The 113,934-nt window shown below is 63.9% G+C and carries 103 protein-coding genes and 9 tRNA genes (2 of these 112 only partly in view); 81 read left to right on the top strand and 31 right to left on the bottom strand.

The genetic code is table 11. The annotated features are described in order from the left end of the window. Positions 1-975 carry the final stretch of an acetate--CoA ligase gene (gene acs, locus QWY74_RS08610; protein WP_264824071.1) on the top strand. Its footprint begins 975 nt before the window's first position, so only the last 975 of its 1,950 coding nucleotides appear in the window; its start codon lies off the left edge, out of view; its stop codon occupies positions 973-975. Positions 976-1,167: 192 nt separating this feature from the next. Beyond that, positions 1,168-1,833, top strand: a complete 666-nt coding sequence (locus tag QWY74_RS08615) for a LuxR C-terminal-related transcriptional regulator (RefSeq protein WP_290314165.1) — start codon at positions 1,168-1,170, stop codon at positions 1,831-1,833. A gap of 220 nt (positions 1,834-2,053) precedes the next feature. Here QWY74_RS08615 and QWY74_RS08620 read toward each other — a convergent pair whose 3' ends face one another. The 4 genes from QWY74_RS08620 to QWY74_RS08635 all read right to left on the bottom strand — a co-directional run bounded on the left by QWY74_RS08620 (position 2,054) and on the right by QWY74_RS08635 (position 8,823). After that, a complete protein-coding gene (locus tag QWY74_RS08620; protein ID WP_290314166.1) occupies positions 2,054-5,995 on the bottom strand; it encodes a hybrid sensor histidine kinase/response regulator in 3,942 nt (1,313 codons plus the stop codon). Between the two features lie 158 nt (positions 5,996-6,153). Beyond that, positions 6,154-6,672, bottom strand: coding sequence for a hypothetical protein (locus QWY74_RS08625; RefSeq protein ID WP_290314168.1), 519 nt, complete (start codon positions 6,670-6,672; stop codon positions 6,154-6,156). Positions 6,673-6,764: 92 nt separating this feature from the next. Beyond that, positions 6,765-8,558, bottom strand: coding sequence for a sodium:solute symporter family protein (locus tag QWY74_RS08630; RefSeq protein ID WP_290314169.1), 1,794 nt, complete (start codon positions 8,556-8,558; stop codon positions 6,765-6,767). Between the two features lie 4 nt (positions 8,559-8,562). Beyond that, positions 8,563-8,823 carry a DUF4212 domain-containing protein gene (locus tag QWY74_RS08635; RefSeq protein WP_264824065.1) on the bottom strand — a complete coding sequence of 87 codons (261 nt, stop codon included), beginning with the start codon at positions 8,821-8,823 and terminating at the stop codon, positions 8,563-8,565. Positions 8,824-9,549: 726 nt separating this feature from the next. On the opposite strand from QWY74_RS08635, the gene QWY74_RS08640 reads away from it, so the two are divergent. The 15 genes from QWY74_RS08640 (at position 9,550) to QWY74_RS08710 (ending at position 23,158) form a co-directional block, all read left to right on the top strand. Then, positions 9,550-11,364: a DUF294 nucleotidyltransferase-like domain-containing protein gene (locus QWY74_RS08640; RefSeq protein WP_264824064.1), complete on the top strand. Its 1,815-nt coding sequence runs from the start codon at positions 9,550-9,552 to the stop codon at positions 11,362-11,364. Between the two features lie 76 nt (positions 11,365-11,440). Next, positions 11,441-11,998, top strand: coding sequence for a 3'-5' exonuclease family protein (locus QWY74_RS08645; protein WP_264824063.1), 558 nt, complete (start codon positions 11,441-11,443; stop codon positions 11,996-11,998). An 81-nt stretch (positions 11,999-12,079) separates the two neighbouring features. Beyond that, positions 12,080-12,973 (top strand): tRNA 2-thiocytidine(32) synthetase TtcA, encoded by an 894-nt coding sequence (ttcA, locus tag QWY74_RS08650; protein WP_264824062.1) that lies wholly within the window; start codon positions 12,080-12,082, stop codon positions 12,971-12,973. Between the two features lie 26 nt (positions 12,974-12,999). After that, positions 13,000-13,746: an alpha/beta family hydrolase gene (locus tag QWY74_RS08655; protein ID WP_320109307.1), complete on the top strand. Its 747-nt coding sequence runs from the start codon at positions 13,000-13,002 to the stop codon at positions 13,744-13,746. 150 nt (positions 13,747-13,896) lie between these two features. Next, a tRNA-Val gene (locus QWY74_RS08660) sits at positions 13,897-13,972 on the top strand. 41 nt (positions 13,973-14,013) lie between these two features. Next, positions 14,014-14,090, top strand: a tRNA-Asp gene (locus QWY74_RS08665). A 27-nt stretch (positions 14,091-14,117) separates the two neighbouring features. Beyond that, positions 14,118-14,194, top strand: a tRNA-Asp gene (locus QWY74_RS08670). A gap of 34 nt (positions 14,195-14,228) precedes the next feature. Further along, positions 14,229-14,305, top strand: a tRNA-Val gene (locus QWY74_RS08675). 3 nt (positions 14,306-14,308) lie between these two features. Further along, positions 14,309-14,385: transfer RNA gene (locus tag QWY74_RS08680), tRNA-Asp, on the top strand. 225 nt (positions 14,386-14,610) lie between these two features. Continuing rightward, positions 14,611-16,662 (top strand): NADPH-dependent 2,4-dienoyl-CoA reductase, encoded by a 2,052-nt coding sequence (locus QWY74_RS08685; RefSeq protein WP_290314171.1) that lies wholly within the window; start codon positions 14,611-14,613, stop codon positions 16,660-16,662. A 291-nt stretch (positions 16,663-16,953) separates the two neighbouring features. Beyond that, the gene (locus QWY74_RS08690; protein WP_264824060.1) at positions 16,954-18,876 is read left to right on the top strand and encodes a PrkA family serine protein kinase; all 1,923 of its coding nucleotides are present in this window, start codon (positions 16,954-16,956) and stop codon (positions 18,874-18,876) included. 112 nt (positions 18,877-18,988) lie between these two features. Then, positions 18,989-20,275, top strand: a complete 1,287-nt coding sequence (locus tag QWY74_RS08695; RefSeq protein WP_264824059.1) for a YeaH/YhbH family protein — start codon at positions 18,989-18,991, stop codon at positions 20,273-20,275. Positions 20,276-20,295: 20 nt separating this feature from the next. Then, on the top strand, positions 20,296-21,846 hold the full coding sequence (locus QWY74_RS08700; protein ID WP_264824058.1) for a SpoVR family protein: 1,551 nt from the start codon (positions 20,296-20,298) through the stop codon (positions 21,844-21,846). A 120-nt stretch (positions 21,847-21,966) separates the two neighbouring features. Continuing rightward, positions 21,967-22,242 carry an Lrp/AsnC family transcriptional regulator gene (locus tag QWY74_RS08705; RefSeq protein WP_264824057.1) on the top strand — a complete coding sequence of 92 codons (276 nt, stop codon included), beginning with the start codon at positions 21,967-21,969 and terminating at the stop codon, positions 22,240-22,242. A 61-nt stretch (positions 22,243-22,303) separates the two neighbouring features. Beyond that, a complete protein-coding gene (locus tag QWY74_RS08710; protein ID WP_435389142.1) occupies positions 22,304-23,158 on the top strand; it encodes a DNA/RNA non-specific endonuclease in 855 nt (284 codons plus the stop codon). Positions 23,159-23,264: 106 nt separating this feature from the next. Here QWY74_RS08710 and QWY74_RS08715 read toward each other — a convergent pair. The 3 genes from QWY74_RS08715 to QWY74_RS08725 form a co-directional block, all read right to left on the bottom strand. Further along, positions 23,265-23,351 (bottom strand) — tRNA-Leu (locus QWY74_RS08715). Positions 23,352-23,390: 39 nt separating this feature from the next. After that, positions 23,391-23,477, bottom strand: a tRNA-Leu gene (locus QWY74_RS08720). 67 nt (positions 23,478-23,544) lie between these two features. Further along, a tRNA-Leu gene (locus QWY74_RS08725) sits at positions 23,545-23,631 on the bottom strand. Positions 23,632-23,862: 231 nt separating this feature from the next. Here QWY74_RS08725 and rnr point away from each other — a divergent pair. The 6 genes from rnr to rsd all read left to right on the top strand — a co-directional run bounded on the left by rnr (position 23,863) and on the right by rsd (position 32,695). Further along, a complete protein-coding gene (gene rnr, locus QWY74_RS08730; protein ID WP_264824055.1) occupies positions 23,863-26,274 on the top strand; it encodes a ribonuclease R in 2,412 nt (803 codons plus the stop codon). A gap of 35 nt (positions 26,275-26,309) precedes the next feature. Next, complete coding sequence (gene rlmB, locus QWY74_RS08735) at positions 26,310-27,101, top strand: 23S rRNA (guanosine(2251)-2'-O)-methyltransferase RlmB (protein WP_290314174.1); 792 nt, start codon at positions 26,310-26,312, stop codon at positions 27,099-27,101. A gap of 138 nt (positions 27,102-27,239) precedes the next feature. After that, positions 27,240-29,591 carry a Tex family protein gene (locus tag QWY74_RS08740; RefSeq protein ID WP_264824053.1) on the top strand — a complete coding sequence of 784 codons (2,352 nt, stop codon included), beginning with the start codon at positions 27,240-27,242 and terminating at the stop codon, positions 29,589-29,591. 376 nt (positions 29,592-29,967) lie between these two features. Continuing rightward, positions 29,968-31,596 (top strand): glutamate--cysteine ligase, encoded by a 1,629-nt coding sequence (gshA, locus tag QWY74_RS08745; RefSeq protein ID WP_290314175.1) that lies wholly within the window; start codon positions 29,968-29,970, stop codon positions 31,594-31,596. Continuing rightward, positions 31,593-32,144, top strand: a complete 552-nt coding sequence (locus QWY74_RS08750) for a disulfide bond formation protein B (protein WP_290314176.1) — start codon at positions 31,593-31,595, stop codon at positions 32,142-32,144. The genes gshA and QWY74_RS08750 overlap by 4 nt, the downstream gene beginning before the upstream one ends. A gap of 62 nt (positions 32,145-32,206) precedes the next feature. Next, on the top strand, positions 32,207-32,695 hold the full coding sequence (gene rsd / locus QWY74_RS08755) for a sigma D regulator (protein ID WP_264824050.1): 489 nt from the start codon (positions 32,207-32,209) through the stop codon (positions 32,693-32,695). Between the two features lie 256 nt (positions 32,696-32,951). Here rsd and QWY74_RS08760 read toward each other — a convergent pair whose 3' ends face one another. Together QWY74_RS08760 and QWY74_RS08765 are read right to left on the bottom strand one after the other, a co-directional pair. After that, positions 32,952-36,014 (bottom strand): efflux RND transporter permease subunit, encoded by a 3,063-nt coding sequence (locus tag QWY74_RS08760; RefSeq protein ID WP_264824049.1) that lies wholly within the window; start codon positions 36,012-36,014, stop codon positions 32,952-32,954. A gap of 2 nt (positions 36,015-36,016) precedes the next feature. Next, a complete protein-coding gene (locus tag QWY74_RS08765; protein WP_264824048.1) occupies positions 36,017-37,126 on the bottom strand; it encodes an efflux RND transporter periplasmic adaptor subunit in 1,110 nt (369 codons plus the stop codon). Positions 37,127-37,352: 226 nt separating this feature from the next. On the opposite strand from QWY74_RS08765, the gene QWY74_RS08770 reads away from it, so the two are divergent. Continuing rightward, a complete protein-coding gene (locus tag QWY74_RS08770; protein WP_264824047.1) occupies positions 37,353-38,327 on the top strand; it encodes a malate dehydrogenase in 975 nt (324 codons plus the stop codon). Between the two features lie 134 nt (positions 38,328-38,461). Here QWY74_RS08770 and QWY74_RS08775 read toward each other — a convergent pair whose 3' ends face one another. After that, positions 38,462-39,118 (bottom strand): histidinol-phosphatase, encoded by a 657-nt coding sequence (locus QWY74_RS08775; protein ID WP_264824046.1) that lies wholly within the window; start codon positions 39,116-39,118, stop codon positions 38,462-38,464. Positions 39,119-39,267: 149 nt separating this feature from the next. On the opposite strand from QWY74_RS08775, the gene QWY74_RS08780 reads away from it, so the two are divergent. Further along, positions 39,268-39,762 (top strand): RNA pyrophosphohydrolase, encoded by a 495-nt coding sequence (locus tag QWY74_RS08780; RefSeq protein WP_264824045.1) that lies wholly within the window; start codon positions 39,268-39,270, stop codon positions 39,760-39,762. A gap of 77 nt (positions 39,763-39,839) precedes the next feature. Beyond that, on the top strand, positions 39,840-42,101 hold the full coding sequence (gene ptsP, locus QWY74_RS08785) for a phosphoenolpyruvate--protein phosphotransferase (protein ID WP_264824401.1): 2,262 nt from the start codon (positions 39,840-39,842) through the stop codon (positions 42,099-42,101). Positions 42,102-42,188: 87 nt separating this feature from the next. On the opposite strand, the gene QWY74_RS08790 is transcribed toward ptsP, so the two are convergent. After that, entirely contained in the window at positions 42,189-42,956 is a 768-nt protein-coding gene (locus QWY74_RS08790) for an NRDE family protein (protein WP_264824044.1), read from the bottom strand. 105 nt (positions 42,957-43,061) lie between these two features. Here QWY74_RS08790 and QWY74_RS08795 point away from each other — a divergent pair, with 105 nt between their 5' ends. From QWY74_RS08795 to QWY74_RS08820, 6 genes are all read left to right on the top strand, one after another. Continuing rightward, positions 43,062-44,168, top strand: coding sequence for a response regulator (locus QWY74_RS08795; RefSeq protein WP_290314177.1), 1,107 nt, complete (start codon positions 43,062-43,064; stop codon positions 44,166-44,168). Then, positions 44,165-44,959 (top strand): sulfite exporter TauE/SafE family protein, encoded by a 795-nt coding sequence (locus QWY74_RS08800; protein ID WP_264824042.1) that lies wholly within the window; start codon positions 44,165-44,167, stop codon positions 44,957-44,959. The genes QWY74_RS08795 and QWY74_RS08800 overlap by 4 nt, the downstream gene beginning before the upstream one ends. Positions 44,960-45,112: 153 nt before the next feature. After that, complete coding sequence (lgt, locus tag QWY74_RS08805; protein WP_264824041.1) at positions 45,113-45,892, top strand: prolipoprotein diacylglyceryl transferase; 780 nt, start codon at positions 45,113-45,115, stop codon at positions 45,890-45,892. Positions 45,893-46,127: 235 nt separating this feature from the next. Beyond that, entirely contained in the window at positions 46,128-46,901 is a 774-nt protein-coding gene (locus tag QWY74_RS08810) for a thymidylate synthase (RefSeq protein ID WP_264824400.1), read from the top strand. Further along, positions 46,898-47,437, top strand: coding sequence for a dihydrofolate reductase (locus QWY74_RS08815; RefSeq protein ID WP_264824040.1), 540 nt, complete (start codon positions 46,898-46,900; stop codon positions 47,435-47,437). The genes QWY74_RS08810 and QWY74_RS08815 overlap by 4 nt, the downstream gene beginning before the upstream one ends. Positions 47,438-47,500: 63 nt before the next feature. Next, entirely contained in the window at positions 47,501-48,661 is a 1,161-nt protein-coding gene (locus QWY74_RS08820) for a ProQ/FINO family protein (protein WP_264824039.1), read from the top strand. Positions 48,662-48,699: 38 nt separating this feature from the next. Here QWY74_RS08820 and QWY74_RS08825 read toward each other — a convergent pair whose 3' ends face one another. Next, positions 48,700-48,954: a hypothetical protein gene (locus QWY74_RS08825; RefSeq protein ID WP_264824038.1), complete on the bottom strand. Its 255-nt coding sequence runs from the start codon at positions 48,952-48,954 to the stop codon at positions 48,700-48,702. Between the two features lie 81 nt (positions 48,955-49,035). Here QWY74_RS08825 and QWY74_RS08830 point away from each other — a divergent pair, with 81 nt between their 5' ends. The 3 genes from QWY74_RS08830 (at position 49,036) to QWY74_RS08840 (ending at position 53,371) form a co-directional block, all read left to right on the top strand. Further along, the gene (locus tag QWY74_RS08830) at positions 49,036-50,103 is read left to right on the top strand and encodes a porin (RefSeq protein ID WP_264824037.1); all 1,068 of its coding nucleotides are present in this window, start codon (positions 49,036-49,038) and stop codon (positions 50,101-50,103) included. A gap of 101 nt (positions 50,104-50,204) precedes the next feature. Next, positions 50,205-51,242: a hypothetical protein gene (locus QWY74_RS08835; RefSeq protein ID WP_264824036.1), complete on the top strand. Its 1,038-nt coding sequence runs from the start codon at positions 50,205-50,207 to the stop codon at positions 51,240-51,242. 152 nt (positions 51,243-51,394) lie between these two features. Then, positions 51,395-53,371: a sensor domain-containing diguanylate cyclase gene (locus QWY74_RS08840; protein ID WP_264824035.1), complete on the top strand. Its 1,977-nt coding sequence runs from the start codon at positions 51,395-51,397 to the stop codon at positions 53,369-53,371. Between the two features lie 6 nt (positions 53,372-53,377). Here the strand turns inward: QWY74_RS08840 and QWY74_RS08845 are convergent. Next, positions 53,378-53,454, bottom strand: a tRNA-Arg gene (locus tag QWY74_RS08845). 138 nt (positions 53,455-53,592) lie between these two features. Here QWY74_RS08845 and QWY74_RS08850 point away from each other — a divergent pair. After that, positions 53,593-54,390, top strand: a complete 798-nt coding sequence (locus QWY74_RS08850) for a methyltransferase domain-containing protein (protein ID WP_264824034.1) — start codon at positions 53,593-53,595, stop codon at positions 54,388-54,390. Then, positions 54,387-55,376 (top strand): methyltransferase, encoded by a 990-nt coding sequence (locus QWY74_RS08855; RefSeq protein WP_290314179.1) that lies wholly within the window; start codon positions 54,387-54,389, stop codon positions 55,374-55,376. Before QWY74_RS08850 ends, QWY74_RS08855 begins: the two co-directional genes overlap by 4 nt. A 349-nt stretch (positions 55,377-55,725) precedes the next feature. Here the strand turns inward: QWY74_RS08855 and greB are convergent, their stop codons facing one another. Beyond that, positions 55,726-56,271, bottom strand: coding sequence for a transcription elongation factor GreB (greB, locus tag QWY74_RS08860; RefSeq protein WP_264824032.1), 546 nt, complete (start codon positions 56,269-56,271; stop codon positions 55,726-55,728). A gap of 189 nt (positions 56,272-56,460) precedes the next feature. Between greB and QWY74_RS08865 the strand changes: the two genes are divergently transcribed. The 4 genes from QWY74_RS08865 to QWY74_RS08880 all read left to right on the top strand — a co-directional run bounded on the left by QWY74_RS08865 (position 56,461) and on the right by QWY74_RS08880 (position 59,008). Further along, entirely contained in the window at positions 56,461-57,093 is a 633-nt protein-coding gene (locus QWY74_RS08865) for a TRAP transporter TatT component family protein (RefSeq protein WP_264824031.1), read from the top strand. A gap of 79 nt (positions 57,094-57,172) precedes the next feature. Continuing rightward, positions 57,173-57,811: an NUDIX domain-containing protein gene (locus tag QWY74_RS08870; RefSeq protein WP_264824030.1), complete on the top strand. Its 639-nt coding sequence runs from the start codon at positions 57,173-57,175 to the stop codon at positions 57,809-57,811. 1 nt (position 57,812) lies between these two features. Further along, on the top strand, positions 57,813-58,259 hold the full coding sequence (locus tag QWY74_RS08875; RefSeq protein ID WP_264824028.1) for a DUF1249 domain-containing protein: 447 nt from the start codon (positions 57,813-57,815) through the stop codon (positions 58,257-58,259). Next, complete coding sequence (locus tag QWY74_RS08880; protein ID WP_290314180.1) at positions 58,259-59,008, top strand: metallophosphoesterase; 750 nt, start codon at positions 58,259-58,261, stop codon at positions 59,006-59,008. The genes QWY74_RS08875 and QWY74_RS08880 overlap by 1 nt, the downstream gene beginning before the upstream one ends. A gap of 24 nt (positions 59,009-59,032) precedes the next feature. Here the strand turns inward: QWY74_RS08880 and cmoB are convergent, their stop codons facing one another. Together cmoB and cmoA are read right to left on the bottom strand one after the other, a co-directional pair. Next, on the bottom strand, positions 59,033-60,028 hold the full coding sequence (cmoB, locus tag QWY74_RS08885; RefSeq protein WP_264824026.1) for a tRNA 5-methoxyuridine(34)/uridine 5-oxyacetic acid(34) synthase CmoB: 996 nt from the start codon (positions 60,026-60,028) through the stop codon (positions 59,033-59,035). Next, positions 60,028-60,771, bottom strand: coding sequence for a carboxy-S-adenosyl-L-methionine synthase CmoA (gene cmoA, locus QWY74_RS08890; RefSeq protein WP_264824025.1), 744 nt, complete (start codon positions 60,769-60,771; stop codon positions 60,028-60,030). Before cmoA ends, cmoB begins: the two co-directional genes overlap by 1 nt. 85 nt (positions 60,772-60,856) lie before the next feature. Between cmoA and pgi the strand changes: the two genes are divergently transcribed. From pgi to QWY74_RS08955, 13 genes are all read left to right on the top strand, one after another. Next, positions 60,857-62,530 (top strand): glucose-6-phosphate isomerase, encoded by a 1,674-nt coding sequence (gene pgi, locus QWY74_RS08895; RefSeq protein WP_290314181.1) that lies wholly within the window; start codon positions 60,857-60,859, stop codon positions 62,528-62,530. 82 nt (positions 62,531-62,612) lie between these two features. After that, entirely contained in the window at positions 62,613-63,257 is a 645-nt protein-coding gene (locus QWY74_RS08900; protein WP_264824023.1) for a YqiA/YcfP family alpha/beta fold hydrolase, read from the top strand. Positions 63,258-63,260: 3 nt separating this feature from the next. Next, positions 63,261-65,141, top strand: coding sequence for a DNA topoisomerase IV subunit B (gene parE / locus QWY74_RS08905; protein WP_264824022.1), 1,881 nt, complete (start codon positions 63,261-63,263; stop codon positions 65,139-65,141). Positions 65,142-65,287: 146 nt separating this feature from the next. Then, positions 65,288-67,546 (top strand): DNA topoisomerase IV subunit A, encoded by a 2,259-nt coding sequence (gene parC / locus QWY74_RS08910; protein WP_264824021.1) that lies wholly within the window; start codon positions 65,288-65,290, stop codon positions 67,544-67,546. 88 nt (positions 67,547-67,634) lie between these two features. Continuing rightward, positions 67,635-68,840 (top strand): phosphoserine phosphatase SerB, encoded by a 1,206-nt coding sequence (serB, locus tag QWY74_RS08915; protein ID WP_264824020.1) that lies wholly within the window; start codon positions 67,635-67,637, stop codon positions 68,838-68,840. Continuing rightward, a complete protein-coding gene (locus tag QWY74_RS08920) occupies positions 68,840-69,694 on the top strand; it encodes an ion transporter (RefSeq protein ID WP_290314182.1) in 855 nt (284 codons plus the stop codon). Before serB ends, QWY74_RS08920 begins: the two co-directional genes overlap by 1 nt. A 180-nt stretch (positions 69,695-69,874) precedes the next feature. After that, on the top strand, positions 69,875-70,246 hold the full coding sequence (gene rpsF / locus QWY74_RS08925; protein ID WP_264824018.1) for a 30S ribosomal protein S6: 372 nt from the start codon (positions 69,875-69,877) through the stop codon (positions 70,244-70,246). Between the two features lie 33 nt (positions 70,247-70,279). Next, positions 70,280-70,507: a 30S ribosomal protein S18 gene (rpsR, locus tag QWY74_RS08930; protein ID WP_264824017.1), complete on the top strand. Its 228-nt coding sequence runs from the start codon at positions 70,280-70,282 to the stop codon at positions 70,505-70,507. Between the two features lie 12 nt (positions 70,508-70,519). Beyond that, complete coding sequence (locus tag QWY74_RS08935) at positions 70,520-71,371, top strand: hypothetical protein (RefSeq protein WP_264824016.1); 852 nt, start codon at positions 70,520-70,522, stop codon at positions 71,369-71,371. 15 nt (positions 71,372-71,386) lie between these two features. Then, positions 71,387-71,833: a 50S ribosomal protein L9 gene (rplI, locus tag QWY74_RS08940; RefSeq protein WP_290314183.1), complete on the top strand. Its 447-nt coding sequence runs from the start codon at positions 71,387-71,389 to the stop codon at positions 71,831-71,833. Positions 71,834-72,002: 169 nt separating this feature from the next. Beyond that, positions 72,003-73,391, top strand: a complete 1,389-nt coding sequence (gene dnaB, locus QWY74_RS08945) for a replicative DNA helicase (RefSeq protein ID WP_290314184.1) — start codon at positions 72,003-72,005, stop codon at positions 73,389-73,391. A gap of 71 nt (positions 73,392-73,462) precedes the next feature. Beyond that, complete coding sequence (locus tag QWY74_RS08950; protein ID WP_264824013.1) at positions 73,463-73,756, top strand: hypothetical protein; 294 nt, start codon at positions 73,463-73,465, stop codon at positions 73,754-73,756. Positions 73,757-73,874: 118 nt separating this feature from the next. Next, positions 73,875-74,177 (top strand): hypothetical protein, encoded by a 303-nt coding sequence (locus tag QWY74_RS08955; protein ID WP_264824012.1) that lies wholly within the window; start codon positions 73,875-73,877, stop codon positions 74,175-74,177. 87 nt (positions 74,178-74,264) lie between these two features. On the opposite strand, the gene QWY74_RS08960 is transcribed toward QWY74_RS08955, so the two are convergent. Then, positions 74,265-75,839, bottom strand: coding sequence for a cryptochrome/photolyase family protein (locus tag QWY74_RS08960; RefSeq protein ID WP_264824011.1), 1,575 nt, complete (start codon positions 75,837-75,839; stop codon positions 74,265-74,267). A 105-nt stretch (positions 75,840-75,944) separates the two neighbouring features. On the opposite strand from QWY74_RS08960, the gene hemH reads away from it, so the two are divergent. Further along, positions 75,945-77,015 carry a ferrochelatase gene (hemH, locus tag QWY74_RS08965; RefSeq protein WP_264824010.1) on the top strand — a complete coding sequence of 357 codons (1,071 nt, stop codon included), beginning with the start codon at positions 75,945-75,947 and terminating at the stop codon, positions 77,013-77,015. 96 nt (positions 77,016-77,111) lie between these two features. On the opposite strand, the gene QWY74_RS08970 is transcribed toward hemH, so the two are convergent. Genes QWY74_RS08970 through QWY74_RS08995 form a run of 6 tightly spaced genes read right to left on the bottom strand, consistent with a single transcriptional unit; the run spans position 77,112 to position 82,950 of the window. Further along, positions 77,112-77,507, bottom strand: coding sequence for a Na+/H+ antiporter subunit G (locus QWY74_RS08970; RefSeq protein ID WP_264824009.1), 396 nt, complete (start codon positions 77,505-77,507; stop codon positions 77,112-77,114). A gap of 14 nt (positions 77,508-77,521) precedes the next feature. Then, positions 77,522-77,791 carry a K+/H+ antiporter subunit F gene (locus QWY74_RS08975; protein WP_264824008.1) on the bottom strand — a complete coding sequence of 90 codons (270 nt, stop codon included), beginning with the start codon at positions 77,789-77,791 and terminating at the stop codon, positions 77,522-77,524. Next, positions 77,773-78,282 carry a Na+/H+ antiporter subunit E gene (locus QWY74_RS08980; protein ID WP_264824007.1) on the bottom strand — a complete coding sequence of 170 codons (510 nt, stop codon included), beginning with the start codon at positions 78,280-78,282 and terminating at the stop codon, positions 77,773-77,775. Before QWY74_RS08980 ends, QWY74_RS08975 begins: the two co-directional genes overlap by 19 nt. Beyond that, positions 78,279-79,790, bottom strand: a complete 1,512-nt coding sequence (locus tag QWY74_RS08985) for a monovalent cation/H+ antiporter subunit D (protein ID WP_264824006.1) — start codon at positions 79,788-79,790, stop codon at positions 78,279-78,281. Before QWY74_RS08985 ends, QWY74_RS08980 begins: the two co-directional genes overlap by 4 nt. Then, positions 79,787-80,134, bottom strand: coding sequence for a Na+/H+ antiporter subunit C (locus QWY74_RS08990; RefSeq protein WP_264824005.1), 348 nt, complete (start codon positions 80,132-80,134; stop codon positions 79,787-79,789). Before QWY74_RS08990 ends, QWY74_RS08985 begins: the two co-directional genes overlap by 4 nt. After that, complete coding sequence (locus tag QWY74_RS08995; RefSeq protein ID WP_264824004.1) at positions 80,134-82,950, bottom strand: monovalent cation/H+ antiporter subunit A; 2,817 nt, start codon at positions 82,948-82,950, stop codon at positions 80,134-80,136. The genes QWY74_RS08990 and QWY74_RS08995 overlap by 1 nt, the downstream gene beginning before the upstream one ends. Before the next feature lie 233 nt (positions 82,951-83,183). Between QWY74_RS08995 and QWY74_RS09000 the strand changes: the two genes are divergently transcribed. From QWY74_RS09000 to QWY74_RS09035, 8 genes are all read left to right on the top strand, one after another. Then, positions 83,184-85,511 carry a putative monovalent cation/H+ antiporter subunit A gene (locus tag QWY74_RS09000; protein ID WP_290314185.1) on the top strand — a complete coding sequence of 776 codons (2,328 nt, stop codon included), beginning with the start codon at positions 83,184-83,186 and terminating at the stop codon, positions 85,509-85,511. Further along, a complete protein-coding gene (locus QWY74_RS09005; RefSeq protein ID WP_264824002.1) occupies positions 85,504-85,941 on the top strand; it encodes a Na+/H+ antiporter subunit B in 438 nt (145 codons plus the stop codon). Before QWY74_RS09000 ends, QWY74_RS09005 begins: the two co-directional genes overlap by 8 nt. Before the next feature lie 9 nt (positions 85,942-85,950). Next, positions 85,951-86,298 carry a Na+/H+ antiporter subunit C gene (locus QWY74_RS09010; protein ID WP_290314186.1) on the top strand — a complete coding sequence of 116 codons (348 nt, stop codon included), beginning with the start codon at positions 85,951-85,953 and terminating at the stop codon, positions 86,296-86,298. Then, positions 86,295-87,809, top strand: coding sequence for a Na+/H+ antiporter subunit D (locus QWY74_RS09015; RefSeq protein ID WP_264824000.1), 1,515 nt, complete (start codon positions 86,295-86,297; stop codon positions 87,807-87,809). Before QWY74_RS09010 ends, QWY74_RS09015 begins: the two co-directional genes overlap by 4 nt. After that, positions 87,806-88,279, top strand: a complete 474-nt coding sequence (locus QWY74_RS09020; RefSeq protein WP_264823999.1) for a Na+/H+ antiporter subunit E — start codon at positions 87,806-87,808, stop codon at positions 88,277-88,279. The genes QWY74_RS09015 and QWY74_RS09020 overlap by 4 nt, the downstream gene beginning before the upstream one ends. Positions 88,280-88,524: 245 nt before the next feature. Beyond that, the gene (locus tag QWY74_RS09025; protein ID WP_264823998.1) at positions 88,525-88,794 is read left to right on the top strand and encodes an MrpF/PhaF family protein; all 270 of its coding nucleotides are present in this window, start codon (positions 88,525-88,527) and stop codon (positions 88,792-88,794) included. After that, positions 88,787-89,248 carry a monovalent cation/H(+) antiporter subunit G gene (gene mnhG, locus QWY74_RS09030; RefSeq protein WP_264823997.1) on the top strand — a complete coding sequence of 154 codons (462 nt, stop codon included), beginning with the start codon at positions 88,787-88,789 and terminating at the stop codon, positions 89,246-89,248. The genes QWY74_RS09025 and mnhG overlap by 8 nt, the downstream gene beginning before the upstream one ends. 56 nt (positions 89,249-89,304) lie before the next feature. After that, on the top strand, positions 89,305-90,576 hold the full coding sequence (locus tag QWY74_RS09035) for a lytic murein transglycosylase (RefSeq protein ID WP_264823996.1): 1,272 nt from the start codon (positions 89,305-89,307) through the stop codon (positions 90,574-90,576). 16 nt (positions 90,577-90,592) lie between these two features. On the opposite strand, the gene QWY74_RS09040 is transcribed toward QWY74_RS09035, so the two are convergent. Then, positions 90,593-91,306, bottom strand: a complete 714-nt coding sequence (locus QWY74_RS09040) for a 16S rRNA (uracil(1498)-N(3))-methyltransferase (protein WP_264823995.1) — start codon at positions 91,304-91,306, stop codon at positions 90,593-90,595. A 145-nt stretch (positions 91,307-91,451) separates the two neighbouring features. On the opposite strand from QWY74_RS09040, the gene phaR reads away from it, so the two are divergent. The 6 genes from phaR (at position 91,452) to coq7 (ending at position 95,854) form a co-directional block, all read left to right on the top strand. Then, positions 91,452-91,925 (top strand): polyhydroxyalkanoate synthesis repressor PhaR, encoded by a 474-nt coding sequence (gene phaR, locus QWY74_RS09045; protein WP_264823994.1) that lies wholly within the window; start codon positions 91,452-91,454, stop codon positions 91,923-91,925. Between the two features lie 74 nt (positions 91,926-91,999). Then, positions 92,000-93,301: a phosphoribosylamine--glycine ligase gene (gene purD, locus QWY74_RS09050; protein ID WP_290314189.1), complete on the top strand. Its 1,302-nt coding sequence runs from the start codon at positions 92,000-92,002 to the stop codon at positions 93,299-93,301. A 39-nt stretch (positions 93,302-93,340) separates the two neighbouring features. Beyond that, complete coding sequence (locus QWY74_RS09055; RefSeq protein WP_290314190.1) at positions 93,341-93,775, top strand: acyl-CoA thioesterase; 435 nt, start codon at positions 93,341-93,343, stop codon at positions 93,773-93,775. Beyond that, positions 93,775-94,647, top strand: coding sequence for a phosphoribulokinase (locus QWY74_RS09060; RefSeq protein WP_290314191.1), 873 nt, complete (start codon positions 93,775-93,777; stop codon positions 94,645-94,647). The genes QWY74_RS09055 and QWY74_RS09060 overlap by 1 nt, the downstream gene beginning before the upstream one ends. Positions 94,648-94,710: 63 nt before the next feature. Next, a complete protein-coding gene (locus QWY74_RS09065; RefSeq protein WP_264823990.1) occupies positions 94,711-95,052 on the top strand; it encodes a histidine triad nucleotide-binding protein in 342 nt (113 codons plus the stop codon). Between the two features lie 157 nt (positions 95,053-95,209). Then, a complete protein-coding gene (gene coq7 / locus QWY74_RS09070) occupies positions 95,210-95,854 on the top strand; it encodes a 2-polyprenyl-3-methyl-6-methoxy-1,4-benzoquinone monooxygenase (protein ID WP_290314192.1) in 645 nt (214 codons plus the stop codon). A 166-nt stretch (positions 95,855-96,020) separates the two neighbouring features. Here coq7 and QWY74_RS09075 read toward each other — a convergent pair whose 3' ends face one another. The 3 genes from QWY74_RS09075 to QWY74_RS09085 all read right to left on the bottom strand — a co-directional run bounded on the left by QWY74_RS09075 (position 96,021) and on the right by QWY74_RS09085 (position 98,232). Then, positions 96,021-96,452, bottom strand: a complete 432-nt coding sequence (locus tag QWY74_RS09075; protein ID WP_264823988.1) for an OsmC family protein — start codon at positions 96,450-96,452, stop codon at positions 96,021-96,023. 71 nt (positions 96,453-96,523) lie between these two features. Next, positions 96,524-97,189 carry an N-acetylmuramate alpha-1-phosphate uridylyltransferase MurU gene (murU, locus tag QWY74_RS09080; RefSeq protein ID WP_290314193.1) on the bottom strand — a complete coding sequence of 222 codons (666 nt, stop codon included), beginning with the start codon at positions 97,187-97,189 and terminating at the stop codon, positions 96,524-96,526. Beyond that, positions 97,186-98,232 carry an aminoglycoside phosphotransferase family protein gene (locus tag QWY74_RS09085; protein ID WP_290314194.1) on the bottom strand — a complete coding sequence of 349 codons (1,047 nt, stop codon included), beginning with the start codon at positions 98,230-98,232 and terminating at the stop codon, positions 97,186-97,188. Before QWY74_RS09085 ends, murU begins: the two co-directional genes overlap by 4 nt. Before the next feature lie 161 nt (positions 98,233-98,393). On the opposite strand from QWY74_RS09085, the gene QWY74_RS09090 reads away from it, so the two are divergent. The 8 genes from QWY74_RS09090 (at position 98,394) to QWY74_RS09125 (ending at position 106,257) form a co-directional block, all read left to right on the top strand. Further along, complete coding sequence (locus QWY74_RS09090; RefSeq protein ID WP_290314195.1) at positions 98,394-100,856, top strand: LPS-assembly protein LptD; 2,463 nt, start codon at positions 98,394-98,396, stop codon at positions 100,854-100,856. Between the two features lie 34 nt (positions 100,857-100,890). Further along, the gene (locus QWY74_RS09095) at positions 100,891-101,526 is read left to right on the top strand and encodes a SurA N-terminal domain-containing protein (RefSeq protein WP_264823984.1); all 636 of its coding nucleotides are present in this window, start codon (positions 100,891-100,893) and stop codon (positions 101,524-101,526) included. Next, a complete protein-coding gene (gene pdxA, locus QWY74_RS09100; protein WP_264823983.1) occupies positions 101,523-102,581 on the top strand; it encodes a 4-hydroxythreonine-4-phosphate dehydrogenase PdxA in 1,059 nt (352 codons plus the stop codon). Before QWY74_RS09095 ends, pdxA begins: the two co-directional genes overlap by 4 nt. Before the next feature lie 108 nt (positions 102,582-102,689). Next, positions 102,690-103,490 carry a 16S rRNA (adenine(1518)-N(6)/adenine(1519)-N(6))-dimethyltransferase RsmA gene (gene rsmA / locus QWY74_RS09105; RefSeq protein WP_264823982.1) on the top strand — a complete coding sequence of 267 codons (801 nt, stop codon included), beginning with the start codon at positions 102,690-102,692 and terminating at the stop codon, positions 103,488-103,490. After that, positions 103,490-103,879 carry a Co2+/Mg2+ efflux facilitator ApaG/CorD gene (gene apaG / locus QWY74_RS09110; protein ID WP_264823981.1) on the top strand — a complete coding sequence of 130 codons (390 nt, stop codon included), beginning with the start codon at positions 103,490-103,492 and terminating at the stop codon, positions 103,877-103,879. Before rsmA ends, apaG begins: the two co-directional genes overlap by 1 nt. 30 nt (positions 103,880-103,909) lie before the next feature. Further along, on the top strand, positions 103,910-104,716 hold the full coding sequence (locus QWY74_RS09115) for a symmetrical bis(5'-nucleosyl)-tetraphosphatase (protein ID WP_290314196.1): 807 nt from the start codon (positions 103,910-103,912) through the stop codon (positions 104,714-104,716). A 70-nt stretch (positions 104,717-104,786) separates the two neighbouring features. Then, positions 104,787-105,134, top strand: coding sequence for a thiosulfate sulfurtransferase GlpE (gene glpE, locus QWY74_RS09120; protein WP_264823979.1), 348 nt, complete (start codon positions 104,787-104,789; stop codon positions 105,132-105,134). Further along, positions 105,127-106,257 carry a tRNA nucleotidyltransferase/poly(A) polymerase-related protein gene (locus tag QWY74_RS09125; RefSeq protein ID WP_264823978.1) on the top strand — a complete coding sequence of 377 codons (1,131 nt, stop codon included), beginning with the start codon at positions 105,127-105,129 and terminating at the stop codon, positions 106,255-106,257. Before glpE ends, QWY74_RS09125 begins: the two co-directional genes overlap by 8 nt. A 12-nt stretch (positions 106,258-106,269) precedes the next feature. On the opposite strand, the gene folK is transcribed toward QWY74_RS09125, so the two are convergent. Continuing rightward, complete coding sequence (folK, locus tag QWY74_RS09130) at positions 106,270-106,794, bottom strand: 2-amino-4-hydroxy-6-hydroxymethyldihydropteridine diphosphokinase (protein WP_264823977.1); 525 nt, start codon at positions 106,792-106,794, stop codon at positions 106,270-106,272. Continuing rightward, positions 106,791-107,159: a dihydroneopterin aldolase gene (folB, locus tag QWY74_RS09135; protein ID WP_264823976.1), complete on the bottom strand. Its 369-nt coding sequence runs from the start codon at positions 107,157-107,159 to the stop codon at positions 106,791-106,793. The genes folK and folB overlap by 4 nt, the downstream gene beginning before the upstream one ends. A gap of 144 nt (positions 107,160-107,303) precedes the next feature. Here folB and QWY74_RS09140 point away from each other — a divergent pair, with 144 nt between their 5' ends. Then, positions 107,304-107,879 carry a glycerol-3-phosphate acyltransferase gene (locus QWY74_RS09140; RefSeq protein WP_264823975.1) on the top strand — a complete coding sequence of 192 codons (576 nt, stop codon included), beginning with the start codon at positions 107,304-107,306 and terminating at the stop codon, positions 107,877-107,879. Positions 107,880-108,163: 284 nt separating this feature from the next. On the opposite strand, the gene tsaD is transcribed toward QWY74_RS09140, so the two are convergent. Further along, positions 108,164-109,192: a tRNA (adenosine(37)-N6)-threonylcarbamoyltransferase complex transferase subunit TsaD gene (gene tsaD / locus QWY74_RS09145; protein WP_290314199.1), complete on the bottom strand. Its 1,029-nt coding sequence runs from the start codon at positions 109,190-109,192 to the stop codon at positions 108,164-108,166. Positions 109,193-109,442: 250 nt separating this feature from the next. Between tsaD and rpsU the strand changes: the two genes are divergently transcribed. The 3 genes from rpsU to rpoD all read left to right on the top strand — a co-directional run bounded on the left by rpsU (position 109,443) and on the right by rpoD (position 113,772). Next, on the top strand, positions 109,443-109,658 hold the full coding sequence (gene rpsU / locus QWY74_RS09150; protein WP_013333229.1) for a 30S ribosomal protein S21: 216 nt from the start codon (positions 109,443-109,445) through the stop codon (positions 109,656-109,658). 199 nt (positions 109,659-109,857) lie between these two features. Then, positions 109,858-111,678: a DNA primase gene (gene dnaG / locus QWY74_RS09155; protein ID WP_290314200.1), complete on the top strand. Its 1,821-nt coding sequence runs from the start codon at positions 109,858-109,860 to the stop codon at positions 111,676-111,678. Positions 111,679-111,927: 249 nt separating this feature from the next. Beyond that, positions 111,928-113,772: an RNA polymerase sigma factor RpoD gene (gene rpoD / locus QWY74_RS09160; RefSeq protein ID WP_264823972.1), complete on the top strand. Its 1,845-nt coding sequence runs from the start codon at positions 111,928-111,930 to the stop codon at positions 113,770-113,772. Between the two features lie 93 nt (positions 113,773-113,865). Here rpoD and QWY74_RS09165 read toward each other — a convergent pair whose 3' ends face one another. After that, a protein-coding gene (locus tag QWY74_RS09165; RefSeq protein WP_264823971.1) for a hypothetical protein crosses the window boundary here: on the bottom strand, positions 113,866-113,934 show its 3' end. Its footprint extends 570 nt past the window's final position; only the last 69 of its 639 coding nucleotides appear in the window; its start codon lies off the right edge, out of view; its stop codon occupies positions 113,866-113,868.

The following is a 113,934-nucleotide window of genomic DNA, read 5'->3' on the forward strand; positions in this document are numbered from 1 at the left end:
GCGACGACCCTGATGTTCGAGGGCGTGCCGAGCTATCCGACCAATGGGCGCATGGGCGAGATCGTCGACAAGCACCGGGTCAACATCCTGTACACCGCGCCGACCGCCGTGCGGGCCCTGATGGCGCATGGTGATGACGTCATGGACTCCAGCTCGCGAGACAGCTTGCGCCTGCTGGGCACGGTCGGTGAGCCCATCAACCCCGAAGCCTGGGAATGGTACTACCGTGTGATCGGCAATGAGCGCTGCCCCATCGTCGATACCTGGTGGCAGACCGAGACCGGCGGCATCATGATCGCCCCGCTGCCCGGTGCCACCGATCTCAAGCCGGGCTCGGCGACCCTGCCGTTCTTCGGCGTCCAGCCGGCGCTGGTCGACAACGAAGGCAACCTTCTGGAAGGCGCCACGGATGGTAACCTGGTGATTCTGGATGCCTGGCCGGGCCAGGCGCGCTCTATCTGGAACAATCACGAACGCTTCGTGCAGACCTACTTCTCCACCTACGAGAACATGTATTTCACCGGCGACGGCTGCCGTCGTGATGAGGACGGTTACTACTGGATCACCGGCCGCGTCGACGATGTACTGAATGTCTCCGGTCACCGCATGGGCACCGCCGAGATCGAGTCCTCGCTGGTGGCCCACGAGGCCGTGGCCGAGGCCGCGGTGGTGGGCTTTCCGCATGACATCAAGGGGCAGGGCATCTACATCTATGTCACCCTGAATGACGAGATCGAGCCGTCCGACGAGCTCAAGAAGGAGCTGACCCAGTGGGTTCGCAAGGACATCGGGCCGATCGCCTCGCCGGATATCATCCAGTGGGCACCGAGCCTGCCGAAGACCCGCTCCGGCAAGATCATGCGTCGTATCCTGCGCAAGATTGCCGCGAACGAGTGCGACGGCCTGGGTGATACCAGCACTCTGGCCGATCCCTCGGTGGTCGAGGATTTGATCGAACATCGCGCCAACCGCTGATGAGTTCGTGTCCCGACGCACAGAAAGCCGACCCATGGGTCGGCTTTTTTGCGACCTGGAGGCGAAGTGTCGACAATAGCAGTGGAGTGCTTGGGCATTGCCTCGGCCATGGGGTAACATGCTGTAAACGACAAGCATCCAGCGGGCGGCGGGGCCCTTTCAGCCCGTTGCGTCCGGAACCGGAGGAGAACCATGGCCTTTGCCCAGAAATTCATCGTTGCCGATGATCATCCACTCTTCCGCGCGGCCTTGACTCAGGCGTTGCGTCAACTGGCACCGCAGGCCGAGATCGTCGAGTCGGACACCATGGCAGCCACCACTGATGTCGTGACCCGACACCCGGATGCCGATCTGATCCTGCTGGATCTGCACATGCCCGGGGCCCATGGATTCTCGGGACTGATTCAGCTGCGCGGACAGACACCGGACATCCCGGTGGCGGTGGTCTCCGGCAGTGATGAGCTATATGTGGTGCGGCGGGCCATCGACTACGGGGCTTCGGGCTTCATACCCAAGTCGGCCTCGCTGGCACTGATTGCCGAGGCCGTCGGTGAGATCCTGGACGGCGAAGTCTGGCTACCGGAAGACATGGCCGAGGCTCTCGGCGAGTCCGATGAAGAGGACGCCCGTTTTGCCGAGGCCATTGCCTCGCTGACCCCGCAGCAGTTCCGCGTACTCAACATGCTGACCGAAGGCCTGCTCAACAAGCAGATCGCCTACGAGCTCAATGTCTCCGAGGCCACCATCAAGGCCCATGTCACGGCCATCCTGCGCAAGCTGGGCGTGCATTCTCGCACCCAGGCGGTCATCGCGGCCCAGAAACTCGAGGTCGAACCGCCGAAGGTGGAGCAATCCTGAGCGTCGGCTGTGCCGACGTCCCAGAAGACAGAAGAGGGAAGTACGCGGCTGACACCGCTTGAAGCGGGAAGAAAACCCTTGACGCCACAATCCCGAGCGTTAGCCTGGCTTCTTCCTTCTTCCTTCTTCCTTCTTCCTTCTTCCTTCTTCCTTCTTCCTTCTTCCTTCTTCCTTCTTCCTTCTTCCTTCTTCCTTCTTCCTTCTTCCTTCTTCCCCTGTTCTAGCCTCGCGTTGCCCGGCTGGCCTGCAGGGTACGCGTCAGCAGGGCGCGCAGGGCGGCGGGTCGCAGGGGTTTCAGCAGCAGGTGGTAGCCGGCGCGCTTGACGGTCTCGGCCACTTCCTCGGTGCGGTCTGCGGTGATCACGATGCCCGGTACATTGCCGTCCAGCCGCTCGCCGAGTGCCTCCATGGCCATCAGGCCGGTGACTTCATTGTCCAGGTGGTAGTCCGCCAGGATGGCATCGGGGTCGTGGTCCAGGTGGCGCAGTACCGACTTGGCGCCGCCGATCGAGGTGGCGGTGAACACCTCGCAGCCCCAGCCGGTGAGCATGGCTTTCATGCCCTCCAGGGTCAGTGACTCATTGTCGATGCAGACGATGCGCGTGCCGGCGAGCTTGTTACCGGCCCGGCGTGGTCGGGCCTCTTCGGTCGTTGCCGGGGCGCGTGCCTCGACCACCGGCACGCCGATGCTGAACATGGTGCCGGCGCCTTCTCGGGAACGCACATTGATGGGGTGGTCGAGCACTCGACACATGCGCTCGGCGATGGAAAGGCCCAGCCCCAACCCTTTCTCGTTTTCCTTGTGGCGCGAGGCCTGATCCAGGCGGCGGAACTCCTGGAAGATCTCGGCCTGCTTGGCCTCGGGAATGCCCGGCCCGGTGTCCCAGACTTCGATGGATAGTTGCTGGCCGATGCGCCGGCAGCCCAGCAGAACCCGGCCTTCCTGGGTGTATCGAATGGCGTTGGAAAGGAAGTTCTGGACGATGCGTCTGAGCATCTGCGGGTCGCTGTCGACCCAGGCGCCGCTGGTCACGACCACCAGGTCGAGGCCGCGTTCTTCGGCCATGACTTCGAACTCGGCGCGCAGCGGGCGGAAGATATCGGCCAGGGCGAAATGACTGCGCCGCGGGGTCAGGGCACCGGCATCGAGCTTGGAGATATCTAGCAGGGTGCCCAGCAGCTCCTCCGCGGCCTGCAGGGAGTTGTCGATGTGGCCGATGGTGCGTTTCATGTCCGCGGCTTCCATCTCCTGGGTCAGTGCCGAAGTGAACAGACGCGCCGCATTCAGCGGCTGCAGCAGGTCATGGCTGGCGGCGGCCAGGAAGCGGGTCTTGGAGGTATTGGCATCCTCGGCCACCTGCTTGGCCTGGCGCAGGGCCTGCTCGGCTTCGGCGCGTACCCGGTTTTCCTGGCGCAGGGCGGCATTGGCCTCGGAAAGCGCCTGGGTCCGCTCGCGCACCCTTTCCTCGAGGGTCTCGTTGGTTTCCTGCAGGGCGATCTCGGCCCGGCGGCGCTCGGTAATGTCCTGATAGAGTGCGAAAAAGCCGAGGATAGCGCCACTGTCGCCGAAGTGTGGCGTATAGGTCACCAGCATGTAGCGCAGGCCTTCGGGAAGTTGCAGTGATACCTCGAAATTGACCCGCTCGCCCTGCAGGGCACGCTCGATCCAGGGCGAGCGCTCACGGGCCATGGTCTCGGGAATCACCGCCTGCAATGGCTGGCCGATGACCTCGTTGCGATCGATCTGGAAGGCCTGCTCATAGGCCCGGTTGGTAAAGAGGTAGCGACAGTCCTTGTCGAAGTAGGCGATCAGTGCCGGCACATTGTCGGTATAGATGCGGATGTTGTTTTCCGAGCGGATCAGGGCTTCTTCGGTACGCTTCTGCTGGGTGATGTCCTGGTAGGTATAGACGAAACCACCGCCCGGCATGGGATTGCCCTGCACTTCCAGGACGCTGCCATCCTGGCGGTAGCGGACATAACGGTGCGGCTGGCCCTCACGGATGTTGTCGAGGAGCAGCTTGACGTGTTCCTCGGGATCGCCGGGGCCGTATTCGCCGTTGTGCGCATTGTAGAGAAAGATGCGATCGATCGGCGCACCGACCCGGATCAGATGGTCGGGGAAGCGGAAAAGCTCCAGATAGCGCTGGTTCCACACCACCAGGCGCATGTTCTGGTCGATCACGCCGATGCCCTGGTTGATGTTCTCGATGGTGGCCTGGAGCAGGGCACGATTGAACTCCAGCACCTGAGAGGCCTCGTCGACGATCGAAATCACATCCGAGATGCCGATGCCGCGGCCCTGCAGGGCCGAGTTGACGACGATACGCGCTGAGGAGGCGCCCAGCACCGAGGCCAGAAAGCGCTCGGTGAACTGGATGACATCGATGGAGGCCCGTGCGCTGTCCTCCAGGGGCTTGCCGATACGCCGTGCATAGTCATCGAAGGCGCGACCCACCTGGTCGGCGCTCAGGAAACGCTCGCACAGGACCTTGAGGTCGCCCACCGTGGTGGCGCCGGTCCAGGGGCGATTGACCGAGGTCTGGCGCGTCTCGACGCTGTCGACAAACAGCGAGGCCTGGATGCGCTCCACCACTCGCTGCGGGGTCATCTGCGAAACGAAGATGTAGGACACCAGGTTGACGCCCAGCGAGAGCATCACCCCGTGGGTGAAGTCGTCCCCGACGTTGAGCCCGAACAGCGCCGTGGGCGACAGCCAGCCGATACTTAGCGGCCCGCCCTGCAGCCAGGCTTGGGGCAGCACGCCGGCGGCGATCAGGTCGGGCACCAGCAGGCTGTAGGCCCAGATGGCAAAGCCGGCGTTCATGCCTACGATCACGCCCAGGCGATTGCCGCGTTTCCAGTAGAGGCCGCCGATCAGCGCCGGCGCGAACTGGGCGGCGGCGGCGAACGACAGCATGCCGATGGCGGCCAGCGAGCTGAAGTCGCCCAGCAGTTGATAGACACCGTAGGCCATGGCCAGGATCACGCCGATGGTAATGCGTCGTGCGCGCAGCACCAGACGACCGTAGTCGCGAGCCTTGGTGTCGAACCAGCGCAGCCGGAAGAGCGCGGGTATGACGATCTCGTTCGACACCATGATCGAGACTGCCACCGCCGCGACGATGACCATGCCGGTGGACGCCGAGAAACCGCCGATGAAGGTCAGCAGGGTCAGCCACTCGCTGCCCGCTGCCATGGGCAGGGCCAGCACGAAGGTGTCCGGGTCGACGCTGCCGTCGGCGAAGGTCGTCAGGCCGGCGGCGGCGAGGGGCAGCACGAAGAAACCGAAGGCCACCAGGTAGAGCGGGAACAGCCAGCGTGCCTTGGACGCATCGTCCTTGTGGGTGTTCTCCACCACGGCGACATGAAATTGCCGCGGCAGACAGAGGATGGCAAGCATGGCCAGCAGGGTCTGCGCCCAGAAGCCCTGACCGAAGTCCTGCTGGGCGAGCTGGCGCTGTAGCTCGAGCTGGATGTCGGCGAAGGCCAGCAGGTCGCCCAGGCCGTCGTACATCCCCCAGGTGACATAGGCCCCCAGGGTCAGGAAGGCCACCAGCTTGACCAGAGATTCGAAAGCGACCGCATGAATCAGGCCTTCGTGGTGCTCGGTAGCATCGGTGTGACGGGTACCGAAGAGAATGGCAAAGGCGGCCATGACCAGGGCGACATAGAAGGCCGTGTCGCCGAACAGGGGGGCGCGGGTGATATCCGAGGCATCGGTGAGCACGCTGAAGGAAGTCGAGACGGCTTTCAGTTGCAGCACGATATAGGGCAGGGTGCCGATCAGCGCCACCAGGCTGGCGAAGGCGGCAAGCGACTGGGTCTTGCCATAGCGCGAGGCGATGAAATCGGCAATCGAGGTCACGTTCTGATGCTTGGCGACGCGAATCATCTTCGCCAGGACCGGCCAGAACAGCAGGAAGGTGAGGATCGGGCCGACAAAGATGCTGGCGAACGACCAGCCGGAGGTCGCCGCCTGCCCCACGGCGCCGTGGAAGGTCCAGGACGTGCAGTAGATGGCCAGCGCCAGGCTGTAGATGATCGGGCGTCGGCGTGTGGCGCCGCGCTCCCTGGCCATGCGATCACCGCGCCAGGCAATGGCGAAGAGCACGGCAACATACAGCAGAGAAACGAGGATCAGTAGCCAGCCAGCGAACATGTGCGCCTCCCTAGGGTGTTGGCGCCATTCTAGCAGGCCATGAGGCTATCCAGCTCCCCGGTGGGCCGGGGAGCAACCAGGATTGCGACAGTCGGGCAGCGCTTGCCGATCAGCGCGTCGTTTCACGCCTTCTCTCGGCCCCGGGGTTCGCCGGAGGCTCACTGATGAGGCGGGCAGACCTGCCGATACAGCGGGTCGTCGGCTCCCAGGCGTCGGCGTTCGTCGGTCTGCGGGCGTTGCTTCTGCTGGCCGAGGGGGATCAGCTCGCGGTTATCGCAGTTCAACAGATGTGCCTGGTGAACCACCGACTGACCCACACCGGAGGAGAAGCGGTAAAGCTGGAACTGGGCGAGAGTCTGGCCATCGGCCCGGATGTGGCGGAGGCCATCCTCGTCCACCAGCGTAAAGGCCGTGGTCATCGGCAGCAGGTAGGTCCAGGGGCGCCACAGCGCCGTGTCCTGCGAGGTCGAAACGATGCGAGCCGAATCGGGCAGCTGTGCCCGTGTATGTTCATACCAGCCGTATTCATGCTGAATCTGATAGCCGAGCATGCCCATGCCCGCCATTATCGGAACGATCCAGCGAGGCAGGCGTTTGCCGCTGAGCAGACGCATCAGCAGACCGAGGCCGGCGGCGCCCAGGCCGGCGAATACAGCGGCGATCAAGTGCCAAATCATATTGAGGTTCCTGACGCTGATCGGGCTTCCCGAAGGAAGCCCGATGCAGGGTGGTGGGGCGCCGCGCACGACGCCAGTGGAGGGATTATGGCTTAGTGGTCGACGGCAGTGCCAGCCCCTTTCGGATAGCGCACGCTTTCGACCAGATCCTGGATCTCCTGCGGCGGTTCGGCCGTCATCCGCGAAATGCCGAAGGCCACCGCGAAGTTGATGATGGCACCCACGGCCCCGATGGACAGGGGCGAGATCCCCATTACCCAGTTTTCCGGGATGTCGGCCAGGTTGTTGGTGCCCGGAATGAAGAACCAGCCCTTGTAGATGAAGATGTACACCAGGGTGAAGCTCAGACCGCTGAGCATGCCGCTGATCGCCCCGGTATTGTTCACCCGCTTGGAGAAGATACCCATCATCAGCGCCGGGAAGAGCGAGGCCGCGGCGATACCGAAGGCCAGCGCCACCACCTGGGCGGCGAACCCGGGCGGGTTGGCCCCCAGGTAGGTGGCGACGATGATGGCCACCGACATTGAGATCCGGGCTGCCATCAATTCGCCCTTCTCGCTGATGCGCGGATTGATGGCGCCCTTGATCAGGTCGTGGCTGATCGCCGAGGAAATGGCCAGCAACAGGCCTGCTGCGGTCGAGAGGGCGGCGGCGAGACCGCCGGCAGCGATCAGTCCGATGACCCAGCCGGGCAGGTTGGCAATCTCCGGGTTGGCGAGTACCAGGATGTCGTTGTTGACGGTCAGCTCATTGCCTTGCCAGCCGCGCTGTTCGGCAGTGGAAGCAAAGGATTCGCTGTCGTTGTAGAGCTGAATGCGTCCGTCGTTGTTCTTGTCCTCATACTGGATGAGGCCGGTTTCCTCCCAGGTACGAATCCACTCCGGACGCTCTTCGTAGCGAATCGGGTTGGCGGTGGCCTGGTCGACATTCTCGACCTGTGTGGCCATCTCCGGATAGACGGTGGTGGCGATGTTCAAGCGAGCCATGGATGCCACGGCCGGTGCGGTCAGATAGAGCAGGGCGATGAACACCAGCGCCCAGCCTGCGGACCAGCGTGCATCCGCCACCTTGGGCACGGTGAAGAAGCGGATGATGACATGAGGCAGGCCGGCCGTACCGATCATCAGCGACAGCGTGAACAGCACCATGTTCAACTTGTTGTCGACGTCGGCGGTGTACTCGTTGAAGCCCAGGGCGGTGACGACCTCGTTGAGCTTGGCCAGCAGCGGCATGCCCGATTCAGAGTGTTCGGAGAACAGGCCCAGAGGGGGAATCGGGTTGTCGGTCAGCTCCAGCGAGATGAAGATGGCTGGGATGGTATAGGCGATGATCAGTACGACGTACTGAGCCACCTGGGTATAGGTGATGCCTTTCATGCCGCCCAGTACCGAATAGAAGAAGATGACCACGGCGGCGATGATCAGGCCGGTCGTGGCATCCACCTCGAGGAAGCGTGAAAAGGCGACACCCGCTCCGGCCATCTGGCCGATAACATAGGTCACCGAGGCGACGATCAGACAGACCACCGCGACCATGCGCGCCGGCTTGCTGTAGAAACGATCGCCGATGAACTCGGGAACCGTGAATTTGCCGAACTTGCGCAGATAGGGCGCCAGCAGGGTCGCCAGGAGCACGTAGCCGCCGGTCCAGCCCATCAGGAAGGTGGAGTTGGCATAGCCGCCCGCGGCAATCAGTCCGGCCATGGAAATGAAGGAAGCCGCCGACATCCAGTCGGCCCCGATCGCCATGCCGTTGGTGATGGGGTGGATGCCGCCGCCGGCAACGTAGAAGTCCTTGGTCGAGCCGACCTTGGCCCAGATGGCAATGCCGATGTAGATGGCAAAGGAGGCGCCGACAAAGAGTATGTTGATGGCAAATTGACTCATGGCGTTACTCCTCGAGCCCGAATTGCTTGTCCAGGCGATTCATCTTCCATGCGTAGAAAAAGATGATGCCAATGAAAGTCAGAATGGATCCCTGTTGGGCGAACCAGAAGCCCAGGTCGGTGCCACCGATGGCAATGCCCGACAGCAGCGGGCGAAAGAGAATGGCGCCACCGTAGGACACCAGGGCCCAGACGATCAGACACCCCGCGATCAAGCGAAGGTTGGCGGCCCAGTAGGCCTCGGCATTGCTTTTATTGTCATCCATTGTCGTGCTCCACGTTGATAGGGTGTTGGCTTGTTGGGACGCTTCTCCGGCCGGTGTGGTATCAACCGGGAAACCGTCGCCTCTACGTGGGTGAAGGCCCTCTACCCGGTTGGCCGTGTCCGGCCGGATACTGCATGGGATTCGTCGCGACACCCTCTGAGTGATCGAACCACTATCATGGCTCTATTTTCGTGAATTTACGCAAAGATATCGTTACATCTTTGCTCGCCGATAGCCGGATTTTGTTCCGGTAGTTGGTGGTATTGAGGTCAGCTCAGGTTTTGCAAGCCTCCCCTGTAACAATATCTGAAGCCCTCGTTTTGATTGCTTTTATCATGTTGTTCTCCACCTGGAGAATCAGTTTTACTACTTTGGTATGTTACGGCGTTCCTTGCCTGTTTTTTTGATGCTTGTTTTTTTATCAGTGCTTTATAGAGGGTCATGGGCGTCTTGGATATGGTCCATAGGTCGATATGGGACCATGGTATATAGCGGAAAAAGGCGAGGTTAAGGGAGGTGGTAGGTGAAGGTTGGATGCCCTGGATCTTCGACTTCAGGCTATAACACCATCGTCGCTATTCTGGAGGCGGGCGATGTCTTGTTAATCTGGTGTTGATAGTCCGGATATTCGGTCAGCGGACCTGACTCCCCTCGACCGCTCATGGTTCCCATCTCCTGACGCAGGCGACATCCTCGCTTTCCTGCGTATTCCACGAGGCCAGTTCAATGGTCACACTCGACCTTTCCCGAACGCCTTTTGCCCTCCTTGATGAGGCGGGGCAACAGCGTGTCATGGCGCAGCTGCAGGCGGCCGACTTCAAGCCGGGTGACATCCTGCTGGACGCCGGCCAGGTACCGGATTCACTGTTCCTGGTCGCCCAGGGTGAGGTGGCTGAGCTGGATATTTCGGGGCATGCCGGGGCCGAATGCATTGGCCACTATCTGGCGGGTGACTGCTTCGGGGGTATCAGCCTGCTGCATGGCCAGAGTCGCTACCGCTTCCGGGCCGATCAGGTCACTCGCTGTTACCTGTTGCCACGCGTGGAGTTCCTGGCGCTCTGCGATGACTTTCCACTGCTGGCCGAGCGCTTCCGTCGCCGCCTGGCGGACAAGTCTCGACTGCTGGCTGCCCAGCGCGCTGCCGGAGGCGCGCTGGTGGCCGGGGCCATGCTGTCGCGGGCCCGGGAATGCATGCGGCAACCCGAACGTCTGCCTTCCGGGGCGACCATTGTCGATGCCGTCCGCGCACTGGATGAGCGTCGCGTCGACAGCCTGCTGGTGGAGGTCGGTGATGCCACCGGCATGGTCACCAAGACGGACCTGCTCAATGCCCTGGTGCTCAGGCAGTATCCGGCGGATACGCCCCTCGAGCGTATCGCCAATGTCGCGCTGATCAGCATGCGGCCGGATCAATATCTGTTCGAAGCGCTGGTCACTATGACCCGCCATCGTATCGAGCGCGTGGTGATCATGGAGGAAGCCATTCCCCTTGGCGTGGTGGAGTTGACCGATGCCCTGAGTCACTTTTCCAGTCAAAGCCATGTTGTCAGTCTGCAGATTGAACGGGCGGAGGATCAGGCGGCATTGGCGCAGGCCAGCCGACGCTTGCCGAATCTGGTGCGAGGGCTGGCGGCGCAGGGCGCCAAGCCGCGCTTCATCATGGCCCTGCTGGCGGCATTGAACGGCCGTCTGATGGCCAGGACCTGGCACTTTCTGATCGATGCCGCCTACCAGGGGTCCTGCTGCCTGATGGTCATGGGTAGCGAGGGGCGTGGCGAGCAGGTGCTCAAGACCGACCAGGACAATGGCCTCATCCTGGGGGACGACCTCGACTGGCCGGATTGCGCAAGCCAGATGCAGGCGTTCAGTGATGCGTTGCTCGAACTGGGGTATCCGCCCTGCCCGGGCGGGATCATGGTCTCCAACCCGCAGTGGGTCGGCACCGTCAGTCAATGGTGCCAGCGTATCGAAGGCTGGGCCCGACACGGTGATGCGGATGCCCTGATGAACCTGGCCATCCTGCTGGATGCCCACGCCATGGCGGGCAATCCGGTGCTGCTGTCGCGTCTGCGCGAGACGCTGTTCGACTGCTGCAGTACCAACGAGATTCTGCTGTCGCACTTTGCCCGCCCGGTGTTGCGCTTCGGTACTCCGCTGACACTGTTCGGATCCCTGAAAAAACCCAAAGATGGCATCGACATCAAGAAGGCCGGCATCTTTCCGATCGTGCATGGTGTGCGGGTCATGGCGCTGGAGCGCCATATCGGCCTGACCTCGACCCTTGAGCGGCTGGAGGCGCTGGTCGCCGATGGGCGTCTCGAGGCGAGGTTTGCCGACGACCTGGGCGAGGCTCTGTCGCTGTTCACCGAGTGGCGGCTCAAGCAGCAGCTGGCCCATCTCGATGGTCAGGCCGACGACCCTGATCGCGTTCTCGTGCAGTCGCTTTCCTCGCTGGAGCAGGACTTGTTGCGCGAAGCCCTGCACATCGTGAAGGAGTTCAAGCAGCGGCTGTCGCATCGCTACCATCTGGAATATGGCTAGGATCTGCCAGCGCTCGCTGACGAGACGTCAGCCAGTGTCCAGGCAGGCTCATGACAGCTATCGACCGGGAGGGTGGATGTTCAGGGTATTGCGTCGCGTCGCCGATCGTCACCGTCACGCGAACAGTCAGTTCGGCTGGCTGTTCCAGCCCTACATGGGGGATGAGCTGATTGCTCTGGCGTTTGCTGATGGCGGTACACAGGATGCTGTCGACCCGTTGCGGGTCGCGGCAGTCTGCATTCGGGCTGGTCATTGCCGGCCCGAAGGGTCGCTGACACTGTGTCTGCCTGCCGACAGCTGGGACGCGTTGATGGAGTGGTTGAACTTCATCGGTAATCGTCCCCTGGTGACCTGGTCGGCGCACCGCGAGCTGAGTCGACTCAATCTCTGGTTGCGGCCGCACCTGGGGTTCGACCTGCCCAATGCCGTGGTGGATGTCGCCAGACTCTATCAGCGTCGACAGCGCTATCGACACCCACAGCTCGAGCGTCGCCCCGGTTTCGAGGAGGCGGCCCGGCGCCTGGCCGTTCCCGAGCCCGAAACCGCAAGCCCGCTGTGTGACAAGGCGCTGGCCACGGCTTGCATGTACCGCCAACTGGTTCAGCGCGATGCCCCGGGGTGGCAGGGCGGCTGACCGGGCGCTTCGCCACTTACGTCGCGCGGTGATAGAATTTGACCCCTTGAATTCAGCAACCGTCCTGGCAGCGCCGTGATCATGCAAGATGCCGTAAAATTCGACTCCCCCGACACTCGTGACGTCCCTCAGGGTGGTGAAGGTGACGCCGCCCGGGACAAGCGCGAGTTCAACAAGCTCCAGAAGCGCCTGCGCCGGCAGGTGGGCAACGCCATCATCGATTACGACATGATTCGTGAGGGCGACAAGGTGATGGTCTGCCTGTCCGGTGGCAAGGACAGCTACACCATGCTCGAGATCCTGCGCAATCTGCAGCGCAATGCGCCGGTCGACTTCTCCCTGGTGGCGGTCAACCTCGATCAGAAACAGCCCGGCTTCCCCGAGCATGTGCTGCCCGAGTATCTGGACGGCATCGGCGTGGATTATCACATCCTCGAGCGGGATACCTACTCGGTGGTCAAGGAAAAGACACCGGAGGGCAAGTCCACCTGCGCACTCTGTTCGCGGTTGCGGCGTGGCTCCCTGTATGGCTATGCCGAGGAGATCGGCGCCACCAAGATCGCCCTCGGCCATCATCGGGAGGACATCCTCGAGACCTTGTTTCTCAACATGTTCTTCGGCGGCAGCCTCAAGTCCATGCCGCCCAAGCTGTTGTCCGACGACGGCAGGAACATGGTCATCCGGCCGCTGGCCTATTGCCGTGAAGCCGATATCGCCGAGTTCTCGCGGCGCATGGAGTTTCCTATCATCCCCTGCAACCTGTGCGGCTCCCAGCCCAACCTACAACGCCAGGTGGTCAAGCAAATGCTGGCCGACTGGGAAGCCAGTCATCCCGGGCGCCTCGAGAGCATGTTCAAGGCGGTGACCAATGTCGCGCCGTCGCAACTCGCCGACCGCGAGCTGTTCGACTTTGCCGGGCTCGAGGAAAAGCAGGCGCGGATGCAGGCTTCGCGTATCGATTTCACCGAACTTTGATTGACCGGGCCGGGTTGGGAGGCAGGGTGCCATTGCCGGATGCGGGGTGCGATGTCGAGTGGCCGGACGACGCCACCGAGGTGTTGGGTCCGCAGTCGCTGGCGCAGCGGCTCGAAGCAGGCGAGGAGGGCGACTGGTGGCTTGAAGCGCATGGCCCTCTGCAGGTGCAGGGGGAGTGCCGTGTCGGCCGCCTGCTGTTGACTCACGGCGCCGGCGCCGGCCAGGACTCGGCCTTCATGGTCGCGCTGCGCCAGGCCCTGGCTCAGGCGGGTATCCAGACGCTTGCCATCGAATTCGCCTATCTGCGCCGTATGCGGCGCGAGGGGCGTCGGCGGCCTCCGCCGCGCGTCGAACGTCTGGTCGATGAGCTGGCCGGCTGGCGCGATGCTCTGGCCGAGCATCTGGCAACGCCGCCGTGGCTGGGTGGCAAATCGATGGGCGGACGTGTGGCCAGCATGCTGGCGGCGCGGGAGGGCGCGCCGGGCCTGGTGCTCTGTGGTTATCCTTTCCACCCCCCGCGTCGCCCGGCGACGCTGCGCCTGGACCACTGGCCCGATCTGGCCTGTCCGACCCTGGTGGTACAGGGCGAGCGCGACCCTTTCGGAACTCGCCTGGAAGTCGAAGGCTACGACCTGCCGGCGGTGGCCGAGCTGCAGTGGTTGCCGGATGGCGAGCACGACTGGCGACCCCGGCGCCGCTCGGGGCATGATCAGGCGTCACTGATCCGTCAGGCGGCCTGTGGCATTGCCGCTTTCTTGCAGCGCCACGCTTGATCAGAGCCGGCCTCAAGGCCGCGCCAGGGTCAGTAGCTGTATCGGTATAGCGCGCCAAGTGGATGATTGGGCAAGGCTTGTGGCGCGAAGCGCAAAAAAACGCGTTGACAACCAGCACCTACCCTGTAGAATGCAGCGCCACGTGACCAGGGGTGGTTAGCTCAGCTGGGAGAGCACCAGCCTTACAAGCTGGGGGTCACAGGTTCGATCCCTGTACCACCCACCATGACGTCTGTCATGCCTGATCATGTAGCAGGAAGTGCAAGCGGACCGGTAGTTCAGTTGGTTAGAATGCCGGCCTGTCACGCCGGAGGTCGCGGGTTCGAGTCCCGTCCGGTCCGCCAATCATCCTGTGTCGCGAGTCATATCGCGGACCGGTAGTTCAGTTGGTTAGAATGCCGGCCTGTCACGCCGGAGGTCGCGGGTTCGAGTCCCGTCCGGTCCGCCACGATGATAAGCGAACAATCTATGCAGTAACGCGTGGGCGGTTAGCTCAGTTGGTTAGAGCACCAGCCTCACATGCTGGGGGTCACTGGTTCGAGTCCAGTATCGCCCACCACGCGGACCGGTAGTTCAGTTGGTTAGAATGCCGGCCTGTCACGCCGGAGGTCGCGGGTTCGAGTCCCGTCCGGTCCGCCATCTGCCTCGAATTTCGGGCCCCGAGTCGTCAGACTCGGGGCCTTTTCGCGTGTGCCCGGTTCTGCTCACTCGCTTTGTGGCGCCCCTGACCGGCTCGACAGCCGCTACGCTTATGAGATGCCCGGCACGATGGCCGGGGTCTGGCTTTCCCGTGTTGTTGGCGACCACTGCGAGAACGGCCCCGGGGGCTGGGGGCTTTGCACCCCGCCAGGGGTTGTCATACAGTTGTTTGAATTTCTGCTGTTCGAAGGCGAGGATCTGGCCGTGACCGACTACCCCAACCTGCTGCGTCCCATCACGCTGGGCTCCCTGACACTGCCCAATCGGGTATTGATGGGATCCATGCACACCAATCTGGAAGAGGCGCCCCAGGGCTTTGAGCGTCTGGCGGCCTTCTATGCCGAGCGCGCCCGCGAAGGCGTCGGTCTGATTGTCAGTGGCGGGATCGCCCCCAATCCAGAGGGGGCAGTGTTCCGGGGCGCGGCAACCCTGGAGCGCGCCGAGCAGGTGGCGGACCATCGTCTTGTGACCGAGGCCGTGCATGCCGAGCAGGGGCATATCTGTCTGCAGATTCTGCATGCAGGACGCTATGCCTACTCCCCGGACCTGGTGGCTCCCTCGGCGATACAGGCGCCGATCAACGCCTACACGCCCCGTGAGCTGTCTCACGAGGAAATTCTCGCCACCATCGAGGACTATGTGCGCTGTGCCAGTCTGTCCCGTGAGGCCGGCTATGACGGTGTCGAGGTCATGGGCTCGGAAGGTTACCTGATCAACCAGTTCATCTGCCGTCGTACCAATCACCGTCAGGATCAATGGGGCGGGTCGCTGGAAAACCGCTTGCGCCTGGCGCTGGAAATCGTGCGCCGGATCCGCGCCGAGCTCGGCGAGGACTTTCTGCTCATCTTTCGCCTGTCGATGATCGACCTGGTCGAGGAGGGCAGCACCCACGAGGAGGTCGTGGCGCTGGGGCTGGCGATGGAGCAGGCCGGGGCGGATGTGATCAACACCGGCATCGGCTGGCATGAAGCCAGGGTGCCGACCATCGTCACCAGTGTGCCCCGGGCGGCTTTCAGTGAAGTGACGCGTCGTATCCGCGAGGCCCTGTCGATTCCCCTGATCACCACCAATCGCATCAATATGCCCGAGGTCGCCGAACGGGTGCTGGCCGAGGGGCAGGCCGACATGGTCTCCATGGCCCGGCCCTTTCTGGCCGACCCGGCCTGGGTCACCAAGGCCCGCGAAGCGCGCAGCGCTGAGATCAATACCTGCATCGCCTGCAATCAGGCCTGCCTGGATCACACCTTTCAGGGCAAGCTGACGTCCTGCCTGGTCAACCCGCGCGCCTGTCACGAAACCGAGCTGCTGATCACACCGGCCCCCCGGAGCCGACAGGTTGCGGTGGTCGGTGGCGGTCCGGCCGGCCTGGCAGCGGCCGTGACGGCGGCACAGCGCGGCCACTGGGTGACCCTCTATGAGCGCCAGTCCGAGCTGGGCGGCCAGTTCAACTATGCGCGACGCATTCCCGGCAAGGAGGAGTTCGATGAAACCCTGCGCTATTTTCGGGTAATGCTCGAGCGTTACCGGGTCCGGGTGTGCCTGGGTGTGGCCCCCGAGCTTCAGGAGCTGCGTGGCTTCGATGAGGTCGTGCTAGCCACCGGCGTCAGGCCCCGAGCGCTGCATCTGCCGGGTATCGAGCACCCTCGGGTGATGTCTTATCCGATGGCCATCATGCATCCGGAGCGGGTGGGACAGCGGGTCGCCATCATCGGGGCAGGCGGTATCGGTTTTGACGTCGCCGAACTGTTGACGCATGCCGGGCAGCCGGCGCTGGATGCCGAGGCCTGGTGCGATGAATGGGGGGTCGACCTGAGTGTTGTCTCTCCGGGTGGCTTGCGCTCTCCACAACGCCCCCGGGTGCCTCGTCGTGTCACCCTGCTGCAGCGCAAGACCTCCAAGCCGGGCAAGGGGCTGGGTACCACCACGGGCTGGGTGCATCGTGCCTCGTTACGCCATAGAGGCGTCGAGATGCTGGCCGGCTGCGACTATCTGGGCGTCGATGATCAGGGGCTGCACATCCGCCAGGATGGCGAGCCGCATCTGCTCGAAGTGGATACCGTGGTGGTCTGCGCCGGCCAGGAGTCGGTGCGCGATGATCTCGAGGTCCTGGTGGATGCGGGGGTCTCGGTGCATGTGATCGGGGGTGCCGATCAGGCCGCTGAGCTCGATGCCAAGCGGGCCATTGATCAGGGGACCCGCCTGGCCGCTACCTTCTGACAGCGCGCCGGCCCTCGGCCCAGGAATCAGGGCGGAGGCGAACTAAATGGTCGTTCGATGCATCCAAGGTCACATCACTCGGCGTGACGATGGTGGTGGTTGCCGAACTGCGTTGAAGATTTTGGCAGGGCAGGCGTCCAATGCTGTCTACGCTGAAGGGTGTAGCGATCCCCGGTAGGCCGGTAGAGGGGTGAGGCCATGACGGGGAGTCGGGTCCAAGGAAACCTTGTCCAGGGTAATGCATGGCGTTCATGAGGGTCATGCGGGCGGGGGTCCCTAAAGGAGGCTTCGATGAGCATCTTCGATCATGTGCAGAACCGTTTTGCCCGCTTCCAGCAGGAAGAAATGAGCCTGCAGGAGTATCTGGAGCTGTGCCGGGAGCAACCCTCGGCCTACGCCAATGCCGCCGAGCGTTTGCTCGAGGCCATCGGTGAGCCGGAGGTGATCGATACGGCCAAGGATCCCCGTCTGGCGAGGATCTTTTCTAACAAGGTGATTCGCCGTTATCCGGCCTTCGCCGAGTTTTACGGCATGGAAGACGCCATCGAGCAGATCGTGGCCTACTTTCGGCATGCCGCCCAGGGCCTCGAGGAGAAAAAGCAGATCCTCTATCTGTTGGGGCCGGTGGGGGGTGGCAAGTCTTCTCTGGCCGAGCGCATCAAGCTGTTGATGGAGCACGTGCCCTTCTATGCCATCAAGGGCTCGCCGGTCCAGGAGTCGCCGCTCGGGCTGTTTTCCCCCGAGGAGGATGGCGAGCTGCTGGAACAGGAATACGGCATTCCGCCACGCTGTCTGAAGAGCGTCATGTCGCCCTGGGCGGCCAAGCGCCTGCAGGAATACGGCGGTGATATCTCGCAGTTCCGGGTCGTGCGGCTGTATCCGTCGCGCCTCAATCAGGTGGCCATCGCCAAGACCGAGCCGGGTGACGAGAACAACCAGGATATCTCCTCACTGGTGGGCAAGGTCGATATTCGCCAGCTTGAACTCTACTCCCAGGACGACCCGGATGCCTATAGCTTTTCCGGCGGTCTCTGCCGGGCCAATCAGGGGCTGATGGAGTTCGTCGAGATGTTCAAGGCCCCGATCAAGGTGTTGCATCCTCTGCTGACGGCGACCCAGGAAGCCAACTACAACCCCACCGAGGGCATGGGGGCGATCCCCTTCGACGGCATTGTGCTGGCGCACTCCAATGAAAGTGAATGGCAGGCCTTTCGCAACAATCGCAACAACGAGGCCTTTCTCGACCGCGTCTATATCGTCAAGGTGCCTTATTGCCTGCGGGTCAGCGAAGAGATCAACATCTACAAGAAACTGCTCGAACACTCCTCGCTCAACGAGGCGCCCTGTGCGCCGGATACCCTGCGCATGCTGGCGCAGTTCTCGGTGCTCTCGCGGCTCAAGGAGCCGGAGAACTCCAGTGTCTACTCCAAGATGCGGGTCTATGATGGCGAAAACCTCAAGGACACCGATCCCAAGGCCAAGTCGATCCAGGAGTACCGCGACAATGCCGGGGTGGACGAGGGCATGGATGGGCTCTCGACCCGCTTTGCCTTCAAGATTCTGTCCAAGGTATTCAACTTCGATAACCATGAGGTGGCGGCCAACCCGGTGCACCTGCTTTATGTGCTCGAGCAGCGCCTCGAGCAGGAGCAGCTGCCGCGCGAGACGTTCGAGCGTTATCTGCGCTATATCAAGGAATTCCTCGCCCCGCGTTACGTCGACTTCATCGGCAAGGAGATCCAGACCGCTTACCTGGAGTCCTACTCCGAATACGGCCAGAACATTTTTGACCGCTATGTCACCTACGCCGACTTCTGGATTCAGGACCAGGAGTACCGCGACCCCGAGACGGGCGAACTCTTCGATCGACAGTCGCTCAATGAGGAACTGGAGAAGATCGAGAAGCCCGCGGGTATTTCCAACCCCAAGGATTTCCGTCACGAGGTGGTCAATTTCGTGCTGCGCGCGCGCTCGCAGAACCATGGCATGAACCCCAGCTGGCAGTCCTACGAGAAGCTGCGTGGCGTCATTGAACACAAGATGTTTGCCAATACCGAGGAGCTGCTGCCGGTGATCTCGTTCAACGCCAAGGCTTCCTCGGCCGACCAGCAAAAGCACGAGGACTTCGTGGCGCGCATGGTCGATCGCGGCTACACCGAGAAGCAGGTTCGGCTGCTGGCCGAGTGGTATCTGCGCGTGCGCAAGTCGCAATAGGCTGTGTGACGAGCTACGAGCTACGAGCTACGAGCTACGAGCTACGAGCTACGAGCTGCAAGCCGAGAGAGGCGAGCCTTGATGTTCGCCGCGCCGCCCAGAGGAGGTCAGCATGAGCTATTTCATCGACCGTCGGGCCAATGCCAGGCACAAGAGTGCGGTCAACCGACAGCGTTTTCTGGACCGCTATCGCGGACACATCAAGCGCTCGGTGGAAGACGCGGTCAATCGCCGTTCCATCACCGACATGGAGCGAGGCGAGAAGGTCTCGATTCCCGCGCGGGATATCTCCGAACCGGTATTTCAGCATGGACCGGGCGGCAAGCGCTCGATCGTGGCGCCCGGCAACCGGGAGTTCGCCGAGGGGGATCGCCTCAAGCGGCCGGGTGGCAGCGGCAGAGGCGATGGCAGCGGCGAGGGCGGTGCCTCCAATCAGGGCGAGGGCATGGATGAGTTCGCGTTCAGCCTGACCCGCGAGGAGTTTCTTGACTTTGTCTTCGAAGGCCTCGAGCTGCCCCATCTGGAACGCAAGCCACTGGTCGACCTGGATGAGACCCGGCCGGTGCGTGCCGGCCTGACGCGTGATGGCGTGCCTGCACGCATCAATATCGTGCGCTCCATGCGCGAAGCCCATGCTCGGCGCATCGCCATGCGCGGCCCTATTCGCCGAGCCTTGCGCGAGGCTGAGCAGGCCCTGGAAGCCGAGGAGCACAAGGACCCGGCCCTGCGCAACCCGGTGCGTATCCAGGAGCTCAAGGCCGAGATTGCCCGCCTGGAAAAGCGCCTGGAGGCCGTGCCTTTCATCGATACCCATGACCTGCGTTACAACAATGTGATTCAACAACCGCAACCGTCCAGCAAGGCGGTGATGTTCTGCGTGATGGACGTTTCCGGTTCGATGACACAGGCTCACAAGGACATTGCCAAGCGCTTCTTTCTGTTGCTCTATCTTTTTCTGGAGCGTAATTACGAGCGTGTCGAGCTGGTCTTCGTGCGCCACCATACCGCCGCTCGCGAGGTCGACGAGGAAGAGTTCTTCTACTCCCGGGAGACGGGCGGCACCATCGTCTCGAGCGCGCTGACCCTGGTTGACGAGATCATCGAGGCCCGCTACCCGCCAGGACAGTGGAACCTCTATGTGGCCCAGGCCTCTGACGGCGACAACTGGGATGATGACTCCCTGACCTGTCGTGACTTGCTGGTCGGCTCGCTGATGCCGCGCCTGCAGTACTTTGCCTATGTCGAGATCACGCCGCATGCCCATCAGGCATTGTGGGAAGAGTACGAACGGGTGGCGACGGAGTATGCCGACCGCTTCGCCATGCGCCAGATTGTCGAGGCCGGCGATATCTACCCGGTCTTTCGCGAACTCTTTCAGCGTCGAGCCACCCACGCCTGAGGTGCGGTCAAGGAGGTCACATGGCCGAGCGCAAGCCCATTGCCACCGGTTCCGACTGGAACTTCGAGGTCCTTGCCGAGTTCGAGGCGGAAATCGCTCGTCTGGCCGATGAATATCGGCTGGATACCTACCCGAATCAGATCGAGATCATCACCAGCGAGCAGATGATGGATGCCTATGCCAGTGTCGGCATGCCGGTGGGGTACCACCACTGGTCCTTCGGCAAACAGTTCCTGGCCGTGGAGCAGGCCTACCGCCGCGGGCAGATGGGGCTGGCCTACGAGCTGGTGATCAACTCCAATCCCTGCATTGCCTACCTGATGGAAGAAAACACCCTGATGATGCAGGTGCTGGTCATGGCGCATGCCTGCTATGGGCACAATTCCTTCTTCAAGGGCAACTACCTCTTTCAGACCTGGACCGACGCCGACTCCATCGTCGATTACCTGCTGTTTGCCCGGCGTTATATCGCCGAGTGTGAGGAACGCCACGGAGTCACGGCCGTGGAGCAGCTGCTGGATGCCTGTCATGCCCTGCAGAACCACGGCGTCGACCGCTACAAGCGTCCCTCGCCCATCTCGGCGGAAGAGGAGGCACGGCGCCAGAAGGAGCGCGAACACTATCTGCAGGCCCAGGTGAACATGCTGTGGCGCACCATACCCGAGCCGGCTGCCGCAGGCAGCACGCTGGTGGAAATCGATGAAGAAGACCCCCTGGGCCTTCACGCCGGTGGCCGATATCCCCCCGAGCCCCAGGAAAACCTGCTGTACTTCATTGAGAAGAATGCGCCCCTGCTGGCGCCCTGGCAGCGTGAGGTGGTGCGTATCGTGCGCAAGCTGGCACAGTACTTCTATCCCCAGCGCCAGACCCAGGTGATGAACGAGGGTTGGGCGACCTTCTGGCATTACACCCTGATGAACCGCCTGTACGACGACGGTGCAGTGGATGAGGGGCTGATCCTGGAGTTCCTGCAGTCGCATACCTCGGTGGTCCAGCAGCCGCCTTTCGACAGCCCGGCCTACAATGGCATCAACCCCTACGCGCTGGGCTTCGCGATGTTTTCCGATATCCGGCGTATCTGCGAGTCGCCCACCGAGGAAGACCGTCAGTGGTTTCCCGATATCGTCGACAGTGACTGGCGCGAGACCCTTCAGTTCGCCATGCATAACTTCAAGGATGAATCCTTCGTTCAGCAGTTCCTGTCGCCGAAGGTGATTCGCGACCTCAAGCTCTTCCAGATACTGGATGACGATCAGGACGACATGCTGGAAGTGGCGGCGATCCATGACGAGCGCGGCTACCAGCGTATCCGCCAGGCCCTGGCCGATCATTATGCGCTCTCGGTTCGCGAGCCCAACATTCAGGTCCAGGCCGCGGATATCCGGGGGGATCGTTCGCTCACGCTGCGTCATATCCAGGATGAGCGTCGGCCGCTGGCGGACAGTGTCTATCCGGTGCTGCGCCACCTGCACCAGTTGTGGGGCTTTCCGGTCAGACTCGAGTCGGTGCGCGGCGATGAGGTCATCGGTGAGTATCGATGGCCCGCGGGGGCGTCCGACGAGGCGGAGTGATACGTTGTCGCGGGGCGCTGCCATGGTGCCGAGAGGGGCGTGACGCTGCTATACTCGCCGCAGCCGTGATGACCGCCGTCATCGCGTGACATCAAGCCGAGTATCGTCGAGGGGCGCCAGATGCAGAATGCCGTGATCCTGATCAACACCGAAAAGGGCCAGGTCAAGCCGGTGGCCGAGCGCCTCGCGGATGTCGATGGCATCAGCGAGGTGTTTTCGACTTGTGGCCGTTATGACCTGGTGGCCATCGCCCGTACACGGGACTTCGAGAGCCTGGCCGAGCTGGTGACCGGCCGCCTCAACGATGTCGAGGGCATCGCCGATACCGAAACCCTCAATGCCATGCAGGTTCATTCCCGTCACGACCTCGAAACGATGTTTTCGCTGGGCTGGTGATGCGGCGATACCGATCGGGCCGCGGGGAGCGGTGACTGTCTGACGGGAAGGGATGCTTGCAATGTCCGTGGGAGCTTTACTGGGTCGCCTGGTGCCTCGCATCGGGATAGCCCTGCTGTTTGCTGTGGTCGGCAGTGGGCTCTGGTACATGCAGGAGCGCCAGGTCCGCGACCGCCTGAGTTGGCAGGGCGTGACGACCTGGTCCGAGCTGACGCCGCTCAGCCTGCATCGCGTGCTGCGCAATGACGGCTATCTGCTGGGCTGGTCGGATATTCGGGTCAGTCCGCTCTGGGTGAGCTACCGTTTGCAGGAGGTCGCAAGCCCGAGTGCCGGCGAGCGCCCCGGATTTCAGCGTGACTGGCGAACGCTCTGGCCGCTCAAGCCCGACAGTTATGCCCACAGCGGCTATGATCGTGGCCACCTGGCGCCCAATTACGCCATCGCGGCGGTGCACGGTCGCGACGCGCAGCGCGATACCTTCCTCATGAGCAACATGACCCCTCAGCGCCCGGACCTGAATCGCCGGCTCTGGCAGCGTCTCGAGGAGGTGGTCATGGATCGTTTCGTGCCGCGCTTCGGTGAGCTGCAGGTCGTGACCGGGCCGATCTTCGATGACGCCTTCTTCTTCGAGGGCATGTTGCATCGTGCCGGCCTGGTGGAAGTGCCGGAGGCCTTCTACAAGATCCTGGTCGTGCCGGGGGCACAGCCCAGGGCGCTGGCCTTTATCATGCCCCAGGAGGTCAGCGGCGATGAGCCCCTGGATCAATATCTGGTCAGCATCGATGACGTTGAGGCGCGCACCGGCCTGGATTTTTTCCCGCAGCTCTCGGCGTCGGCGGCCGAAGCGCTGGAGGCCGGAGTGCATACACAGGGTTGGAATCTCGACGAGGTGGCGCGACTGCCGAGTCGTTTCTGAGTGTCATCCGGCTCGGCCGGGCACAAAAAAACCGCGATTCAATGTCGCGGTTGCCTATGGGTACTGCCTGGATTATCGGGTCTTTTCAACAGCATGATGCGAAGTATGGTGCCCAGGAGAGGACTTGAACCTCCACGTCCGTAAGGACACTAGCACCTGAAGCTAGCGCGTCTACCCATTCCGCCACCTGGGCGCATCATGCATCGTTCGTGTTTCGCTATCGCGTTTGCGATGGTGCCCAGGAGAGGACTTGAACCTCCACGTCCGTAAGGACACTAGCACCTGAAGCTAGCGCGTCTACCAATTCCGCCACCTGGGCGAACACGAGCCGATATTGCTGCTAAAGAGCGTGACGATTCCCGGTTTATTCATCGGGAAAGGTCGGATGGTGCCCAGAAGAGGACTTGAACCTCCACGTCCGTAAGGACACTAGCACCTGAAGCTAGCGCGTCTACCAATTCCGCCATCTGGGCAAGTGGCGCGTATGATACCGAACTCTGGCAGGAATGCAAGCCCTGATGCCAGTCCCCTGCCGGCAAACGCCTCGGCGGCCGGCAATCGACGTAGCGCATGGTTGGGTGCAGGACGCTGCGGCGCTATACTGCCACCATGACACGATATTTGAATTTCGCCTATACGACTCAGCGGCAATCGCGCGCAATGTCACGCATGCCTTCCATGACCCTGCCAAGGATGCTCTCTGCATGACCCACTGGACGCTTGAAGACGATGCGCACGCCAGTCGTGAGGCCCACAAGTACGACAAACCCGCCCCCAGTCGCGAGTACCTGCTGGCCCGGCTCGAGGAGCATGGTCGCCCCATCACTCATGAAGCCATGAGCGAGATGCTGGGCCTCGAGGACGAGGATCTCCAGGAGGCCGTGCGACGCCGGCTATCGGCCATGGAGCGCGATGGCCAGGTGCTGCGCAATCGCCGCGGTGCCTATGCGCTGATCGACAAGCTCGACCTGGTCAAGGGCAAGGTGCTGGGCCATCGGGATGGTTTCGGCTTTCTGCTCCGGGATGATGGCAAGAAACCCGACCTTGTGATTCCTCCGCGTCAGATGCGTCGCGTCTTTCATGGGGATCACGTTCTGGTGCGTATCAGTGGACGCGACCGTCGGGGCCGCGACGAAGCGACAATCGCCGAGGTGCTGGCCCGCAATACCCAGACCATCGTCGGTGTGTATCGCGAGAATACGCCGGAATTCGGTGTGCTGATTCCCGAAAACCCGCGCATCACTCAGGAAATCATCATCCCCCATACCGCCAATGGGGGAGCCCAGGACGGCCAGGTGATCTCGGCCAGTATCGTCAAGCAGCCGGCGACTCGGGTGCAGCCGGTCGGCGAGGTCAGCGAGGTCATGGGCGAGCGCATGGATCCCGGCATGGAAATCGACATTGCCCTGCGCAGCTACGAGATTCCGGCCGAGTTTCCGCCGGAAGTGCTGGACCAGATCGCCGGCATGTCCGAGAAGGTGGTCGAGGATGACAAGCAGCAGCGCATCGACCTGCGTGACTACCCGCTGGTGACCATAGACGATGAGTCAGCCAAGGACTTCGACGACGCCGTCTGTGCCTGGAAGACCAAGTCGGGCAGCTGGAAGCTGCTGGTCGCCATCGCCGATGTCTCTCACTATGTGCGGCCGGGCACCGCGCTCGATCAGGAGGCCATCTCGCGGGGCAATTCGGTGTACTTCCCGGGGCAGGTGGTGCCGATGCTGCCCGAGCTGCTCTCCAATGGGCTGTGCTCGCTGAATCCCGAGGTCGATCGCCTGGCGCTGGTCTGCGAGATGAACATCTCCAAGAATGGGGCCATCAGTCGCTATCGGTTCTGCGAAGCCGTCTTCCGTTCTCATGCTCGCCTTACCTATAACAAGGTGTCGGCGATTCTCGAGGACGAGGGTGAAGAGGCCGATGCCCTGCGCGATCAGTACCGCGACCTGGTGCCTTCCCTTAAAAACCTACACTCGCTCTATGGTGTGTTGCGCGGGGCACGCGAAGCACGCGGCGCCATCGATTTCGAGACCACCGAGACGGCCATCGTCTTCAATGACGAGCGCAAGATCGAGAAGATCGAGCCGCGGTCGCGCAATGATGCCCACAAGATCATCGAGGAGTGCATGCTGGCCGCCAATGTGGCCACGGCCCGCTTTCTCGACAAGCACGATCTGCCGGCGCTGTATCGCATCCACGAACGCCCGTCGCCGGAGCGCCTCGACAAGCTGCGCCTCTTTCTCAATGAGCTGGGCCTGTCTCTGGGCGGTGGCGACGAGCCAACGCCTCAGGACTATCGCGATCTGGCCGAGGCCATCAAGGGGCGGGATGACGCCGATATCATCCAGACCGTCATGCTGCGCTCGATGAACCAGGCGGTCTACTCGCCGCAGAACGAAGGGCACTTCGGCCTGGCCTATGAGGCCTATGCGCACTTCACCTCGCCGATCCGCCGCTATCCCGACCTGGTCGTTCACCGGGCCATTCGCTCGGTGATTCGCGGGCCGCGCCAGACCAACACGGTGCTGCGTGCCGAGGATGCGCCGGTCGAGGCGCCAAGCAAGTGGTGCCCCTACACCTTCGAGCAGATGCTCGAGCTTGGTGAGCACTGCTCGATGACCGAGCGGCGGGCCGATGACGCCACCCGTGACGTCGAGAGCTGGCTCAAGTGCGAATTCATGTCCGACAAGCTCGGCGAGGTGTATGACGGCACCATCGCCTCGGTCACGCAGTTCGGTATCTTCGTGCGCCTGGACGATGTCTATGTCGAGGGCCTGGTGCATGTCACCTCGCTGCCCTCCGACTATTACCACTATGAGGCGGAGAAACATCGGCTCAAGGGCGAAAAGAGTGGTGCCAGCTATCGTCTCGGGGATGGCGTGACCGTCCAGGTGGCGCGGGTCGACCTGGATGATCGCAAGATCGATTTCGAACTGGCCGACGACAAGCCGCGTCCGAAGAAGGCACCCAAGCGCCGCCCTCGGCAGCAGAATGCCGGCAAGGCATCGGGCAAGGGCAAGGGCGATCAGGACAAGGGCAGCCAGGGTGGCACGGACTCGCAGGCTCAGAACGAAGAGGGCGGCAAGAAGCGTCGCCGCCGTGGTCCGCGGCGGCGCTGAGCCGTGATGTCGCGAGTGCAGACGAGAATCGCCACATGAGCAAGCAATCCCATCGCCGCGGGCCCAAACCGCCCGGCGGCCTTGATGTCGTGCATGGTGTTCACGCCGTGCGGGCCCTGATGGCGCGCGGCAACGGGCCGCGTGAACTCTGGGTTCAGGAAGGCGAGGCATCCGGGCGACTGACCGAACTGGTCGATCAGGCCCGGGGCGCGGGTATCAAGGTCGTGACCCTGCCACGCGACGCCCTCGATCAGCAGGCCCAGGGGGCGGTGCATCAGGGGGTTCTGGCCTTCTGCCCGGCCCTGACCTTCGAGTCCGACACCGCGCTATGGCATCGCCTGCAGGGCTGGTCCGCCGCCGAGGCACCGCTGCTGCTGGTGCTGGACGGCATCACCGATGTGCACAACTTCGGTGCCTGCCTGCGCAGTGCCGATGCCGCCGGAGCGCACGGCGTGGTGGTGCCCAAGGATCGGGCCGCCCCGCTCAACGCCACGGTGCGCAAGGTGGCCTGTGGCGCCGCCGAGAGTGTGCCGGTCTACCGGGTCACCAATCTGGCACGCGCCATGGCGCGCATGAAGGAGCTGGGGGTCTGGGTCACCGGGACCGCCGGAGAGGCCGAAGCCTCGCTCTTCGAGGCGGACTTCAGCGTGCCCACCGCCCTGGTCATGGGCGCTGAAGGCAAGGGCATGCGCCGCCTGACGCGCGAAGCCTGTGATGGCCTGGTCAAGCTGCCGATGGTCGGACAGGTCTCCAGCCTCAATGTCTCGGTCGCCACTGGTATCTGCCTGTTCGAAGCCGTGCGTCAGCGAGGCGCCGGACGGGATTGACCACCTCCTGACGTCGATCAGTACACCACCGCTCGTTACTCGCAGCTCGTAGCTCGGCTTTGAGTCTCGTACCTGCCGTTGGCAACCAGCCTGTGATACCTTATCGCGATCATCTTGACCTGGATTGCCAAGGATTTCATGGACGCACAAGCCAAGATCATCGATCGTCTCGCCGAGGAGCTCGGTGTTCGCACCGCTCAGGTCGCCGCCACCGTCGAAATGCTGGATGGCGGTGCCACCGTCCCTTTCATCGCTCGTTATCGCAAGGAAGTCACCGGGGCGCTGGATGACAGCCAGCTCCGCCAGCTGGAAGAGCGCCTGGGCTATCTGCGCGAGCTGGAGGAGCGTCGTCAGAGCGTGCTGTCGGCCATCGACGAGCAGGGCAAGCTGACCGACGAGTTGGCCGCGAGCCTGCGCGCAGCCGATACCAAGCAGCGCCTGGAAGACCTCTACCTGCCATATCGCAAGAAGCGCCGCACCAAGGCGCAGATGGCCCGTGAGGCCGGCCTCGAGCCGCTGGCCGACGCCCTGTTGGGCGACCCGACACGGGATCCCGAGACAGAGGCGGCCGGCTACCTGTGTGCGGCCGATGGTGATATCCCGGCCTTCGAGGATGCCCGATCGGCCCTGGATGGCGCCAAGCAGATCCTCATGGAACGCTTTGCCGAGGACCCCGAACTGGTGGGTCGGCTGCGCGAGCGTCTGTGGGAAGAGGGTATCCTCACGGCACGCCTGATCGACGGCAAGGAGCGCGAGGGGGCCAAGTTTTCCGACTACTTCGAGCATGATGAAGCCATCATCAAGGTGCCCTCGCACCGTGCACTGGCCATGTTCCGTGGTCGCAACGAAGGCGTGCTGTCGCTGGTCATTCGTCTGCCCGGCGAGGAAGAGGCCAGCGTGCATCCGGCGCAGGTCGCCATTGCCCGACATTTCGGGGTACAGGATCAGGGTCGAGCTGCCGACCGCTGGCTGGCCGAGGTGGTGCGCTGGACCTGGCGGGTCAAGCTGTATACCCACCTCGAGACCGAGTTGATGGGACGCCTGCGTGACCGTGCCGAGGCCGAGGCCATCGGCGTTTTCGCCGCCAACCTCAAGGATCTGCTGCTGGCCGCCCCCGCGGGCGCCAAGGCGACCCTGGCCATCGACCCCGGCTTGCGCACCGGCTGCAAGGTCGCGGTGGTCAGCGCGACGGGCCAGTTCCTGGGGGAGTCGACGATCTTCCCGCATGCGCCGCGCAACCAGTGGCAGGCATCTCTGGCCGAGCTGGTGCGCCTGGTCGAGGCGCATGATGTGGCATTGATCGCCGTGGGCAATGGCACTGCCAGTCGCGAGACCGACAAGCTGGCCGGCGAGCTGGTCAAGGCCATGGCCGACAGGCGTCGGTTGTCTAAGGTCATGGTCAGCGAGGCCGGAGCCTCGGTGTACTCGGCATCGGAATATGCCTCCCGCGAGCTGCCGGACCTGGACGTCACGGTGCGCGGTGCGGTTTCCATCGCCCGACGTCTCCAGGACCCGCTTGCCGAGCTGGTCAAGATCGAACCCAAGTCCATCGGCGTTGGCCAGTATCAGCACGATGTCTCCCAGGTACAGCTGTCGCGCAGCCTGGAAGCTGTGATCGAGGACTGCGTGAATGCTGTGGGCGTTGATCTCAATACGGCTTCCTCGGCACTGCTGTCGCGGGTCTCGGGCCTCAATGCCAACCTGGCCGAGAATATCGTGTCGCGCCGCGACGCCGAGGGTGCCTTCCGTTCGCGGCGTCAGTTGCTGGATGTCAGCCGCCTGGGACCCAAGACCTACGAGCAGTGCGCCGGCTTCCTGCGCATCATGGGGGGCGACAACCCTCTGGACGCCAGTGCCGTGCACCCCGAGGCCTATCCGCTGGTCGAGCGCATCGCGGAGCGCAGCGGTCGCCAGCTGGCCGGGTTGATCGGCGACAGCGGCACTCTCAAATCGCTCAAGGCCGCCGAGTTCGCCGATGAGCGCTTCGGCGAGCTGACCGTCAATGACATTCTCAAGGAACTCGACAAGCCCGGGCGTGACCCGCGTCCCGAGTTCAAGGCGGCGGAGTTCCGCGAGGGCGTCGAAACCCTCAAGGATCTGGAGCCCGGCATGGTGCTCGAGGGCAGCGTCACCAATGTCACGCACTTTGGCGCCTTCGTCGACATCGGGGTGCATCAGGACGGCCTGGTGCACATCTCGGCGTTGTCCAGCCAGTTTGTCGATGACCCGCGGTCGGTGGTCAAGGCCGGGGATATCGTCAAGGTCAAGGTCATGAGCGTCGACCTGGAGCGCTCGCGCATCGGGCTGACCATGCGCATGGACGACCAGCCCGGAGAAGCACAGCCGGCCGGGAACGGGCGGCAGGGTGATACCCGGCGAAGCGGCAAGCCCGCCCGCCAGGGCAAGCAGGCTTCCCGGTCCTCCGGCAAGGATGACAGTCAGGTGGGCGCCCTGGGGGCCGCCTTGCTGAAGGCCCGAAAGGACGGTTAGGGGCGAGTTACGAGCTACGAGATACGAGCTACGAGATACGAGATACGAGATACGAGATACGAGATACGAGATACGAGTTGCGAGGTTCGAGATGCGTTGCCGCTGGTTGGGTTGACGTTTGTCGGGGCGGTGCCACCATTCTGCTCGCGCCTCGCGCCTCGCGCCTCGCGCCTCGCGCCTCGCGCCTCGCGCCTCGCGCCTCGCGCCTCGCGCCTCGCGCCTCGCGCCTCGCGCCTCGCGCCTCGCGCCTCGCGCCTCGCGCCCTTGAATCACGCTCTGGCGGCGCCATACTCTGTAGTTTCTGTGGGTACACCAGTATCCGAATGATCATCGGGCAGTCGCCATTGAAGGCGCTGCCACGGCAAGGGGTGACATCTTGTCAGAATTGCTTTCCACCCGTATCCAGGGGCTGAGCGGCCCTGCCAGTCATGGGCAATTCAGCCGGCTGCGCCGCGGTATCGAGAAAGAGGGGTTGCGTGTCGATAATCAGGGCCGCATCGCTCAGACGCCACACCCCTCGGCATTCGGCTCCAAGCTGACGCATCCGCATGTCACCACGGATTATTCCGAGGCGCTGCTGGAATACATCACGCCGGTCTACAGTCGCCCCGAGGATGCCGTCGAGTTCGTGGCCGACCTGCATCGCTTCAGCTATCGGCGCCTGAATGCCGAGCTCATCTGGCCGGCCAGCATGCCGGCGAGACTCGATGGCAACGACAGCGTCCCCATCGCCGATTATGGCAGTTCCAATGTGGGCCGCATGAAGCATGTCTACCGCAAGGGGCTGGACGTGCGTTACGGGCGCATCATGCAGTCCATCGCCGGGGTGCATTACAACGTCTCGCTGCCGGATGACTTCTGGTTACTGCTCAAGGAGATGGAAGGAGATCAGAGCAGCTCGATGCAGGACTATCGTTCGGCACGCTATTTCGATCTGATCCGCAACTTCCGCCGCCACAGCTGGCTGCTGCTGTACCTGTTCGGTGCCTCGCCGGCGGTGGATCGCAGCTTTCTGCCCGATGGCAGGGTCCCCGACAACCTGCACGCGCATGGTGACGAGACCCTGGTGGCACCCTATGCCACCAGCCTGCGGATGTCCGACCTGGGCTACCAGAACAAGGTGCAGGAGCAGCTCAAGATCTGCTTCAACTCGCTGTCCAACTACGTCAATACCCTGCGCCATGCCATCTCCACGTCCTGGGCGGATTACGCCGCCATGGGCGTGCATCTGGGCGGCAACGACTGGCAGCAGCTCAACGACAACATCCTGCAGATCGAGAACGAGTATTACAGCGACATTCGCCCTAAGCGGGTGGCGCGTCACGACGAGACACCCAGTCAGGCGCTGGAAGCACGGGGCGTCGAGTACATCGAAGTGCGCTGCCTGGATCTGGATCCCTTCGATCCGCTGGGCTTTGACGCAACGCGCAGCCGTTTTGTCGATACCTTTCTGATGTGGTGCCTGCTCAGCGAGAGCCCCTGGATCAGTGACGAGGAGTGTGAACACCTCGACGACAATCGGCGCCTGGTGGTGTCCCGCGGGCGCGACCCTGAACTGCGACTCGACCATCATGGCCGCAAGCGCACCATCGCCGAGTGGGGACACGATATCTTTGCCGAACTGCGCGAGGTCGCGACCCTGCTGGATCGGCTCGAAGAGGGCGCGCCGCATGCCGAGGCACTGGCCGAGCTGACTCCCTGGCTTGATGAGCCTGGCCTGACACCCTCCGGCCGGCTGTTGTCGTGGCTCGAGGGGCAGGGTGAGGAGTTCGTCGAGGCGACGCTGGCGCTGGCCCGTGAGCAGGCGGCGAGCCTGCGTGAGGAAGCGGTCGAGCCGGCGCGTGCCGCCCTGTTCGAGCAACTGGTCAGCACTTCCTTTCATCAGCAGTCCGAGATCGAGGCCGGGGAGACACAGTCCTTTGCGGACTTTCTCGCGGACTATTTCACGAGTGCCCGGGAGTCCCGGGCGGCATCGCCATTACAGGCCACGGGAGACCCATCATGATAGAGGACATCGAGGAGTGGAGTGTTCGCCGCTGGAGTCTTTTGGGCCTGGCATTCTGCATCCTGATGATGGCCGTGGCGCTGGGCCTGGAGCATCTGGCCGGCATGGAACCCTGCCCATTGTGCGTCTTTCAGCGCATGGCGGTCATCGCGGCCGGGGCCGTCTTCCTGGTCGGGGCCCTGCATGCCCCCCGGGGCAGGGCAGGGGCCGCGGCCTATGGGCTGCTGGGACTCATCGCCGTGGCTGTTGGCATCGCGCTGGCCGGCCGTCACCTGTGGCTGCAGTCCCTGCCGGCCGACCAGGTACCCAGCTGTGGGCCCGGGCTCGATTACATGATGGAGGTCCTGCCTCTGCAGCAGGTCCTGGCCACCGTGCTCACCGGATCCGGCGAATGCGCCGAGGTGGGGGCCACGCTGCTGGGCCTGTCACTTCCCGGCTGGACGCTGATCGGTTTCTTGGTCCTGCTGTTGGTCCCGCTGGGGATCCTGGCCAGAGTCCTGCGACGCGATCACGGTTACCGTTGGCAGGGGCTGCCCGGGCGGGATTGACAGCATCCACGGCAAGGGTGAGTCTGTGATCAAGCGCGGCGGTCAAGCGAGGGGAAGGAATCATGCTGGAAGATTGCAAGAATGCACAGGAACGCTGGGGCGGTGTTCACCAACTGATAGATCGTTGGCTGGCCGCCCGCAAGGCGCTGCTGGTCGATTTCAGTGACCTCAAGCAGGCCTGCGACGATGATCTCGACGCCGTGACCAAGGCACGCATCGATGCCTTCAGTGAGCTGCTGATGGACTACATCAGCGCCGGGCACTTCGAGGTTTATCCGCAACTTCGCGCCGAGGCCGAGGCCTTCGACGATCACGACGCCCTGTCGCTGGCCGACCGGCTGCTCGAGCGACTCGACATGTCCACCGAGCTGGTGCTGGCCTTCGACGAAGACTACTCGAGCACCACCAACTGCGAACAGCACCTGCCGCGCCTGCCGGCCTGGCTGGAACGCCTGACCAAGGGCCTCACCGAACGCTTTTCGCTGGAAGACCGACTCATCTCCCGCCTCCACGCCGTGCACGCCCCGGACGCCGCCAACGTGGAACGCTAGCAGAAGCGATGTAGGGCGGCTGCGCCGCTTGAAGGGGCAAGAACGGCGCTTCGCGCCTGGAAGAGGGAAGAACGCGGCTGCGCCGCTTGAAGAGGGAAGTACGGCGCTTCGCGCCTGGAAGAATACCCTTGACACTCTACACCCTGGCATCAGCCTGGCTTCCTTCTTCCTTCTTCCTTCTTCCTTCTTCCTTCTTCCTTCTTCCTTCTTCCTTCTTCCTTCTTCCTTCTTCCTTCTTCCTTCTTCCTTCTTCCTCCTAACTCCGAACTCTCTTCCCCGGCCCCAGCACCAGCATGCAGGGTGTCAGCAGCAGGGTCAGGGCGGTGGCGAAGGTCAGGCCTCCGGCGATGGCGCTGGAGAGCTGGGTCCACCACTGGGTCGAGGGGGCGCCCAGGCCGAGTGAGCCGGCGAACAGGTCCACGTTGACTTCCAGCACCATCGGCATCAGGCCGAGGATGGTGGTGATGGCGGTGAGCAGTACGGGGCGCAGGCGCAGACCACCGGCCTGCAGGGCGGCATCATGGGCGGAGAGGCCGTCGCCGCGCAGCTGGTTGAAGGTGTCGATCAGCACGATGTTGTTGTTCACTACGATGCCCGCCAGGGCAATGATGCCCATGCCGACCATGACGATACCGAAGGGCTGGGCGTTGACCAGCAGTCCCAGCAGTACGCCCGCGGTCGAGAAGACGATGGCGGACAGCACCAGCAGAGCCTGGTAGAGGCTGTTGAACTGGGTCACCAGAATCAGCGCCATCAGGAAGATGGCCACCACAAAGGCGGTGACCAGAAAGCGCATGGCTTCCTGCTGATCCTCCTGCTCTCCGGCCACTTCGACAGTGACGCCCTCGGGCAGCGACTGCATGGCATCGCGCAGCGCCTGGAGGCGCTCATCGGGGCGTTCGCCTTCCTCGACATCGGCTTCCAGGGTTATGGCCCGCCGGCCGTCGATGCGGTGCAGGGTGCTGACCTTTGGGGCCGGCTCGATGCTCACGAAGTTGGAGATCGGTACCTGGCCGCGGGCGGTATTGACGGTGAGCCGGTCGAGCTGGTTCAGCGAACGCGAGTCCTCGGGCAGGCGTACTCGAATGTCCACCTCATCATCCACGCCGGAAGGCCGGTAACTGGCGACCTGCAGGCCGGTGGTCAGCAGCTGCACGGCATTGCCGATGGTCGCCACATCGGTACCGAAGCGGGCGGCTGACTCACGATCCACCTGGATACGCCACTCCACGCCGGGCAGGCTGCGGTTGTCCTCGATGGCACGGAAGCCGCCCAGCGAGTTCATGGCCTGGCGCAGGCTGTCCACGGCCGCCTCGGTCTGGGCGTTGTCGCTGCCGCTGACTTCCAGCACGATCGGCTTGCCCGCGGCCGGTCCCTGTTCCTGTTCGCGGAATTCGAGCTGTACCCCGGGAATATCGGCGGTACGCTCCTGCATGTCGTCGAGAATCTGCCGTGCCGGGCGCCGCTGGTGCCAGTCGATCAACTGAAATTGCAGTACGCCGATCACATCGGCACCGAGTTGCTGGTCCGAGGTGGCAAAGGACCGCGCATAGAGGGCCTGGATCTCGCTCATGTCGGTCAGGCGAGACTCGACGCGCTGGACGATGGCATCCGTCTCGCGGGCCGAGAAGTCACCCCGGGAGTGCACCAGTACCTGGGCACTGTCGGGCTCCACGCTGGGAAAGAACTCCACGCCGTGGTTGAAGCGCGCGTACGCCGTGTAGGTGAGTGCCATCAACAGCAGGGCGACCAGCAGCGTCAGCCCCGGGCGGGCCAGCAGGCGCCCCAGTACCCGGCGGTAGAGGCGTCCACCCGTGGTCACCAGCTCCTCGTCACTCAGCGAACGGCCACCGCGGGCGCCGAAGACACCGCCCAGCGTCGGCAGGAACACCAGGGCCATGGCCAATGAGGCCAGAAGGCACAGAATCACCGTGGCCGGCAGGTATTTCATGAACTCGCCGACCACGCCCGGCCAGAACAGCAGCGGCACGAAGACGGCCAGGGTGGTGGCGGTGGAGGCGATGATCGGCCAGCTCATTCGGCTGGCGGCATTGAGCCAGGCTGTACCGGGTGGCTGCCCCTGGCGCAGATGGCGGTCGGCCAGTTCGCTGACCACGATGGCGCCGTCGACCAGCATGCCGGCCACCAGAATCAGGGCGAAGAGCACCACCATGTTGAGGGTCATGCCCAGCGCCCAGATCAGCAGAATGCCGGTGAGAAAGGCGCCGGGAATGGTCAGGCCGACCATCAGGGCCGGGCGCAGGCCCATGGCGGCAAGAATGACGATCAATACCAGCAGTACCGCGGTCAGCACGTTGTTGAGCAGCTCGGACAGCATCGACTCGACCTGTTCCGACTGATCCATGATGGTCGTTACCTCGAGGTCCTCGGGCATCAGGCCCGCGGCCTCCTCGAGCAGGGCCTCCACCGAGTCGATGGTGGCGATGATGTTGGCGCCGGCACGCTTGGCGACTTCCAATACCATGGCCGGCTGGCCGTCGATGCGCGCGAAGCCCTGGGGGTCTTTGAAGGTCGGGTTCAGGCGGGCCACGTCGTCGAAGGTCACCACCCGGTCACCCTCCACCTTGACCGGCATCTTCATGATGTCCTCGAGCTGCGATATGACGCCCGGAACCTTGAGCGCCAGGCGTCCGGCACCGGTGTCCAGGCTGCCCGCCGCGACCAGTCGATTATTGCGGTTGACGCGGTTGAACAGCGTCTGGAAATCCACGCCATAGCTGTGCAGCACCTGAGGGTCGACGATGATTTCCAGCAGGTTCTCCCGGTCGCCGCCGATATCGACTTCCAGCACCTGGGGGATGGCCTCGATGCGCTCCTGAAGGCGCCGCGCGACGCTGACGCGGCGGCTCTCCTCGACGGGGCCGGACAGGCCGATGGAGAGCACCGGGAAGAGCCCCACATTGACCTCCACGACCCGGGGTTCATCGGCCTCGTCGGGCAGCTCGGCCTTGGCAATATCGACCTTTTCGCGCACGTCAGTCAGGGCCTGGTCGGGGTCGAAGCCGGGGTCGAATTCCAGATTCAGCGAGGCGTGGCCCTCGCCGGCCTGAGCGGTCAGCTTGCGCAGCCCCTCGATGCTGCTCAGCTCCTGTTCCATGGGACGGACCAGCAGACGCTCGGCGTCTTCCGGGCTGACCCCTTCCAGGCTCATCGAGACATAGATGACTGGAATGGGGATGTCCGGGTTGGCTTCCTTAGGCACGGCCTGCCAGGCGGCCAGCCCGGCTACCAGCAGGGCCAGCAGCAGCATCAGGGTCGTGCGCGAGCGGTCCAGCGCCGCCGAGATGAGCGTGCGCATGATCAGTCGGACTCCTGTTGCGCCGCGCTGGGCGCTGTGTCGGCGGCGACCGGCGTCACCCTGTCGCCGGGATCGACGAAGCCTCCGCCCAGGGTGATCAGCTGGATCTGATCTGGCAGCCCGGCCACCCGGGCCACTTCATCGTCACTGCTGACCAGCTCGACGTTGTCGCGCACCACCCGGTCCCGGGCATCGAGATGCTTGACCGCCAGCTGGCCCTGTTCATCGAGCTCGAGCAGGGCCGGCGACATGCGGTGCACCTCGCGCGGCGGCAATGTTAGCTCGATGGTGGCACTCGCCCCGGCCAGGCGGCGATGCTCGGGGTTGTCCACGGCAACCTCGATGGCGAAGCTGCGGGTCTGCTCATCGGCGCGACTGGCGATATGCGTCAGCTCACCCTCGAGGGTCGAGCCGTCGAGCAGGCGTACCCGGGCCGGCAGGCCGGTCTCCAGCCCCAGCACCTTGCGTTGCGGTACCCAGGCGCGGGCGGTGAGTCGTGAGTCGTCGACCAGCCGGCCCCAGGTCTCACCGGCCTGCACCAGCTCGCCCGGGTCCACGTCCAGGCGGTCGAGCACGCCGGGGAAAGGGGCCACGAGGCGGGTATTGGCACGTTGCTGGCGCAGTTCGGCGAGTTGTGCGGCGGCGGCGCTCAGCGCGCTCTGGCGGCGCAGGAGCTCGGGATTCGAGATCAGCTCGCGATCGCGCAGCCCGCGGGCCCCGGCAAGCTCGGCGCGTGCCAGGGCCAGTTCGGCCTCGGCCTGCTCGAGTCGCTCGGGCAGGGCATCCTGCTCGAGGCTAAGCAACAGCTCACCGCGTTCGACGCGGCTGCCCTGCTGGACCGGCAGGGCCTCGACGCGACCGCTCTGGCGGGCCCGCAGTTCCAGGGCGCGATGGGCTTCCAGGTCGCCCTGGACAATCAGTCGCGGTGTGTAGGACGAGGCCCGGCGCGTCTCGACCTCGACCCGCGGCGGTGCCGCGGCCTCGTCGGAGGGAGCGGGGTCGGGTGGCGAGTCGCGAAAGCTTGAGATATCGCCGAAGGCCAGCCAGAGCACCAGGGCAACCCCCAGGGCAATGGCCAGCAGAACAGAAAAGGCGGGGCGTCGAGGTGGCATGCGGGCCTTCCGTGGTGGCTGGCGGTCAACGGGAGAATCATCGCAGTATCCGGGCGGGTAGGGAAGGCGCCTGCCTGCGACGAGGGCATCGGTGGACGGGCCTTTTCCTCGTGAATTGAGTTTTGCGCACTGCAGGCATACCATTTCAGACGTTGCATGCCCGGCCTGGGCGGGTCATCGCCTGCCTGCCTGGCTCACTCTCACGGCGACAACCGAAGGAGCCACGATGAAAGATCCCGTCCGTATAGCCATTACCGGTGCCGCAGGTCAGATCAGCTACTCACTGGCGTTTCGCATCGCCGCCGGCGACATGCTGGGCAAGGACCAGCCGGTCATCCTCCAGTTGCTCGAGATTCCGCCTGCCATGGATGCCCTCAACGGTGTGGTGATGGAGCTAAACGACTGCGCCTTCCCGCTGTTGCACGACATTGTCGCCTCCGATGACCCCAATGTCGCCTTCAAGGACGCGGACTTTGCCCTGCTGGTCGGCGCCCGGCCGCGTGGCCCGGGCATGGAGCGCAAGGACCTGCTGGAGGCCAATGCGGCCATCTTCTCGGTTCAGGGCAAGGCGCTCAACGACCATGCCAGCCGCGATGTGCGCGTGCTGGTGGTCGGCAACCCGGCCAATACCAACGCGCTGATCGCTTCCTGCAATGCGCCGGATCTCGACAAGGGTCAGTTCACCGCCATGATGCGGCTGGACCACAACCGTGCCACCACCCAGCTGGCGCAGAAGACCGGCAAGCATTCCACGGATGTCGAATCCATGGTCGTCTGGGGCAATCACAGTGCCACCCAGTACCCGGATCTGGCCCATTGCAAGGTGGATGGCAAGCCAGCGCTCGACCTCGTCGACCAGGACTGGTACGAGAACGACTTCATTCCCGGCGTTCAGCAGCGGGGCGCCGCCATTATCAAGGCGCGCGGTGCATCCTCCGCGGCTTCCGCGGCTTCCGCCGCCATCGATCACATGCGTGACTGGGCGCTGGGCAGCGACGGCATCGTCAGCATGGGTATTCCCGCCGACGGCAGCTATGGCGTCGAACCCGGCATCATGTACTCCTATCCGGTGACCTGCCAGAACGGTCAGTACACCATCGTGCAGGGCCTGGAGATCAGCGACTTCAGCCGCGAGCGCATGAACGCCACCGAGCAGGAACTGCGCGAAGAACGCAACGCCGTGGAGCATTTGCTCGGGTAAGTAGAAAGAATGAAGAGGTAAGTCGTAAGAAAACCCCGGACGCTCAGGCGATCGGGGTTTTCTTGTTGGGGCTGCCTTCTTCCCTCTTCAAGGCGCGAAGCGCCGTTCTTCCAACTTCCCTCGCAGCTGGGGGTTCAATCCCTCAGACTGATAATCCGCCAGTCGCGTTGTGTGGCGATGTCGCGCAGGGTCGGGTCGGGGTCGACGGCGACGGGGTGGTCGACGGCCTCGAGCAGCGGCAGGTCGTTGTGCGAGTCGCTGTAGAACCAGGCGCCGTCGAGAGTGTCATCGCGATTTTCCAGCCATTCCATCAGACGGGTGACCTTGCCCGCCTGATAGCTCGGGGTGCCGGTGACGCGGCCGGTATAGCGGCCGTCGACCATTTCGGGCTCCACGGCGATCAGCTCGTCGATGCCCAGACGGTCGGCGATCGGCTGGGTGATGAAGCGGTTGGTGGCGGTGATGATCAGTAGGGTGTCGCCGCGACTGCGGTGGCGGGCCACCAGCTCTTCACCGCGCTCGAGGATGGCCGGCTCGATCTTGCTGGCCATGAACTGCTGGTGCCAGGCCGCCAGCTGTTCCGGGCTGTTTTCGGCCAGCGGCTTGAGGGCAACCTCGAGGAAGGCCTGCATGTCCAGGGTACCGGCCTCGTAGTCGGCCATGAAGCGGTCATTGGCCTCCCTGTAGGCAGCCGGGTCCACCGCACCCTGTTCCAGCAGGAACTCGCCCCAGGCATGGTCGCTGTCGATGGCCAGGAGGGTCTTGTCGAGGTCGAAGATGGCGAGGCTCACGGCATTCCTCTCGAGGGTCGTCGTTGATCGGGGAACGAGGATTATGTCAGAGCTCCTGTGCCGTTTCGAGCATGGACGTTTGCCTTATTGAACCCTTTCACGCGCTTGTGGAAGAATGATCCCAATATTGAATTGATAAGGTGAAGCCCGTGATCGACGCAGACGGCTTTCGCCCCAACGTTGGTATCATCATCACCAACGATAGCGGGCAGCTGCTTTGGGCGCGTCGGGTTGGGCAGAACGCGTGGCAGTTTCCCCAGGGAGGCATCAAGGCTGACGAGACACCTCAACAGGCACTGTTCCGTGAGTTGTACGAGGAAATCGGTCTGACGGCCGATGATGTCGAAGTGCTTGGCTGCACTCGGGGATGGCTGCGTTACCGCCTGCCGCGACGCATGGTGAGAACCCATTGTCGCCCGGTATGTATCGGCCAGAAACAGAAGTGGTTTCTGTTGCGGATTCGCTGCCGGGAGAACCGCATACGCATGGACACTGGCCCGGCCAAGCCGGAGTTCGATGGCTGGCGCTGGGTGAGCTACTGGTATCCGCTGGGCCAGGTGGTGCCCTTCAAGCGCGAGGTCTATCGGCGTGCCTTGAGAGAGTTGTCGCCGCGCGCCCAGCGTCTGGCCCTGCAGCAGAGCTGAAGGGCCGAAAACGTGCCGGGGTCACCGGTGCCAGACTTCACAGGCGAGAGACCCGAACCATGAACAGCAGGACGCCGATGCTCGAAGTGCTGAGGCGCATCATTCTGGAGGTCAACGGGGCTCGCAACCTGGATGCGGCCCTGTCCACCATGGTGCGCCGCATTCGCAAGGCCATGCGCACCGATGTGTGCTCTTTCTACCTGTTTGAACCGGACCTCGAGCGGCTGGTGCTGATGGAAACTATCGGCCTCAGGTCCCAGGCCGTCGGCAATGTGTCACTTCCGGTGGGCGAAGGGCTGGTGGGCCTGGTGGCCAAGCGCGAGGAGCCGCTGAACCTCGAGGATGCTCAGTCGCATGCGCATTTTCGCTATTTCGAGGCAACTGGCGAGGAGCGCTACTCGAGCTTTCTTGGCGTACCCATCATTCATCAGCGTCGCATGCTGGGCGTGCTGGTGGTTCAGCAGTCTGAGAAGCGTCGCTACGACGAGGCCGATGAAGCCTTTCTGGTGACCATGGCCGCGCAACTTGCCGGCGTGCTGGCGCACGCCCTGGCCACGGGCGGCCTGAGCCGTCCGGCCATGCCGGGAGGCCAGGCGACCTTCGTCGGGGTGGCGGCTTCGCCAGGCATGGCTATCGGCAAGGCTGTGGTTATCGCGCCGCCGGCGGACCTGAACAGCGTGCCCGACCTCATTCCCACCGATGAGGAGTACGAAATCGAGCGCCTGCACGAGGCGATCGGCAAGGTGCGTGACGAGATTCGTTCGGCCGGGGAGCGGCTGGCGAACCGTATCTCGACCCAGGAACTGGCGCTGTTCGACGTCTATCAGCAGATGCTGGGCGAGGCGGCGTTGTCCCAGGAGGTGGTCAAGCGCATTCGCGAGGGGCAGTGGGCACCGGGTGCGCTGGCCGATGTGGTGGGGCGTCACGTGCAGTACCTAGAGCGTGTCGACGATGATTACCTGCGTGAGCGTGCCGCGGATGTGCGCGACCTAGGGCGGCGTGTGCTGGCTCACCTGCAGGAGGGCACCAGCGCCACGCCGGAAGAGTTCCCCGACAACACCATCCTGGTCGGCGACGAGATCAGTGTCTCCATGCTGGGCGAGGTTCCCCGCGAGCGCCTGGTCGGGCTGGTCTCGGTCCAGGGCTCGAGCACCTCGCATGTAGCGATTCTGGCCCGCGCCATGGGCATTCCCACGGTGCTCGGCATGGTCGACCTGCCGCTGCCGCGCCTCAATGGCGCCCCCGTGGTCCTGGATGGCCATCGCGGCCGGCTCTTCGTACGCCCCGGGGAAGAGCTGGAAGGTCGCTATCAGAGCATGATCGACGAGGAGCGCGAGCTCAGCGAAGTCCTCGAGCACGAACAGGACCTGCCCAGCCGGACCACGGATGGCCATGATATCCCGCTGATGGTCAACACCGGCCTGGCGGTGGATGCCGTGTCTTCCCTGAAGGCACGCATCGGCGGTGTAGGGCTGTATCGCACCGAGGTGCCGTTCATGATCACCGAGCGCTTTCCCGGTGAGCAGGAACAGACGCGCCTGTACCGCGAGCAGCTGGAGGGGTTTGCGCCCCTGCCGGTGGTCATGCGCACCCTGGATATAGGCGGCGACAAGGATCTGCCCTATTTCCCCATCGAAGAGGCCAACCCCTTCCTGGGTTGGCGGGGTATCCGCGTGACCCTGGATCACCCGGAAGTCCTCATGGTCCAGCTCAGGGCGATGCTGCGAGCCTCACAGGGGCTCGACAATCTGCAGGTGTTGTTGCCGATGGTCACCAATGTCGGTGAGATCGATGATGCGCTGCGTCTGCTCGAGCGCGCGATTACCGAGCTCGGCGAGGATGGTCTGGTGGTGGCACGTCCCCGCGTCGGGGTGATGATCGAGGTGCCGGCCACGCTCTACCAGTTGGAGGCTCTGGCCAGGCGTGTCGACTTTTTCTCGGTGGGCAGCAACGACCTGACACAGTACCTGCTGGCGGTGGACCGCAACAACCCACGGGTGGCCGAGCTGTATGACGCCTGCCACCCGGCCGTGTTGTCGGCGCTGGCGAAGATGGCAGCCGAATCCCGCGACCTTCAGGTGCCGGCCTCGGTGTGCGGCGAGCTGGCCGGTGACCCCGCCGGCTCCCTGCTGTTGATGGGCATGGGCTTTGGTTCGCTGTCCATGAATGCGCCCAGCCTGCCCAAGGTGAGGGCGGCGGTGCGGCGTGTTTCGCTGACAGCGGCGCAACAACTGGTCGACGAGACCCTGGCCTTCGATTCGGCGGCCGGTGTTCGGGCACACCTCGACAAGCGCATGGCCGAGTGGCAGTTGAGCCACTTGCTGCCGCCCCGCGACTGAGCCTGCTCTCAGGCAAGCGCTGAATAAATCGCCGAGAACCGTGAAACGCCGCGATTTGCATGCGCAGGCATTTAAGCAGTATTTCCCTCAGGCGTTGCGGGTATCATGCTGCCGCTCGCCGAGCCACCTTCCCCAGGGCGCATAGCGGCGCTCTTGAAGGAAAAAATCGCCGCTGTCGTACCACTCGAGCCAGGTGGTCGAGCGGGTTCCGTAGTCTTCACCGAGAATGAAGGCCGATGATAGCCGGCGCTCCAGCGCCGGCTCGATGCCGGTATCGGGCAGACGGTGGTCAGCGGCCTGGGCCGTATCACCGAAATGCGCCAGCGCCCTTGCCGGCCAGTCCTGCCCGCGGCTTTCCGCCAGCCCCCGGCAGACGTTCAGTACCTTGGGCCAGGGCGTGTTCAGGCTGGCGTTGGAGAGGCCGTGTATCCCCGGCGGTACCGTCGATAGCTCAAGTGACGCCTGGCCGCGATACAGATGCCAGAGTTGCTCGCCGTCGCTCGCGAGGAGGTTGAACCCCGCATAATGCCAGGCATCGCCCTGCGCAAGCTGCCTCAGCCATTGCGCCAGGTCCTCGCACTCCAGTGCGGTCCTGACCAGATCGCCGCGAGAGGGAGCCGATGCCGGCACGACCAGGCCCGGGTCGCGGACATTGGTGACGGCGGCGAAGCGTCCCTGCCGATGCATGGCCATCCAGCCCCCACCTCCCTGCAGGTCGCGCCCCCCGATGATGGACGGGGCATCTTTCCAGGCGCCTAGGCCGGCGCTGGGGCGGGTATGAAACTCGTCACGATTGGCCATGAGGCGCAAGCGGGTCGGGTTTTCAGGGCGGAATTCGAGGGCAATCAGGCACATGGAGACGACTCTACGCCCGCCGAGGCCTGTTGCAAAGTCCGCTCATGACAGTGCCCGTTTCGCCGCGTAAACTTCCTCTATCATCGGCACGTTTCAGGGATATGCATGCGCGTCGAATCGCCCAAGGAGCCCACCTGGCCGCAACTGGTTAGCCCCATTCTGTGGCCGGTGCTACTGGCCCAGCTGGTGCTTGTTGGCCTGGGCATGGCCATTACGTTGATATGCTGGTGGCTTATGCCCGCTGGGGTTTCCTGGGGGGTGACGCTATGGCTGTTGCTGGCCCTGCTGATTGGCAGCAGCCTGAATGTGACGATCTTTCTGATGTTGCTCCGGCAGCGCCTGTATCATCATGGTCAGGAACTTTCGGCCGCTCTGCGGCAACTGGAAGAGCGCCTCGAGCCCCGGGCCGAACCGCCCGTCAGCGCGGGGGATCAGGTCACTGCCATGGAGCGGCTCGTGCGCCTGCAGACCACGGCCGAGACGCTGGTCTCGAGCCTCGAAGGTCTGTCTGCCGGACCGGAGAAGGGTGATCAGCCCCACAGTGAAGAACTGGAATCGCTGAAGAGCCGCATGCGACGCCTGGAAGCGGAGCGCGAGCGGGTGAGCGAGTCCGCACGTCTCAAGTCGCACTATCTCGCGCATCTGCAACAGACCTTGCTGCCCTCCCTGGAAGCTCTCGAGGCCTCGGCACTCCCAGAGACGCCATGTCCCGAATTGGTCGGCAGGCTCCGCGAGCAACTGGAAGATGCCCGCTCACTGCTGGTCAGCCTCGATGATTCGCCGGGCCCGGCCGAGGAGCCGACTGCCAGGGTGCTGATCGTCGATGACGGCCCCGTCAACCTGATGCTGGCGCAACAAGTGCTGGAGCGCGAGGGGGTGCAGGTGGTGACGGCGTCCTGTGGTCGCGAGGCGCTGGAGCGTCTGTTTGAAATGTCGATTGATCTGGTGCTGATGGATATCTTCATGGCGGACATGGATGGCGTCGAAACCTGTCGTATCTGGCGGGAGCATGAAGCCCGTCACCTGGACGACGCCCAGCATCGCAATGTCGTTGTCGCCTTGACCGCCAATGCCGGCGAGTCGGATAAACGCCGCTTCGCCGCCGCGGGCATGGATGACTATCTGGCCAAGCCCTACCGACCCCAGGACATTCTGGAAACCGTTCGTCACTGGTTGCCGGGCGCTCTGCGTCATGACGAGAACCACGCATGAGCGCCCCGATGTTATGGCTGAGCTACCTGGCCCTGGGGAGCCTGGCCGGCACGCTGGCCGGCCTTTTCGGCATCGGCGGCGGCCTGATTATCGTGCCGGCTCTCGTTCTGGCCTTCGAGCTTCAGCAGGTCGCGCCGCCGGTAGTGATGCATCTCGCCGTGGGCACCTCGCTGGCGACTATTGTGGTCACCGGTGCGTCTTCCGCCCTGGGCCACTATCGACGCGGCAGTGTGCATCGGCCCTGGTTGATGGCGCTGCTGCCCGGGTTGATGCTGGGCGCACTGGGCGGAGGGCTGGTGGCCGATCGGCTCTCGAGTACCTGGCTGGGGATGCTGTTCGGCGGCTTCTTGGTGCTGGTGGCGGCCAGGATGCTGCTCGACCTGCGTCCCGTGCCGCGAGCGCAGCCCCCGGGACGGGCCATGATGATGCTGGCCGGCGGGGTGATCGGTGGCGTCTCGGCACTTTTCGGCATCGGCGGGGGAACCCTGAGTGTTCCCTGGCTGTCTCGTAGCGGGGCGAGCATGCCGCAGGCGGTGGGGACATCCGCGGCCTGCGGCCTGCCGATCGCGCTCTTCGGTGCCGCCACCTTCATGCTGGTGGGCTGGCAGCAGCCCGGCCTGCCCGAGGGTGCCATGGGCTATGTCATGTGGCCCGCCTTTTGCGGCATCGTGCTGACCAGCGTGCCCTTTGCGCGCCTGGGGGTGTGGTTGGCCCATCGGCTGCCCGCCCGGCAGCTGCGCATCGCCTTCGCCCTGCTGCTCGCCGGGGTCGGGGTGAAGTTCCTGATTTGAGACTGATAGAGCGGTGCTATGCGTCTTGAAGAGGGAAGAGTGCTGCTTCGCCGCTGGAAGAGGGAAGAAAACCCTTGGCGGCTTTGCTGGAATGTTTCGTTTGGCGTCTTACTTCTTCTTCCTTCTTATCTCTTACTTCTTCTTGAGGACCCCATGCTGACTTATCCCTCCATCGACCCGGTGGCTATCTCGATCGGGCCTTTCCAGGTGCATTGGTATGGCCTGATGTACGTGATCGGCTTCCTCGCCGCCTGGTGGCTGGGGCGCCGTCGGGCCGAGCGCATCGGCCTGACCCGCGATGATGTGGGTGACCTGCTGTTCTATGGGGCGCTCGGGGTGGTGCTGGGAGGGCGCCTTGGGTATGCGCTTTTCTATGGCATGGAGCAGTGGCTGTTGGACCCGCTGTGGGTGCTGCGGGTCTGGGATGGCGGCATGAGCTTTCATGGTGGCCTGCTGGGGGTGCTGCTGGCTGCCTGGTGGTTCGCCCGGCGCAAGCAACTGGCGTTTTTCACCCTGACCGATTTCGTCGCGCCTCTGGTGCCCATCGGCCTGGGAGCCGGGCGTATCGGCAACTTCATCAACCATGAGCTGCCGGGGCGGGTGACGGATCTGCCCTGGGGCATGCCATTTCCTGGTGTGGGGCCGGAGCCGCGTCATCCGTCCTCGTTGTACGAGGCTGTGCTGGAAGGTCTGGTGCTGTTCGTCGTGCTCTGGTGGGTCTCGGCGAAGCCGCGTCGTCGTGGTCTTGTCTCGGGGCTGTTTCTGGTGCTTTACGGCTTCTTCCGATTCGCGGTGGAATTCGTGCGTCGCCCGGACCCGCAGCTCGGGTTCATCGCCTTCGACTGGCTGACCATGGGCATGCTGCTGTCGTTGCCGATGATCCTCGCCGGGGCCGGTTTGATGGTCTGGTCGCGGCGTCAGCCGACGCCCTGACGGGAAGGCGCCGCTGCGCGGCGCCTTGAAGAGGTAAGAGCGTCGCTTCGCTCCTGGAGGAGGGAAGAATATAGCGCGGCTCGTGTTTTTCTTCCCTCTATCCTTCTTCCGACTTGGAGCTGATGGCTTACGGCAGCTGTAGCCTCTGTGTAGAATAACCACTCAATTTCCCAGCTGTGATTTTGCCGTGAAAGCCGAGACTCTACCTCCCCTGGAACAGCCTTATCTCGATCTGATGCGAGCGGTGCTGGAGCATGGTGTCGAGCGCGGTGATCGCACCGGCGTGGGCACGCGTTCGCTGTTCGGTCATCAGATGCGCTTCGACCTCTCCCGCGGATTCCCGCTCATCACCACCAAGAAGCTGCATCTGCGCTCGATCATTCACGAACTGCTGTGGTTTCTGGCCGGTGATACCAATATCGCCTATCTCAAGGAAAACGGCGTGCGGATCTGGGACGAGTGGGCCGATGCGAACGGCGATCTGGGGCCGGTCTATGGCTATCAGTGGCGCAGCTGGCCGGATCCGCGTGGCGGTCATGTCGACCAGATCGTCGGGCTTCTGGAGCAGTTGAAGCACAATCCGCATTCGCGGCGCTTGATTGTCTCGGCCTGGAACCCGGCGCTGGTCGATGACATGGCCCTGCCGCCGTGTCACTGTCTTTTCCAGTTCTATGTGGCCGAGGGGCGTCTGTCCTGCCAGCTCTATCAGCGCAGTGCCGACATCTTCCTCGGCGTGCCCTTCAATATCGCCAGCTATGCCCTGCTGACCCGTATGATTGCCCAGGTGGCCGGGCTCGAGCCGGGGGATTTCGTGCACACCCTGGGCGATGCGCACCTCTATCTCAATCACCTCGAGCAGGCCGAGCTGCAGTTGAGCCGCCAGCCGACCGAGGCGCCGCGACTGGTGCTCGAGCCCGGGGTGGATGACCTCTTTGCGTTTCGTTTCGAGCATATCGCCATCGAGGGCTATGAGCCTCATCCGCACATCAAGGCAGAGGTCGCCGTATGACAGACAGCACTCTGGTTCCCGTCGCCATGATTGCGGCCATGTCGAGCAATGGCGTGATTGGTGTCGACAATCAGCTTCCCTGGTATCTGCCGGAGGATCTCAGGTTCTTCAAGTTCATGACCCAGGCCAAGCCGCTGGTGATGGGGCGCAAGACTCATGAATCGATCGGCAGGCCGCTGCCCGGCCGCCTGAACATCGTGGTCACCCGTGATACCGACTTCCGTTCCGAAGGTGTCAGGGTATGTCATGACCTGGCCACAGCCCTGATCCTGGCCGACCAGCAGGCGACCATCGACGGTGTCGACGAGATCATGGTGATGGGCGGTGCCCAGATCTACACCCAGGCGCTGCCTCTTGCTAGTCGCCTCTACCTGACCGAGGTGGCGGTCGATCTCGAGGGAGATGCCTACTTCCCGGCCATGGATATGGCGCACTGGCAGGAAATCCAGCGTGTGGCCGGCAGCCCCGGGGAAGGGCAGCCGGCCTACGATTTTGTGTCGTATCAGCGTCGGGGTTTGCCAGAGACCGATGCCTGACACAGACTGTGAGGGTAGCACCGGGGCGCCGGAATCGCTCACGGTGTGTTCAGGAAGGCGCACTTGGAGGATCAGGAATTGATCGAGGAAAGCTCAACGCGCTTGATCGTGGCGCTGGAGGACCGTGCCGAGGCGCTACTGGCGGCCTGGGACGAGTCACGCGCCCGGCGTGAGTCGCTGTCCGCGCGACTCGATGACCTGGCGCAGCACTGTCAGGCACTGGAGGCGCGCAATGCCGAGCTGACAGCCGAGGCCAGGGAACGGGCCGACGAGCGCGATTCGCTGGCACAGCAATTGAGTGAATTGCAGCACCGCCTGGCCGATGCCGAAGCCTCTGGCATGGAACTGCTCGAGGAAAATCGCGAGCTGGATGAGCAGAATCGCGAAATCGAGGCCCATAATCGCCAGTTGCGCGAGGCCAGGGAAACTTCCGGTGATCGCGAAGCGGGTCTCGTTTTTCAACGGCGTGGTCGGCGAGCCCAGGGGTTCTCCGCGCTGATGGGCCAGCGCCCGGCGAGTCAACGACAGTCTCAGGATGCCCCGACGGACCTCGACGAGCCTGAGGTGATCCCGGGCGAGCGTCAAGCGCCCGCCGGCCAGGGTGAGGAGGCCTCGGCCCATTCGCAGGCGAGTGTGCCTCCTATCGACGAGGCCCCTTCGCCGCAGGCACTGCTGGAACAGTGGTATCAGCGTTATCCCAAGGCGTTTTTCAAGGGCCATACGCGCCCCTTGCAGGTCGGCATTCATGAATCCTTGACCGCCCTGGAACCATGGCCGGAGAAGCTGGTGCGCCGGGCCCTGGCCTGTTACGTCAATCTACCGCGTTATCTTAAATCGGTTCGCGAGGGGGCCGAGCGCATTGACCTGGAGGGGGCGGTATCGGGCCATGTGGACGCTGGCGCCGCCGAGCATGCTAGAAAGAAGGTGGATCGCCTGCAGTCTGCCCGGCGCTCCGCCAGCAAGGCCTCCGGTCATAATGGGGCGAAGCGTACCGGCCGGCGGGGCAAGGGCAAGCCAGCGGATGGCGAGCCTGGTGAGGCGCCGTCGCAGCGGCCTGCCAGTGTGGGGCCGACGTCAGCCGATGCGGACCGATCGGCCGTGCCAGCGTCCGGTGCCGCCCCGTCGGCGGCACCGGGCAACTCGGCCGATCAGAGCCAGGAGCCGCAGGATCGGCGCATGCAGCGCAAGCTGAGTGAGCTCATGGCACGCCATAACCCGGACTGAGCATCACGACGCTTTCCCGGCGTTGTGACTTGAAAGCGTCATGTCGGGCGTGCATGATGCTGTTCGAGCCATGTGGTGTGATGCCTGCCTGGCTTAAATGGATGCGCGCCGGGATGGCGCCGGGGGAGCTTCATGGTGGCGAACTTTTTCTGCGCAGAGATAGAAAACAGTGTTTTTTTCTTGTTGCGCTCGCGCCGATCCCGGTATAAAGTTGTTCCTGCGAGCATTGGATTATAATAAGGCTTGGCCGTGGTCTGGCTCGCATGCTGCACTCCGAAAGAATCTTGCAGCAACGAGAACCGGCACCTGACAGGCAAGCCGGCTGCACAAGCAGCATCGATCGAAACAGCAAGCTAGTCATAAGGAATATTGCAATGAAAAAGACACTGTTAGCGACTGCCATCGCCGGTGCCATGGTTGCCTCCGGCGCCCAGGCCGCCACCGTCTACAACCAGGACGGCACCAAGCTCGACATCTACGGCAACATTCAGATTGCCGTTTATAGCATCAAGGGCGGCAACGGCGAGTATGATACTCAGCTCACTGACAACGGCACCACCTTCGGCTTCGCCGCCGAGCATGTCATTTATGATGGCCTGACCGGCTACATGAAGCTCGAGCTTGACGACATCAAAGCCGACGAAATGAAGACCGACATCGATAACGATGACTCCGGTGACCAGGCTTATGTCGGCCTGAAGGGCAACTTCGGTGACGTCAAGCTGGGTTCCTACGACACCCTGATGGATGACTGGATCCAGGATCCCGTCACCAACAACGAAGGCTTCGATGTCAGCGACTCCAACCAGTACACTGACAGCGCTCAGGAAACTGACCAGCTGACCTATGTTTCGCCGTCCTTCAATGGCCTGGAGATGGCCATCGGCACCCAGTTCAAGGGCGACGCCGAAGCGGAAAACGTTGCCAATGAGAACAACGCCTCCATCTTTGGTGGTGCCAAGTACACAGCCGGCAACTTCTCCGTGGCCGCTGTCTACGACAACCTCGACAACTACGAAGTCAAGGGTGCCGGTTTTGCAGCAGATCAGGAGTGGGGCGACCGTTACGGCATCACCGGTCAGTACACCATGGATAGCCTGCGCGTCGCGCTGAAGCTCGAGCGCTTCGACTCGGCCATCGATGATGTCGACTCCACCAACTATTATGGCCTGGGTGCTCGCTATGGCTATGGCCAGGGCGACGTCTACGCTGCCTACCAGTACATCGACGTGGGCGGTCTGGACTTCACCGACACAGCCGACAACGCGCTGACCAGCGGTGACTTCCCGAACGAGGACGACAATGAGTCCTACAACGAGATCATCGTGGGTGCTAACTACAGCATCTCCGACTCCATGTACACCTGGGCCGAGGCGGCTTTCCGTGACCAGGAAAACGACGCAGGTGACGGCGTTGGTGTGGGCGTGACCTACATGTTCTAAACCCCTCTTGCAGGGAGACCTGCCCGAAGGGTTGAACAACGAAAGCCGATCCCCCGGGGTCGGCTTTTTTCATTGGGCGAGAATGAGGCAAGCGAGGTTCCATGAAACAGCCGATCCTAACCGCGGGTTTGCTTACCCTGGGGCTGAGCCTGGTGGCGGCACCGACCTGGGCCAGCGAGATGCAGGACCGTTTCCGGGAAGAAGGCAAGCAGATGGACTTGACCGGCTACCTGCAGCCTGAGACCGATGCCTATAGCCGCAGCTTCCTGTTTGGTAGCGTCAACGAACATGACTTTACCGTCGATGAGGCGGGCACCTATGCCTTCACCAGCGATGTGACCGCCGGCTATGCCGACGACTACCGCATTGCCGCCGTGCTGCTGAATGAGCAGGGTCAGGAGGTCACCCGCTCCGAGGCCCTGGGCCAGAATGGTGGCCTGGATATGCGCACCGAACTCGAGCCTGGGGACTATACACTTCGGGTTGAGGCCCAGCGCTTCGGTACTCGGGGCAAGGCCGGGGATGCCTATTCCATCGATGTCGCGGGTCTCAATGAACGCGGTGAGCGTGTCGAGGATGCCGTCGACGACGGTGGTGATATCCAGTTCATCGGCGAGAATCGCTCCGGGGGCAAGTCCGTCTTCGTGCGCGACGATGATGCCGTGGCAACGGTGCGCAGCGGGGATAGCGCGTCCGCCGGCACGGCGTCGAACGCCGGGGCCGCAGCGAGCGGCGCGGCGGCATCGACGGCGTCCGGCGGAGCGCAGGATGCATCCGCTGATGAGCGACAGCAGGCCGCCGGGCAGGAAAGCTTCGAGACCATCGTCACCGACGTCAAGATCCGTGCCAGCGGCAAGGCGCTGACCTTCGACGTGGCCGAAGCCGGCACTATTTCCATCGAGACATCCACCTATCCGCCGGGTGACGAAGACACCTATCGCATCACCCTGGAAGTGTTAGACGAGTCCGGCTCGGTGGTGGCCGAGGGGGCCGGTCAAGGCTTCGATGGCGATGTCGACATGGAAACCGTGCTGCAGCCGGGGCGCTACACCATCAATGTGCAGGGCCAGAAGTTCGGCTCGGCCCACACGGGTCCCAACAACTATGAGCTCAGGGTCGAGCAGTTGGATCGGCGCTGAGGGTGTGTCCGGATGAGCCGATGAACACGTGACAGCTGTATTGTCACGTGTTCGGCTAATATCTTCGTCATGATCCCCTTCGCTAACTGATGCTACATCGTGGCCGCTGAGGCGCTGCGAGATCCGCCAGTGCCGGCGCGCGAGGAGCTCAAGTGTCAGCACCCTTCACCCGCTATCTGCATGGTGCCCTGTCCCTCAAGGGGCGTTTGCTGCTCGGGCTGTTCGTGACCTGGGCGGTCGTGCTGGCGTTGTTGCTGGGCTTCGGCTGGCGCTCGGCCGAGACGCTGGCGGGTGACTCGAGTCGCACGCATCTGCGTTATGAAGCGCGCTTGATTGCCGACGAGCTCACTCAGCAGGTGGACTCGCGGTTATCGGCACTGCAGCGCCTGGCGGGTCGAGTGCCGCTGCGCGCATCGTCCAGCGAGGCTCGCAACGTCCTGCGCGACAGTGATGCGCTGCTCGAGTGGTTCGAGGGCCTGTTTGTCGTGGGCGCCGAAGGGCGGGTCATGGCGGACTGGCCCAATGTGGAAGGGCGCGTCGGCCTGAACATTGCCGATCGTGAGTACTTCCAGGAAGTCGCGGCATTCCACGAGCCCTATGTCAGTGAGCCGTTTCGGGGTCGCGCCAGTCATCAGTCGCTGGTCGTCTTCGTCGTGCCGCGTCTGGACGTGGCGGGCAACTTCCAGGGCATGGTCGGCGGCATCGTCAACATCCGCAATGGGGATCTCTTCAATCGTCTGTCGCGCATTCGCCTGGGCCTCGAGGGCTTTGCCAGCGTTATGACGGCCTCGGGCCAGGTGCTCTACCACCCGGATCGATCGCGAATCCTCGCCGAGGTGCCCGATGCCGGGGCCAATCCCTGGGCCAATCTATCCCTGTTTGGTTGGGAAGGGGAGGTGCTCGGTGAGCTGTCCAGCGGTGATCTGGGCTATCAGGCCTACCGCCAGATATGGCCGGCCGACTGGATCGTCAGCGTGGTCCTGCCCCGAGATCAGGTATTGTCTCCGCTGATGGAGAGCGTCGGCCGGCTAGGCTGGTGGGCTTTACTGGTGGCGGGCCTTATGATGCCGATCATGGGCTGGTTTGTGTGGCTTTCCCTACGGCCCCTCTATCGGCTGGAAAGGCAGATAGAAGAGGTCGGGGCCGGAAAGCGCAACCAGGTGGCCCTGGCCACGCGCATGCAGGAGCTGCAGCGTGTTGCCTTTACCTTCAATCGCGTCGAGGTCGAGCGTGGGCATGCCCTGGCGCGCTCACGCGAACGTCAGGCGTTTCTCGATGCCATCCTTTCGTCTTCTCCGGTCGGGATTTTCGTGACTGAGCCCGGTGGTGCCATTTCCTATGTCAACCCGGCGCTGGTGGAGCTGACCGGTTACCAGGAGATCGCGACCAACCCCTTGGCCTGGCTGAATCGTGTACACGCGGATGACCGTCAGGCCATGCAGGAGCTGTGGCGGCATAGCCTGCAGAGCGGCGAGGACTTCCTGCAGCAGTATCGCTACTGGCACCGTAAGGGAGAGGTACTGTGGCTCGAAGTGCATGCCAGGCGAGTATCGTCCGAGGACGGCCACCTCGGCTTCGTCGGTACGGTCAAAGACATTACCCAACGTCGCGAGGAAGAGGCCCTGCGACAGTGGGAGGCGGAACATGACCCGCTGACCGGGCTACTCAATCGCCGTGGTCTGGAACGCCGTCTTGAGGAAGCCCTGGCCGATTGGCGCAAGATGGGTATTCCCTCGGTCCTGCTGGTCTTCGACATGGATCACTTCAAGCCGATCAATGATTTAGGTGGCCATGCCCTGGGTGATGAAATGCTCTGCCGGGTCGCCCGCGAGCTGACGCAGACCATTCGCCGCAGTGATCACGCCGCGCGTCAGGGTGGTGATGAGTTTGCCGTGCTGCTGCCGAGCTGTTCCCCCGAGCAGGCCAGGCGCATCGCCGAGTCCTTGCTTGAATCTACCCGGTTGTTGAGGGTGCATCACGAGGGCCAGGCCTACAGCGTGACTATGAGTGTCGGTGCCACCAGTTTTCAGAATACGGATCAGCGCATCAGTCAGATCATTCAGCGGGCCGATGAGGCATGCTATGAAGCCAAGCGAGCGGGGCGGGATGGGGTCGCCATCCGAGGGTGAGGTAGATGGCGCCCTCTACTGGATTCGAACCAGTGACCTGCCGCTTAGGAGGCGGCTGCTCTATCCTGCTGAGCTAAGAGGGCGCTGACGGTGAACGTCCATGGCGTTCGGTCGTGGCGTAGTATAAGCGGCTGACCCGTCGAGATAAAGTCGCCAGGCAATGAGATGCCCGTCGATTCCGGGTAGAATGTCGGCATTCCGGCCGGCCCCCCTGACTCTCCATGACGACGTTTTCTGCCCACGGTGATCGCCATTTCGATGGCATGGCCGACAAGTTTGCCGACAGTCTCTATGCCAGTCGACGCGGTGCGCTGCGCCTGGCGTTGCTGGATCGACTGCTGCCCGAGATGCTGACCCTGGAGGCCCAGCCGACGCTGGATATCGGCGGTGGCCTCGGGCAGTTGTCTGCCTGGCTGGCCGCCCGGGGGCACCCGGTCACCCTGTGTGAGCCCGCCCGCGACATGCGCGATCAGGCATTCAGGCGCCTGGCCGAGACGACGGTCGAGCTGCGGGACCTGTCCCTGCAGGAACTGCCGGCCCGCATGCCGGGTCCCTGGCCTCTGCTGACCTGCCACGCCGTGCTTGAATGGATGGCCGACCCGCGAGCTGCCCTGGCGACCCTGGCTGGCCTGCTCGCCCCGGATGGGCAGCTCTCCCTGATGGTCTTCAATCGCGATGCCATGCGCTTTTCGAACCTGCTCAAGGGCAATCTGGAGCGTGTCATGCAGGACCGGCTGGCCGGGCTGGGCAAGGGCAAGCGACTGGCCCCCATCTCGCCGCTGACACACCAGGATATTCTGACCTGGGCGGGCGAAACGGGCCTGCGGGTAAAACACCAGGCGGGCATCCGGGTCTTCGATGACTACCTGCAGGTGGCGGTCGACACGCCGGAGATGGACGACAAGCTGCTCGAGCTGGAGTGGCGCTACTCACGTAGCGAACCCTATTGGCGGCTGGGGCGTTATTTGCTGTATACCCTGGTGCCCGCCAGCCAGGATGCCGAGGAAAACTGCCGATGAGTGCCGAGACCCCTGTCTGCCAATTGCTGGATCGCCAGGACACCCATTACCACGACTGGCTGTGGGTCGCTCCTCCGGCGGATGACTGGCTGCAACACGCCGGAGGGCAACTGATGAGTGCCGATCACAGCCTGCTGGCCGACTGGCAGGCGAGAGACAGACGCGCGCATTCGCCCTTCGTCGACAGCCCTCCCGCGCCGCCGGGTGTGGTGCTGTTCTGGCCCAAGACGCATGCTCTGGGTGAGTGGTGGCTGCTGTGGTTGTGTGCCCGGCTCGAGCCGGGAACCCCCTTGCACGTAGTGGGGGAGAACCAGGGTGGCATCAAGCGCGTGCTCAAGGTATTGGCCGCGCTGGGTCTGGGCTGTCGCAAGCTAGACAGTGCCCGGCGTTGCAGTCTTTTTGCCTCACGGCTGGATCGTGTGGCCCTCGACCCGGATGACGCCTGGACGCGTTTCGAGGCCGAGGGCCTGCACCTGGTCAGCCATCCGGGCGTCTTCGGCCACGGCAAGCTGGACGAGGGCACGCGCCTGTTGCTGTCCCGGCTGGATGCCGGTCTGCCCCAAGGGGGTAGCGCGCTCGACATGGGCTGCGGGGACGGCATCCTGGCGGCCTGGCTGGCGCGCCGCGGACACTCGGTCACCGCGGTGGACGTCAACGGCTTTGCGGTAGAGTCCACCCGGCGCACCCTGGCGGCCAATGATCTGCCGGGGGACGTCTTTCATGGTGATGTCTACTCGGGGCTGGGGCAGCGTTGTTTCGACGCCATCGTCAGCAATCCGCCCTTTCATCAGGAGCGTGCCGTGGATTACGGCCCGGCCGCGCGCCTGATCGAGGAGGCTCCGCGACATCTTCAGCCGGGTGGTCAGTTGTGGCTGGTCGCCAATGCCTTCCTGCCTTACCCGAACCTGCTCGAGCGGGCCTTCGGCACATTCGAGATCCTGGCGGATGATCGCCGGTTTCGCGTTTATCGAGCCGTGAAGCGCTGAGTCGAGCTACGAGCCACGAGCTACGAGCCACGAGCCACGAGCTGCGAGATGCGAGCTGTGAACTGCTCGCCGCTCGTTCCTCGCTACTCGAGTTCCGGTGTTCGCTGCTCGATTCTAGACACGAGCCACGAGCCACGAGCCACGAGCCACGAGCTGCGAGATGCGAGCTGTAAACTGCTCGCCGCTCGTTCCTCGCTACTCGAGTTCCGGTGTTCGCCGCTCGATTCTCGATACGAGCCAAGAGTCAAGAGCCAAGAGCCAAGAGCTGCGAGATGCGAGCTGTAAACTGCTCGTCGCTCGTTTCTCGCCACTCGAGTCCCGGTTGTCGCCACTCGAGTCTCGATGCTCGTCAGCTTTCTGCCTGCGGATCGCGGTACTCGATGGCGGTGATCAGGTAGGTGGTTTCTCCGCCGGGTGCCGCGACGGTGGCTTCGTCGTCCAGCCCCTTGCCGAGCAATGCCTTGGCAAGCGGGGCGTCGACACTGATCCAGTGCTTGCCGGTGTCGGTCTCGTCATGTCCGACGATGCGCAGTTGCAGGGTCTGGCTGTCTTCATCCTCGAGCGTCACGAAGGCACCAAAGAAGATGCGCTGAGTGTCGGCCGGCAAACGGTCGACTACCTGAAGCTCGTCGAGGCGTTTGGTCAGATAGCGGATACGGGCGATGACTCGGTTGAGCTCTTTCTTGTTGTAGGTGTAGTCGGCGTTCTCGCTACGGTCGCCGAGCGCGGCAGCCTCGCCTACCTTGGTCGAGAGGGCGGGGCGCTTGACCCGAGAGAGATGATCGAGAATGCCGCGCAGCCGCTCCGCCCCCTCGGCGGTAATCAGGTTGCTTCTGGGCTCCTGGCGCGGGTCCTTGGCCGGATCGCGCCAGCGGGTCATGTTGCGGCCTTTCATGAATCACGCCTCCGGAAACCTGCAGAGTGCCTCGAGAGCCGCAACATACGCCATGCCAGGTCATCAGGCAATGCGCTCATGAGAGGGCCGTTGCACGCCACCCGCGGGGTGATGCGCTGGAGGATCAATCAAACGTTCGTTACATTGGATGAGTGATGAATACGTCAATGGCTCTTCGAGGAGTGCATCATGCGTCAACAACATTGGTTTGCCGTCGTCCTCTGTCTGGGGCTCGGGATAACGCCCCTGGCACAAGCCTGGCAGAGCGACGCCTTTTCCCAGACCCGGCGTTGGGAACATATATCCACCGAAATGGCGCCGGCCCGTCGCGGTGAGGCGCTGTCGGCCCTGGCGGAAGAGGCGGCGGCTCTGGCGCAGGCCAATCCGGATGTCAGCGATGTGCTGATCAATCAGGGCGTCATCCTGGCCTCGCTGGCCCGCGAGACCGGTGGGCTGGATGCCCTCGGCCCGGCCAAGCAGGCGCGGCGAGTGCTGGAGCGTGCCATCGAGCTTGATCCCCGGGGCCGACAGGGATCGGCGCAGGTCACCCTGGGGGCACTCTATGCCCGGGCGCCTGGCTGGCCGGTGGCCTTCGGTGATGACGAGACGGCCGAGGCCATGTTCCAGCGCGCCCTGGAGCTTCAGCCGCAAGGCATCGCGGCCCATTACTATTATGCGGTCTTCCTCGCAGACGAGGGGCGTGATGCGCAGGCGCTCGAGCATGCGCGGCAGGCCCGGGAGGGCGAAGCGCGCGCCAGTGTGACGGCCTGGGATGAGACCCTGCGCGAGAGGGCGGCGGCGCTGGTCGATGAGCTGAAATAACCGGGCCAGTGTCGCCTTCTGCTTGCCGAAGCCCTGGCATGGTCCCGATAATGGCTCTTTTGCCACAAGCGGAGGCTCCATGTCGGCAGCGGATGAGGACCATGCATCGGCCAGTGCGGCGTTCGGCGTCGATGATGTCGACCTCCTCGAGCGGTGCTATCTCTACCAGGGATTTTTCCGTCTGGATGCCCTGAGGTTGCGCCACCGCCTCTTCGAAGGCGGCTGGAGCGCGACCATGACCCGCGAGGTGCATCATCGCCATGATGCGGTGGGCGTGCTGCTCTATGATGCCGAGCGTGACGCCGTGGTGCTGGTCGAGCAGTTCCGTGCCGGGGCCATCGATGATCCCGTTTCGCCCTGGAAGCTCGAGTGTGTCGCCGGCCTGGTGGAGCCGGGCGAGACGGCCGCCGAGGTGGCACGGCGCGAGGCCATGGAGGAAGCCGGCTGCAGCGTCGGCGAGCTGCATGAAGTACACACCTACTATCCCAGTCCCGGGGCCTGCGATGAGCAGGTTACCCTGTTCTGCGGACTGATCGACAGCCGTGGCCTGGGCGGTGTACATGGCCTGGCCGAGGAGCACGAGGATATTCGTGTGCATGTGCTATCATTCCCGCGTTGCTGGGAACTGCTCCAGGCGGGGCGGCTCGATAATGCCATGTGCCTGATCGGCTTTCATTGGCTGGCCGCGCGACGAGCCTCACTCAGAGCAAGGAGTTAGCGTGTCGAAGAGTGCCTATGTCACCGATCTGAAGGACCTCCAGGGAGAGTGCACGGCCAACTTCGTGCGCCTGATGCGCCTGCTGGGCGACATGGAGGCCGGCGAGACCCGCGAGTACGAGCTGCTCGGCCAGGGCAAGCGCCTGGGCATCCTGTGCCTGGAACTCCTGGAACGCGCGCCCTATACCAGCATCGTGCGTGTCTCCCAGCGCGGTGTGCTGGATTCGCTGCTGGAAACGCCGCGCATGCGGGTGCATCTGTACCATGACGTGCGCATGGCCGAGGTCAACGACTTCCAGCGCCAGCGGCACTTCGATGGCCGTTATCGCTATCCCAATGCGCACATGCACCAGCCCGACGAAAAGCTCCAGCTCAACCGATTTCTCGGTGAGTGGCTGGATCACGGCCTGGCGCATGGTCATGCCATCGATATTCCCGAATTGCCCTGATGCGCCTGATCCAGGTCAGTGACTGTCACCTGCACGCCGACCCGGCGGCATGCTCCAGAACCGGCAACCCCTATCGCCAATGGTGTCGAGTCCTCGATGAGGTGGCCCGCTATCAGCCGGACATGCTGCTGGTCACGGGCGATATCAGCCAGGACGACAGCCGGGCTTCCTATGTGCTGGCGGAGCGCGAACTGGCGCGTCTGGCGTGCCCCTGGTACTGGCTGCCCGGCAACCATGATGTGCCCGCCCTGATGCAGCAGTTTCAAGCGCCGCAGGCTCGGATCGAACTGGGGGCGGTGGACATGCTGTTGCTGAATACCCAGGTGGTCGGCGAGGCGCATGGCAGGCTGGGCCCCGAACGGCTTGCCGCCCTGGATGCCGAGCTGAGCAGGAGCCAGCGAGCGCCCCTGGTGGCCATGCATCATCCGCCGCTGGCGGTCGGCTCGGCCTGGATCGATGCCCTGGGGCTCGTCGATGCGGCCGAGTTCTGGGAGGTGCTGGCCGCGCATGAGCCGGTCGCGGCGATCTTCTGTGGTCATGTGCACCAGGCCGTTGATACGCGACAGGCGCTACCCCGGGGAGAGGTGCCGGTGCATGCCTGTCCGTCGACTTCGGACCAGTTCCTGCCCGGCTCCCGGGCCTTTGCCGTCGACAGTGAGGCCCTTCCGGGCTTTCGCATCATCGACCTGCCGCCATCTGCCGCCAATGGAGCCGTGTCGACCCGGGTGGTGCGCGTCCCGCTGCCTTGATCCGCTGAAGGCAGGCGCCTCTGCCTAGCCGGGACGGTTGGCGAGGATGATGGCGCGGCGTGGCGCCGGATAGCCCTCCCGGGTCAGGCTCGGATCCCGTGGGTCGAGGAAGTCGGCCAGGGACTGGAAGGTCATCCAGTCGGTGGAGCGCTGCTCGTCGAGCCGGGTGTCGGCCTCGTCGACGACGCGCACATTCTCGAAGCCGCAGCGCTCCAGCCAGCCCGTCAGCGCGGCGGAGGACGGCAGGAAGTAGACGTTGGGCATGGCGGCGTAACGCTCGCCCGGCAGCAATACCGTGGTGGCGTCGCCGCGCACCACCAGGGTTTCCAGCACCAGCTCGCCGCCCGGTCGCAGGGCCGCCTTGAGCTGGAGCAAATGTTCGAGAGGCGAAGGGCGGTGATAGAGCACGCCCATGGAAAAGACGGTGTCGAACGCCGCCAGATTCTCCGGCACCGCCTCGATGCCCACCGGCAGGAAATGGGTACGCCCCTGATCCGCTTCGCCGATGAAGTGGCGTACCGCCTGAAACTGCCAAAAGAAGCGCGGCGAGGGGTCGATGACCAGGGTAAAGGCGGCACCGGCACCGGTCATGCGCCAGGCGTGGTAGCCATTGCCGCCTCCCACATCGAGCACGCGTCGTCCCTGCAGCGACGCCAGGTGAGGGGCGAGGCGCTGCCATTTCCAGTCCGAGCGCCATTCACAATCGATACTGACGCCGCCGAGCCGGTAGGGTCCCTTGCGCCAGGGCGACAGGGCGCGCAACAGGCTCTCGCACTGGCGCTGGCGGCTGGCATCGAGCGCGCAGTCCACCGTCACGCAGTCGGCATCAAGCGCCACTTGCCGCGGCTCGGGTAGTGCCGGCAGCTTGGCCACGGCCTTTTCCCAGGCCGGCAGGTCGCCATGGCGCCTGCGGTCCAGGCCGCTTGCCAGCTGCTCCGGCAGCCGCGCCAGCCAGGTGTCCAGTCCTTGGTCGAGGAAGGCCTGGTAAAGCGGTCGGTGAACGTCCTGGCGGGTCGACATCAGGCCTCCTTGAAGGCGATCAGGGCGGCGAAGTTCAGGTACTGGAACCAGGTCAGCGAACGACTGAAGCCGGCGTCCGCGAGCCGGTCGTGATGGGCCGCCAGGGTGTCCGGTACCAGGACGTTTTCCAGGGCGGTGCGCTTCTGGCTGATTTCCAGGTCGCTGTAGCCATTGGCGCGCTTGAAGTCGTGGTAGCGTTCGACCAGCCAGGCATTGTCCTGCTCATCATCGGCGACGATCTTTTCGGACAGGATCAGCACACCGCCGGGCTCGAGTGCCTCGTAGAGGCGCGCGATGACGCTGTCGCGATCCTCGGGGGCGAGAAACTGCAGGGTGAAGTTGAGCAGGATCATGCCCGAGGCCTCGAAGGCATGCCGGCGGATATCGTCCTCGATCACTGTCATGTCATGCGCGGGATATTCCTCGCGCAGGGTCTGGCTGGCACGCTCCACCATGGCTGGCGAGAGATCGATGCCGGTATAGCGAAACGCATCGGGTGGCAGCTGGCCTGCCAGGGCCAGGCCGGCGGCGCCCAGCGAGCAGCCCAGATCATGGACATGACCGCCATGACGCAGATGCCGGCGGGCCAGCGGCCCCAGCATGGCAAGTATCTGCCCGTAGCCGGGCACGGAGCGACGGATCATGTCCGGGAAGCAGGCGACCACGCGTTCATCGAAGGAAAAGCCGGCGACTCTGTCCAGGGGTGTCGAAAAGATGCCGTCACGGTAAGATGCATTACTCATGGGAAGGTCGAAGCGTTGGGCTGGAAGTCCGTTATTCTACGCTTCCCTGCCGCAGGCTGCACACAGGACGATCAGGAGTGGAGAGATGAGCCAATGCCCCGTGGAACACAGGAAGGCCTGGCAAGCGCTGGCCGAGCATGCCGAGGGCATGGGGCAACGCCACCTACGTGAGCTGTTCGCCGGTCAACAGACGCGCTTTGCTGACTTCAGCCGCGAGGCGGCCGGCCTGACGCTGGATCTCTCAAAGCAGCGCTGGGACAGCCGGACCCTGGCGCTGTTGTTGAATCTGGCCCGGGAGGCCGGTGTGGAGGACTCGATCTGCGGCCTGCTGGCTGGCGAGCGCCTCAACCTCAGCGAGAATCGGCCCGCCCTGCATACCGCTCTGCGCCTGCCGGAAGATGCCTGCCTCGAGGTGGAAGGTGAGGATCTGGTGGCCTCGGTGCATGACACCCTGGCGCGCATGGAGCTCATGGTCGAGCGCTTCCACGCCGGTCAGTGGCGTGGCGCCACCGGCAAGCCGATCCGTGATGTGGTCAACCTGGGGGTGGGCGGTTCCGACCTCGGACCGCTGATGGTCACCCATGCGCTGGCGGACTACCGGCCGCAGGGGATACATGCCATTGATGTGCACTTCGCCTCGACCATGGACGGCTCGCAACTTGCCGACTACCTGGGCCGGCTCAATCCCGAAACGACGCTCTTTGTGCTGTCGTCCAAGTCCTTCACGACCATCGACACCTTGACCAATGCGCGGACCGCGCGGAACTGGCTGAAGGCGCGGCTGCTGGGCAGTGACCGCGAGGAGGGCGTCGACGAGTCGCTGTTGATGCGTCAGCACTTCATCGGGGTCTCGGCGAGCCCCGAAAAGATGCGCGAATGGGGCATCGATGATGCGCACCAGCTGGAGTTCTGGGAGTGGGTCGGCGGGCGTTATTCCCTCTGGGGAGGCATCGGACTGCCCATCGCCCTGGTCGTCGGCATGGACCACTTCCGCGAGCTGCTGGCCGGCGCGCACGACATGGACCGCCACTTCAGCGAGGCCGAGCTGGGCGACAACCTGCCGGTTCTGCTGGCGCTGGCGGGTATCTGGAATGTCAACTTCCTGGACATCCGGGCCCATTCGATCCTGCCCTATGACGGCCGGCTGGAATACTTCGCGGCCTATCTCGAGCAGCTGGAGATGGAGTCCAACGGCAAGTCGGTCAATCATGATGGCGAGCCGGTCAACTATTCGACCTGTCCGGTGCTCTGGGGGCAACTGGGTCCCAACGCCCAGCATGCTTTCTACCAGCTGTTGCATCAGGGTACTCAGTCGGTAGTGTGCGACTTCATCGCCCCGAGGGTGCGCTATGACGATGTGGACGACCCGGCGACCAGGGACCACCTGATGAGCCAGCATCGTCTGACGCTGGCCAACTGCTTCGCCCAGTCGCGGGCCCTGATGCTGGGCGATGCCGCGCTCGATGACGACGGGCCGCGCCCGGGCCACAAGCGCTATGCCGGTAATCAGCCCTCCAGCACCCTGCTGCTGGATCGCCTGACGCCGCGCACCCTGGGTGCCCTGGTGGCGCTCTACGAGCACAAGGTTTTTGTTCAGGCGACCATCTGGGATATCAACCCCTTCGATCAGTGGGGCGTCGAGCTGGGCAAGACCCTGGCCGGCGAGACGCGGCGCATTCTGGAGCATCAGGCCGACATCGATGGCATGGATGATTCCACCCGCGGATTGATCGAGGCCGTCTGGGCGGCAGAGTCGTGAAGCCGGTCGTCCGGAGTCTTCAGAACCGGCCTGGGGCTTTAATGCTGGCCATATATACAGTTTTTCGCGTATGCTGAGCGCCATGTCCGCCTTGCCGACCGCCAGTGGCGTGCTCTATCTGCACGGCTTCAACAGCGGCAGTGCATCGCCCAAGGCCGCCCTGGTGCGCGATGCCTGTGGGTATCTGTCATTGCCGTGCGCGACGCCGGACCTGCCTCACCGCCCCGACCACGCCCTGGTTCGGGCCGAGGCCGATCTGTGCGGGTTGGGGGCGGCGCCCATGGTCGTGGGCAGTTCCATGGGGGGCTTTCTGGCCAGCGTGCTGGCCGAGCGTCATGATCTGACGGCCGCGCTGATCAACCCGGCCGTGGCCCCGGTGCGGCTGGTGGCCGACTGGGTCGGTATGACCCACGTCAACCCCTACACTGGCGAGTCCTTCCGGGTGGAGGATGCCCATCGACGGGCACTGGCCGACATGACGCCGGCAGGCGTGGCGCCCTGGCGCTATCTGCTGTTGCTTGGCACGGCCGATGAGACACTGGCGCCGCAGGATGCCCGGCAGCTTTACCGGGGCGCGCGCACCATCCTGCACCCCGGGGGCGATCACGGCTTCAGTGCGCTTGCGGACTATCTGCCGGCCATCATGGCCCATGGCGGTCACGCCCTGTCCGCGGCGCGGGCCAAAGTGTTGAGGAAGGAACTAAATGACTCTAATCAGTCCGGGTGATGCATGACTCAGTACAGTGCCAGTTCGATCGAGGTGCTTGCCGGGCTCGAGCCCGTGCGCAAGCGCCCCGGCATGTATACCGATACGTCGCGCCCCAATCACCTGATCCAGGAGGTCATCGACAACAGTGTCGATGAAGCGCTAGGCGGTTACGCCAGTGCCATTGCCGTGCGGCTGTTCGAGGATGGCGGTGTCGAGGTCAGCGACGACGGGCGAGGCATGCCCATCGATATTCACCCCGAGCACGGTGTCTCGGGTATCGAGCTGATCATGACCAAACTGCATGCCGGCGGCAAGTTCTCGTCCTCCAGCTATCGCTTTTCCGGCGGCCTGCACGGTGTGGGCGTCTCGGTGGTCAATGCGCTTTCCCGGCGTCTCGAGATCGAGGTGCTCAAGGAGGGCAGCCGCCACCAGATGGCTTTCGAGCATGGCGAGAAGGCCTCGGAGCTGTCGATCATCGGCTCGGTGGCCAAGCGAGCGACCGGCACCCTGGTGCGCTTCTGGCCGGAAGTCAGCTATTTCGATTCGCCGAAACTCTCGCTGCCGGGCCTCAAGCACCTGCTGAGGGCCAAGGCGGTGCTCTGCCCGGGGCTCAAGGTGACCCTGGTTGAAGCCGATGGTACCGAAAGTGTCTGGCAGTTCGAGGATGGCCTGCGCGACTACCTGTCCCAGGCGACCGACGGTTACGAGGTCCTGCCGGCCGCGCCCTTCGTGGGGCATTTCGCCGACGACGAGCAGGCCGTGGACTGGGCCATTCAATGGCTGCCTGAAGGTGGCGAGCCCTTGCTGGAGAGCTACGTCAACCTGATTCCCACCCCGCTCGGCGGGACCCATGTGAACGGTCTGAGGGCCGGCATGCTGGAGGCGCTGCGCGAGTTCTGCGAATACCGCAGCCTGCTGCCACGGGGCGTCAAGCTGACCGCCGAGGATCTCTGGGAACGTGTCTCCTATGTGCTCTCGGTCAAGATACTGGAGCCGCAGTTCGCCGGCCAGACCAAGGAGCGCCTGTCGTCACGCGTGGTTTCCGGTTTCGTCTCCGGGGTCGTCAAGGACGCCTTCTCGCTGTGGCTTAACCATCATGTCGACCAGGGCGAGGCCCTGGCCGAGCTGGTGATCAGCGCCGCCCAACGGCGCCAGAAGAGTGCCAAGAAGGTGGCGCGCAAGAAGGTCACCTCCGGCCCGGCGCTACCCGGCAAGCTGGCCGACTGCAGCGGTCAGGACCCGGCCGGCAGCGAGCTTTTCCTGGTCGAGGGCGACAGCGCCGGCGGCAGTGCCAAGCAGGCGCGTCAGCGCGAGACCCAGGCGATCCTGCCGCTGCGCGGCAAGATCCTCAATACCTGGGAAGTCGAGGGCCAGGATATCTACGGCTCGCAGGAAGTGCACGACATCGCCGTGGCCATCGGCATGGAGCCCGGCAGTGACAACCGCGACAAGCTTCGCTATCACAAGATCTGCATTCTCGCCGATGCCGACTCCGACGGCCTGCACATTGCCACCCTGCTGTGTGCCCTCTTTCTGCGGCATTTCCCGGCGCTGGTGGATGCCGGCCATGTCTATGTGGCGATGCCGCCGCTGTATCGCATCGACCTGGGCAAGGAAGTCTATTATGCCTTGGACGAAAGCGAGAAGGCCGAGATTCTGCGCCGCCTCGAAGGCAAGCGCGGCACGCCCAATGTCCAGCGCTTCAAGGGCCTTGGCGAAATGAGCCCGCTGCAGCTGCGCGAGACCACTATGGCCGCCGAGACCCGGCGCCTTGTGCAACTGACCCGCGAAGCCGACGACGGCACCCTGGAGATGATGGACATGCTGCTGGCCAGGAAACGCGCCGCCGACCGCAAGAGCTGGCTCGAAGACTACGGCAACCTCGCGGAGATCGAGGTGTAAGAGGGAAGAAGGAAGACGTAAGAGGGAAGAAATACGAGGTTAGAGGGAAGAGAGTATAGGGGTTCTTCCTTCTTCAAGGCGCGAAGCGCCGATCTTCCCTCTTCTGACTGTGTTGTTCTCCTGATGGAAGATAGGGCCCAGAACCCATGACCATGGATATCCAGGTGGCGGAGGGGGACGTCGAGCGTCTGTCCCTTCGCGAGTATACCGAGAAGGCGTATCTCGATTATTCGATGTACGTCATTCTCGACCGCGCCTTGCCGCATATCGGCGATGGCATGAAGCCGGTTCAGCGGCGCATCATCTACGCCATGCGCGAGCTGTCGCTGAGTGCCAGTGCCAAGTACAAGAAGTCGGCGCGGACCGTCGGCGATGTGCTGGGCAAGTTTCATCCGCACGGTGACAGCGCCTGCTACGAGGCCATGGTGCTGATGGCGCAGTCCTTCAGTTACCGCTATCCGCTGGTGGATGGCCAGGGCAACTGGGGCAGCCCGGACGATCCCAAGTCCTTCGCCGCCATGCGCTATACCGAGGCGCGGTTGTCGAAGTTCTCCGAGGTGCTGCTCAGCGAGCTGGGCCAGGGCACCGTGGACTGGGCGCCCAACTTCGACGGTACCATGAGCGAGCCCGTGGTGCTGCCGGCGCGCCTGCCGCATGTGCTGCTCAATGGCGGCACCGGCATCGCGGTGGGCATGGCGACGGACATTCCGCCGCACAATGTCCATGAGGTGGTCGAGGCCACCTGTCACCTGCTGCGCCAGCCCGAGGCGACCACCGTCGATCTGCTGGCTCACCTGCCGGCGCCGGATTTCCCCACCGAGGCCGAGATCATCACGCCGGCCGCGGAGCTGCGCAAGACCTACGAGAGCGGCCGTGGCTCGGTGAAAGTTCGGGCCCGCTACGCGCGCGAAGACGGCAATGTGGTGATTACTGCGCTGCCCTATCAGGTCAGCGGCGCCAAGGTGCTCGAGCAGATCGCCGGGCAGATGCAGGCCAAGAAGCTGCCCATGGTTGCCGATCTGCGCGACGAGTCCACGCATGAAGATCCTACCCGGCTAGTGATCGAGCCGCGCTCCAACCGGGTCGATGTCGAATCCCTGATGGCGCATCTGTTCGCCACCACGGACCTCGAGAAGAACGTTCGCGTCAACATGAACGTGATCGGCCTGGACGGACGGCCGCGCGTGCTGTCGCTGGCCGGCATGCTCGGTGAGTGGCTGGACTTCCGGCGCAGCACGGTGCGTCGGCGTCTCGAGCACCGTCTGGGCAAGGTCGAGGACCGCTTGCACATCCTCGAGGGCCTGCTGACGGCCTATCTCAATATCGATGAGGTCATCCGCATCATCCGTGAGGAGGACGAGCCCAAGCCGGCGCTGATCCAGGCCTTCGGGCTGAGCGAGCGTCAGGCCGAGGCCATCCTCGAACTTCGCCTGCGCCATCTCGCCAAGCTCGAAGAGATGAAGATTCGTGGCGAGCAGGACGATCTCGAGGAAGAGCGCAAGCACCTCAAGGAACTGCTGGGCAACGAGGCGGCGCTGACCGACCTGATCGAGCGCGAGCTGCGCGAGGCCGCCGAGCAGCACGGTGATGCGCGTCGCGCTCCCCTGGTTGAGCGTCAGGAGGCCAGGGCGCTGTCCGAGGTGGAGCTGATCGGGGCCGACCCGGTCACGGTGGTGCTCTCCGAGAAGGGCTGGATCCGCAGCGCCAAGGGGCACGACATCGATCCGGCGGGCCTTTCCTACAAGGCGGGAGACCGTTTTGCCCTGGCGGCCCGTGGCAAGACCAACCAGCCGCTGGTGCTGCTCGACGACACAGGGCGGGCTTATACCCTGGCCGCGCATAACCTGCCCAGCGCCCGCAGCCAGGGCGAGCCGGTGACCGGCCGCGTCAATGTGGCGGCCGGGGCGCACATGGCCGGCGTGATGCTGGCCCCGCCGACATCCCGTTTTCTGCTTTGCTCCGATGGCGGCTATGGCTTTGTCGCCACGCTGGAGTCAATGACCGGCAAGAACAAGGCTGGCAAGGGCGTGTTGACGGTTCCCAAGGGCTGCAACGTGCTGCCACCGATCCAGGTGCCGGAAGGCGAGGGGATCAGTGTCGCCGCGGTGTCCAACGAGGGGCGCCTGTTGGTCTTCCCGCTGGAGCATCTGCCCGAGATGGCCAAGGGCAAGGGCAACAAGATGATCGATATCCCGGGAGCCCGCGCGGCCCGCCGCGAGGAATTCCTGCGCGACCTGGCCCTGCTCGGCCCCGGCCAGGTTCTGGTGGTGCACGCCGGCAAGCGCAAGCTGACCCTCAAGGCCAGCGAGCTGGACTATTATCGAGGTGAGCGCGGGCGCCGCGGCAGCAAGCTGCCCCGAGGCCTGCAGAAGGTCGACCGACTTGAGGCGGAAGAGGGAAGGTAGAAGAGGGAAGACAGGAGGTGGGTTATAGTGCTGTCTTTCTTCTTCCAGGCGCGTAGCGCCGCTCTTCCTTCTTCTTTCTGGGAGTAACATGACACGACGAGTCTTGATCCGTGCGACGGGTAACGCTCGCCCCGGCCAGCTGGCCGGGTTGGGCCGGGCATTGGCGAGTAGCGGGGCGCGGCTGCTGGATATCAACCAGAGCGTGACCTTCGGCATGCTGTCGCTGGAGGCGTTGGCGGGCCTGGATCACGAGGCCGACCTGGAGGGAGCGCTCGCCGCGGCGGGCAGCGCGCTGGGGCTCGATGTGCAGGCAGTGCAGGTCGGTGCCGAGGAGTATCATCGCTGGAGCGTGCAGAGTGGCCAGCCGCGTCTGATCATGACCCTGCTGGCGCCGCGTCTGCCGGCCGGTATTCTGGCCGAGGTCGGCCTGCTGACGGCCGAGCAGGGCCTGACCGTGGAGCTGATTCACCGGCTCTCCGGCCGTGAGCCCCTGGATGGCGAAGCGCCGCCCCATGGCGCCTGTGTCGAGTGCTGGTTGCGCGGCGATGAGGTGGACATCGAAGCCCTGCGCGAGAAGGCGCTGGCCCTTGGGGCCGTGCATGGCGTCGACATCGCCCTGCAGGAAGACTCGATCTGGCGCCGCCACCGGCGCCTGGTGTGCTTCGACATGGACTCGACGCTGATACAGACCGAGGTCATCGACGAGCTGGCACGGCGGCATGGCGTCTTCGACGAGGTGGCTGCGGTCACCGAGCGTGCCATGCGCGGCGAGCTGGACTTCCAGCAGAGTTTTCGCGAGCGCATGGCCAGGCTAGAGGGGCTGGACGAGTCGGTGCTGGCCGAGATCGCCGAGAACTTGCCGCTCATGGATGGCGTCGAGCGTCTCATGCACCACCTCAAGCGCCTGGGCTATCGCACCGCGATTCTCTCCGGCGGCTTCACCTACTTTGCCGAGTACCTGCAGCAGCGCCTCGGGTTCGATGAGGTGCACGCCAACGAGTTGGTCATCGAGAATGGTCGGCTGACCGGTGAGGTTCGCGAGCCGATCGTCGATGCCGAGCGCAAGGCCGAACTGCTGCGCGGGATCGCTGCGCGCGAAGAGCTTGCCATGGAGCAGACCATCGCGGTCGGCGATGGTGCCAATGACCTCAGGATGCTGGCCACCGCCGGGCTGGGCATTGCCTTTCGTGCCAAGCCGCTGGTGCAGCAGCAGGCCCGTCAGAGCATCTCGACCCTGGGGCTCGATGCGGTGCTGTACCTGATCGGCTACCGCCAGGTGGACCTGGAAAGCTGATGAGACGATGGTTCGGTACGCGCGCCTCTGCGGTGACCTGGCGCGACCGCTTCGAGCGCATTCGCGCCAACAAGGTCTTCGAAACCCTGGTGATCGCCATCATCATCGTGTCGGCCCTGTTGGTCGGGGCCAAGACCTACCCGGCCACTAGCCGCTTCCACTATTGGCTGCTGGCCATGGACCTGGCGGTGACGGTCTTCTTTCTGGTGGAGATCGTGATCCGCATGGCGGCGGAAAAGCGGCTGCGTGACTTCTTCAGGCAGGGCTGGAACGTCTTCGATTTCCTGGTTGTCACGGCCAGTCTGGTGCCTCTTGGCGGGTCCGATATGGTGCTGCTGGCGCGTCTGCTGCGCATCTTCCGGGTATTGCGTCTGGTGTCCATGATCCCGGAGCTGCGCATTCTGATGGCGGCCCTGGTCAAGTCGATCCCGCGCATGGGCTATGTGGCGCTGTTGATGTTCATCATCTTCTACATCTATGCCGCCATCGGCAGCTTTCTGTTCGTCGAGGTGGATGACTACCTGTGGGGCAACATTGCCACGGCGATGCTGACGCTGTTCCGGATCGCGACCTTCGAGGACTGGACCGACATCATGTACGCCACCCAGGAGGCCTACGCCTGGAGCTGGGTCTATTACCTGACCTTCATCTTTCTGACCGCCTTCATCTTCCTTAACATGATGATCGGCATCGTGCTGGATGTGATGCAGAAGGAAAGTGCCGCCATCGATCGGGAAAACGGCGAGGGTGAGCAAGCCGAACTGCAGGACCTGCGCCAGGATGTGCGCGAATTGAGTGGACAGGTTGCGCGCCTTGAGGCTTCGCTCAAGCACCAGGATGCCGATCGGCAGTGAGCGGACGAAGCCGCTGGGTGCCGCAAGATCCCGTGGTTGCGCACAGTCCGTCGAGTCTATATAATGCTTGCGCCCGTTCGCCTGTCGAGCGGGAGTCGTGTTTTTTTCGAAAATCACCTCCTTGCTTCCCCTGGAAGGCTGATGCCTCCACCGGAAGCTGCCAAACCGCAAGGAGAATCCATGCGTCATTACGAAATCGTCTTCATGGTCCACCCGGACCAGAGCGAGCAGGTCCAGGCGATGGTCGAGCGTTACACCGGCCTCGTTACCGAGAACGGCGGCACCGTGCACCGTCTCGAGGATTGGGGGCGCCGCCACATGGCCTACCCGATCAACAAGATCCACAAGGCTCACTACGTGCTGATGAACGTCGAGTGCAGCGGCGAGACCCTCGAGGAAATCGAGAACATCTTCCGCTTCAACGATGCCATCATTCGCAGCCTGGTGGTGCGCTGCAAGGAAGCCATCACCGAAGCTTCTCCGATGATGAAGCCGGCCGAGGACAAGCGCGCGCGTCGCGACGACAAGCCGACCACCGCCGAGTCCGCCTGAGCCCACCCGTCGCACGTTTGAAGGAGTCTTAACATGGCACGTTTTTTCCGTCGCCGTAAGTTTTGCCGTTTTACCGCCGAAGGCGTAAAGCAGATCGACTACAAGGATCTGGACACGCTCAAGGGCTACGTCACCGAGACCGGTAAGATCGTTCCCAGCCGTATCACGGGTACCAAGGCTCGCTATCAGCGCCAGCTGTCCTCCGCGATCAAGCGGGCACGCTACCTGGCGCTGCTGCCCTACACCGATAGCCACCAGTAAGAAACCGACACGATGCTGCCTGTCGCGCGATGGCTGATGCAGGGACTGCCCCAGGCGATGATCGGGGCGGCCCTGAGCAGTCTGGTGCCCTGGTTGTTCTGGCTGGGGGCTTCCATTGCCGCACTGGTAACCCTGCGCAAGGGGTTGGCGTCGGCCCTGCCGGTCATCATGGCGGCCGCTGTGCCGGCGGGATGGTGGTGGAGTCAGGGCGATGTCGTGCCCCTGGCCAGCATCCTGCTGGTGACGTTGATGGCCGTGGTGCTGCGGGCCCGCATGCGCTGGAGCGAAGCCTTGATCGTGGGTGCCCTGGGCGGCGCCCTGATGATTCAGCTGGGCAGCTTCACGCCGCCCGGCAGTGCGCAAGCGCTGCTCGATCAGCTGCAGCAGGGGGCTCCACAGATCGCCACCATGCTCGACGACATGGCTCGTCAGGGAGTGGATACTCAGGAGCTCGCAACCCTATTGATGGGGGGCGTGACCGGTCTGGTGGTGCTGATGATGTCGGTGGCCTGTCTGGCACTGGCCCGCGCATGGCAAGCCGGCTTGTACAATCCCGGCGGGTTTCGCGAGGAGTTTCATGCCCTGCGGCTGATGCCCCGTGAGTTGTTGGTGTTGTTCGTTGTTGGCCTGGCTGGGGTGCTGTTCGACCTGCCGGGACTCGGCATGCTGATCTGGATACCCTTGCTGGTCGCCGGCATCGCGTTGGTACATGGTGTTATTGGATTGAAGGGAATGCATGGGATCTGGTTGGGCGTCTTCTATGTGATGCTCGTCTTTACCTGGCCCATGATTCTCATTGTGCTGCTCGTGGCCCTGCTGGATTCGTTCGTGAACATCCGCGCGCGTCTCGGCAGCGGCAACTGACAAGAGGTTAACGAGATGGAAGTCATTCTGCTCGACAAGATTGGCAAGCTGGGCGGTCTGGGTGACCAGGTCAACGTCAAGCCCGGCTATGGCCGTAACTACCTGGTGCCCTACGGCCTTGCTGTGCCGGCCACCAAGGAAAACATCGCGGCTTTCGAAGCACAACGTGCTGAACTGGAAGCGGAAGCCGCCGAGCGCAAGGCGGAAGCCGAAGCTCGCGCTGAGCAACTCAACGATATCGAGCTGTCGCTGGTCGCCAAGAGCGGTGATGAAGGCAAGCTGTTCGGTTCCATTGGCCCGCGTGACCTGTCTGAGGCGATTTCCTCCGCCGGCATCGAGGTCGCCAAGAGCGAAGTCCGTATGCCGATGGGGCCGATCCGCCAGACCGGTGAGTATGATGTGGATCTGTACCTGCACGCCGAGGTTCAGGCCAGCGTACGCATCGTGGTTGTGGGCGAGTAAGCTCGAGACTCAACGTTCGCGTTGATGCCCAGGGGCGCGAGGTTCTACCTCGCGCCCCTTTTGCTGTCTGGCACCCGGCGGGCGGGTGTCGTAACGGTTTTACAGGGTCATGGGGGCAAGGCCTTCCTTCGGGTAGAATGGTCGCGCCTATTTCGTCAGGGGCTTAATCATGAACGAACCATACGAGCTGGATCAGGAAACGGCGGCACTCAAGGTGCCACCGCACTCGCTGGAGGCGGAACAGTCCGTGCTCGGCGGCCTGATGCTCGACAATTCCGCCTGGGATAATGTGGCCGACCGGCTGGTGGCGGACGACTTCTATCGTTACGAGCATCGTCTGGTCTTCAATGTCATGGCCCAGCTTGCCGAGGAGGCGAGACCCATGGATGTGGTCACGCTCTCGGAAGCGCTTGAAGGGCGCGACCAGCTGGATACCGTCGGTGGCCTGGCTTATCTGGCGGAACTGGCGCGCAACACGCCCTCGGCCAGCAACATTCGCGCCTACGCGGACATCGTTCGCGAGCGGGCCACCCTGCGCAAGCTGATCCGCGCGGCCAACCAGGTGGCCGAGAGTGCCTTTGCCCCCCAGGGACGACCCTCGGACGAGCTGGTCAACGAAGCCGAGCGGCTGGTCTTCCAGATCAGCGAGGACAGGCCCAAGTCGGGCGGACCGGTCGGCATGAGCGATCTGCTTGCCAAGGCCGTGGATCGCATCGACGAGCTGTTCAACATGCAGGGCGAGATGACCGGGCTTTCCACCGGCTTTCGCGACCTGGATGACATGACCTCGGGGCTGCAGCCCTCCGATCTGGTGATCATTGCCGGTCGTCCTTCCATGGGCAAGACTACCTTCGCCATGAACCTGGTCGAGCATGCCGTCATTTCTAGTGACAACCCGGTGATGGTGTTTTCCATGGAAATGCCCGCCGAGGCCCTGATGCTGCGCATGCTGTCTTCACTGGGGCGTATCGACCAGACTCGGGTGCGAACCGGACAGCTGGAAGACGAGGACTGGCCGCGCCTGACCTCGGCGGTCAATCTGCTCAAGGACAAGCAGCTGTTCATCGATGACACGGCGGCGCTGTCGCCCAACGAGATGCGCTCGCGGGTACGGCGTGTGGTGCGCGAGCATGGCAATCTCTCGCTGATCATGATCGACTATCTGCAGCTGATGCAGATTCCCGGCTTTTCCGAGAACCGCACCGGCGAGATTTCCGAGATATCCCGCTCGCTGAAGGGCCTGGCCAAGGAATTCGGATGCCCGGTGGTGGCGCTTTCCCAGCTCAACCGCTCGCTGGAGCAGCGGCCCAACAAGCGCCCGGTGATGTCGGATCTGCGCGAATCCGGCGCCATCGAGCAGGATGCCGATATCATCGGCTTCGTCTATCGCGACGAGGTCTATAATCCAGATAACCCCGACAATCAGGGTCTGGCCGAGGTGATCATCGGCAAGCAGCGTAACGGCCCGATTGGTACCGTGCACATGGCCTTCATCGGCAAGTACACGCGTTTCGAGGATCTGGCCCCGGACAGCTACGGCGAAGCCTTCGCTGGGTGAGGCGTCTCGCTTGAGCCCGTGCATCAGCCACGTATAATCCCACTCCCCAATCGTACTCTGGAGAAGCATCCATGGCAGGTGGATTCCGACGCGGCAACCAGCGCCGTGCCCCCAAGCTGGAAGCACGCGGTGAACTGCAATCGGCTGAACGCGAGGGGCCCTTCAAGGAATGGCTTGGCATGCCCGACCTGTATCGTTATGAACTGGTCGTGGATGGCGAGCACTACAGCTACCAGACCGAGGACTCGGAGTTGCCGGTGTCGGTCGGGGATCGTGTGGTCCTGCGCTACAAGGAAACCAAGGCCGGCAAGTGGGTGGACAAGAAGTCCCTGGGCAAGGCCATCGATCCCGCGGATTATCAATAACGCAACCCGGCCTGCCGGCATCGGTTTTCACCAACAGTGTCTATCGGTCATACGGCTGTCATCTCGAGCACGCAGTCTTGGGGGGAGCGAACGATACCGAACCACTGCTGGAGGCCATATGGACCTCAAGGAATTCAAGGCCTTCGTGGCCGAACATGATAACGTCGAAATCCGCGTCATCGGCCATGCCGGGCATCGCTTCTACCAAGTCGAACTCGAGGATATCGAAGGTCAGCGCCACCGACTGATGTGGGCCGCCAAGCCCATGCTCTTTCGTTCGCTGGATGATGTCTATCTGGAGCTCAAGCGCGCCGATGTGCATCGAGCCTATCTGGTCGAGCATATCGTGGAGCAGGAGGTCACCGGCTTGGCGACGCGTTATCACGAGCCGCTGGGCGCCAAAATCCCCGTCAGCCTCTGAGCCCCGGCCCCCGGAGCCGACGCGCTGTCTCCTCCCGCTTACCCCTTCGATTCGCCCATGCCGGCCCGGACGCCTGTCCGGCCCTGGTTATCTGTCTGGCTCATAGGCCTGGCGATGCGTCCCCTGCCCATAAGCGGCTTCGGTCTTCAGGTTCTCGAGAAAGTCTTCGGCCTGGTCGCGTAGAGCGTCCCGCTTCTCGCTCGACATCCTGGCCAGGTTGCCGTAGATCGGCTTCATGCGGTGGTTGTCTGCCAGGACATGTCGATTGCGTTCCAGAAAATGCCAGTAGAGGCTGTTGAGCGGGCAGGCGTCCTCACCCAGTGTCTTCCCGGGGTCGTACCGGCATTGCGCGCAATGATCCGACATGCGATTGATGTACTTGCCGGAGGCACAGTAGGGCTTGGAGCCCATCAGACCGCCATCGGCATGCAGGACCATGCCCAGGGTGTTGGGCAGCTCCACCCACTCGCAGGCATCGGCATATACCGCCAGGTACCAGTCGCATAATGCCGAGGGGGCAACACCGCAGAGCAGGGCGAAGTTGCCGGTGACCATCAGCCGCTGGATGTGGTGCGCATAGGCGTTGTCATGGGTCATCCGGATGGCGCGCGACAGGCAGCGCATGTCGGTGTCGCCCGTCCAGTAGAAATCCGGCAGGCCGCGCTCGGCGTGAAGGGTGTTGCTCTGCTTGTAGGACGGCATCCGGGTCCAGTAGAGGCCTCTGACATATTCACGCCAGCCCAGTATCTGCCGAATGAAGCCTTCGACGGCATTCAACGGGGCCGCGCCCTGATAGTAGGCCGCCTCGGCTGATTCGCAGACTTCCCGCGGCGAGAGCAGGCCGATATTCAGTGACGCCGAGAGGCGGGAATGGAACAGGAAGGGCTGGTCGTCACTGATGGCATCCTGGTAACGGCCGAAATCCGGCAGCAGCTTGTCGATGAAGTGTCTCAGGTCGACCAGGGCCTGACGCCGCGTGACCGGCCACTGGAAGCCCTCGAGTCGTCCGAAGTGCTCGCCGAAGTGTGTCTCGACAAGTTCCAGCACCTCCCGGGTTGTGGCGTCGTGACGATGCTCCGGTGGATCCGGCAGGTCAAGATGGTCGGGCACCGGCTCGCGGTTGTCGGCATCGTAGTTCCACTTGCCGCCGGCCGGCTCGGCGCCTTCCATGAGCAGTCCGGTTCGCTTGCGCATCATCCGGTAGAAGTACTCCATGCGCAGCGACTTGCGTCCGGCGGCCCAATCGGAGAAGTCCTGGGGCGTGCTGAAAAAGCGCTCATCCTCCAGCACCACCCACGGCAGTGCGGCCTTGGCGCGCTGCTGCATGGCCTCCCAGAGGCGCCATTCGCCGGGCCGGGTGACGCGAATCTCGCCGCATTGATAAAGGCTCGCGATGCGCTCGGCCTCGGGGATCAGGGCTTGGGTATTATCAGGGTCATCCAGGGCGCTGTAATGCACCCGAATCTCCTGCTGGCGCAACTGTGCGGCAAAGTGACGCATGGCGGCGAAGATCAGGGCGATCTTCTGCGGGTGATGGGGCACATAGCGTCCCTCGCCGGCGACCTCGCAAAGGGCAATAACCGCGTCACTCGGGGCCTGTGAGAGAACGGCCAGGTCAGTGGTCAGCTGGTCACCGGCAATCAGAATCAGGGGGCGTGTCATGCGACTCCATAGAGCGGAGGGATTTCCGCCATAGTGTAATGCTATTCCGGCTGTGTTGCTGCCAATGGTAGTCTAACCTTACTTCTTTCAGGCTCTGGAGGCGTCATGACGCCCGATTCCGCGTCGTCCCATCGTGAACATGCCCCAACGGATCACCCCGTTGTACCACGTGGCAAGGTCGGCATTGTGCTGGCCAACCTGGGCACCCCGGATTCGACAGATTACTGGTCGGTCCGGCGTTATCTCAGCGAGTTTCTCTCCGATCGCCGCGTTGTCGACTATTCTCCCTGGTTCTGGCAACCCCTGCTTCAGCTGGTGATCCTAAGCCGTCGCCCCTTTGCCTCCGGCAAGGCCTACCGGGGCATCTGGAATCGCGACAGGGATGAGAGTCCGCTGCTGACCATTACCCGCGAGCAGACCGAGAAGCTGGCCGCTGAACTCCAGGAAACGCATGGCGAGCGCGTCGAGGTGGCTTTCTGCATGCGCTACGGCAATCCCTCGACCGATAGTGTGCTGAAGGAGCTGCATGCCCGGGGCTGCGAGCGCATTCTGTTCTTCCCTCTTTACCCGCAGTACGGTTCACCGACCACCGCCTCGGCTAATGACCAGGCTTTTCGCACCCTGATGAAGCTCAAGTGGCAGCCGGCCTTGCGCACCGTGCCGGCGTATTTCGAGCACCCGGCCTACCTGCAGGCCCTGAGCGCCTCGGTGCGCGAGGCCTATGCGGCGGCCGAGACGACTCCAGAGGCGCTGGTGGCCTCCTATCATGGCGTGCCCAGGCGTTTCCTCGATGAAGGCGACCCCTATTACTGCCATTGCCGCAAGACCACGCGGCTCCTCAAGGAACAGCTGGGGCGCGACGGTCTGCCACTGGATGACGAGGCCATCATCACCACCTTCCAGTCAAAGTTCGGGCCCGAGCAGTGGGTCGGACCGGCAACCGTGGAGCATGTCGCCGAGTTGGCCCGCCAGGGGATCAAGCACCTGGCCGTAATGTCGCCGGCCTTTTCGGCCGACTGCATTGAGACGCTGGAGGAAATCGAGGAGGAAATCCGTGACGCCTTCCTGGAGGCGGGCGGTGAGCACTTTACCTATGTGCCCTGCCTGAACGCCCGAGACGACCATGTCCAGGCGCTGGCGCAGATCGCCGAGCGGGAACTCGCCGGCTGGTTATAGCCTGCTTCTTGTGCCTCAGCGGGCTTGGCACCGGGGAAATGCAAAAGGCGGTCGCCCGGCGAGCCGCCTTCAGCCACGGGTATCCGACTCTTTGAGTTAATCGTGTCCGGCGTCGGAATGGTGTGGCACCGGCTTCTTGCCGACTTCCTCGTCGCGCAGTTCGGCCGGTTGCCCCTGGGTCTTCTCCACCCGCCGCAGTTGTAGGTGCAGTCCGGTCTTGGCCAGGAGGTGTGCACTGACCGGCGCGGTGATAAACAGGAAGAGGGTGATCAGCATTTCCTGGATAACCGGGTAACTGGTGATGATGCCGAAGTACAGCATCGAGGCGGTCAGAATGCAGCCGATGCCCATGGTGGTGGCCTTGGTCGGGCCGTGAAGACGCATGTAGAAATCGCGCAGGTGGGTCATGCCCAATGAGCCGATGAAGATGAAGGTACTGCCGGCGATCAGAAAGAAGGCAATGACGCCTTCGAGGATGACGTAGATCGACATGGAAGCTGCTCCCGCTATTCGATGATGTCGCCGCGCAACAGGTACTTGCACACGGCCACGGTGCTGATGAAACCGAGCATGGCGATCAGCAACGCGGCTTCGAAGTAGGTCTTGGTATTAAGCCAGAGCCCCATCAGCACGATCAGGGCGATGGAGTTTACGTACATGGTGTCCAGCGCCAGGATACGGTCCGGCATGTCGGGGCCGACCGAGAGACGGTAGGTATTCAGCACGATGGCGATCATCACCAGTGCCAGGCTGATCTTCAGCGCGATGTCGAGCATTCGTAGATCTCCTTGAGCGGGCGCTCGTAGCGTTCGCGAATCTGTTCGATGAGTGCCTCGTCATCGTCGACGTCCAGGGCATGAATCAACAGGGTCTCGCCATCCATGCGCAGGTTGGCTGATACCGTGCCAGGCGTCAGGCTGATGGTGTTGGCCAGCAGGGTGATGGTGAAGCGTTCCTGCAACATCAGCGGGTACTCCACGAAATGCGGCCGTGTGCGTCGCCAGGGGTTCACGATCAGCCAGGCCACCTGGATGTTGGCCGTGATAATGTCGCCCAGCACTCGCAGAATGAAGCGCACCAGCAGGCCGGGCCGCTGCACGCTGGGCTGCACATCCCAGAAGCGATAGGTGACCAGCGGAATGATGATCGCCAGGCTGCCGCCCAGCAGGATATGGCCCGGTGCCAGGCTGCGCACCATCATCAGCCAGACGACGAGCAGCAGCAGCGAAAGCAGGGGAACCGGTAGCCAGCGTCGAGACTTGATCATGGCGTGTCTCCGTTACCAGATATCAGCGCGTTCACCATGGCGTCCGGGTTGTCCAACTGGTCGGCGGTAGCCCGGGTGTAATCATTGACCGGTCCGGCCAGGGCAACCAGCAGCGGCGAGGTGGCCAGCAGGAGCCCCACGCCGACCCACTGGGGCCGCGGCAGGGCGGCGCCGCCTCTATCACCGTCCTGGCTGCGCCAGAAGAGGGTGGAGCCGGCGCGTGACAGCGCGATGATGGCCGCCAGGCCGCTGATCAGCAGGATCGGCCAGAGCCACAGGCGTTGCCCGGCCTCGGCGGCGTCGAGCAGCAGTACCTTGCCGATGGCGCCGGACAGCGGAGGCAGGCCGGCGACCGCTGCCGCCCCGATGAAGAACAGGGTCGCCAGGGCGCCGCCCTGGGTCATGGGGCGGCCCTTGACGATGCGAGTGCCGGCCTTGCCGCGTTGCTGGCCGATCATGTCGGCCAGCAGGAAAAGGCCGCCGGTGACCAGGGTGGTGTGCAGCAGGTAATAGAGGAGGGATGCAGTGGCCGCCGGTGTGCCCATGCCGACCCCGGCCAGCAGGGTGCCCGCGGAGACCAGTACCAGGTAGGCGACCAGCAGGCGCAGGTCGCGCGCCGCCAGAACCCCCACGGTGCCCGCCACCAGGGTGCCCAGCGCCATCCACCATACCCAGGGTTGCTCGAGAGCGCTCAGGTTGCCGGCATTGTCGCCGAATATCAGCGAATAGACGCGCAGAATGGCATAGACACCGACCTTGGTCATGATGGCAAAGAGGGCGGCGACCGGTGCCGGCGCGGCCGCATAGGCCCGCGGCAACCAGAAGTAGAGCGGCAGAATGGCCGCCTTGAGGCCGAAGACCACCAGCAGCAGCAGGGCGCCGGCCGTTACCAGTCCGTCGCGCTCGGCGGGCAGCTCGACGAGGCGCGCCGCCATGTCGGCCATGTTGAGAGTGCCCGTGGCGCCGTAGAGCACACCGACCGCGATGAGAAAGAGGGCCGATCCGGCCAGGTTGAGCACCACATAGTGCACGGCCGACTGTATCCGCGACTTGCCGCCGCCATGCAGCAGCAGGGCATAGGACGCCAGCAGCAGGACCTCGAAGAACACGAAGAGGTTGAAGAGGTCACCGGTCAGGAAGGCGCCGTTGATCCCCATCAACTGAAACTGGAAGAGGCCGTGGAAGTTGCTGCCTTTCTCGTCGTCACCACCACAGGCGAAGATCACGCTTCCCAGTGCCAGGACCGCGGTCAGCATCAACATCAGCGCCGACAGGCGATCCACCACCAGCACGATACCGAACGGCGGCTGCCAGTCGCCCAGGGCGTAATAGGCGATCTCGCCGTTGCTGGCACGCAGCAAAAGCGCCAGTGCGACGACCGCCACCAGCAGGGTGGTGATAACGCTGGCCGAGCGCTTGAGCCCCGTGCTGCCGAAGCGGGTCAGCAGCAGCAAGACGCCCATGACCAGCGGCAGTACAACGGGCAGGACGATTAGATGCTGTATCACCGACGCGACTCCTCTGAATCCTCTCGGGTGCGGCCGTCGACATGGTCATTGCCCATATCGCCCCGCGCTCGCATAGCCAGAATGACCGCGAAGGCGGTCATCGCGAAGCCGATCACAATAGCGGTCAGCACTAGTGCCTGGGGCAGCGGGTCGGCATAATCGCCGGCCCCGTCGAGGACAACGGCACCATCCGTGGTCAAGCCTCCCATGGAGAACAGGAAGAGGTTGACCGCATAGGACAGCAGGGTCAGGCCGACCACCACCGGAAAGGTCCTGCCGCGTAGCGTCAGATAGAGGCCACAGGCGCTGAGTACCCCCGTGGTGATGGCATAGAGGCTTTCCATCAGCTCGTTTCCTCGCTTTGGGTCGTGGATTCGCTTTGCTTGCTGGGCCGGTGTGGCGTGGTCAGCTTGCCGAGGTTGGCCAGGATCATCAGGGTCGCGCCGACCACGGCGAGATAGACGCCGAGATCGAAGATCATGGCCGTGGCCAGCTCGAAGTCACCGATCAGCGGTAGATGGAAGTGCCCAAAGGACGATGTCAGGAAGGGATATCCGAACAGCCAGCTGCCCAGCCCGGTCAGGGTGGCGATGCCCACCCCGGCGATGGCCACCGGCTGGTACTGGAAGTCGAGTCGTGACTGGGCCCATTCCACCCCGCGCGCCATGTACAGCAGTATCAGCGCGACAGCAGTGATCAGCCCGGCAATGAAGCCACCACCCGGATCGTTGTGGCCGCGCAGGAAGATGAACACCGAGACCAGCAGAGCCAGAGGCAGCAAGGCCTGGGAGATGGTGGTGAGGATCATCGGATAGCGATCCGGTGACCACAGGCGACCTTCCACGTCACTGTGCGGCATGAACAGGCGCAGGCGGTTGAGCAGCTTGAAGATGGCCAGGCCGGCAATCGCCAGAACGGTAATCTCGCCCAGGGTATCGAAGCCACGGAAGTCGACCAGGATGACATTGACCACATTGTGGCCGCCGCCCCCGGGCACGCTGTTGTCGATGAAGAAGCCTGAGATGCTGGCGTTGTCGCGGGTCAGGACGGCGTAGTTGAGGCTGGCGACGACCGTACCCAGTGCCACCGCCAGGGCGCTGTCGCGCAGATTGCGCGGCATTGAGGACTCGCGGGGTGTTTTCTGCGGCAGGAAGAAGAGGGCCAGCATCAACAGGATCATGGTGACGACTTCCACCGAGAGCTGGGTCAGCGCCAGGTCCGGGGCCGAGAAGCGGGCGAAGGTCAGCGACACCAGCAGCCCCACCATCGACAGCATCAGCAGTGAAATCAGCCGGTAACGGTGCGTGGCCACCGTGGCGATGCCGCTGAACATCAACAGCAGGGCACCACTGAGCAGCACGCCATCGATCCGGGTGCCGGGCTGATTCCCCGCCAGGCTGGGCATCTGGAAGAGCCCCAGGCCCGCCAGCAGCAGGGCCGTGACCAGCAGCAGGCTCATGTAGCGCTGTAGGGAGCCATTATCGAAGCGTGCGAGCCATGACTCGGCCCGGCGACCGACCTGCTGCACGGTACCCTCGAAGACCAGCCGGGCATCCACCGGCTTGAAGCCCTTGAGGAACTGGCGCAGGTGACGATGCCCCAGGTAGGTCCCGATACCAGCCAGCAGCGCAATGAGACTCATCAACAGCGGCAGGTTGAAGCCGTGCCAGATGGCCAGGTGGAAGTCCATGGGCTCGCCAAGCACGGCCCGGGTGGCCAGGTCCATCAGGCCCCCGGCCAGTGGTGAGGGCAATACGCCCACCAGCAGACACAGCGCCGCCAGCAGCTCCACCGGCACCCGCATCAAGCGCGGTGGTTCATGGGGCGAGCGGGGCGGGGCCTTGTGGGCCGGCTTGAAGAAGACGGCATGTACCAGGCGCAGCGAGTAGGCCACCGACAGGATGCCGCCCAGCGTCGCCAGGATCGGCAGCAGCCAGCTGATACCGCCCAGCATGCCGGCTTCGGTGGTGCTGGTGAAGAACATTTCCTTGGAGATGAAGCCATTGAGCAAGGGCACCCCGGCCATGGCGGCACCGGTGATCGAGGCCAGCAGCGCCGTGATCGGCATGGCGCGACGCAAGCCGCCGAGCCGGGACAGTTCCCGGGTGCCGGTCTCGTGGTCGATGATGCCGGCGGTCATGAACAGTGCCGCCTTGAAGGTGGCATGGTTGAGAATGTGGAAGAGGGCGGCCAGCACGGCCATGGGCGTGCCGATCCCCAGCAGGGCCGTGATCAGGCCCAGATGGCTGACCGTGGAAAACGCCAGAATGCCCTTGAGGTCCGTCTTGATCAGCGCAAACCAGGCGCCGTAGAGCAGGGTGATCATGCCCACCAGGGTGACCACCAGCGTCCACAGCTCGCTCCCGGCAATGGCCGGGTGGAGGCGTGCCATCAGCAGGATGCCGGCCTTGACCATGGTGGCCGAATGCAGGTAGGCCGAGACCGGCGTGGGCGCGGCCATGGCATGCGGCAGCCAGAAGTGAAAGGGGAACTGCGCCGACTTGGCAAAGGCGCCCAGCAGCACGAGTCCCAGCGCCAGAGGGTAGTGCTCGTGGGCCAGGATGGCGTCGCTGCTGGCCAGCACCTGATTCATGTCGAAGCTGCCGACCATCTTGCCGATCAACAACAGGCCGGCGAGCAGCGCCAGACCGCCTGCCCCGGTCACCGCCAGGGCCATGCGCGCCCCCTTGCGGGCGTCGCTGCGATGCGACCAGAAGCCGATCAACAGGAAGGACGAGAGGCTGGTGAGCTCCCAGAACATCCACAGCAACAGCAGGTTGTCGGCCATGGCGATGCCGACCATGGAGGCCATGAACAGGATCAGGTAGGTATAGAAGCGCCCATACGGCTCGGCGGCGTCCAGGTAATAATGGGCATACAGCACGATCAAAAGGCCGATGCCCAGGATCAGCAGGTTGAACAGCACCGACAGGCCATCCAGTCGGAATGCCAGATCCAGTCCCAAACTGGGTATCCAGTCGACGGCAAAGCGCAGGGTCGCGCCATCGGCCAGCGCGGGGAGCTGGCTGAGCGTCAACAGCAGGGCGACGGCGGGGAGAGCGGCCGTTGCCAGTGAACAGTAGCGGCGCTCGAGCCGGGCGCCAAGCGCCGGCACCAGCACACCGAGCAGCGGGAGCAGTGCTATCCAGAGCAATGTCATCGATCGGTCATCCTGCGCGTTTGCGTGAGGCCAAGGGTGCTGCAGCCGCCATGAATCCCTCGTGGGGAAGGCGCGTGGCGCGTCCATGCGGGGCGATACAAGCCCATCAATGGCATTCGAACCCTACTCTAACCAAATGAGCGTGATTTGTCCCCTTGACTTGCCTTGTGCTTTACCATCTCTTTAAAGTCCAATCTGGGTAGTTGATCCCTTGCGTTCCATCGGGAGGCCGCATGCAGCTGATGGTACTGGCAGGTCTGGGGCTGGCGCTGATGGCGCCGTGGCTGCATCGTCGGCTTGGCGAGCGCAGTGCCCTGGTGATGGCCGCCTGGCCGCTGGCACTGGCTGGCTGGTTGGCCTTCCAGGGCCCGGGCATCCTGGCCGGCGACACTCTGCTGCTGGAATGGCGCTGGGTGCCGGCGCTGGATATCACCCTGACCTTCTACATCGACGGTCTGGCCTGGCTGTTTGCCATGCTGATCAGCCTGATCGGTGCCATGGTACTGGTGTATACCAGCGAGTATCTCAAGGGCGAGCGTGACCTGCCGCGCTTCCTGGTCATCATCAGCGCCTTCATGACCTCGATGCTGGGCCTGGTGCTGGCCGACAATCTGGTCACCCTCTTTGTCTTCTGGGAGTTGACCAGCATCACCTCCTACCTGTTGATCGGTTTTCATCATCAGGATCCTGCGGCACGCCGCTCGGCTCAACAGGGCCTGTTTGTCACCGTCGGCGGCGGGCTGGCACTCCTGGCGGGCCTGGTCATGCTGGCTCAGGCGGGGGACAGCTGGTCGCTGGCCGTGCTGATCCAGAGGGGTGAGCAACTGGTCGGCCATGAGCTCTACACGCCCATGCTGATCTGCGTGCTGATTGGCGCCTTCACCAAGTCGGCACAGTTTCCCTTCCACTTTTGGTTACCCAATGCCATGGCCGCGCCCACGCCGGTCTCCGCCTACCTGCACTCAGCGACTATGGTCAAGGCCGGTGTCTACCTGCTGGCACGCCTACACCCGGCCCTCGGTGACACCACCTTGTGGGAAATGACACTTTCGCTGGTCGGCGCCGTGACCATGGCAACGGCGGCCCTGCTGGCCATTCGCGAGACACACATCAAGAAACTGCTCGCCTACTCGACGGTCATGGCCCTGGGTGCCCTGACCATGTTGCTGGGCATCGGCACACCCGGCGCCATGGTGGCTTTCGTGGTCTTTCTGCTGGCGCACTCCCTGTACAAGGGGGCGCTGTTCATGGTCGCAGGCATTCTCGACCATGCCACCGGTACCAAGGATGTCACCGCCATGGGCGGCCTGCGCCGTGTCATGCCATGGACCGCCGGTATCGCCTGTGTGGCCGCGCTTTCGCTGGCTGGCCTGCCGCCCTTGCTGGGGTTCGTCGGCAAGGAGTTGATGCTGGCGTCGCTGCTCGAGGCGCTCCCCTATGGCGGGCTGGTGCTGGCACTGGCCTTCCTCGGGGCCTTTCTGACGCTGGCGGTGGCGGGCATTGTCGCCTTGAAGCCGTTTTTCGGCTCCCTGGGTGACACCCCGGCAACGCCGCATGAGGCGCCCTGGGCCATGCTCATCGGTCCGGCCCTGCTGGCCGGGCTATCGCTGGTGTGCGGCCTGCTGCCCGGCAAGCTCGATGGCCTGGTAACCGGGGTCGTGTCGGGGCTGGGGGTGAGCGACCCGAATGTTCACCTGGCGCTCTGGCATGGCGTCAATCCGGCGCTGCTTTTATCCCTGGCCAGCCTGCTGCTCGGCACCCTGGTGGTGCGATACTGGGATCGGGCGCGCGGTGTTCTGGCGCGTTTCGACCGCCTCGCGGCATTCGGCCCGGAGCAGGGCTACGAGCGCTTGATGGCGGGCATGGTGCATCTGGCCAGCTGGCAGACACGCTGGCTGCAGAACGGTCAGGTGCGACACTATCTGGCCATGACCCTGTTGACCCTGATGGCACTGGTCGGGCATGCGCTTTTCATTCGTCACCCCGGCCCTCTGGCGTTCCATGTCGATGCCTACTTCCACGAAGTCGTCGTGGCGGGGTTGATGGCGGCGGCGGCGCTGACCGCCTGCCTGATGCGTTCGCGACTGGCGGCGGTGGCCGCGGTCGGCATCATGGGCTTCTGCATCGCCATGCTGTTCGTGCTCTTCAGTGCGCCGGACCTGGCGATCACCCAGTTGCTGGTGGAGACCCTGACGGTGGTGCTGCTGGTACTGGTGCTCTTCCGGCTGCCGCGCTTCACGCGGCTTTCGACGCCCCTGGAGCGCTGTCGGGATCTGCTCGTGGCGGGCAGCTTCGGGCTCTTGATGACCCTTTTCATGCTCGGGGTGCTCTCGGCCGACGCCCTGCCGCGTATCTCCGATTATATGGTGGCGAACAGTCAGCCGCTGGGCCAGGGCCACAACATCGTCAATGTGATTCTGGTGGACTTCCGGGCGCTGGATACCCTGGGCGAAATGTTCGTGCTGGCGCTGGCGGCCATCGGGGTCCAGGCCATGCTGCGCTTTCATGCCGATGAACAGAGCGACCCGGCCACCCCGGGGAGGAGGCCTGACGATGGTTAGATCCGGTACCCTGATCCTCAGTGTGGCAGCGCGGCTTCTGCTGCCGCTGCAACTGTTGTTCTCGGTCTTTCTGCTGTTGCGCGGCCATGACGAGCCAGGGGGCGGCTTCATCGCCGGATTGGTGGCGGCGGGGGCCTTCGCCCTGTATTTCTTTGCCTATGGTCAATATGCACTGAACGCCATGCTTAAGGTCTCGCCGCGCGATCTGGTGGCCGTCGGCCTCTTGATCGGCCTGATCTCCACCCTGCCGGCCTGGTTGGCCGGGGAGGCCTTCTTCACGGCACAGTGGTGGAGCCTGCCGGTCATCGGCATCAAGGTTTCCACGCCCCTGTTCTTCGATATCGGTGTCTATCTGGCCGTGGTGGGGTCGGTGCTCACCGCCATCACGGCGCTAGCCGACACCGCCCAGGCCAGTGATGCGAGCAACTGAGGAGATGCCATGGAAAGCATTCTGGCTGTCGCCATCGGGGTGATCTTCGCCTCCTCGATTTACATGATGTTGCGTCGTTCCATCGTCAAGCTGGTGATCGGCCTGATGTTGCTGTCCAATGCGGCCAACCTGCTGATCTTCACTATGGCCGGGCTGACGCGAGGCGCCCCGCCCCTTGTGCCCGAGGGGCAGGTTGCGCCCCCCGGGGCGGTGGCCGACCCACTGCCTCAGGCGCTGGTGTTAACGGCCATCGTCATTGCCTTCGGCGTGTTGTCATTTGCCGTGGTGCTGGTGCGTCGCGCCTGGGAGATCGTGCGTACCGATGACCTGAACCGAATGAAGGATATCGATACGTGAACCCCTGGATGGCACTACCTATCCTGCTTCCGCTGCTCTCGGCCAGCGTGTCGCTGGTGCTCTGGCGTTCGCGGCGCGCACAACGCTGGATTGCCGTGCTGGGCACGGCGGCACTGCTGACCAGTGCGGTGTATCTGCTCGGTCTGGTGACCCGCGAAGGCATTCAAGTGTTGCAGGTGGGCGGCTGGTCAGCGCCTTTCGGCATCAGTCTGGTGGCCGACCTGCTGGGTGCCATCATGGTCGTGCTCACCGGCATTGTCGGGCTGGCGGTGGCCGTCTACTCGCTGGCCACGACCGGTCGCGGCCACGAGGCCTTCGGCTACTTCCCGCTGATGCATCTGCTGCTGGCCGGGGTGGCCGGTGCCTTCCTGACCGGGGATATCTTCAACCTCTATGTGTGGTTCGAGGTCATGCTGGTGGCCTCCTTTGCACTGCTGATTCTGGGCAGCGAGAAGCCGCAGATGGAGGGGGCCATCAAGTATGTCACCCTCAACCTGGTGTCGTCGGTGGTGTTTCTGGTGGCAGTCGGCCTGCTCTACAGCCTGGTGGGGACGCTCAACATGGCGGATATCGCCCAGCGGCTGGCGCAGCTCGAAGACCGGCGCCTGGTCGATGGGCTGGCGATGATGTTCATGGTGGCCTTCGGCATCAAGGCGGCGGCCTTTCCGTTGTTCTTCTGGCTACCGGCCTCCTATCACACCCCGCCGGTGGCGGTATCGGCTCTGTTTGCCGGCCTGTTGACCAAGGTCGGGGTCTATGCGCTGTACCGGGTCTTCACGCTGATCTTCCATCACAGCCCCGGTTATACCCATGAGATCCTGCTGTGGGGCGCAGGGCTGACCATCCTGAGCGGCGTGCTGGGGGCGGCCGCGCAATATGAATTCCGCCGCATCCTGTCGTTTCATATCGTCAGCCAGATCGGCTACATGATGCTGGGGCTTGCCCTGTTCACCCCGCTGGCGCTGATCGGCGGGGTCTTCTACATCATTCACCATATTCTGGTGAAGACTAATCTCTTCCTGGTGAGTGGTATAGTGCACCGGCTTCTCGGCAGTTATCAGTTGAAGCGGCTTGGCGGGCTCTATCGTGAGCACCCCTGGCTGGCCATCCTGTTTCTGATCCCGGCCCTGTCGCTGGCCGGCATGCCGCCGCTTTCCGGCTTCTTTGCCAAGTTCATGGTGATCCGTGCCGGCCTCGAGGCCGAGGCCTATGGCGTGACCTTCATTGCCCTGTTGGTGGGACTGCTGACGCTCTATTCGATGATCAAGATCTGGTCCGAGGTGTTCTGGAAGCCGCTGCCCGAGGGAGACGAAGCCGATAATCGTCAGCCGCCGGCTCGTCGCGAGCTATGGCTGATGGCGGCGCCGGCGGCGGGGCTGGCGGTGTGCACCCTGCTCATCGGCCTCAATGCTCAGCCGCTGTACGCGCTTGCCGAGGCCTCGGCGTCGCAGTTGCTGGCGCCCGAGCGCTATATCGAAGCGGTGCTCGGAGGCGCCGGAGGTGGCTCATGATCGGCGCGGCCTGGCATCTTTTGCTCGGCATCGCCTGGGTGGTGCTGACCGGGGACTTCAGCGGCGGCAACCTGGTGGCGGGCCTGGTCTTCAGCTATCTGGTGCTGGCCCTGATCCAGCCCCAGGTGCCGGCATTGGCGGGCTATGCGCAACGCCTGCCACGGCTGGTGCGCTTTGTCGGCTTCTTCGCCAAGGAGCTGGTCATGGCCAATTTCAAGGTTTCCTATGACATCGTCACGCCGCCCTGGTACATGAAGCCCGGCGTGATCGCCATGCCGCTCAAGGCCCGAACCGAGTTCGAGATTGCCTTTGTGGCCAACCTGATATCGCTGACACCGGGCACCCTGAGCCTGGATGTCTCCGATGATCGCCGGGTACTGTATATTCATGCCATGTTTCTGGATGACGAGGCGGCGCTGCGCGACAATCTGGCCGAGCTGGAACGTCGTGCCCTGGCGCTGTTTCGATAGGAGCCTGTCGGACTTAACGCTGATTTGCTACGAAACCCGGGCTTTCGGCCAATTTCATTCGATCTGATTCGTTAAATAGCGGGCTATTCGCCTCATCAGATCGATAAACTTGTCTCGAAATCCGTGATTCTCGCGACGATCGGTCAAATCCGACAGGCTCCTAGATTCGGCCGGACAGTTGAGACGCATAGGCGATGATGTGTGCCCGGCACCCAACGCGACAACCGTAAGAGGGGGAGGTCGTCTTGTCGATCGTGATGCTTGTCAGCCTGGCCGTCATGTCGCTGGCGCTTTGCCTGACGTTCATTCGTCTGTTTCGTGGCCCCAGCCTGCCGGACCGGGTCGTCGCCATGGAGCTTTTCTCCTCGATTCTAGTGGGCATGATGGGCGTCATTGCCATTGCCACCGGTGTGTCCTTCTTCCTCGATGTGGCCATCGTGGTGGCTCTCATGGGCTTCATGGCGACCATCGGATTTTCACGCTTCCTGGAACGCGGGGGACCGCGCGATGATTGATGCTCTGGTGGCCGTGCTGGTCCTGGTCGGCTCGAGCTTCATGTGTCTGGCGGCGCTGGGTATCCTGCGCCTGCCGGATCTGCTGACGCGCATGCATGCCACTACCAAAGCCGCGACCCTTGGGGTGTCCCTGATCATGCTCGGGGTCTGCCTGCATTTCGCAGTGGAGGCCGTGGTGGCGCGGGGCCTGGCGATCATCCTGTTCATCATGATGACGGCTCCGGTGGCGGCGCATGTCATCGGGCGTGCTGGTTATTTCGTGGGAACCCGCCTGTGGTCCGGGACCGTGAGGGACGAGTTGAAGCCGCACTATGACCCGCTCAATCACCACTTGCTCAGCGGTCTCGAGGAGGATGACGGCAGGCCCGACACGGCGGCATCCGGGACCCGGGCGACCGACGACCTACCCGGGCATGATGCCCCGGACCCTGACGCCGACAGACAAAAGGGGTAGCACACCGGGGCGTTGTCGGCGATCATCGGCTGCAAACTGCCAAGGATCGCGCCCCCATGACCTTCAAGTTTCTTCCGCTTGCCCTGCTGTGCATCGCCCTGGTCGGCTGTCAGAGTGCACAACCCCGTGATGCCCGGGCTGAGTCGCCTACCCGCGAGGCATCAGCAAGCTCGACCAGCAGCGTTGCCGATACGCCCGCGACGGCCCGCGAAATGACCTTCGCGGCCTGGCTGGCAGACTTCCGCCGTCAGGCTCGCGCCGAGGGTATCAGCGCTGCAACGCTGCAGAACGCGCTCGACGGCGTACGCTACCGCCCCAGGGTGATCGAGCTGGATGGTTCCCAGCCCGAGTTTGTCCGGCCGATCTGGGAATATCTGGACAGCGCCGTATCCGCGACGCGCATCGACAACGGCCGGGAACGCCTGGCGCGTTATCGCGACACTGCCGAGCAGATGGCGGCTCGCTATGGGGTGCCGAGCGAAGTGCTGGTGGCCATCTGGGGCATCGAGAGCAGCTATGGCGATTATCTGGGCGACTTTTCCACCCTCGAGGCCCTCGCCACCCTGGCCTATGATGGCCGTCGCAGCGATTTCGCCCGCGGCGAGTTGATGGCCGCGCTGCGCATCATCCAGGCCGGCGATATTCCGCCGGCACGCATGAAGGGCTCCTGGGCGGGCGCCATGGGACATACCCAGTTCATCCCCTCGAGCTTTCTGGCCCATGCCGTGGACGGTGACGGCGATGGCCGTCGTGATATCTGGGGCAGCATTCCCGATGTCATGGCGTCGACGGCCAACTATCTGGACGAAGCCGGCTGGCGGCAGGGCCAGCCCTGGGGCACCGAGGTTCGCCTGGCGTCCGGTTTCGACTATTCACTGACCGAGCCCGATACGCGTCGCTCCACTGCTGAATGGCAGGCAGCGGGCGTGCTAGCCCCGTCGGGTGACAGCTTGCCGAGCTTCGACTCGGCTGCCGTGATCACGCCGGCGGGCGCTCAGGGGCCGGCCTTTCTGGTCGGCCACAACTTCCGCGTCATTCTGCGCTACAACAATGCCACCAGCTATGCCCTGGCGGTGGCCAAGCTGAGTGATGCCATTGCCGGCCGGTCGGGTATCCAGGGCGACTGGCCGCGCGAGCAGCCACCCCTCAAGCGCAGCGATGTGCGTGACATGCAGCGCCTGCTCAATGAGCGCGGCTATAACGCCGGCACGCCCGATGGCATCCTGGGGCCCAACACCCGACGCGGTCTGCGGGCCTTCCAGCGTGACATCGGTGTGACCCCGGATGGCTTTGCCACCCAGGCACTGCTCGACCGCCTGAGGTCCTGACAGCGGCTGGCACGGCTCATGCCAGGCGGGCGAGCAGGGCGGTCACGGCAGTCTCCACGCGCAGGATGCGTGGCCCCAGGTGAATGCCCTGACAGCCTGCCGCCAGCAGTTGCTCGACCTCCCAGGGAATGAAGCCGCCCTCGGGGCCGACCAGCAGCGTGACCGGCCGGGTCACGCCCCGCGGGCAGTCGTGCGGCATGCCCGGATGTGCCACCAGTCCCTGGCTGTGCTGCAACAAGGCCGGCAAGCGGTCCTCGACAAAGGGGCGGAAGCCCCTGGCCAGGGTGATCTCGGGTAGTTGCGTGTCGCAGGCCTGCTCGAGCCCCAGGACGAGGTGGCGCTGGATACGGTCGACCCCGAGTTCGGGGGATTGCCAGTAGCTCTTCTCCACCCGCCGCGTATTGAGCAGCGTCAGGTATTTCACCCCCAGCGCCGTGGCATGTTCGAGGCTTCGGGCCAGCATGCGCGGCCTGGGCAGGGCCAATACCAGGTGAACCGGCAGCGGCGGCGGTGATGGCTGGTCGAGTGCGGCAACGTCGAAGACGGCTTCGTCCCTGCTGGACTCGAGCAACTGGCCCCGGCCCATGGGACCATTCTCCAGGCCCAGTGTCAGGGTGTCGCCGGCGACCGCGCCATGCACTTCGTGAAGGTGCTTGAGGCGGCGGGGGTCGCGGACTCTGGCGATACGGCCATTTTCGACATCGTCCGGCGAAAGCAGGATCAGGTTCATGGTCTCTCTTTTTTCAGGCGGCAGGAGGTGGACGGTCGGTCGCGAAAGGCAACGATTTTGCAAGACGTCTTGCAAGCAGGGTGGCGCGGTGCACAATACGGTCTAGAGGGGTGAAAGCCCAACCCGTAATGCAAGGAGCTGCGCCGTGCGCGTCATTCGCAAGTATGCCAACCGCCGTCTCTATGATACCGAACAGAGCCGCTATGTAACCCTCGAGGACTTGCGTAGTCTGGTTCTGGATGATGTGGCCTTCCGGGTCGAGGACGCCAAGTCCGGGGAAGACCTGACTCGGACCATCCTGCTGACCATCATCATCGAGCAAGAGCAGGCCGATGGTGAAGCCGAGGTGTTTTCCAACGACCTGCTGGCTCAGTTCATTCGGGTCTACGACATGGCCAAACCCTTGCCGCTGGCGCGCTATCTCGAGCAGGGCACTCGCCTGATGATGGAACAGCAGAAGCACATGCAGGATCAGTGGCAGCAGGCCATGCGCCATACCCCCATGGAGCTGATGCGCGAGCTGGCCGAGGAAAACATGCGCTTCTGGCAGCAGAACCTGGGCGGCCAGGCCGGTCGATCCCGTCAGGACGATGACGACGACGGCAACGGCAAGTCCTGAACGGGCGGCGGCTGGTATCGCTTTCTGACATAATGGCCGGATTGGTTTCCCGAGGTATCGAGGTAGAGCAGCGGATGAAGGTCCTGATCATCGGCGGCGGCGGCCGCGAACATGCCCTGGCCTGGAAGGTGGCGCAGTCACCCCTGGTGGAAAGCGTCCGGGTGGCACCGGGCAATGCCGGCACGGCCCGCGAGCCCGGCCTGCAGAACCTGGCCATCGAGGTCGACCACGGCGACGCCCTGGTGGCCTATGCCCGCGACAACCGCATCGACCTGACGATCGTCGGCCCCGAGGCGCCGCTTGTCGAGGGCATCGTGGATCGTTTCCGGGATGCCGGCCTGGCCATCTTCGGCCCCACTGCCGCGGCGGCTCAGTTGGAGGGCTCCAAGGCCTTCAGCAAGGACTTTCTGGCACGCCATGCCATTCCCACCGCGGCATATCGCACCTTCGTCGATGTGCAACCGGCCCTGGCCTACCTCGCCGAGCAAGGCGCGCCGATCGTCATCAAGGCGGATGGCCTGGCGGCAGGCAAGGGCGTGATTGTGGCCATGAGCGAAGCGGAGGCCGAGGCGGCGATCCGCGATATGCTGGAAGATAACGCCTTCGGTGATGCCGGGGCGCGTGTGGTCATCGAGGAGTTTCTCGACGGCGAGGAAGCCAGCTTCATCGTCATGGCCGATGGCCGTTCCATCCTGCCCATGGCCACCAGCCAGGATCACAAGCGAGCCCTCGACGGCGATCAGGGTCCCAATACCGGTGGCATGGGTGCCTATTCGCCGGCTCCGGTGGTCAGTGCCGAGGTTCACGAGCGCATCATGCAGCGCGTGATCGAGCCCACTGTGCGGGGCATGACCGAGGATGGTCATCCCTACACCGGTTTCCTCTATGCCGGACTGATGATCGACGCCGAGGGCAACCCCAAGGTCATCGAATTCAACTGTCGTTTCGGCGACCCGGAAACCCAGCCGATCATGCGCCGCCTGCGCTCCGACCTGGCCGAGCTCTGCCTGGCCGGGGCGCGGGGCGAGCTCTCCGGTCAGACCTGTGAGTGGGACCCGCGTCACGCCGTGGGCGTGGTCATGGCCGCCGGTGGCTATCCCGGCAGCTATCGCAAGGGCGATGTGGTCGAGGGGCTGCAGGCGGCCGAGGCCACCGGCTGCAAGGTCTTTCATGCCGGCACGGCCGAGGCTGATGATGGCGCGATTGTCACGGCCGGCGGCCGGGTGCTCTGCGTGACCGCACTGGGAGACGACATCCGTGCCGCACGCCATCAGGCCTACCAGGGCGTGGCGGCTATCGACTGGCCTGAAGCCGTCTGGCGTCGTGACATCGCGCATCGTGCCATGGCCCGCACGAAGGGTTCCGACGGCGCCTGATGGTCTGGCGACGCCGCCAATGTTTCAGGAGGAGGGCCCATGGAACGCATCAAGATTGACTTCCCGGAAGCGGAGATTTGCCATCGGCACCCGCTGGCGGTGCGTATCACGGATATGAACTATGGGCGCCACCTGGGGCATGACGCGGTGATCTCGCTGATGCACGAGGCGCGGGTCCAGGCGCTGGCCAGTCTTGGGCTCAGCGAGGGCGACATGGCCGGTTACCCCTGTGTGGCGGCTGACCTGGCCATTCAGTATCAGTCCGAGTCGCGCTGGCCGGATGCCCTGGTGGCCGAGACCGCCATCCCCGAGCCGTCGCGCAAGGCCATCAGTGTCTACCATCGCCTGCGCCGCGAGTCCGATGGGCGCAGCGTGGCCACGGCACGCCTCACCCTGATGCTGGTGGACCCCGAGGCCGGGCGTCCCGTGCCGGTTCCCGATGCGCTGATCGAGCGCCTCACGAGGGGGAGCTGATGTCCCGCGAGTATCCGATCATTGCCGTTACCGGCTCTTCCGGGGCGGGCACCACGACCGTCAAGCGCACCTTCGAGCGGATGTTTGCGCGTGAGGACCTGCATGCCGCCTTTGTCGACGGAGACGCCTTCCATCGTTACACCCGTCAGGAGCTGGCGCGAATGTTTCGGGAAGAGCCCGAGCGCAAGGACGAGCTGTCGCATTTCGCGGTCGAGGCCAACCTGCTGGACAGGCTCGAGACGCTCTTTCAGGATTACGGCGACAATGGCTACGGGACCTATCGTCACTACATCCACGCCGAAGACAAGTCGATGATCGAGGCCGGCTACCAGGTCGGCACCTTCACCGAGTGGCAGTCGCTGCCGTCAGGCACCGACCTGCTGTTCTACGAAGGGCTGCACGGCGGGCTGGTAACCGCCGAACACGATATCGCCCGGCATGTCGATCTGCTGGTGGGTGTGGCCCCCACCATGAACCTGGAGTGGATTCAGAAGATCGACCGTGATATCCAGGCGCGCGGCTATACCCAGGAGGCCGTGATCGATACCATCCTGGGGCGCATGGACGATTACGTGCGCTACATTCAGCCGCAGTTCTCTCGCACGCACATCAATTTTCAGCGCGTGCCCACCGTGGATACCTCCAACCCCTTCGAGGTCCAGGACATCCCGACGGATGCCGAGTCCTTCGTGGTCATTCGTTTCCGCGACCCCGCCACGGTGGACTTTCCGTATCTGCTGGCGATGATCCAGGATTCCTTCATGAGCCGGCCTCACACCCTGGTGGTGCCGGGCTCGCGGCTGTCGCTGGCCATGGAGCTGATCCTCGGCCCCCTGGTCCGCCACCTGCTGGCCCAGCGACGGTTTCGCTGACGCTACACGGGTCAGGCGGATGAGCGCCTGCCCTGATTCCCTGACACCTGCCTGGAGCCCGACATGGATTGCCTGTTCTGCAAGATCATCAATCGCGAGATTCCCGCCGACATCGTCCATGAGGACGATGAGATCCTGGCGTTCAACGATATCGATCCCAAGGCACCGACTCATATGCTGGTCATACCGAAAAAGCATATCGCGACGCTGAATGATATCGAGGAGGGCGACCTTTCCCTGGTGGGCCGACTCCAGTACGCCGCCGCGCGCCTGGCCAGGGATCAGGGGTTCGCCGACGACGGCTACCGCGTGGTGATGAATTGCAATGAAGACGGCGGACAAACGGTCTATCATATACACATGCACCTGATGGGCGGTCGACGCTTCACTTGGCCGGCTGGCTAGCCGGATCCTGTTAAGGCCTCGAGCCGTGAACCGAAGTCGCTCGACGCATCAGGTGCGTTCCGATGCCGTCCGGCCGGGCGGCATCCTGCGTTGTGAACCCTGTGACGCCGGGACGGCTGGGGTACAATGGTTCCGACGACCGCACAAGAGGGATGCCATGAATCGCCAACTCTCCCGCGCTGATAACCTGATTCATCAGTTCGATACCGTGCTGCGCACGCTGGTGCCCGGTGCGGCCCAGCTCTCGCGGCCCACGCCGGCCAGCGAGGATATCCAGGACGAGCCACTGGATGCCGACCAGCGCCGGCACGCTGCCGGATTGATGCGCATCAATCACACCGGCGAGGTCTGTGCCCAGGCTCTCTACCAGGGGCAGGGCCTGACCGCCAAGTTGCCCGAGGTGCGCGGCCAGATGGAAGAAGCGGCCCAGGAAGAAGTCGACCACCTGGCCTGGTGCGACTCACGCCTGCAGGAACTCCATGGCCGAACCAGCCTGCTCAACCCTGTCTTCTACGCCGCTTCGTTCGGCATCGGCGCCCTGGCGGGAGCCGTGGGAGACAAGGTCAGCCTGGGGTTCGTGGCGGCCACCGAGGAGCAGGTGGAGCGCCATCTGGATGAGCACCTGGAGAAACTGCCCCCGGGGGATCGCCGCTCCCGAGCGATCCTGCGCCAGATGGCCATCGATGAAGCCCATCACGCCCACCAGGCCCTGGAAGCCGGCGGCGCCCGCTTCCCGGCCCCGGTCAAGGCAGGGATGACGTTGGTGTCCAGGGTCATGACCGAGTCGGTTTATCGGATCTGAGCAGTAGAAAGCGGCTGGCGCCGCTTGAAGAAGGAAGAACGGCGCTACGCGCCTTGAAGAGGGAAGAATAAGCCTTGACTCCTTGCCGTCGGGGCTCATGCTTCCTTCCTTCTTCCTTCTTCCTTCTTCCTTCTTCCTTCTTCCTTCTTCCTTCTTCCTTCTTCCTTCAGCTCCCTTCTCCGGTCTCGACGATGGTGTAGGAGTGCGTCACCTCCACGCCGCCATTGGCGAGCATGATGGAGGCGCTGCAGTACTTCTCGGCGGAGAGTTCCACGGCGCGCTGGACCTGCTTTTCCTTGAGCTGGTGCCCGCTGATGGTGAAGTGAACATGGATCCGGGTAAACACGCTGGGTACCGTGTCGGCGCGTTCGGCTTCTATCTCGGCGACGCAGTCGGATACCGGGGCGCGGGATTTTTCCAGGATCTCCAGCACATCGAAGGAGGTGCAGGCGCCCATGCCCATCAGGAGCATCTCCATGGGACGGGGGCCGGTGTTGCGGCCGCCATGATCGGGTGGGCCATCGATGACCACACTGTGGCCGCTGCCGGATTCGGTGACGAACTGGCGACCGTCTGTCCACTTGACGCTGGCTTTCATGAACGGGGTGTCCTCGTATCGGGTTGAGAGGCGAGCAGCATAGCAGTTGAGGCCATGCGACTCAGCCCCGGTCAGCCCTGGAGCAACCGGTCGAGCTCGGCGAGCCGCGCCGGGGTGCCCACATCGACCCATTGGCCGGCGTGGTGATAGCCGGCGACCCGGTCAGCGGCCATGGCCTTACGCAGCAGGGGCGCCAGGGCAAAGGTACCGGCTGGCTGATCGGCCACCAGTCGGGGGTGAATCTGTGCGATGCCGGCATAGGTCCAGCGCGGTGCCGGCGCCTCGCGCACGCGCCCCTCCCGGGTCAAATGAAAATCGCCCTCGGGGTGATGATCCGGGTTGTCGACCATGACCAGACCTGCCAGATCCGCGCCCTGCAGGGGAGGAAGGCACCCTGGGTCGAGGTCGCTCCAGACATCGCCATTGACCAGCAGGAAGGGCGCCTCGCCCAGCATCGGCAGGGCCTCGAGAATGCCGCCGCCGGTTTCCAGCGGCGAGGCCTCGCGGCTCCAGTGGATCGTCACGCCATGCTCACGGCCGTCGCCGAGGGCGGCGATGATCTGCTCGGCCCGGTAACTGACATTGATCACGATCTCCGTCAGGCCGGCCGCGGCCAGGCGCTCCAGGTGGTGCACAATCAGTGGTTTGCCGCCGACCTCCAGCAGGGGCTTGGGGCAGTGGTCGGTCAGAGGGCGCATCCGGGTGCCCAGGCCGGCGGCGAGAATCATGGCTTTCATGTGGCAGCCTCCCGGCCGATGCCCTCGCGCTCCAGCCGGGCGAGGAGGGCGGGGCGCAATGTCGTGCTGACCCAGTGCCGAAAATCGCTCAACTCCTCCAGGGGCGCCAGGGCGTCTTCTAGGTGGTTCAGAAAGTGAGGCAGGCGGGCCAGGTAGCCGTCGCGCCCATCGCGCCGTGTCAGGCGAACGAAGATGCCGAGCACCTTGAGCGCGCGCTGTGTCGCCATGCCGGCGGCCCATTCCTGAAAGGTGTCGGCGGTGACGTCAGGGGCCAGGCGGCCATCGTCGATGGCGCGCTGACGGAAGGCCTCCACCCAGGCGCGGCGACGTTCGGCCGTAAAGCGGCAGTAGCGACCGTGGAGCAGCGAGACCAGGTCATAGGTCAGAGGGCCGACCACGGCATCCTGAAAATCGATCAGGTGCAGAGCGTCATCCACGACCATCAGGTTCATGGCGTCATAGTCTCGGTGGACCGTGACCCGAGGTTGAGCCAGGGCCATGCTGATGAGCCTGTGGCGCACCACTGCCCAGTCATGCGGCGGGGCCAGGGCCAGCCAGTCGTCCAGGCACCAGGTCGGAAACAGGTCCAGTTCCCGGCCGAGCAGCTCGGCATCATAGGCCGGCAGATCATCCGTGCGGCTGCGATTCTGCAGGCTATCCAGCAGGCAAAGGGCCTGGTCATGCCAGCTCTCGATGGTCGTCGCCTCGGCGCCCGCCAGACAGCGTTGCAGTGGCGTGTCGCCCAGGTCCTCGAGCTCCACGAACCCGGCATCCTCATCCACGGCATGCACCCGGGGCACCGGCAGTCCGGCACTAGCCCAGTGTCGCGCGATGGTGATGAAGGGGATGATGGCTTCCCTGTCGGGCGGGGCATCCATGAGGATGCGCCGACGGCCGTCGTCCAGGGTGAGCCGGAAGTAGCGCCGGAAGCTGGCATCATCGGCGGCCAGGCGCAGGTCGAGCGCATCGGGGGCGATTCCGTGGCGCTGGCTGATCCAGTGGCGGAGTTCGGCTTGGCGCGAGGTCGCGTCGGCCTCTGACATCTTTACCTCTCTGGTGTTGGGTGTCGGGTAGCCTCAGGTTGACGACCCCGGGGCGTCACCGCATGCTGAGGCCCCATATTCGACGTCACGGGGCACTCCGCGGGACAGTTCGCTGTGTGTCGGTATAATACCCTTTCCATTCGCCAAGGACATCGTGGAACATGGGCAATCGATCCGCCAGTAGGGCCCTAGCTGGCCTCTTGCTCTCGGGCTCGGTGTCGGCTCCGCTGGGGGCTGCACCGCCCGAGCCATTGCCGGCCGAGCAACTCGACTGGCAGCCCTGGGGCCAGGAGCGTCCTGCTGGTGCGGTGTGTCGTGGGCGCTATCGCATGCCGGATTACCGTCTTGCCGAGCCCGAGGGCAACCAGGTGGTCACCGAAGCTGATGATGCCCAATACGGCGAGGACGGCCGGACCGTGCTCAGTGGCGAGGTGGTGCTGCGTCGTCGCAATACCCAGCTTGAGGCTCCGCGGATTCGTGTGCCGGCCTCCCGGGAGCGTGTCCAGGTCGAGGGTCCCCTGGCCTTGAGGGAGCAGGGCCTCCTGGTGCGTGGCGCCGAGGCCTCCTACTCCCTGCAGGGAGCGGCCGCCAGCATCGATCGCGCTCATTATGTGTTCCATGAGCACCGCCTGCGCGGCGAGGCGAGCCGTCTGGCCCGGGTCGCCGAGGGGCGCTATCAGCTCAACGAGGCCACGTTCACGACCTGTGAGCCCGGCAACAAGCTGTGGCGCCTGGTGGGCGAGGATATCCAGCTGGACCAGCAGAGTGGCTTTGCTACTGCCCGCCACGCGCGTCTCGAGGTGGGAGACGTGCCGGTCTTCTATTGGCCCTGGATGCGTTTCCCCATCGATGAACGCCGCCAATCCGGGTTCCTTTGGCCCACCCTGGGGGTGTCCGGCGACGGCCTCGATTATGCCCAGCCGTATTACTGGAACATTGCCCCCAACCAGGATGCCACCCTCACGCCGCGCCTGATCACTGATCGAGGCCTGTTGCTGGGAGGGCAGTACCGCTATCTGTTGCCGACCGGTGGTGGCGCCCTGGAAGGAGCCTATCTGTTCGATGATCAGCGGGCCGGGGACGAGGCCTCGGATTTCACGCCCCTGGCCAGCGGAGATGACCGCTGGTATCTGGACTATCGGCATGCCGGGCGCCTCGACGAGCGCACCCGCTATCGCCTGCGTTACGGGGCCGCCAGCGACGTGCGCTATTTCGACGATTTCGGCGCCGGTTTCCAGGCCATGGACAGGAACAGCATGCGCCGCCTGGCCCTGGTGGAGTACCGGGGCGACACCTGGCAGCTTGCAGGCAAGGCAGAGGGGTATCAGGTGCTGGAGGACCCCCTGAACCCCAATGACAAACCGTTCTACCGATTGCCGAGCCTGACAGCCAAGGCGGACTGGCAAGCGGGGAATCTCTATGCGGACTGGAGTGCCAATGCCACCTATTTCTGGCGTGACCAGATAGGCGACGATCTGGGCCGCTATACCTACAAGGGGCAGTCGCGCCAGGTGTCCCTGCGCGAAGCCGCCAATGGCGCGCGCCTGCAATTGACCCCGGCGCTTGGCTGGCGTGGCGAGTCGACCTGGGGCTTCTTCGAACCGCGCCTGCAGTTGCACCATACCAGCTATGCGCTGGATTACGGGCAGCGTGACACCCAGCGCGACGAAAGCCTGACACGCAGCCTGCCGGTAGTGTCGCTGGATACCGGGGTCATCCTCGAGCGTGATATGGAAATCTCGGACACGGCCTATCGTCAGACCCTGGAGCCCCGCTTCAACTATGCCTTCGTGCCGGGCGAAGACCAGAGCGAGTACCCTGACTTCGATACCTCGGAGGAGACCTTTTCCTGGCAACAGCTGTGGTCGCCGTATCGTTTCAGCGGCGGGGATCGCGTGGGCGATCTGAACCGTCTTTCCTACGGCGTGAAGACACGCTTCTTCGAGGACCGCACGGGGCGCGAGCGTTTTTCCCTGGGGGTCGGCCAGGCGGCCTACTTCGAGGATCGCAACGTCGACATGGCCGGCGACCCCGAGACCCTGCCGGTCAACCGCAACGCGCGGTATCGCGCCACCCGGGACCGCTCTCCCTGGGTCACCCAACTGGAGTGGCAGCTCAACGATCAGTGGAACGCGCGGACTTCCTGGCTGTATGACGACCAGCGCGAGCGCACCGAGAGCACAGGGCTGGATCTCCAGTACCGGGCCGAGGCGGGCCATGTCGTGAACCTTGGCTACCGTTGGCAGATCGAAGGCTTCGAGCCCACCGAGGACCTCGAGGACACCCGCAACTATGATCGCGAGGAATTCTCGGCCTCCTTTGCCTACCAGGCCTTGTCACGGCTCGACCTGGTCGGCGGTGTGCGCTACGACAACACCAACCGCCGAATGCTCGAGCAATTGGCGGGTGTGCAGTGGAATGACTGCTGCTATGGTCTGCAGCTGGTCTGGCGCGAGTGGGTCGACGACGAGAACACGGCCAACAACCTGGACGACGACACGACCGACCGCGGCCTGTTCCTGCGCTTTGCGTTCAAGGGGCTGGGGGGTGTCGGTGGTGAGACCGGGCGCTTTTTCGAATCAGCGGTGCCGGGGTATCGCCCTGCCGATTTTGGCCGCCCCTGACCCTTGGCAATTCAACACGAAAGGACGTATCAACATGCACAGTCGACATCTTGCCCCCCTGACACTGGCGTTGTGTCTGGGGCTTTCGCCCCTGAGCGGCATGGCCCAGGAGGCCCGCCAGGAACTGGATCGTATCGTGGCCGTGGTCAACGAGGGCGCGATCATGCAAACCCAGCTTGAGGACCGCCTGGAGCGTACCCGCATGCAACTGGAGGCCCAGGGTGGGCAGATGCCGCCGGCCTCGGCGCTGCGTGAAGAGGTGCTGGACCGCTTGATCGTCGAGGAAATCCAGCTGCAGATGGCGCGTGAGGCTAACCTGAGCGTCGACGATACCGAACTCAACCGGCAGGTCAGGGCCATTGCGGGCAACAACGGCATGAGCCTGGAAGCCTTTGCCGACGCCCTGGAAGCCGACGGTCTGTCGCTAGGTGTGGTGCGTGACCAGGTACGCCGCGAACTGCTCATGCGCCAGATTCAACAGCGCCGTGTCGGCAGCCGGGTCAGCATCTCCGAAGCCGAGGTGCAGCGTTTCATCGAGCAGCAGGGCGGTGGCATGAGCACCGAGCAGGCGCGTCGGGCGCTGTTTCAGCAGAAGGCCAACAGCGAGATGGAAACTTGGGTTGAGGAAATTCGTGCCGACGCCTTTGTGGAAGAGCGCCTGGGGTCGTGAAGGCGGACGCCGAATGCCCCGTCATCGCCCTGACCACGGGAGAGCCCGCGGGCATAGGGCCTGAACTCATCCTGATGATGGCCTGCCAGGCGCCGTTGTCGGCTCGCCTGGTGGCGGTGGGGGATCCGGCGCTGCTCGCCGAGCGGGCCCTGGACCTGGGCCTTGAGCTTAGGGTTCTTCCGCTGTCAGCCGGCGAGCCACCGCCTTCCCCCGAGGCCGGCGTGTTGCCGGTATGGCCCGTGACCCTGCGGGCGCCGGTGACGCCGGGCAGGCTGGATCAGCGCAACGCCGCCTACGTCCTGGCCACCCTGGATCTGGCGGTCGAAGCCTGTCAGGCCGGCAGGGCCCAGGCGATGGTCACGGCGCCGCTGCACAAGGGCGTGATCATTGACGCCGGGCATCTCGGTTTTCGCGGGCACACCGAATACCTGCGCGATACCTGTGGCGTCGATGAGGTGGTCATGATGCTGGCCACCGATTCTGCTCTGCATACACGGCAGGCCGACGAGCCCGCCGCGCAGGCGTTGCGGGTGGCACTGGCAACGACCCATCTGCCGTTGTGCGAGGTTGCCGGTGCCGTGACCGCGCCGCGCCTGACGCGTATCCTGCGCATACTTGACGGCGAGCTGCGCCAGCGTTTCGGTCTTGTCAGTCCGCGTATTCTGGTTTGTGGCCTCAACCCGCATGCCGGTGAAGAGGGCCACCTGGGGCACGAGGAGCGTGACATCATCGAGCCGGCCCTCGAGGCGCTGCGTGGCGAGGGTTTGCGGCTGGAAGGCCCGTTGCCGGCCGATACCCTTTTCACGCCGAAGCACCTGGAGAAAGCGGATGCTGTGCTGGCCATGTATCATGACCAGGGGCTGCCGGTTCTCAAGTATGCCGGTTTCGGGCGTGCCGCGAACATCACCCTGGGACTGCCGCTCGTGCGGACTTCCGTGGATCATGGCACGGCCTTGGACCTGGCCGGGCGCGGCGAGGCCGACCCCGGGAGCCTTCGAACAGCCGTGGCGCTCGCCATCCAGATGGTTCAAGGCGGGGCGAGCTCGCCGCAGTAGGGGAGGGCGCCGTCCGTCACTGGCTTGCCTTGATAGACACCGGCGCGTGCTCGGCGTGCCCGTGACAGCCCAATGCAACAGATCATCGCAACACAAGGACTCTCCTGAATGTCATCCCGCCCCACGGGCCATCGCGCCAGAAAGCGCTTCGGCCAGAACTTCCTGCGCGACCCTGGTGTCATTTCCCGGCTGGTGCGCGCCATTGCCCCGAGTGTCGGTCAACGCCTGCTGGAAGTGGGTCCCGGCCAGGGGGCGCTGACCGAACCTTTGCTGGAAGCGGCGGACGGGCGGCTCGAGGTGATCGAGCTGGATCGCGACCTGATCCCCGGGCTGCGTGTCCAGTTCTTCGACAAGCCGGGCTTCGTCATTCACGAGGGCGATGCCCTCAAGTTCGATTTCCGCGAACTGCAGGGTGATGGCCCCCCGTTGCGTGTCGTTGGCAACCTGCCGTACAACATCTCCACTCCCTTGATCCTGCATCTGTTGAGAGCCGGCGAGGCCATCTCGGACATGCACTTCATGTTGCAGAAGGAGGTGGTGGAACGCCTGGCGGCCGAGCCGGGTGGTACGGACCGAGGCCGCCTGTCGGTGCTGGCGCAGTACTACTGTCGGGTGGAGGCGCTGTTCACCGTGCCGCCCGAAGCGTTCGTGCCCCAGCCCAAGGTTGAGTCGGCCATCGTGCGTCTGACGCCGGCCAGAGGACTGAAGGCTCGGGATGAGGACCTGATGTTCGAGGTGGTCCGCGAGGCCTTCGCCCAGCGGCGCAAGACGTTGCGCAACAATCTCCGCGGACGCCTGTCGGCCGAGTCGCTGCAGGCCCTGGGGATCGACCCGGGACGACGTCCTCAGACCCTGACGGTCGAGGAATTCGTGCGCATTGCCGATCACCTGCAAGAGGAGCCGAATTGATGGATGTCGCGCCACAGAGCGAAGATGTGCATGTCGATGTCGAGCCGGCCTTCCGTGACGATGAGTCCTCGCCGGAGGATAACCGCTATGTATTCAGCTACACCATCACGGTGCACAATAATTCTCGACACAGCATGCAACTGATGGCCCGCCACTGGTCGATCACCCAGAGCAGCGGAGAGGTCCAGGAAGTGCGCGGCAAGGGAGTGGTCGGCCAACAGCCGATGATCGCTCCGGGCCAGACCTTCCGCTATACCAGCCGGGCTATCCTCGATGGGCCGGTCGGTGTCATGGAAGGCGCCTTTACCTGTGTCGATTCGGTGACTCAGCGGCCCTTCGAAGTTGCGGTCGCGCCTTTTCGTCTGGCCGGACCCAACCAGGTTCACTGACGCCCAACACTCATCGTCACGGGAGGCGGCATGTCCACCTATGTCATCGGCGATCTCCAGGGTTGCCACGCCGAATTCATCGCGCTGCTCGAGCGCCTGTCGTTCGAGCCGCGTCGCGACCGGCTGTGGCTGGCCGGCGACCTGGTCAATCGTGGTCCCGGCTCACGGGACTGTCTGCGCGAAGTCATGGCGCTGGGCGAGAGTGCCGAAGTGGTGCTGGGTAATCATGACCTGCACCTGCTGGCGGTCGCCCGCGGCGGCGCCGGGCTCAAGCGCAAGGATACCCTGGTGCCGGTGCTCGAGGCGCCTGACCGGGAGGCGCTGCTGGACTGGTTGCAGAGTCGCCCGCTGCTGGTGCGGCGTGACGCCACGGTGATGACCCACGCCGGCCTGCCGCCCCAATGGAGCATCGATCAGGCCGAGCGACGGGCAACGGAGGTCGAGGAATGCCTGCGCAGTGAACAGGCCGGCACCTTTCTCGAGCGCATGTATGGCAACCAGCCTGCCGCCTGGCATGAGGCGCTCGAAGGCATCGAGCGTCAGCGGGTCATCGTCAACACCCTGACGCGCATGCGCTTCATTGATTACCAGGGACGGCTTGATTTTGCCGCCAAGGCAGGACTGGATACGGCCCCGGCGGGGTTCGCTCCCTGGTTCCAGTTCCCGCGTGACGACCAGGCGTACCTGCTGTTCGGTCACTGGGCGGCGCTGGAGGGGCGTACCCCTGACAGTCGGGTCAGGGCCGAGGCCCTGGATACCGGCTGTGTCTGGGGCGGCAGTCTGACAGCGCTCAATCTGGACAATGGTGAGCGCATCAGTGTGCCCAGTCAGCAATAAGCCGGGCCTCGCTCAGAACACCTTCTCAGGGGGCCATACCGGCCACGAGCATCATTACGAGGAGCGCATCATGACATCGCCCCAGTTTCAGCACCTGGACGTCGCCACCCTGGCCGACTGGCTCGAGTCAGCTCAGCCGTTGACCCTGGTGGATATCCGCGACCCGGCCAGCTTCACCGCCGGGCATCTGCCCGAGAGTCGCCACCTGGACAACGACGGCGTGCCGGCCCTGTTGGCCGAGGCCGATCGTCGGACGCCGCTGGTGGTGGTCTGCTACCACGGCAATTCCAGCCAGCAGGCGGCAGCCTGGCTGGCCGGGCAAGGCTTCGAGGCCGTATACAGCCTGGATGGCGGCTTCAGTGACTGGTCGGCCCGTTATCCCGAACGCGTGGCCGAGGGAGCACCCGGTGGTGGCTGATCGCTGTCTCGCCGGGCTCGAGGTCTACCGGGTCGGCGGGGCCGTGCGTGACGACTTGCTGGGCAAGCCGGTCACGGATGTCGACTGGGTAGTGGTCGGCGCCACGCCGGAGGAGATGTTGGCGCGAGGCTTCAAGCCGGTCGGCACGGATTTCCCCGTCTTTCTCCACCCCGACAGCCACGAGGAGTACGCCCTGGCGCGCACCGAGCGCAAGTCCGGGCATGGTTACACCGGCTTCGAGGTCCATGCCAGCCCCTCGGTCACGCTGGAGGAGGACCTCGAGCGGCGCGACCTGACCATCAATGCCATGGCCCGTGCGGCAGATGGCACCCTGGTAGACCCCTTTGGCGGCCAGGCGGATCTGGCCGCTCGCCTGCTGCGCCATGTCTCGCCGGCGTTTATCGAGGATCCGCTGCGCGTGTTGCGCGTTGCGCGGTTTATGGCCCGCTATGCCGGACGGGGCTTTGTCGTCGCCGATGACACACTGGCCCTGATGCGCCGCCTCGTCGATAGTGGCGAACTCGACCATCTGGCGGCCGAGCGGGTCTGGGTGGAGACCGCCAAGGCGCTGGCCGAGCCCTGGCCCGAGCGTTACTTTGCGGCACTGCAGGCTTGCGGGGCCCTGGATGCCCTGATGCCCGAGCTGGGAAGCTCCCTCGAGGACGACCTTTCGCGGCTCCACCAGCTGCCCGAGGACGTGGAAGCGGACGAGGTCGTGGCCTGGCGCTGGGCTCGGCTGGTCGAGCCCTTGGATTCTCCGGCCCGGCGCCGGCTGGCCGAACGCTTCAAGCTGCCCGGGCGGGTGAGTCGGCTGGCCGAACAGGTCGGGGCGACACGCCGCCTGGTCCAGGCGCCGGGCGCACTGGACGGGCGACGCATCATGGACTGGTTCGAACGCATCGACGCCTGGCGTCGCCGCGATGCCGTGGCCCCCCTCGTGGCGCTGGTGAGCCTCGAGGCACCCGAACGGGCCGAGGAGCTGGCCCTGGCCTGGCGGCTGGCGACCCAGGTGCTGCCGCAGACGCTGGTTGACGAAGGATACAAGGGCAGGGCGCTTGGAGACGAGCTGAGGCGCCGTCGTCATCGCGCCATCGATGCGGCCCTGGGGCACGCTCGCGGCTAGGCTCGCAACGGGCTAGTCGGTGGCGCCGGCGGAAAGGTCGGTGCCCCGCCAGATGAAGGAGGATGGCCAGAGCGGCTGGTCGTCGCAGTCGAGTTGCTGCCAGAGTTCCCGGTAGCGCTTGCCATTGACGGCATGCCGGCCTTCCGGCATCAGCTCGGCCAGTGGCCTGAGAACGAAGGCATGGTGCAGGATCTCGTCACGGGGCAGGCTGACGCCGTCATGTTCACCGGTCAGGCCGCCGACGTCCAGCAGGTCGATGTCCAGGGTGCGGGGGCTGAACTTGGGGCTGTCGGGCAGACGCCCGTTGGCGAACTCCAGCCGCTTGCACCACGCCTGGAGGTCACCCACCGGCCAGTCGCACTCAAAGAGCACGACCAGGTTGAAGAAGTTGCGTCCATCCTCGAAGCCCACCGGCCGGCTTTCGTAGACCGTCGAGATACGCAGCTCGCCGAAGGTCTCGGCCAGGGCGTCTAGGCAGGCACGGACGTGTCGTTCGCGATCGATGTTGCTGCCGATGCTGACGCTGACCAGGCTCATGAGGACGCCTCCTCGCGGGTGCCACGTTCGATGCGTACCCCGACCGCGCTGGCCGCTGCCACGGCACCGGGCTTGCGCACGGTCAGACGAAGCCAGGGTATCGGAAACTCGTCGCGCAGTCGCTCGGCGAGCTGTTCGGCGAAGGTCTCGACCAGCGCGAACGAGCGGGTTTCGCCGAACTGGCCGATGCGCTCGCTGATGGCTGCATAGTCGAGTGTATGGTCGATGGCGTCACCGGCCGCGGCAGGACGGATGTCCGTGCCCAGCTCCAGGTCCAGCACCAGCGTCTGGGTCATGGTGCGTTCCCAATCGTAGACACCGATGACGGTGTCAATGTGCAGGGATTCGATCAGTACGAGGTCCATCAGGCATCCAGGCGCATGTGGCGGTTCGAGCAGGTTGGAACGCTATGATTGTACGCGAGCCGGGTCGCTGACAACAGCGGCGCACTGTCGCCGAATGCCGCCGGCTGGCAGAATGCTTCCTGAATCCCTCTGCGGGGCAGCGTCGTGCTGGAGACATTCGAAACGACCCTTCTGCTGATGGCGCTCGGTTACCTCAGTGGCACCTGGTTGGGGGCCCTGACGGTTTGTCGGCTTGCCGGGTTGGGTGACCCGCGCCTGTCGGGCTCCTGCAACCCGGGCTTCTCCAATGTCTTGAGGCTGTACGGCGCGGAACCGGCGCTCGCCACCTTGCTGGTGGATGTGATCAAGGGGATGCCCGTGCTGTGGCTGGCGTCCTGGCTCGCTCTGCCTCCCTGGGCCCAGGGGGGCGTGGGGTTTGCCGTGCTGCTGGGACACAGCTACCCGGTCTGGCACGCATGGCGCGGGGGGCGTGCAGTGGCCAGCGCCTTCGGTGTCCTGCTGATGCTGACACCACCGGTGGCGATCTGCTGCGCCCTGGTCTGGTCCCTGCTGGCCCTGAATGGACGCACCTCGGCCCTGGCCTCCCTGACCAGCGCCGCCCTGGCACCACTGCTGACGTTGTGGCTGGTACCGGCGTACAGCGAGATGGTCATCATCTTCACCCTGCTGGTGTTTACTCGCCATGCGCTGTACCTGCGCCGCTGGCCGGGAGCGCGATAAGCCCGCGCTTCGAGCTTCGAGCTTCGAGCTGCGAGCAGCAAGCGTTGGTCATGCGCCATAGGCTCCTGGTTGGCACCCAACCGCTCGTGACTCGTTTCTCGTATCCCGCCAAGAGCCGCGCACAGACTACAAGCCCGCATCGACTACCAACCGCTCGTTACTCGAGCCTCGAGCTTCGAGCTGCGAGCAGCAAGCGTTGGTCATGCGCCATAGGCCCCTGGCTGGCACCCAACCGCTCGTATCTCGTGGCTCGTTTCTCGTTCCTCGGCGCCCGCCGCCCGCCGTCAGGGCCGCTGGAGCTGCTCCAGCGGCCAGCGAGGGGTAGCCTGCATCCGGCCGATCACGTCACGCTCGCCGGCCAGCAGGCGTTGCGCACCGGCGTAGGCGATCATGGCCCCGTTATCGGTGCAGAAACGGCCGCGCGGGTAGTAGACATCGGCACCGCGCTTAGCGGTTTCGCCTTCCAGGCGTTCACGTAAACGCTGGTTGGCACTGACCCCGCCGGCGATCACCAGGCGAGTCAGGCCGGTGGCATCGAGGGCGCGGCGGCACTTGATGGCCAGGGTGTCGGCCACGGCCTCTTCGAAGGCGCGTGCCACATCGGCGCGGGCCTGCTCGTCCAGCGTCTGCTGCTGCTCGAGCTGGCGAATCGTGGTCAGGGTGTGGGTCTTGAGGCCCGAGAAACTGAAGTCCAGCCCGGGGCGGTCGGTCATCGGTCGGGGAAAGCGCCAGCGCCGGGCATCTCCTTGGCTGGCCAGGCGAGCCACGGCAGGGCCGCCGGGGTAGTCCAGGTCGAGCATCTTGGCAGCCTTGTCGAAGGCTTCGCCGGCGGCATCATCCACCGACTCGCCGAGCAGGCGGTACTGACCGATGCCGCTGACCTCGACCAGCTGGGTGTGGCCGCCCGAGACCAGGAGTGCCACGAAGGGGAAGGCCGGTGGACGGGGCTCCAGCATGGGGGCCAGCAGGTGGCCCTCCATGTGATGAACGCCGAGCACCGGTAGATCCAGCGCCCGCGCCATGCCGTGTGCGGTGCTTGCGCCTACCATTAGCGCGCCCACCAATCCCGGCCCGGCGGTGTAAGCGATGGCATCGAGGCCCCGGCGATCGAGGCCGGCATCGTCCAGCACCTTGCTGATCAGCGGCAGGAGTCGTCGGGTATGGTCACGTGAGGCGAGCTCCGGCACTACACCACCGTACTCGGCGTGCATGGCCACCTGGCTGTGCAGGGCATCTGCCCTGAGACCGTGTTCGGTGTCGAAGAGGGCAACGCCCGTCTCGTCGCAGGATGTCTCTATCCCCAATACCCGCATGTTCCTGGCCTGTTGAGTCGCAAATCGTCACATTCTACCCCTTTGGCGTCCCCGAAGGCAGGGTGTGGCAACGAAACGGTTTGCATGCCTCGAGTACGGCGTCTAGAATATTGTGCGCTGCAAGACTGGGTCGTGCGCCCGGATTCCCCTGTCATGATGTGGCGCTCGCAACTCGAGCGCTCGTATTGCCAGGTGGCTGCGCGGCGTGCGTTCTAACCGAACTCAAGTTTTTAAGGTAGGTGAGTGCTTAATGCCTTCTGTCAAAGTACGCGATAACGAGCCGTTTGACGTCGCCCTGCGTCGCTTCAAGCGTTCCTGTGAAAAAGCCGGTGTGCTGTCCGAAGTACGCCGTCGTGAGCAGTACGAGAAGCCGACTGCAGAGCGCAAGCGCAAGGCGGCGGCTGCCGTCAAGCGTCATGCCAAGAAGTTGCAGCGCGAGCGCAAGCGTTTCGAACGGCTCTATTGATCCGTACTTGAGGCGGCGTTTCGCGTCGTCTTGGGAGGATGCCAAGCGGCCGCCATCAGGTGGCCGCTTGTTTTTACCCCCTTGCTGCCAGTCGCAGGCGCACTGGCTCGCCGAACTCGATTGTCGAGTCGACATGGTCTGGGTGTCGTCCTGCAGAGCTGGCGCATTGTCGTGTCGCTTTGATCTCGGGGTAGTCTGAATGGCCGGACAGATTCCACAGCGCTTCATTGATGACCTGCTGGCGCGTACCGATGTGGTCGATATCGTGTCCGAGCGCGTCAAGCTCAAGAAAACCGGTCGCAACCACTCCGGCCTGTGCCCCTTCCACCAGGAAAAGTCCCCGTCCTTCACCGTCAGTGCTGACAAGCAGTTCTATCACTGTTTTGGCTGCGGGGCACACGGCAACGCCTTGCGTTTCCTCATGGAGTACGACCGCCTGGCCTTCCCCGAGGCCGTCGAGCAACTGGCCGCTCGGCTGGGGCTCGATGTGCCGCGCGAGGGCCAGGATGATCCGCACCAACAGTTTCGTGAGCGCAAGCGCAAGGAGGGCGTCAACCTGCTGGAGCTGGCCGCGAGCTTTTTTCGCGAGCGCATGAAGATGCCCGAAGGTCGCCAGGCTCGTGACTACCTGGATCAGCGCGGCTTGTCGCCCGAGGTGGTGCGCGAGTTCGGTATCGGCTTTGCGCCGGCCGAATGGGAGGCCCTGCGTCACCATCTCGGAGAGCATGGTATTAGTGAGGCTGTGCAGATCGAGTATGGCTTGCTGGTGCATCGCGAGGACAGCGGACGCATGTATGACCGTTTCCGCGATCGAGTCATGTTTCCGATTCGCGATATTCGCGGTCGCACCGTGGCCTTTGGCGGCCGGGTGCTGGGCGATGGCAAGCCCAAGTATCTGAACTCCCCCGAGACGCCGGTGTTCCACAAGGGGCGCGAGCTCTATGGTCTCTATGAGGCCCGTCAGGCGCACTCGCGACTCGAGCGTGTCGTGATCGTCGAGGGTTACATGGACGTGGTGGCCCTGGCCCAGTTCGGCATTCGCAATGCCGTGGCGACCCTGGGCACCGCGACCACGGAAGATCACCTGTCACGGCTGTTTCGGGTCGTGGACGAGGTGGTGTTCTGCTTCGACGGCGATCGCGCCGGTCGCCAGGCCGCCGACAGGGCCCTGCGCACCGCCTTGCCGATGATGATCGATGGCCGCCAGGCCAGGTTCCTGTTTCTGCCGGAAGGTGAGGATCCGGATACTCTGGTGCGTCGTGAGGGCGCGGACGGCTTCGCGGACAGAGTGACCTGCGCCAGCCCCTTGTCCGAGTTCCTCTTCGAGCAGGCCGCCCAGGGGCGCGATCTGGGGCATATCGAGGAGCGCGAACGCTATGCCAGCCAGGTGCTCGACGCCATCGGTCAGTTGCCGGATGGCATGCTGAAGTCGCTGTTGCTCACCGAGCTCTCGCGCCGCACCGGTGTTGATCAATCGAGTTTCGAGTCGATCATGCTACGACATTCCGGCGCCGCCCAGCAGGCACCGGCGGATTCCAGCCAGCCCTTGCCGGCCGGCGAGCCTTTGCCCGCGCCGAACGAGGCCGTCGGGCAGGGCGGATCCCTGGGGTTAATGGCCCGCGCCCTGCAACTCCTGGTGCACGAGCCGGGGCTCGTCGAGCGGTTACCCGACAACGATAACTGGTGTGCTCTGGACCAGCCAGATGCGCGGCTCTGCTATCAGGTGGTGAGGCTGCTCAAGGCGGGGGGCTACCGGAGTGCCCAGGTGCTGCTGGCACATTTTCACGGCACTCCGGAGGGGGAACGGCTGGCCGAGCTGGCGCGGCGACAGCCGCTGGTGCCCAAGGAGGTACGCGGAGCCGAGCTGGAAAACTGGGTGTCCTACTTTCAGCGGCATCGCCAGCAGCGCTCGCCACAGGATGAGTATGATGCCTTGCTGGCGCGCAGTCGTGCCGGGGAAACGCTTTCCCAGCAGGAGCGGCAACGCCTCAGCGAGCTGCTGATGGAACTCAAGGGATGATGGCGTCAAGGAAGACAGGCGTCGCCGGCAGTGAAGTTGGCGTGCGGCTTGAATTCTTGCCTACCATCACCATATTGATGGATAAGAAAACGTTATCCAACAGGACAAACTACCACACCTGAATGACCGCGCAAATACATTGTACTGGCAAAGCAGGGCGTTTTAACGCTATACTGTTCGGCTTATCGTATTTTGTCACCGCCTCAGTGCTTCAGGTGCTTCATTCTTCTTCGTCGAGATAGGGTTTCTATGGCTGGAAATGCGCAGCAGCAGTCACGTCTGAAGGAGTTGATCGCGCGCGGCAAGGAACAGGGTTTCCTGACCTATGCCGAGGTCAACGACCATCTACCCGAGGATATCGCCGACCCGGATCAGGTGGAAGACATAATCGGCATGATCAATGACATGGGGATCAATGTCGTCGAGGAGGCTCCCGACGAGGATACCCTGATGATGTCCGATCAATCCACCGACGAGTCGGCGGCCGAAGAGGCTGTGGCGGCATTGGCGGCGGTGGAAAGCGATGTGGGCAGAACCACTGACCCGGTGCGCATGTACATGCGCGAGATGGGTACCGTGGAGCTGCTGACGCGCGAGGGCGAGATCGAGATTGCCAAGCGCATCGAGGAAGGTACTCGCGAGGTCATGTTCGCGCTGGCCTATCTGCCCGGTGCCGTGGATTCCATTCTCGAGGCCTATGACGCCACCCAGGACGAGGAAGCGCCGGGTCGTCTTTCCGATCTGTTTTCCGGCTTCATTGACCCCGATGAAGGCATCCCCGGTGTGGCCGAGGCCGAGGTGCCGGAACCCCAGCCCGTCCATAAGACGGCCGAGGGTGAAGGCGACGAGGACGTCGAGGCCGAGGAAGAGGAGACCGGCGGCGGTCCTGACCCGGAAGAGGCCAGAGCGCGCTTCGAGCAGATTCGCGAACAGAACGAGGCCGCGCGTCGAGCCATCGAGGCGCATGGTAGGGCGGCCAAGGAAGCGCAGAGCGAGCTTGCGCGTCTGGCGGAGCTGTTCTCGCCGATCAAGCTGGTGCCCAAGCACTTCGAGCGCCTGGTCGGACAGGTGCGTATCAGCGTCGAGCAGGTGCGTGCCCAGGAAAAGGCCATCATGCAGCTGTGTGTCAAGAAGGCCAAGCTGCCGCGCAAGACCTTCATCAAGTCGTTCCCGGGCAACGAGTCCAATCAGGAATGGCTCGATGCCTTCATGGCCGACAACAGCAGGCATGCGGCCCGGCTCGAGCCGCTGAAGGGCGAGATCCAGCGCTCTCAGCGCAAGATTGCCTTCGAGGAAGAAATGGTCGCGCTGGCGGTTACCGATCTCAAGGAAGTCAACCGCAAGCTGTCCATCGGCGAAGCCAAGGCACGCCGTGCCAAGAAGGAAATGGTCGAGGCCAACCTGCGCCTGGTGATCTCGATCGCCAAGAAGTACACCAATCGTGGCCTGCAGTTCCTGGACCTGATCCAGGAAGGCAACATCGGCCTGATGAAGGCGGTGGACAAGTTCGAATACCGTCGTGGTTACAAGTTCTCGACCTATGCCACTTGGTGGATTCGTCAGGCCATCACGCGCTCCATCGCCGACCAGGCGCGGACCATCCGCATCCCGGTGCACATGATCGAGACCATCAACAAGCTCAATCGTGTGTCGCGTCAGATGCTCCAGGAGATGGGGCGCGAGCCCACGCCGGAGGAGCTCGGCGAGCGTCTCGAGATGCCCGAGGACAAGGTGCGCAAGGTGTTGAAGATCGCCAAGGAGCCGATCTCTATGGAGACACCGATCGGCGATGACGATGATTCGCACCTCGGCGACTTCATCGAGGACGGCACCATGGTGCTGCCTATCGATTCGGCCACCGGCGAGGGGCTGATCGAGGCCACCCGCAACGTGCTGGGCGGCCTGACGGCTCGCGAGGCCAAGGTATTGCGCATGCGCTTCGGCATCGACATGAATACCGACCACACCCTCGAGGAAGTCGGCAAGCAGTTCGATGTCACCCGTGAGCGGATCCGTCAGATCGAGGCCAAGGCGCTGCGCAAGCTGCGCCACCCGTCGCGCTCCGAGCCCCTGCGTTCCTTCCTCGACGAGTAAGTCGCCACGCGCAAGCGCCATCGCGACCTTTCCGATCACAACGCCCGCGGAGTTTCCGTGGGCGTTGTCGTTTGCAGGGCTGTTGTGCCGGGGTCAGGCGCTGGCCTTGTGCCACCGCCGCATCAGCAACAGCAGCTCCACCATGGCCAGCACCAGCAGGGT

Origin of the sequence: Halomonas almeriensis (genome assembly GCF_030409235.1) — a bacterium.
GTDB classification, from domain to species: domain Bacteria; phylum Pseudomonadota; class Gammaproteobacteria; order Pseudomonadales; family Halomonadaceae; genus Halomonas; species Halomonas almeriensis.

Excerpts from the sequence above, each read along its gene's own strand:
- QWY74_RS08630 (WP_290314169.1), bottom strand. The coding sequence starts at position 8,558 with ATGAGTCAATTTGCCATCAACATACTCTTTGTCGGCGCCTCCTTTGCC.
- mnhG (WP_264823997.1), top strand. The coding sequence starts at position 88,787 with ATGATTGATGCTCTGGTGGCCGTGCTGGTCCTGGTCGGCTCGAGCTTC.
- QWY74_RS09090 (WP_290314195.1), top strand. The coding sequence starts at position 98,394 with ATGGGCAATCGATCCGCCAGTAGGGCCCTAGCTGGCCTCTTGCTCTCG.
- QWY74_RS08790 (WP_264824044.1), bottom strand. The coding sequence starts at position 42,956 with ATGTGCCTGATTGCCCTCGAATTCCGCCCTGAAAACCCGACCCGCTTG.
- folB (WP_264823976.1), bottom strand. The coding sequence starts at position 107,159 with ATGGACCTCGTACTGATCGAATCCCTGCACATTGACACCGTCATCGGT.
- QWY74_RS08855 (WP_290314179.1), top strand. The coding sequence starts at position 54,387 with ATGAGTGCCGAGACCCCTGTCTGCCAATTGCTGGATCGCCAGGACACC.
- QWY74_RS09065 (WP_264823990.1), top strand. The coding sequence starts at position 94,711 with ATGGATTGCCTGTTCTGCAAGATCATCAATCGCGAGATTCCCGCCGAC.
- QWY74_RS09040 (WP_264823995.1), bottom strand. The coding sequence starts at position 91,306 with ATGAACCTGATCCTGCTTTCGCCGGACGATGTCGAAAATGGCCGTATC.
- QWY74_RS08770 (WP_264824047.1), top strand. The coding sequence starts at position 37,353 with ATGAAAGATCCCGTCCGTATAGCCATTACCGGTGCCGCAGGTCAGATC.
- QWY74_RS09005 (WP_264824002.1), top strand. The coding sequence starts at position 85,504 with ATGGTTAGATCCGGTACCCTGATCCTCAGTGTGGCAGCGCGGCTTCTG.
- QWY74_RS08955 (WP_264824012.1), top strand. The coding sequence starts at position 73,875 with ATGGACCTCAAGGAATTCAAGGCCTTCGTGGCCGAACATGATAACGTC.
- QWY74_RS08620 (WP_290314166.1), bottom strand. The coding sequence starts at position 5,995 with ATGTTCGCTGGCTGGCTACTGATCCTCGTTTCTCTGCTGTATGTTGCC.
- rnr (WP_264824055.1), top strand. The coding sequence starts at position 23,863 with ATGACCCACTGGACGCTTGAAGACGATGCGCACGCCAGTCGTGAGGCC.
- QWY74_RS08865 (WP_264824031.1), top strand. The coding sequence starts at position 56,461 with ATGCGTCAACAACATTGGTTTGCCGTCGTCCTCTGTCTGGGGCTCGGG.
- QWY74_RS08640 (WP_264824064.1), top strand. The coding sequence starts at position 9,550 with ATGGTCACACTCGACCTTTCCCGAACGCCTTTTGCCCTCCTTGATGAG.
- rsd (WP_264824050.1), top strand. The coding sequence starts at position 32,207 with ATGCTGGAAGATTGCAAGAATGCACAGGAACGCTGGGGCGGTGTTCAC.
- QWY74_RS09020 (WP_264823999.1), top strand. The coding sequence starts at position 87,806 with ATGATCGGCGCGGCCTGGCATCTTTTGCTCGGCATCGCCTGGGTGGTG.
- QWY74_RS09055 (WP_290314190.1), top strand. The coding sequence starts at position 93,341 with ATGGAACGCATCAAGATTGACTTCCCGGAAGCGGAGATTTGCCATCGG.
- ptsP (WP_264824401.1), top strand. The coding sequence starts at position 39,840 with ATGCTCGAAGTGCTGAGGCGCATCATTCTGGAGGTCAACGGGGCTCGC.
- QWY74_RS08635 (WP_264824065.1), bottom strand. The coding sequence starts at position 8,823 with ATGGATGACAATAAAAGCAATGCCGAGGCCTACTGGGCCGCCAACCTT.
- QWY74_RS09075 (WP_264823988.1), bottom strand. The coding sequence starts at position 96,452 with ATGAAAGCCAGCGTCAAGTGGACAGACGGTCGCCAGTTCGTCACCGAA.
- QWY74_RS08710 (WP_435389142.1), top strand. The coding sequence starts at position 22,304 with ATGTCCGTGGGAGCTTTACTGGGTCGCCTGGTGCCTCGCATCGGGATA.
- rpoD (WP_264823972.1), top strand. The coding sequence starts at position 111,928 with ATGGCTGGAAATGCGCAGCAGCAGTCACGTCTGAAGGAGTTGATCGCG.
- greB (WP_264824032.1), bottom strand. The coding sequence starts at position 56,271 with ATGAAAGGCCGCAACATGACCCGCTGGCGCGATCCGGCCAAGGACCCG.
- QWY74_RS08645 (WP_264824063.1), top strand. The coding sequence starts at position 11,441 with ATGTTCAGGGTATTGCGTCGCGTCGCCGATCGTCACCGTCACGCGAAC.
- QWY74_RS08625 (WP_290314168.1), bottom strand. The coding sequence starts at position 6,672 with ATGATTTGGCACTTGATCGCCGCTGTATTCGCCGGCCTGGGCGCCGCC.
- tsaD (WP_290314199.1), bottom strand. The coding sequence starts at position 109,192 with ATGCGGGTATTGGGGATAGAGACATCCTGCGACGAGACGGGCGTTGCC.
- coq7 (WP_290314192.1), top strand. The coding sequence starts at position 95,210 with ATGAATCGCCAACTCTCCCGCGCTGATAACCTGATTCATCAGTTCGAT.
- hemH (WP_264824010.1), top strand. The coding sequence starts at position 75,945 with ATGACGCCCGATTCCGCGTCGTCCCATCGTGAACATGCCCCAACGGAT.
- QWY74_RS09095 (WP_264823984.1), top strand. The coding sequence starts at position 100,891 with ATGCACAGTCGACATCTTGCCCCCCTGACACTGGCGTTGTGTCTGGGG.
- serB (WP_264824020.1), top strand. The coding sequence starts at position 67,635 with ATGACACGACGAGTCTTGATCCGTGCGACGGGTAACGCTCGCCCCGGC.
- QWY74_RS08695 (WP_264824059.1), top strand. The coding sequence starts at position 18,989 with ATGAGCTATTTCATCGACCGTCGGGCCAATGCCAGGCACAAGAGTGCG.
- QWY74_RS08760 (WP_264824049.1), bottom strand. The coding sequence starts at position 36,014 with ATGCGCACGCTCATCTCGGCGGCGCTGGACCGCTCGCGCACGACCCTG.
- rpsR (WP_264824017.1), top strand. The coding sequence starts at position 70,280 with ATGGCACGTTTTTTCCGTCGCCGTAAGTTTTGCCGTTTTACCGCCGAA.
- QWY74_RS09010 (WP_290314186.1), top strand. The coding sequence starts at position 85,951 with ATGGAAAGCATTCTGGCTGTCGCCATCGGGGTGATCTTCGCCTCCTCG.
- QWY74_RS08995 (WP_264824004.1), bottom strand. The coding sequence starts at position 82,950 with ATGACATTGCTCTGGATAGCACTGCTCCCGCTGCTCGGTGTGCTGGTG.
- QWY74_RS08740 (WP_264824053.1), top strand. The coding sequence starts at position 27,240 with ATGGACGCACAAGCCAAGATCATCGATCGTCTCGCCGAGGAGCTCGGT.
- QWY74_RS09060 (WP_290314191.1), top strand. The coding sequence starts at position 93,775 with ATGTCCCGCGAGTATCCGATCATTGCCGTTACCGGCTCTTCCGGGGCG.
- QWY74_RS08835 (WP_264824036.1), top strand. The coding sequence starts at position 50,205 with ATGAAACAGCCGATCCTAACCGCGGGTTTGCTTACCCTGGGGCTGAGC.
- ttcA (WP_264824062.1), top strand. The coding sequence starts at position 12,080 with ATGCAAGATGCCGTAAAATTCGACTCCCCCGACACTCGTGACGTCCCT.
- QWY74_RS08800 (WP_264824042.1), top strand. The coding sequence starts at position 44,165 with ATGAGCGCCCCGATGTTATGGCTGAGCTACCTGGCCCTGGGGAGCCTG.
- rplI (WP_290314183.1), top strand. The coding sequence starts at position 71,387 with ATGGAAGTCATTCTGCTCGACAAGATTGGCAAGCTGGGCGGTCTGGGT.
- rsmA (WP_264823982.1), top strand. The coding sequence starts at position 102,690 with ATGTCATCCCGCCCCACGGGCCATCGCGCCAGAAAGCGCTTCGGCCAG.
- glpE (WP_264823979.1), top strand. The coding sequence starts at position 104,787 with ATGACATCGCCCCAGTTTCAGCACCTGGACGTCGCCACCCTGGCCGAC.
- QWY74_RS08830 (WP_264824037.1), top strand. The coding sequence starts at position 49,036 with ATGAAAAAGACACTGTTAGCGACTGCCATCGCCGGTGCCATGGTTGCC.
- QWY74_RS09115 (WP_290314196.1), top strand. The coding sequence starts at position 103,910 with ATGTCCACCTATGTCATCGGCGATCTCCAGGGTTGCCACGCCGAATTC.
- QWY74_RS08960 (WP_264824011.1), bottom strand. The coding sequence starts at position 75,839 with ATGACACGCCCCCTGATTCTGATTGCCGGTGACCAGCTGACCACTGAC.
- rlmB (WP_290314174.1), top strand. The coding sequence starts at position 26,310 with ATGAGCAAGCAATCCCATCGCCGCGGGCCCAAACCGCCCGGCGGCCTT.
- rpsF (WP_264824018.1), top strand. The coding sequence starts at position 69,875 with ATGCGTCATTACGAAATCGTCTTCATGGTCCACCCGGACCAGAGCGAG.
- QWY74_RS08990 (WP_264824005.1), bottom strand. The coding sequence starts at position 80,134 with ATGGAAAGCCTCTATGCCATCACCACGGGGGTACTCAGCGCCTGTGGC.
- folK (WP_264823977.1), bottom strand. The coding sequence starts at position 106,794 with ATGAGCCTGGTCAGCGTCAGCATCGGCAGCAACATCGATCGCGAACGA.
- purD (WP_290314189.1), top strand. The coding sequence starts at position 92,000 with ATGAAGGTCCTGATCATCGGCGGCGGCGGCCGCGAACATGCCCTGGCC.
- rpsU (WP_013333229.1), top strand. The coding sequence starts at position 109,443 with ATGCCTTCTGTCAAAGTACGCGATAACGAGCCGTTTGACGTCGCCCTG.
- murU (WP_290314193.1), bottom strand. The coding sequence starts at position 97,189 with ATGAAAGCCATGATTCTCGCCGCCGGCCTGGGCACCCGGATGCGCCCT.
- apaG (WP_264823981.1), top strand. The coding sequence starts at position 103,490 with ATGGATGTCGCGCCACAGAGCGAAGATGTGCATGTCGATGTCGAGCCG.
- dnaG (WP_290314200.1), top strand. The coding sequence starts at position 109,858 with ATGGCCGGACAGATTCCACAGCGCTTCATTGATGACCTGCTGGCGCGT.
- lgt (WP_264824041.1), top strand. The coding sequence starts at position 45,113 with ATGCTGACTTATCCCTCCATCGACCCGGTGGCTATCTCGATCGGGCCT.
- QWY74_RS08795 (WP_290314177.1), top strand. The coding sequence starts at position 43,062 with ATGCGCGTCGAATCGCCCAAGGAGCCCACCTGGCCGCAACTGGTTAGC.
- parC (WP_264824021.1), top strand. The coding sequence starts at position 65,288 with ATGACCATGGATATCCAGGTGGCGGAGGGGGACGTCGAGCGTCTGTCC.
- QWY74_RS09000 (WP_290314185.1), top strand. The coding sequence starts at position 83,184 with ATGCAGCTGATGGTACTGGCAGGTCTGGGGCTGGCGCTGATGGCGCCG.
- QWY74_RS08935 (WP_264824016.1), top strand. The coding sequence starts at position 70,520 with ATGCTGCCTGTCGCGCGATGGCTGATGCAGGGACTGCCCCAGGCGATG.
- QWY74_RS08700 (WP_264824058.1), top strand. The coding sequence starts at position 20,296 with ATGGCCGAGCGCAAGCCCATTGCCACCGGTTCCGACTGGAACTTCGAG.
- pgi (WP_290314181.1), top strand. The coding sequence starts at position 60,857 with ATGAGCCAATGCCCCGTGGAACACAGGAAGGCCTGGCAAGCGCTGGCC.
- QWY74_RS08900 (WP_264824023.1), top strand. The coding sequence starts at position 62,613 with ATGTCCGCCTTGCCGACCGCCAGTGGCGTGCTCTATCTGCACGGCTTC.
- QWY74_RS08750 (WP_290314176.1), top strand. The coding sequence starts at position 31,593 with ATGATAGAGGACATCGAGGAGTGGAGTGTTCGCCGCTGGAGTCTTTTG.
- QWY74_RS08980 (WP_264824007.1), bottom strand. The coding sequence starts at position 78,282 with ATGATCAAGTCTCGACGCTGGCTACCGGTTCCCCTGCTTTCGCTGCTG.
- QWY74_RS08705 (WP_264824057.1), top strand. The coding sequence starts at position 21,967 with ATGCAGAATGCCGTGATCCTGATCAACACCGAAAAGGGCCAGGTCAAG.
- parE (WP_264824022.1), top strand. The coding sequence starts at position 63,261 with ATGACTCAGTACAGTGCCAGTTCGATCGAGGTGCTTGCCGGGCTCGAG.
- QWY74_RS08765 (WP_264824048.1), bottom strand. The coding sequence starts at position 37,126 with ATGCCACCTCGACGCCCCGCCTTTTCTGTTCTGCTGGCCATTGCCCTG.
- QWY74_RS08880 (WP_290314180.1), top strand. The coding sequence starts at position 58,259 with ATGCGCCTGATCCAGGTCAGTGACTGTCACCTGCACGCCGACCCGGCG.
- QWY74_RS08815 (WP_264824040.1), top strand. The coding sequence starts at position 46,898 with ATGACAGACAGCACTCTGGTTCCCGTCGCCATGATTGCGGCCATGTCG.
- QWY74_RS08690 (WP_264824060.1), top strand. The coding sequence starts at position 16,954 with ATGAGCATCTTCGATCATGTGCAGAACCGTTTTGCCCGCTTCCAGCAG.
- QWY74_RS08615 (WP_290314165.1), top strand. The coding sequence starts at position 1,168 with ATGGCCTTTGCCCAGAAATTCATCGTTGCCGATGATCATCCACTCTTC.
- cmoA (WP_264824025.1), bottom strand. The coding sequence starts at position 60,771 with ATGAGTAATGCATCTTACCGTGACGGCATCTTTTCGACACCCCTGGAC.
- cmoB (WP_264824026.1), bottom strand. The coding sequence starts at position 60,028 with ATGTCGACCCGCCAGGACGTTCACCGACCGCTTTACCAGGCCTTCCTC.
- QWY74_RS09085 (WP_290314194.1), bottom strand. The coding sequence starts at position 98,232 with ATGTCAGAGGCCGACGCGACCTCGCGCCAAGCCGAACTCCGCCACTGG.
- QWY74_RS08810 (WP_264824400.1), top strand. The coding sequence starts at position 46,128 with ATGCGAGCGGTGCTGGAGCATGGTGTCGAGCGCGGTGATCGCACCGGC.
- QWY74_RS08975 (WP_264824008.1), bottom strand. The coding sequence starts at position 77,791 with ATGCTCGACATCGCGCTGAAGATCAGCCTGGCACTGGTGATGATCGCC.
- QWY74_RS08920 (WP_290314182.1), top strand. The coding sequence starts at position 68,840 with ATGAGACGATGGTTCGGTACGCGCGCCTCTGCGGTGACCTGGCGCGAC.
- QWY74_RS08870 (WP_264824030.1), top strand. The coding sequence starts at position 57,173 with ATGTCGGCAGCGGATGAGGACCATGCATCGGCCAGTGCGGCGTTCGGC.
- QWY74_RS08950 (WP_264824013.1), top strand. The coding sequence starts at position 73,463 with ATGGCAGGTGGATTCCGACGCGGCAACCAGCGCCGTGCCCCCAAGCTG.
- QWY74_RS08970 (WP_264824009.1), bottom strand. The coding sequence starts at position 77,507 with ATGTCGATCTACGTCATCCTCGAAGGCGTCATTGCCTTCTTTCTGATC.
- dnaB (WP_290314184.1), top strand. The coding sequence starts at position 72,003 with ATGAACGAACCATACGAGCTGGATCAGGAAACGGCGGCACTCAAGGTG.
- QWY74_RS09035 (WP_264823996.1), top strand. The coding sequence starts at position 89,305 with ATGACCTTCAAGTTTCTTCCGCTTGCCCTGCTGTGCATCGCCCTGGTC.
- QWY74_RS08850 (WP_264824034.1), top strand. The coding sequence starts at position 53,593 with ATGACGACGTTTTCTGCCCACGGTGATCGCCATTTCGATGGCATGGCC.